This is a genomic window from Streptomyces sp. NPDC088910 (assembly GCF_044749865.1).
Classification (GTDB): Bacteria; Actinomycetota; Actinomycetes; order Streptomycetales; family Streptomycetaceae; genus Actinacidiphila.
Genome location: NZ_JBIVIV010000003.1, coordinates 227,177 through 342,519 on the forward strand (window position 1 = coordinate 227,177; position 115,343 = coordinate 342,519).

Annotated in this window: 87 protein-coding genes, 1 pseudogene and 1 riboswitch (2 of these 89 running past the window's edge); of the genes and pseudogenes, 38 read left to right on the forward strand and 50 right to left on the reverse strand. The window is 71.3% G+C overall.

Annotation, left to right across the window (positions count from 1 at the left end):
- From ACIP4Z_RS09400 to ACIP4Z_RS09425, 6 genes are all read right to left on the reverse strand, one after another.
- Positions 1–418, reverse strand: the 5' portion of a protein-coding gene (locus tag ACIP4Z_RS09400; protein ID WP_355348059.1) for a trimeric intracellular cation channel family protein. 242 nt of this gene lie to the left of the window's left edge; only the first 418 of its 660 coding nucleotides appear in the window; the start codon lies at positions 416–418; the stop codon falls past the left edge of the window.
- Between the two features lie 125 nt (positions 419–543).
- Positions 544–1,575, reverse strand: coding sequence for a dipeptide ABC transporter ATP-binding protein (locus ACIP4Z_RS09405; protein ID WP_391044839.1), 1,032 nt, complete (start codon positions 1,573–1,575; stop codon positions 544–546).
- A 191-nt stretch (positions 1,576–1,766) separates the two neighbouring features.
- Positions 1,767–2,813: an oligopeptide/dipeptide ABC transporter ATP-binding protein gene (locus tag ACIP4Z_RS09410; RefSeq protein ID WP_391161733.1), complete on the reverse strand. Its 1,047-nt coding sequence runs from the start codon at positions 2,811–2,813 to the stop codon at positions 1,767–1,769.
- A gap of 98 nt (positions 2,814–2,911) precedes the next feature.
- Entirely contained in the window at positions 2,912–3,922 is a 1,011-nt protein-coding gene (locus ACIP4Z_RS09415) for an ABC transporter permease (protein ID WP_355348056.1), read from the reverse strand.
- Positions 3,923–4,017: 95 nt separating this feature from the next.
- Entirely contained in the window at positions 4,018–5,793 is a 1,776-nt protein-coding gene (locus ACIP4Z_RS09420) for an ABC transporter substrate-binding protein (protein ID WP_355348053.1), read from the reverse strand.
- Positions 5,794–5,896: 103 nt separating this feature from the next.
- Entirely contained in the window at positions 5,897–6,895 is a 999-nt protein-coding gene (locus ACIP4Z_RS09425) for an ABC transporter permease (protein ID WP_188283044.1), read from the reverse strand.
- A 309-nt stretch (positions 6,896–7,204) separates the two neighbouring features.
- Here ACIP4Z_RS09425 and ACIP4Z_RS09430 point away from each other — a divergent pair, with 309 nt between their 5' ends.
- Positions 7,205–8,725, forward strand: coding sequence for a DUF885 family protein (locus ACIP4Z_RS09430; RefSeq protein ID WP_355348049.1), 1,521 nt, complete (start codon positions 7,205–7,207; stop codon positions 8,723–8,725).
- A gap of 38 nt (positions 8,726–8,763) precedes the next feature.
- Here ACIP4Z_RS09430 and ACIP4Z_RS09435 read toward each other — a convergent pair whose 3' ends face one another.
- Both ACIP4Z_RS09435 and ACIP4Z_RS09440 read right to left on the reverse strand, forming a co-directional pair.
- Positions 8,764–9,477 carry an enhanced serine sensitivity protein SseB C-terminal domain-containing protein gene (locus ACIP4Z_RS09435; RefSeq protein WP_401306573.1) on the reverse strand — a complete coding sequence of 238 codons (714 nt, stop codon included), beginning with the start codon at positions 9,475–9,477 and terminating at the stop codon, positions 8,764–8,766.
- A gap of 204 nt (positions 9,478–9,681) precedes the next feature.
- Positions 9,682–10,455 (reverse strand): enhanced serine sensitivity protein SseB, encoded by a 774-nt coding sequence (locus tag ACIP4Z_RS09440; protein ID WP_355348046.1) that lies wholly within the window; start codon positions 10,453–10,455, stop codon positions 9,682–9,684.
- A 94-nt stretch (positions 10,456–10,549) separates the two neighbouring features.
- Positions 10,550–10,647: riboswitch (glycine riboswitch) on the forward strand.
- Between the two features lie 180 nt (positions 10,648–10,827).
- Between ACIP4Z_RS09440 and gcvT the strand changes: the two genes are divergently transcribed.
- The 4 genes from gcvT to ACIP4Z_RS09460 all read left to right on the forward strand — a co-directional run bounded on the left by gcvT (position 10,828) and on the right by ACIP4Z_RS09460 (position 15,505).
- The gene (gene gcvT / locus ACIP4Z_RS09445; protein WP_355348043.1) at positions 10,828–11,958 is read left to right on the forward strand and encodes a glycine cleavage system aminomethyltransferase GcvT; all 1,131 of its coding nucleotides are present in this window, start codon (positions 10,828–10,830) and stop codon (positions 11,956–11,958) included.
- A gap of 120 nt (positions 11,959–12,078) precedes the next feature.
- Complete coding sequence (gcvH, locus tag ACIP4Z_RS09450; protein WP_355348040.1) at positions 12,079–12,459, forward strand: glycine cleavage system protein GcvH; 381 nt, start codon at positions 12,079–12,081, stop codon at positions 12,457–12,459.
- Positions 12,460–12,641: 182 nt separating this feature from the next.
- Positions 12,642–13,895 (forward strand): serine hydroxymethyltransferase, encoded by a 1,254-nt coding sequence (gene glyA, locus ACIP4Z_RS09455; protein ID WP_355348037.1) that lies wholly within the window; start codon positions 12,642–12,644, stop codon positions 13,893–13,895.
- A gap of 224 nt (positions 13,896–14,119) precedes the next feature.
- Positions 14,120–15,505: an L-serine ammonia-lyase gene (locus ACIP4Z_RS09460; RefSeq protein ID WP_355348034.1), complete on the forward strand. Its 1,386-nt coding sequence runs from the start codon at positions 14,120–14,122 to the stop codon at positions 15,503–15,505.
- Positions 15,506–16,110: 605 nt separating this feature from the next.
- Here the strand turns inward: ACIP4Z_RS09460 and ACIP4Z_RS09465 are convergent.
- On the reverse strand, positions 16,111–16,614 hold the full coding sequence (locus ACIP4Z_RS09465; protein ID WP_401306213.1) for a hypothetical protein: 504 nt from the start codon (positions 16,612–16,614) through the stop codon (positions 16,111–16,113).
- 154 nt (positions 16,615–16,768) lie between these two features.
- On the opposite strand from ACIP4Z_RS09465, the gene ACIP4Z_RS09470 reads away from it, so the two are divergent.
- Together ACIP4Z_RS09470 and ACIP4Z_RS09475 are read left to right on the forward strand one after the other, a co-directional pair.
- Entirely contained in the window at positions 16,769–19,006 is a 2,238-nt protein-coding gene (locus ACIP4Z_RS09470; RefSeq protein ID WP_401306215.1) for a CATRA conflict system CASPASE/TPR repeat-associated protein, read from the forward strand.
- A gap of 296 nt (positions 19,007–19,302) precedes the next feature.
- Complete coding sequence (locus ACIP4Z_RS09475) at positions 19,303–21,663, forward strand: ATP-binding protein (RefSeq protein WP_401306217.1); 2,361 nt, start codon at positions 19,303–19,305, stop codon at positions 21,661–21,663.
- On the opposite strand, the gene ACIP4Z_RS09480 is transcribed toward ACIP4Z_RS09475, so the two are convergent.
- On the reverse strand, positions 21,657–22,640 hold the full coding sequence (locus tag ACIP4Z_RS09480; protein ID WP_401306219.1) for a helix-turn-helix domain-containing protein: 984 nt from the start codon (positions 22,638–22,640) through the stop codon (positions 21,657–21,659). The genes ACIP4Z_RS09475 and ACIP4Z_RS09480 overlap by 7 nt on opposite strands.
- Before the next feature lie 315 nt (positions 22,641–22,955).
- On the opposite strand from ACIP4Z_RS09480, the gene ACIP4Z_RS09485 reads away from it, so the two are divergent.
- Together ACIP4Z_RS09485 and ACIP4Z_RS09490 are read left to right on the forward strand one after the other, a co-directional pair.
- Complete coding sequence (locus ACIP4Z_RS09485) at positions 22,956–23,618, forward strand: hypothetical protein (protein WP_401306221.1); 663 nt, start codon at positions 22,956–22,958, stop codon at positions 23,616–23,618.
- A gap of 172 nt (positions 23,619–23,790) precedes the next feature.
- Positions 23,791–24,177 (forward strand): hypothetical protein, encoded by a 387-nt coding sequence (locus ACIP4Z_RS09490; protein WP_355348019.1) that lies wholly within the window; start codon positions 23,791–23,793, stop codon positions 24,175–24,177.
- A gap of 72 nt (positions 24,178–24,249) precedes the next feature.
- On the opposite strand, the gene ACIP4Z_RS09495 is transcribed toward ACIP4Z_RS09490, so the two are convergent.
- Together ACIP4Z_RS09495 and ACIP4Z_RS09500 are read right to left on the reverse strand one after the other, a co-directional pair.
- Positions 24,250–24,948 carry a hypothetical protein gene (locus ACIP4Z_RS09495; protein ID WP_401306223.1) on the reverse strand — a complete coding sequence of 233 codons (699 nt, stop codon included), beginning with the start codon at positions 24,946–24,948 and terminating at the stop codon, positions 24,250–24,252.
- Positions 24,949–25,048: 100 nt separating this feature from the next.
- The gene (locus ACIP4Z_RS09500; protein ID WP_355348013.1) at positions 25,049–25,369 is read right to left on the reverse strand and encodes a CATRA system-associated protein; all 321 of its coding nucleotides are present in this window, start codon (positions 25,367–25,369) and stop codon (positions 25,049–25,051) included.
- Between the two features lie 66 nt (positions 25,370–25,435).
- On the opposite strand from ACIP4Z_RS09500, the gene ACIP4Z_RS09505 reads away from it, so the two are divergent.
- Complete coding sequence (locus ACIP4Z_RS09505; RefSeq protein ID WP_401306225.1) at positions 25,436–25,567, forward strand: hypothetical protein; 132 nt, start codon at positions 25,436–25,438, stop codon at positions 25,565–25,567.
- On the opposite strand, the gene ACIP4Z_RS09510 is transcribed toward ACIP4Z_RS09505, so the two are convergent.
- From ACIP4Z_RS09510 to ACIP4Z_RS09530, 5 genes are all read right to left on the reverse strand, one after another.
- The gene (locus ACIP4Z_RS09510; protein ID WP_401306227.1) at positions 25,546–29,259 is read right to left on the reverse strand and encodes a CHAT domain-containing protein; all 3,714 of its coding nucleotides are present in this window, start codon (positions 29,257–29,259) and stop codon (positions 25,546–25,548) included. The two genes, ACIP4Z_RS09505 and ACIP4Z_RS09510, sit on opposite strands and share 22 nt — an antisense overlap.
- Before the next feature lie 182 nt (positions 29,260–29,441).
- Positions 29,442–30,578 carry an OmpA family protein gene (locus ACIP4Z_RS09515; protein WP_401306229.1) on the reverse strand — a complete coding sequence of 379 codons (1,137 nt, stop codon included), beginning with the start codon at positions 30,576–30,578 and terminating at the stop codon, positions 29,442–29,444.
- Between the two features lie 340 nt (positions 30,579–30,918).
- Entirely contained in the window at positions 30,919–31,815 is an 897-nt protein-coding gene (locus ACIP4Z_RS09520; RefSeq protein ID WP_355349340.1) for a hypothetical protein, read from the reverse strand.
- Positions 31,812–32,321, reverse strand: coding sequence for a hypothetical protein (locus tag ACIP4Z_RS09525; RefSeq protein WP_391044707.1), 510 nt, complete (start codon positions 32,319–32,321; stop codon positions 31,812–31,814). The genes ACIP4Z_RS09520 and ACIP4Z_RS09525 overlap by 4 nt, the downstream gene beginning before the upstream one ends.
- An 84-nt stretch (positions 32,322–32,405) precedes the next feature.
- Positions 32,406–33,107: a hypothetical protein gene (locus tag ACIP4Z_RS09530; protein ID WP_355349334.1), complete on the reverse strand. Its 702-nt coding sequence runs from the start codon at positions 33,105–33,107 to the stop codon at positions 32,406–32,408.
- A gap of 235 nt (positions 33,108–33,342) precedes the next feature.
- Between ACIP4Z_RS09530 and ACIP4Z_RS09535 the strand changes: the two genes are divergently transcribed.
- The gene (locus ACIP4Z_RS09535) at positions 33,343–35,382 is read left to right on the forward strand and encodes a hypothetical protein (RefSeq protein WP_391044703.1); all 2,040 of its coding nucleotides are present in this window, start codon (positions 33,343–33,345) and stop codon (positions 35,380–35,382) included.
- Between the two features lie 162 nt (positions 35,383–35,544).
- On the opposite strand, the gene ACIP4Z_RS09540 is transcribed toward ACIP4Z_RS09535, so the two are convergent.
- Entirely contained in the window at positions 35,545–36,564 is a 1,020-nt protein-coding gene (locus ACIP4Z_RS09540) for an aldo/keto reductase (protein ID WP_391161504.1), read from the reverse strand.
- Positions 36,565–36,850: 286 nt separating this feature from the next.
- Here ACIP4Z_RS09540 and ACIP4Z_RS09545 point away from each other — a divergent pair, with 286 nt between their 5' ends.
- On the forward strand, positions 36,851–37,366 hold the full coding sequence (locus ACIP4Z_RS09545; RefSeq protein WP_391161735.1) for a TetR family transcriptional regulator: 516 nt from the start codon (positions 36,851–36,853) through the stop codon (positions 37,364–37,366).
- Positions 37,367–37,443: 77 nt separating this feature from the next.
- Here the strand turns inward: ACIP4Z_RS09545 and ACIP4Z_RS09550 are convergent, their stop codons facing one another.
- Positions 37,444–38,265: a class II fructose-bisphosphate aldolase gene (locus ACIP4Z_RS09550; RefSeq protein WP_401306232.1), complete on the reverse strand. Its 822-nt coding sequence runs from the start codon at positions 38,263–38,265 to the stop codon at positions 37,444–37,446.
- 251 nt (positions 38,266–38,516) lie between these two features.
- Here ACIP4Z_RS09550 and ACIP4Z_RS09555 point away from each other — a divergent pair, with 251 nt between their 5' ends.
- The 3 genes from ACIP4Z_RS09555 to ACIP4Z_RS09565 all read left to right on the forward strand — a co-directional run bounded on the left by ACIP4Z_RS09555 (position 38,517) and on the right by ACIP4Z_RS09565 (position 43,434).
- On the forward strand, positions 38,517–39,305 hold the full coding sequence (locus ACIP4Z_RS09555; RefSeq protein WP_188283080.1) for a DeoR/GlpR family DNA-binding transcription regulator: 789 nt from the start codon (positions 38,517–38,519) through the stop codon (positions 39,303–39,305).
- Between the two features lie 71 nt (positions 39,306–39,376).
- Positions 39,377–40,771 carry an HNH endonuclease gene (locus ACIP4Z_RS09560; protein ID WP_401306234.1) on the forward strand — a complete coding sequence of 465 codons (1,395 nt, stop codon included), beginning with the start codon at positions 39,377–39,379 and terminating at the stop codon, positions 40,769–40,771.
- A 281-nt stretch (positions 40,772–41,052) separates the two neighbouring features.
- Positions 41,053–43,434: an endonuclease/exonuclease/phosphatase family protein gene (locus ACIP4Z_RS09565; RefSeq protein ID WP_401306236.1), complete on the forward strand. Its 2,382-nt coding sequence runs from the start codon at positions 41,053–41,055 to the stop codon at positions 43,432–43,434.
- 285 nt (positions 43,435–43,719) lie between these two features.
- Here the strand turns inward: ACIP4Z_RS09565 and ACIP4Z_RS09570 are convergent, their stop codons facing one another.
- The gene (locus ACIP4Z_RS09570; RefSeq protein ID WP_401306238.1) at positions 43,720–43,887 is read right to left on the reverse strand and encodes a hypothetical protein; all 168 of its coding nucleotides are present in this window, start codon (positions 43,885–43,887) and stop codon (positions 43,720–43,722) included.
- A 59-nt stretch (positions 43,888–43,946) separates the two neighbouring features.
- On the opposite strand from ACIP4Z_RS09570, the gene ACIP4Z_RS09575 reads away from it, so the two are divergent.
- Positions 43,947–45,395, forward strand: a complete 1,449-nt coding sequence (locus ACIP4Z_RS09575) for a discoidin domain-containing protein (RefSeq protein WP_355349321.1) — start codon at positions 43,947–43,949, stop codon at positions 45,393–45,395.
- A 109-nt stretch (positions 45,396–45,504) separates the two neighbouring features.
- Here the strand turns inward: ACIP4Z_RS09575 and ACIP4Z_RS09580 are convergent, their stop codons facing one another.
- From ACIP4Z_RS09580 to ACIP4Z_RS09605, 6 genes are all read right to left on the reverse strand, one after another.
- The gene (locus tag ACIP4Z_RS09580; protein ID WP_391044687.1) at positions 45,505–46,152 is read right to left on the reverse strand and encodes a hypothetical protein; all 648 of its coding nucleotides are present in this window, start codon (positions 46,150–46,152) and stop codon (positions 45,505–45,507) included.
- Positions 46,153–46,158: 6 nt separating this feature from the next.
- Positions 46,159–46,503, reverse strand: coding sequence for a hypothetical protein (locus tag ACIP4Z_RS09585; RefSeq protein ID WP_391122829.1), 345 nt, complete (start codon positions 46,501–46,503; stop codon positions 46,159–46,161).
- Positions 46,500–47,210: a hypothetical protein gene (locus ACIP4Z_RS09590; protein ID WP_401306241.1), complete on the reverse strand. Its 711-nt coding sequence runs from the start codon at positions 47,208–47,210 to the stop codon at positions 46,500–46,502. The genes ACIP4Z_RS09585 and ACIP4Z_RS09590 overlap by 4 nt, the downstream gene beginning before the upstream one ends.
- A gap of 58 nt (positions 47,211–47,268) precedes the next feature.
- Entirely contained in the window at positions 47,269–48,855 is a 1,587-nt protein-coding gene (locus ACIP4Z_RS09595) for a putative T7SS-secreted protein (protein WP_401306243.1), read from the reverse strand.
- Between the two features lie 139 nt (positions 48,856–48,994).
- Entirely contained in the window at positions 48,995–51,814 is a 2,820-nt protein-coding gene (locus ACIP4Z_RS09600) for a GNAT family N-acetyltransferase (RefSeq protein ID WP_401306245.1), read from the reverse strand.
- Positions 51,815–52,064: 250 nt separating this feature from the next.
- On the reverse strand, positions 52,065–53,000 hold the full coding sequence (locus ACIP4Z_RS09605; protein ID WP_391044678.1) for a zinc-binding dehydrogenase: 936 nt from the start codon (positions 52,998–53,000) through the stop codon (positions 52,065–52,067).
- Positions 53,001–53,317: 317 nt separating this feature from the next.
- On the opposite strand from ACIP4Z_RS09605, the gene ACIP4Z_RS09610 reads away from it, so the two are divergent.
- Positions 53,318–54,646, forward strand: a complete 1,329-nt coding sequence (locus ACIP4Z_RS09610) for a LuxR C-terminal-related transcriptional regulator (protein WP_401306247.1) — start codon at positions 53,318–53,320, stop codon at positions 54,644–54,646.
- Between the two features lie 28 nt (positions 54,647–54,674).
- Here ACIP4Z_RS09610 and ACIP4Z_RS09615 read toward each other — a convergent pair whose 3' ends face one another.
- The 5 genes from ACIP4Z_RS09615 to ACIP4Z_RS09635 all read right to left on the reverse strand — a co-directional run bounded on the left by ACIP4Z_RS09615 (position 54,675) and on the right by ACIP4Z_RS09635 (position 60,124).
- Positions 54,675–55,163 (reverse strand): hypothetical protein, encoded by a 489-nt coding sequence (locus ACIP4Z_RS09615; protein WP_391044674.1) that lies wholly within the window; start codon positions 55,161–55,163, stop codon positions 54,675–54,677.
- Positions 55,164–55,675: 512 nt separating this feature from the next.
- A complete protein-coding gene (locus ACIP4Z_RS09620; RefSeq protein WP_355349293.1) occupies positions 55,676–56,167 on the reverse strand; it encodes an ATP-binding protein in 492 nt (163 codons plus the stop codon).
- Positions 56,168–56,498: 331 nt separating this feature from the next.
- On the reverse strand, positions 56,499–57,266 hold the full coding sequence (locus tag ACIP4Z_RS09625; RefSeq protein WP_391044672.1) for an enoyl-CoA hydratase-related protein: 768 nt from the start codon (positions 57,264–57,266) through the stop codon (positions 56,499–56,501).
- A 112-nt stretch (positions 57,267–57,378) separates the two neighbouring features.
- Positions 57,379–58,545 (reverse strand): Ig-like domain-containing protein, encoded by a 1,167-nt coding sequence (locus tag ACIP4Z_RS09630; RefSeq protein ID WP_355349352.1) that lies wholly within the window; start codon positions 58,543–58,545, stop codon positions 57,379–57,381.
- A gap of 331 nt (positions 58,546–58,876) precedes the next feature.
- Positions 58,877–60,124, reverse strand: coding sequence for an Ig-like domain-containing protein (locus tag ACIP4Z_RS09635; RefSeq protein WP_391161515.1), 1,248 nt, complete (start codon positions 60,122–60,124; stop codon positions 58,877–58,879).
- A gap of 399 nt (positions 60,125–60,523) precedes the next feature.
- Here ACIP4Z_RS09635 and glgX point away from each other — a divergent pair, with 399 nt between their 5' ends.
- The 3 genes from glgX to ACIP4Z_RS09650 all read left to right on the forward strand — a co-directional run bounded on the left by glgX (position 60,524) and on the right by ACIP4Z_RS09650 (position 65,112).
- Complete coding sequence (gene glgX, locus ACIP4Z_RS09640) at positions 60,524–62,761, forward strand: glycogen debranching protein GlgX (RefSeq protein WP_391161516.1); 2,238 nt, start codon at positions 60,524–60,526, stop codon at positions 62,759–62,761.
- 461 nt (positions 62,762–63,222) lie between these two features.
- Positions 63,223–64,398, forward strand: coding sequence for an MFS transporter (locus ACIP4Z_RS09645; RefSeq protein WP_401306578.1), 1,176 nt, complete (start codon positions 63,223–63,225; stop codon positions 64,396–64,398).
- 333 nt (positions 64,399–64,731) lie between these two features.
- Positions 64,732–65,112 carry a hypothetical protein gene (locus tag ACIP4Z_RS09650; RefSeq protein WP_391044665.1) on the forward strand — a complete coding sequence of 127 codons (381 nt, stop codon included), beginning with the start codon at positions 64,732–64,734 and terminating at the stop codon, positions 65,110–65,112.
- Between the two features lie 9 nt (positions 65,113–65,121).
- Here the strand turns inward: ACIP4Z_RS09650 and ACIP4Z_RS09655 are convergent.
- A pseudogene (locus tag ACIP4Z_RS09655) lies at positions 65,122–65,417 on the reverse strand (transposase); the annotation flags it as partial.
- Positions 65,418–65,538: 121 nt separating this feature from the next.
- Here ACIP4Z_RS09655 and ACIP4Z_RS09660 point away from each other — a divergent pair.
- From ACIP4Z_RS09660 to ACIP4Z_RS09685, 6 genes are all read left to right on the forward strand, one after another.
- Complete coding sequence (locus ACIP4Z_RS09660; RefSeq protein WP_401306250.1) at positions 65,539–66,021, forward strand: hypothetical protein; 483 nt, start codon at positions 65,539–65,541, stop codon at positions 66,019–66,021.
- 1,122 nt (positions 66,022–67,143) lie between these two features.
- Positions 67,144–69,123 carry an ABC transporter ATP-binding protein gene (locus ACIP4Z_RS09665; RefSeq protein WP_401306252.1) on the forward strand — a complete coding sequence of 660 codons (1,980 nt, stop codon included), beginning with the start codon at positions 67,144–67,146 and terminating at the stop codon, positions 69,121–69,123.
- On the forward strand, positions 69,120–71,066 hold the full coding sequence (locus ACIP4Z_RS09670) for an ABC transporter ATP-binding protein (protein ID WP_401306254.1): 1,947 nt from the start codon (positions 69,120–69,122) through the stop codon (positions 71,064–71,066). Before ACIP4Z_RS09665 ends, ACIP4Z_RS09670 begins: the two co-directional genes overlap by 4 nt.
- 504 nt (positions 71,067–71,570) lie before the next feature.
- Entirely contained in the window at positions 71,571–73,919 is a 2,349-nt protein-coding gene (locus ACIP4Z_RS09675) for a M4 family metallopeptidase (protein ID WP_391044828.1), read from the forward strand.
- 278 nt (positions 73,920–74,197) lie between these two features.
- The gene (locus ACIP4Z_RS09680; RefSeq protein WP_188279682.1) at positions 74,198–74,401 is read left to right on the forward strand and encodes a cold-shock protein; all 204 of its coding nucleotides are present in this window, start codon (positions 74,198–74,200) and stop codon (positions 74,399–74,401) included.
- A 51-nt stretch (positions 74,402–74,452) separates the two neighbouring features.
- On the forward strand, positions 74,453–75,997 hold the full coding sequence (locus tag ACIP4Z_RS09685) for a DEAD/DEAH box helicase (RefSeq protein WP_401306256.1): 1,545 nt from the start codon (positions 74,453–74,455) through the stop codon (positions 75,995–75,997).
- A gap of 492 nt (positions 75,998–76,489) precedes the next feature.
- Here ACIP4Z_RS09685 and glgP read toward each other — a convergent pair whose 3' ends face one another.
- On the reverse strand, positions 76,490–79,099 hold the full coding sequence (gene glgP, locus ACIP4Z_RS09690) for an alpha-glucan family phosphorylase (RefSeq protein WP_355349580.1): 2,610 nt from the start codon (positions 79,097–79,099) through the stop codon (positions 76,490–76,492).
- A 721-nt stretch (positions 79,100–79,820) separates the two neighbouring features.
- Between glgP and ACIP4Z_RS09695 the strand changes: the two genes are divergently transcribed.
- The 5 genes from ACIP4Z_RS09695 to ACIP4Z_RS09715 all read left to right on the forward strand — a co-directional run bounded on the left by ACIP4Z_RS09695 (position 79,821) and on the right by ACIP4Z_RS09715 (position 89,244).
- On the forward strand, positions 79,821–81,806 hold the full coding sequence (locus ACIP4Z_RS09695) for a maltotransferase domain-containing protein (RefSeq protein ID WP_391044652.1): 1,986 nt from the start codon (positions 79,821–79,823) through the stop codon (positions 81,804–81,806).
- Positions 81,803–83,503, forward strand: coding sequence for a maltose alpha-D-glucosyltransferase (treS, locus tag ACIP4Z_RS09700; RefSeq protein WP_355349586.1), 1,701 nt, complete (start codon positions 81,803–81,805; stop codon positions 83,501–83,503). Before ACIP4Z_RS09695 ends, treS begins: the two co-directional genes overlap by 4 nt.
- A gap of 442 nt (positions 83,504–83,945) precedes the next feature.
- Positions 83,946–85,493, forward strand: a complete 1,548-nt coding sequence (locus tag ACIP4Z_RS09705; protein WP_401306259.1) for a maltokinase — start codon at positions 83,946–83,948, stop codon at positions 85,491–85,493.
- The gene (glgB, locus tag ACIP4Z_RS09710) at positions 85,490–88,027 is read left to right on the forward strand and encodes a 1,4-alpha-glucan branching enzyme (RefSeq protein WP_401306261.1); all 2,538 of its coding nucleotides are present in this window, start codon (positions 85,490–85,492) and stop codon (positions 88,025–88,027) included. The genes ACIP4Z_RS09705 and glgB overlap by 4 nt, the downstream gene beginning before the upstream one ends.
- A gap of 200 nt (positions 88,028–88,227) precedes the next feature.
- Positions 88,228–89,244, forward strand: a complete 1,017-nt coding sequence (locus tag ACIP4Z_RS09715) for a chitinase (protein WP_355349592.1) — start codon at positions 88,228–88,230, stop codon at positions 89,242–89,244.
- Between the two features lie 57 nt (positions 89,245–89,301).
- Here the strand turns inward: ACIP4Z_RS09715 and ACIP4Z_RS09720 are convergent, their stop codons facing one another.
- Positions 89,302–90,327 (reverse strand): ATP-dependent 6-phosphofructokinase, encoded by a 1,026-nt coding sequence (locus ACIP4Z_RS09720; RefSeq protein WP_355349595.1) that lies wholly within the window; start codon positions 90,325–90,327, stop codon positions 89,302–89,304.
- A gap of 109 nt (positions 90,328–90,436) precedes the next feature.
- Entirely contained in the window at positions 90,437–91,435 is a 999-nt protein-coding gene (locus ACIP4Z_RS09725) for an NAD(P)-dependent oxidoreductase (RefSeq protein WP_391161527.1), read from the reverse strand.
- 178 nt (positions 91,436–91,613) lie between these two features.
- On the opposite strand from ACIP4Z_RS09725, the gene pta reads away from it, so the two are divergent.
- From pta to pyk, 3 genes are all read left to right on the forward strand, one after another.
- Positions 91,614–93,695, forward strand: a complete 2,082-nt coding sequence (pta, locus tag ACIP4Z_RS09730) for a phosphate acetyltransferase (RefSeq protein WP_355349601.1) — start codon at positions 91,614–91,616, stop codon at positions 93,693–93,695.
- Positions 93,692–94,840: an acetate/propionate family kinase gene (locus tag ACIP4Z_RS09735; protein ID WP_391044645.1), complete on the forward strand. Its 1,149-nt coding sequence runs from the start codon at positions 93,692–93,694 to the stop codon at positions 94,838–94,840. Before pta ends, ACIP4Z_RS09735 begins: the two co-directional genes overlap by 4 nt.
- Before the next feature lie 75 nt (positions 94,841–94,915).
- Entirely contained in the window at positions 94,916–96,334 is a 1,419-nt protein-coding gene (gene pyk / locus ACIP4Z_RS09740) for a pyruvate kinase (RefSeq protein WP_355349607.1), read from the forward strand.
- A 102-nt stretch (positions 96,335–96,436) separates the two neighbouring features.
- Here the strand turns inward: pyk and ACIP4Z_RS09745 are convergent, their stop codons facing one another.
- From ACIP4Z_RS09745 to ACIP4Z_RS09760, 4 genes are all read right to left on the reverse strand, one after another.
- Positions 96,437–97,771 carry a hypothetical protein gene (locus ACIP4Z_RS09745; RefSeq protein WP_401306265.1) on the reverse strand — a complete coding sequence of 445 codons (1,335 nt, stop codon included), beginning with the start codon at positions 97,769–97,771 and terminating at the stop codon, positions 96,437–96,439.
- The gene (locus tag ACIP4Z_RS09750) at positions 97,761–98,363 is read right to left on the reverse strand and encodes a DUF6114 domain-containing protein (protein WP_355349613.1); all 603 of its coding nucleotides are present in this window, start codon (positions 98,361–98,363) and stop codon (positions 97,761–97,763) included. Before ACIP4Z_RS09750 ends, ACIP4Z_RS09745 begins: the two co-directional genes overlap by 11 nt.
- 98 nt (positions 98,364–98,461) lie before the next feature.
- Complete coding sequence (locus tag ACIP4Z_RS09755) at positions 98,462–99,088, reverse strand: DUF6230 family protein (protein WP_355349616.1); 627 nt, start codon at positions 99,086–99,088, stop codon at positions 98,462–98,464.
- Positions 99,089–99,761: 673 nt separating this feature from the next.
- On the reverse strand, positions 99,762–100,745 hold the full coding sequence (locus ACIP4Z_RS09760; protein WP_401306268.1) for a co-chaperone YbbN: 984 nt from the start codon (positions 100,743–100,745) through the stop codon (positions 99,762–99,764).
- Positions 100,746–100,972: 227 nt separating this feature from the next.
- On the opposite strand from ACIP4Z_RS09760, the gene ACIP4Z_RS09765 reads away from it, so the two are divergent.
- Complete coding sequence (locus tag ACIP4Z_RS09765; RefSeq protein ID WP_355349622.1) at positions 100,973–101,620, forward strand: TetR/AcrR family transcriptional regulator; 648 nt, start codon at positions 100,973–100,975, stop codon at positions 101,618–101,620.
- A 39-nt stretch (positions 101,621–101,659) separates the two neighbouring features.
- Here the strand turns inward: ACIP4Z_RS09765 and ACIP4Z_RS09770 are convergent, their stop codons facing one another.
- The 8 genes from ACIP4Z_RS09770 to murJ all read right to left on the reverse strand — a co-directional run bounded on the left by ACIP4Z_RS09770 (position 101,660) and on the right by murJ (position 109,737).
- A complete protein-coding gene (locus ACIP4Z_RS09770; RefSeq protein WP_355349625.1) occupies positions 101,660–101,851 on the reverse strand; it encodes a DUF397 domain-containing protein in 192 nt (63 codons plus the stop codon).
- 153 nt (positions 101,852–102,004) lie between these two features.
- On the reverse strand, positions 102,005–103,705 hold the full coding sequence (locus ACIP4Z_RS09775; protein ID WP_391044635.1) for a methylmalonyl-CoA mutase family protein: 1,701 nt from the start codon (positions 103,703–103,705) through the stop codon (positions 102,005–102,007).
- Between the two features lie 204 nt (positions 103,706–103,909).
- Positions 103,910–104,251, reverse strand: coding sequence for a DUF3817 domain-containing protein (locus ACIP4Z_RS09780; protein WP_355349631.1), 342 nt, complete (start codon positions 104,249–104,251; stop codon positions 103,910–103,912).
- A gap of 78 nt (positions 104,252–104,329) precedes the next feature.
- Positions 104,330–104,839: a MarR family winged helix-turn-helix transcriptional regulator gene (locus tag ACIP4Z_RS09785; RefSeq protein ID WP_188282203.1), complete on the reverse strand. Its 510-nt coding sequence runs from the start codon at positions 104,837–104,839 to the stop codon at positions 104,330–104,332.
- Positions 104,840–104,885: 46 nt separating this feature from the next.
- Positions 104,886–106,157: an Ig-like domain-containing protein gene (locus ACIP4Z_RS09790; RefSeq protein ID WP_391044632.1), complete on the reverse strand. Its 1,272-nt coding sequence runs from the start codon at positions 106,155–106,157 to the stop codon at positions 104,886–104,888.
- A 144-nt stretch (positions 106,158–106,301) separates the two neighbouring features.
- Positions 106,302–107,360: a hypothetical protein gene (locus ACIP4Z_RS09795; RefSeq protein ID WP_401306272.1), complete on the reverse strand. Its 1,059-nt coding sequence runs from the start codon at positions 107,358–107,360 to the stop codon at positions 106,302–106,304.
- On the reverse strand, positions 107,353–107,994 hold the full coding sequence (locus ACIP4Z_RS09800; protein ID WP_401306274.1) for a SigE family RNA polymerase sigma factor: 642 nt from the start codon (positions 107,992–107,994) through the stop codon (positions 107,353–107,355). Before ACIP4Z_RS09800 ends, ACIP4Z_RS09795 begins: the two co-directional genes overlap by 8 nt.
- Positions 107,995–108,036: 42 nt before the next feature.
- Positions 108,037–109,737, reverse strand: coding sequence for a murein biosynthesis integral membrane protein MurJ (gene murJ / locus ACIP4Z_RS09805; protein WP_391044624.1), 1,701 nt, complete (start codon positions 109,735–109,737; stop codon positions 108,037–108,039).
- A 326-nt stretch (positions 109,738–110,063) separates the two neighbouring features.
- Here murJ and ACIP4Z_RS09810 point away from each other — a divergent pair, with 326 nt between their 5' ends.
- Positions 110,064–111,179, forward strand: a complete 1,116-nt coding sequence (locus ACIP4Z_RS09810) for a peptidoglycan bridge formation glycyltransferase FemA/FemB family protein (RefSeq protein WP_355349677.1) — start codon at positions 110,064–110,066, stop codon at positions 111,177–111,179.
- Positions 111,180–111,254: 75 nt separating this feature from the next.
- On the opposite strand, the gene ACIP4Z_RS09815 is transcribed toward ACIP4Z_RS09810, so the two are convergent.
- Positions 111,255–112,601, reverse strand: a complete 1,347-nt coding sequence (locus tag ACIP4Z_RS09815; RefSeq protein ID WP_391044621.1) for an MFS transporter — start codon at positions 112,599–112,601, stop codon at positions 111,255–111,257.
- 70 nt (positions 112,602–112,671) lie between these two features.
- Between ACIP4Z_RS09815 and ACIP4Z_RS09820 the strand changes: the two genes are divergently transcribed.
- Positions 112,672–113,658, forward strand: coding sequence for a DUF5937 family protein (locus ACIP4Z_RS09820; RefSeq protein ID WP_355349647.1), 987 nt, complete (start codon positions 112,672–112,674; stop codon positions 113,656–113,658).
- 85 nt (positions 113,659–113,743) lie between these two features.
- Here the strand turns inward: ACIP4Z_RS09820 and ACIP4Z_RS09825 are convergent, their stop codons facing one another.
- Complete coding sequence (locus ACIP4Z_RS09825; protein WP_189873200.1) at positions 113,744–114,037, reverse strand: MTH1187 family thiamine-binding protein; 294 nt, start codon at positions 114,035–114,037, stop codon at positions 113,744–113,746.
- Positions 114,034–114,378 (reverse strand): DUF3817 domain-containing protein, encoded by a 345-nt coding sequence (locus tag ACIP4Z_RS09830; RefSeq protein WP_188281912.1) that lies wholly within the window; start codon positions 114,376–114,378, stop codon positions 114,034–114,036. Before ACIP4Z_RS09830 ends, ACIP4Z_RS09825 begins: the two co-directional genes overlap by 4 nt.
- Before the next feature lie 210 nt (positions 114,379–114,588).
- On the opposite strand from ACIP4Z_RS09830, the gene ACIP4Z_RS09835 reads away from it, so the two are divergent.
- Positions 114,589–115,343, forward strand: the 5' portion of a protein-coding gene (locus ACIP4Z_RS09835) for a DUF2127 domain-containing protein (protein ID WP_355349651.1). Its footprint extends 70 nt past the window's final position; the window shows 755 of its 825 coding nt (coding positions 1–755); its start codon is at positions 114,589–114,591; its stop codon lies beyond the right edge, outside the window.

Sequence of the window (115,343 nt, forward strand, 5' to 3'; positions counted from 1 at the left end):
GGACGCCGCCGCCCGCCGCCGTGGCGAGGCCGAGCGCGACGGACGGGGTGAGCCCGAGCCCGTACGTGTGCGCCTTGATCGTGCCGCTCACGCAGAACAGCCCGAGCCCGGCCGCGTCGAAGACGTTCATCGTGGCGGTGATCCGCTCGACCTCGGGGTGCAGGAAGAAGACCAGCGCGGTGGCGACCAGCGGCGTCGAGAAGTAGCCGACGTCGGTGAAGGCGGCGGGCGGCACCGCGCCGATGACCAGATCGCGGAAGACCCCGCCGCCGAGCGCCGTGACCTCGGCGAGCACCGCCATGCCGAACACGTCGTAGTTCCTGCGGACCGCCGCCAGCGCGCCGGAGATCGCGAAGACGAAGATCCCGACGACGTCGAGCGTGTGCTGGACGGTGGGCGTGAACAGATCCGTGGCCATGCCGATGTTGTACTACGGCCCGCCGTACGAACCGCGAGGCCCACCGTACGAACCGGCGCCGGACCGGCGGCGCCGGCCGTACGGCCAGAAAGCAGCGACCGCACGGCCCGCCCCGTCACGACTGCCTACGGCGTGACAGCCGCGCTGTCCTGCTGGTTGTCCGGCTGGTTCTCCGGGTGGTGGCACGCCACTTGGTGGCCGGTCGCCAGCGGCGCCAGCGGCGGCTCCTGCGTCTTGCACACCTCCGTCGCCTTCCAGCACCGGGTGTGGAAGCGGCAGCCGCTCGGCGGCGAGATCGGCGACGGCACGTCACCGGTGAGCAGGATGCGCTTGCGCTGCGTGCGCCGCCGCGGGTCGGGCACCGGCACCGCCGACATCAGGGCGGTGGTGTACGGGTGGAAGGGCGCGCTGTACAGCGCCTCCCGGTCCGCGATCTCCACCACCTTGCCGAGGTACATCACCGCGATCCGGTCCGAGACATGGCGGATCACCGACAGGTCGTGGGCGATGATCACATACGTCAGGCCCAGCTCCGACTGGAGGTCGTCCAGCAGGTTCACCACCTGGGCCTGGATGGACACGTCCAGCGCCGAGACCGGCTCGTCGGCGACGACCAGCTTCGGCTTGAGGGCGAGCGCCCGCGCGATGCCGATCCGCTGCCGCTGACCGCCGGAGAACTCGTGCGGGTAGCGGTTGTAGTGCTCGGGGCTGAGCCCGACCAGCTCCAGCAGATTCTGCACTTCGCGCTTCACACCGTGCTCGGTCGCGACCTTCTGGAGCTTGTACGGGGCGCCGACGATCGTGCCGATGGTGTGCCGCGGGTTCAACGAGGAGAAGGGGTCCTGGAAGATCATCTGGACGTCACGCCGCATCGGGCGCATCGCCCCGGTGCTCAGGTGCGTGATGTCCCGGCCCTGGAACTCGATCGTGCCGCCGGTCGGTTCGAGCAGCCGCGTGATCAGCCGTCCCATCGTGGACTTGCCGCAGCCCGACTCGCCGACCACGCCGAGCGTTTCGCCCGCCGCGACCTCGAAGTCGATGCCGTCCACGGCCTGTACGGCGCCGACCTGGCGGCGCAGCAGGCCCTTGGTGATCGGGAAGTGCTTGACCAGACCGGTCACCTTGAGCAGCGGCTCGCCGCCGCGCTGCCGCGGCAGCGGGACGCTCTTGTCGAGCGAGGGCCTGCCCGACGACGTGCCGCCGTCCGGCGCGGCGTTGTCCGAGGGCGCGTCGTCCGCAGCGGCGTTGTCCGGGGGCGTGCCGTCCGACTGTGTGCCGTCCGACGAGGACGCGTCCTGCGGCGGCTCGTCCGGCGAGGGGTTCTCGGCCACGGGTTCTTCCTGACCCTTCACAGCTTCGGTTCGATCTCTTCGGTCCAGATCCGGAGGCGGTCGGCCTCGCCGAGGTGGCAGGCGGCCATGTGGCCGGGGCCCACCTCGCGCAGTTCCGGCACGTCCGTCTCCGCGGCGCCGCCGGTCAGCGCCGCGTACGGGCAGCGCGGGTGGAAGGCGCAGCCGGACGGCACGTTGATCAGGCTGGGCGGGGTGCCCTTGACCGGGTTGAGCCGCTCCAGGCGCTCCCGGTCGAGACGCGGCATGGAGCCCAACAGGCCCCAGGTGTACGGGTGTCGGGGCGCGGTGAACAGCGTCTCGGCGGTGCCGCGCTCCACGGCCCGGCCCGCGTACATCACCAGCAGGTCGTCGGCGACCTCGGCGACCACTCCGAGGTCGTGGGTGATCATGATGACCGCGGAGCCGAACTCCTTTTGCAGGTCCCGGATCAGGTCCAGGATCTGCGCCTGCACGGTCACGTCGAGCGCGGTCGTCGGCTCGTCGGCGATCAGCAACTCGGGGTTGTTGACCAGCGACATGGCGATCATCGCGCGCTGCCGCATACCGCCGGAGAACTGGTGCGGGTAGTCCGAGAAGCGCTTCCTGGGCTCCGGGATGCCGACCCGGTCCAGCATCTCCACGGCCCGCTCGGCCGCGACCTTCCGCGACACCTTCTGGTGCACCCGGTACGCCTCGACGATCTGCGCGCCGACCGTGTAATAGGGGTGCATCGCGGAGAGCGGGTCCTGGAAGATCATCGCCATCTTGCGCCCGCGCAGCCGCCGTACGTGGTCCGGGTCGGCGGCGACCAACTCCTCGCCGTCCAGCCAGACCTCGCCGGATATCCGGGCCCGCGAGGTGCGGTGCAGGCCCATGATGCCCAGCGACGTCACGGACTTGCCCGAGCCGGACTCGCCGACGATGCCGAGCGTACGGCCGCGCTGTAGGTCGAAGCTGAGGCCGTCGACCGACTTCACCAGGCCGTCGTCGGTGTCGAAGTGGATCCGCAGGTCACGTACCGACAGATACGCGTCCCCCGCGGGGGCCGGGCCGGGGTCCGCCACCGGCTCCCCGACGACGGACGCCGCCTTGTCGAACCCGACGGCGCCGCCCTCGGACGCTTCGGACGTGCCGCTGTCGGGGGCACTGCCGTCCGTGGTGCTCACGAGTACCTCACGCGGGGGTCGATGGCGGCGTACAGCAGGTCCACCACAAGGTTGCAGAAGACGATGAAGGTGGCCGCGACCATCGTCACGCCGAGCACGATCGGCAGGTCGTTGTCCTTGACGCCCTGCACGGCGTAGGCGCCGACTCCCTGGAAGGAGAAGACGCGTTCGGTGATGATCGCGCCGCCGATCAGCAGGCCGAAGTCCATGCCGAAGATGGTGACGATCGGGGTCAGGGCCGCGCGCAGCGCGTGCTTGCCGACGACCGTCCGCTCCGGCAGGCCCTTGGCCCGCGCGGTACGGATGTAGTCCTCGCCCATCGTCTCCAGCATCCCGGCTCTGGTGAGGCGGGCGTACAGCGCGGAGTAGAGGAAGGCCAGCGCGATCCACGGCAGGATCAGATTCCACGCCCATTGGGCGGGATCGGTGGTGAACCCGACGTATTCGACGTTGTCCCAGATCGTCCACTTGTAGGAGAACAGGCCGAGCAGCACCATGCCGGTGAAGAAGATCGGCAGTGAGACACCGGCCAGGGCCACGCCCATGGAGATCCGGTCGAAGACCGTGCCGCGCTTGAGCGCGGAGATGACGCCGATGACGACACCGGAGACCACCCAGATCACGGCCGCGCCGATCGCCAGCGAGAAGGTCACCGGGATACGGGTCTTGATCTGCGGCCACACCTCGACGTGCGACTTGAAGGAGTAGCCGAAGCAGGGGCGGTGGCAGACCGCCGCGTCCGGGCCGAACTTGTAGTTCGCGCCCATGACGATGGCCTTGATGAAGTGCCAGTACTGCTGGTAGAGCGGCAGGTCCAGCCCGAGGTTCTTCTTGACCGCCGCGATCGACTCGGGGTTGGCGTCCTTGCCCACGTACTGGGTGGCCAGTTGGGTCGTGCTCTGGCCGCCGATCTTGGGGACCAGGAAGAAGATCGCGAAAGTGACCGCGCTGACGACAAGCACCAGGATTATCGCGGCGATCACGCGTCGAATGATGTACGCAGTCACAGCGGTTCGGCGCCGGGTCCGCCGGGCCGGGGGTCAACCCCGGTCCCGGCGGACGCCGATGCCTTCACCTGCCTTCCGGTGTTCGGTGCTCTCGCTTACTTGGAGGAGCTGAGCAGCAGGTAGTCGTACATGCCCAGGTACGCCTGAGTGATCGTCACGTTCGTGGCGCTCTCCGGGCGGTACAGCAGGTTCTTGCGGTAGATCAGCGGCACGACGGTGGCGGTGTCGAGCACCATCTTGTCGATGTCGCCCCAGGCCTTCTCACGGGCGGCCGCGTCGGTGTTGGCGATCGCGTCCGACAGCGCCTTGTTGATGGCCGGGTCGTTCAGCTCCATCAGGTTGTTGCCGCCGGAGGGCTTGATGGCGCTGCCGTCCACGATCTGGTCGAGGAAGCCGTAGCCGGTCGGCCAGTCGGCGCCCCACGCCATCATCATCAGGCCGAGCTGGTGCTCGTGCACGTAGCTCGGGACACCGGCGAAGTTGGCGAAGTACTTGCCCGCCGGGTAGCTCTTGATGTTGGCGGTGATGCCGACCTGCTTGAGCGAGTTCTGCACCGCGGTGGCCTGCGCCATCTCGGCCGGACGGTCCGAGCGGGCGGTCAGGTTGGTGGTGAAGCCGCCCGGCTTGCCGCAGGCGCTCAGGGCCTGCTTGGCCTTGGCCACATCGCCCTTGTTGCCCTCGGTCGGGTACTGGTCGAACTTCGCGTAGCCGTTGACGGTCGGCGGGAGCAGCGTGGTGGCGATGTCGCCCTTCACGCTGCCGCCGATCGCGGTCTGCACCGAGACCTTGTCGATCGCGTACTCGACGGCCTTGCGGCACTCGATGTTGTCGAACGGCGCGACCTTGGAGTTGATCGCCATGTACGCGGTGGCGCCGGCGTACGAGTCGTCGGTGCTGCCCTTGTACTTGGGGCCGAGCACCTTGCCCTGGGTCTGCGGGGTGACACCGGTACCGCCGGAGTCCACCGTGGTGTTGCCCGCCAGCAGGTTGTTGTCGATGGTGACCGCGTCGACCTTGAACTTGATCGTGTACTTGTCCGGCAGCGGGTTGCGCACCGGGTCGGTGGCCTGGCTCCACTGCGGGTTACGGACCAGCGTGGCGCCCGCGCCCTCGGTGTACGAGGAGAACTTGTACGGGCCGGACGACACGATGTGCTTCACGTACCCGGCGCCGTCGTCCTTCGCCTGCGGCACGGGGGCCGTCTGCGAGAACGTCGCCAGGTAGTCGAAGTCCGCGAAGGGCTTCGCCAGGTGGAAGACGATCGTGGTGTCGTTCGGGGTCTCGATGGACGCGAGCCCGTTGGGGTTCTTGTCCTTGTACGGACCCTGGTACTTGTCGCCGCCCGCGAGGTACGCCTTGAAGTACGTCGGGCCGTTGGACAGCGCCTCGGGCGCGAAGTTGCTGCGCTCGATCGCGTACTTGATGTCCTTGGTGGTGATCGGCGTGCCGTCTTCGTACTTCAGGCCGGACCGGATGGTGTACGTCCAGGTCTTGGCGTCCGGGCTGGCCTTGCCGAGTCCGGTGGCGAGGTCGGGGACGACGGTGAGGCCGTCCTTGCCCGCGGCGGGCTTGAAGGTGAGCAGGGTACGCGCGTAGAGGCGGGAGAAGTTCTGCACCCAGCCGTAGTACGTGTTGCCCATGTCCAGGGAGTCCGGCACGTCGGAGTTCTCCATCACGACCGTCCCCCCCTTCTTGTCGGACTTGTTGACGATGGAGGTGAGCGCGGCGTCGGAGCCGGAGGCGGACTTGCTGCTGCCGCCGCTCGGGTTCTTGCCGCCCTTGTCGTCCTTCGAGTCACTGCTGCACGCGGATGCTCCCAGGGCCAGAGCCATGGCAAGCGCCAGCGCGGCTGTCGCTTTTCTGCTGTTCATGCCGAGGAAAGCCTCCAAATCGAATGGATATACGTGGTTTCAGCGGTGGTACGGGCGGGCTGGTACCCGGTACGGGCGGTGCGGCGTGGCGTGCTGCGGCCGTTCACTTGCTGCGCGGGTCGAGGGCGTCGCGCAGTCCGTCGCCCAGCAGGTTGAAGGCCAGGACGGTGATGAAGATCGCGAGGCCGGGGACGACCATGTACTGCGGGTCGGCGTAGAAGAGGTCGACGGCGTCGTTGAGCATGCCGCCCCACGAGGCCTGGGGCGGTGCGATGCCGACGCCGAGGAAGCTCAGGGCGGCCTCGAAGAGGATGTTGGTCGGGATCAGCAGCGTCGAGTAGACGAGGATCGGCGCGACCAGGTTGGGCAGCAGTTCCTTGAAGAGGATGAAGGGGCCGCGGGCGCCCATGCTGCGGGCGGCTTCGACGAACTCGCGTTCGCGCAGGCTCAGCGTCTGGCCGCGCACGATGCGTCCCATGTAGGGCCAGTTGAAGAAGCCGATCACGAAGATCAGCACGCTGATCCGCAGCGGCAGCCCGTTCATCCCGAAGGCGCCGTCCTGGAGGGAGGCGGAGATCGAGATCGCGAAGAGCAGCAGCGGGAAGGCGAGGAAGGTGTCCATCAGACGGCTGATCAGGCTGTCGACCCAGCCGCCGTAGTACCCGGCGATGACGCCGAGGACGGTGCCGATGATGTTGGACAGGATCGTCGCGCCGGTCGCCACCAGCATCGAGACCCATGAGCCCTCGATGATCCGGGCCAGCAGGTCACGGCCGAACTGCGGGTCGATGCCGAGCGGGTGGGCCCAGCTCATGCCGCCGAAGGGGCCCTTGGGGGCGACGCGGACGGGGTCCACGAGGTCCTGGTGGAAGGCGGTCGGGTCGAGGCCGAAGACGTGCTCGATCGGCTTGGCCAGGATCGCGAGCAGCACCAGCAGGATGACGACGACACCGCCGGCCACCGCCACCTTGTCGCGCTTGAAGCGCATCCAGGCGATCTGACCGAGGGACCGGCCCTCGATCTGGCTCCGCTCGACCCCGCTGAGGATGGCTTCCGGCTGTGCCTCGGCCTGCCCATGGGTGGTCTCAATCGGTGCGGTCATGGTGTGACTGACCCCTCTCGCCGGCGGGTAACCGGCGCGCGCCCGCCGCTGTAGCGGCTTTACTCATCAGTCGTGCTGCTGGTGCGAGTCTCATGAATTGCGTGATGCATGAACTGGCTCTGCAGAAAGTGCTGTTGGTACGAGGCGGTGCAGGTGGTGCAGATGACAACGGGGGACCTGAGGCCCTTGCCGCTGGATTCTTCTGCGATGTGTCGATCACCCGCCAGCCCTCACCACGAAGGGATGCGCAACTGTGATGTGGTGATTCATCGACCGTTACCGACGCGTACCTCGGGGTACGGTCGTGTGGTGAACGAGCGGCTGCGTGCGGTATGCGACCTGATGGTGCCGGTGGTACGGGAAATGGCGGGGCGTCACGAGTACGACGGCCGCGTCCAGGACCTGTCGCCGGACGGCGTCCGTCGCGGCCTCGACGCGATGGCCCGCGCCCAGCGCGCCGCGGGACCGCTGGAGTCCGCCCACGACGACCGGCACCTGACGGTCTTCGAGGAGGCGCTGCGCGTGCAGTACGGGGAGCTGGAGCTGCACAGGCGCGACCCGTACCCGCATCTGTCCAATCTCGAACTCGCCTGCTACGACCGGGAGTACGCCTCCGGGCGGGAGCGCGCCAAGGCCCGCCGCAAGCATCTGGCGCGCTGGCCGGAGGCCGTGGACGCGGCGGTGGCGTCACTCGACCGGGTGAGCGCGCCGGTCGCGGACGCGCTGCTGGGCGCCGTACGCGGACTCGCCGCCGGGCTCGACGCCGAGGACAGCCCCGACACCGCCGCCGCGCTGGCCGCGCACGGGCGGCTGGTCGCGCACATCGAGCGGGCCGCCGAGCACGGCGACCCCGACCCCCGGCTCGGCGGCAACGCGCTGGCCGCGCTGATGGGCAGTCAGGAGGGCCTGAGCGTCGACCTGTCGGCGCTCGCCGTCGAGGCCGACCGGGAGCGGGCCCGGCTCACCGAGCTGCTGGTCGACTCCTGCCGCGCGTACGACCGGCACCGGCGGGTGGACGAGCTGCTCCCCGAGCTGATGGCCGACCACCCCGACGCCGACGGCGTCATCCCCGAGGCGGCCAGGCTCACCGACGAGGTGATCGCCTTCACCCGCGCGCACAAGCTCGCGCCGTACGTGGACGGGGACTGTCTCGTCGGGCCCGCGCCGCCCTCCCGGCGCTGGGCCATGGCCATGATGAGCTGGGCCGCGCCCGCCGAGGCCGATGCCGCGTCCTGGTACCACGTCACTCCGCCGGAGCCGGACTGGCCGGCCGAGGAGCGCGAGGAGTGGCTGACCGTCTTCAGCCGCACCAGCCTGCCGTCGATCACCGTCCACGAGGTCGCTCCCGGGCACTTCGCGCACAGCCGCTCGCTGCGGCGGGCCGCGACGCCGGTGCGGCGGGTCCTGCACAGCCTCTCCTTCGCCGAGGGGTGGGCGCACTACGTCGAGGAGGTCTGCCTCGAAGAGGGGTTCCGGGCGCGGGACCCGCGCTTCGCCATCGGGGTCGCGCTCGAAGCGCTGGTCCGCGTGACGCGGCTGACGTGTTCCATCGGGCTGCACACCGGGGCGCTGTCCCTTGAGGACGCGACCCGGCTCTTCATGCGCGACGCCCATCTCGCCCGGGCCGGGGCCTCCGCCGAGGCGCGGCGCGGCACCTTCGACGCGGCCTACGGGCGGTACACCTGGGGCAAGCTGGAGATCATGCGGCTGCGCGAGCGGGCCAAGCGGAAGGCTTCCTTCACCTTGCCCGAATTCCACGCCGCCCTGCTCGCCCTGGGCAGTCCGCCGCTCGGCCTGATGTCCGCCGCCCTGGACGATTCCGGCGCTTGAGGGTCGCTCATCGCCGTTCGGGATCCGCCGGACAGGCCCTAGCGGGGGCCCCAGGCCGGGCCGCCGGCGAAGGCTTCGCGGTCGAAGAAGGGCTGCCCGTTGGCGCGCATCCACATGGCGACGGGATCGTAGGCGTCGGCCATGGCGACGGTGGAGACGGGCAGACCGTCGGGGACACCGGCGACGGACTGCTGCATCATGAGGCGGACGGACTCGACGGACTGCGGAGAGTCGTCGTAGACCTCGACGCCGATGGCGAGATAGGGCTCGCCGAGGGTGGGCTGGACCCAGGCGCGCCGGAGGGCGCGCACGGCGGGCGTGCGGTGCGCGGCCTGCGCGAGCAGAGCGTAGAACTGCGGAATCTGTAGCGAGGGTTCGCCGATCTGGAGCGGCCCGGCGGGCAGCAGGTCGAGCCCGGCGGCGATCCGGCGCAGGTCGAGCCAGGGCACCCCGACCCCGCCGCCCGGCGCGTGCGGGTTGAGCCAGAGGCCCCAGCGGTCGGGGAAGAGGGTCAGGGCGATGTCGCGCCCCGAGACGACCTCGTACTCCCGGGTCCAGCCGCTGGCGGCCAGCTCACGCGGCGAGGTGACGCACGGCGCATAGCCGTGACCGCCGATCCGGAGGTTGCCGTACTGGGCATCGGCCGAACCGGGCGCGCCGTGCCAGAGCAGCATCCACACCTGGCCCTCGGCCAGCGACGCGAGCAGGTTCTCGTATGCGTCGAAGCGACCGGGCGCCACCTGGAGCAGCATCTGCTCCACATGGCCGGCCGCCGCCGCACCGCCTTGCGCGCCCGCGATCACGTGGGACCGCCCCTTCCCCTCGTTCGGTCTGCCCGGCGCACACCTGTGCGCCGCCCGCCATCAAACCAGGTCACGTCCTGGATCCCCACCCATGCCGTACGGCCTCCCGCCGGTCGGTCCCGTTCGGTCCCGATGAGTCCGGTTCGGTCCGGTTCAGTCCCGCGTGAAGAACGGCCGTACGGTCTCCAGCATCCAGTCCGCGACCGGGTCCTGTGCGACGTCCAGCAGAATCAGGTGGACGGGCCAGGGCAGCGGCGCGGCGCCGAGGGCGCGGCCGATGGCGTCCATGGCCGCGGCGCGGTCCACGTCCTGCCAGCGGTCCAGCTCGACCCCGACGAAGAGCGCGGGCGGCTCCTCCTCCACGGCGGCCAGCGCGCGGCGGGCGGACAGCACGACCGGGGTGACGGCGAACTCCCCCGCGGCGGTGGCGAGGAAGTCCACCGGCTCGTCGTCGTGGTCCGGTTCCCACAGCCGTACGCGAGCGCCGACCGTACGGCCGGGCGTGCCGTCCTGCTCGTACCGTTCGGCGGCGCCGCCGCGGCACAGCTCGGCGACGGCGGCGGGCGGCAGCGGCACTCCGACGGCGCCGCCGGGGTTCAGGGCGATGCCGACCAGCGGCGGCAGGCCGCGGGCGAATTCGTGGACGGGCGCGACGGTGCAGGCCATGCCGTCGGCGGCCTGCCGGAACTGCTGCTCGGAGCTGAAGACCGGCACATAGGTCGCGCCCTCCAGTTCGACGGTGGGCAGGTCGAGCCCCGGCGCGTCCGGCGCCCCGCCGTTCGGCAGCGGCACCCAGACATGGGAGCGCCCCAGCACCTCCAGCAGCCGGGGGGCGGCCGAGGGGTTGCCGAGGCTCGCGGTGAGCACCTCTTCCAGCTCGTTGGCCGGCCATATGTACGGTGCCGTGTACGGTGCCGGAATCTCCATGTCCACCCTTGTCCGCCCATGTGCCACTGTCCTGCCCGGAAACCCTAGCGGCTGGCGTGCAATGATTGGCGGCACAACTTGCATACCGGCCGTTGGAGGCCGCGCGGGAGAGTTCCGTCCCCTCACCGGGCCGGGCGCCGAAGGAGCAAGCCCTCCCTTGAATCTCTCAGGCACAGATACCGCGCGGGCGAGGCAGATCTGAAAAGCGGGCGGCTCCCTTGACGGGGAGCGGCCCCACCCAAGGTGCAAACCGGGACCCGCGAGGGTCACGGTGAACCTCTCAGGTTCCGATGACAGATGGGGAGACCCGGGGCGAGCATGCCCCGGCCCGCCCTGTCCGTCCCGTGCCGTCACCCCTCTGGGAGCCCTCCGATGAGCCAGCCACCGACCTCCCCGCGCCACACCGCCCTCGACGCGTCGCACCGCGCGCTCGGCGCGACCATGACCGACTTCGCGGGCTGGGACATGCCGCTGCGGTACGGCAGCGAGCGCGACGAGCACACCGCCGTCCGCACCCGCGCCGGACTCTTCGACCTCTCCCACATGGGCGAGATCACCGTCACGGGACCGCAGGCGGGCGAGGCCCTCGACCACGCGCTGGTCGGCCACCTGTCGGCGCTCGCGGTCGGCAGGGCCCGCTACACGATGATCTGCGCACCCGACGGCGGCATCCTGGACGACCTGATCGTGTACCGGCTCGCCGAGCAGGAGTTCATGATCGTCGCCAACGCCTCCAACGCCCAGGTGGTGCTGGACGCCGTCACCGAGCGCGCGGCCGGTTTCGCGGGCGCCGCCGTACGCGACGACCGGGACGCGTACGCGCTGCTCGCCGTCCAGGGTCCGGAGTCCCCCGGCATCCTGAAGTCGGTCACGGACGCGGACCTGGACGGGCTGAAGTACTACGCGGGCCTGCCCGGCACGGTCGCCGGGGTGCCCGCCCTGATCGCCCGTACCGGTTACACCGGCGAGGACGGCTTCGAGCTGTTCGTCGCGCCCGCCGACGCCGAGCGGCTGTGGCAGGCGCTCACCGAGGCCGGGGCCGCGGCCGGGCTCGTACCGTGCGGCCTGTCCTGCCGGGACACGCTGCGCCTGGAGGCGGGCATGCCGCTGTACGGGCACGAGCTGACCACCGCGCTGACGCCGTTCGACGCGGGGCTCGGCCGGGTCGTGAAGTTCGACAAGGCGGGCGACTTCGTGGGCCGGGCGGCGCTGGAGGCCGCGGCGGAGAAGGCGGCGGCCACCCCGCCGCGCAAGCTGGTCGGGCTGATCGCCGAGGGCCGCCGGGTGCCGCGCGCGGGGTACGCGGTGACCGACGCCTCGGGCGCCGTGGTCGGCGAGGTCACCTCGGGCGCGCCGTCCCCGACGCTGGGCGTGCCCATCGCGATGGCGTACGTGGACGCCGCGCATGCCGCGCCCGGTACGGAAGGGGTCGCGGTCGACATCCGCGGCACCCGTGAGCCGCACCGGGTCGTGGCGCTGCCGTTCTACAAGCGTGAGCGCTGACACGCTCGTACCGCCACCTGGTACCGGGCCTGTCCGGCCGGTACCGGACCTGTCCGTCGAGCCGACCGACCGCGCCGTCCCCGCGCGCGGGCACCCCTTCGCATCCGGGAGAATTCCGTCATGAGCATCAACCCCCAGAATCTTCGGTACACCAAGGAACACGAGTGGCTGTCGGCCCCCGAGGCCGAGGGCGTCACCGTCGGGATCACCTCGCACGCCGCCGACGCGCTCGGCGACGTCGTGTTCGTGCAGCTTCCCGCGGTGGGCGACGCCGTCACGGCGGGTGAGACCTGTGGTGAGCTGGAGTCCACCAAGTCCGTCAGCGACCTGTACTCGCCGGTCACCGGCGAGGTCACGGAGATCAACCAGGACGTCGTGGACGACCCGGCCCTGATCAACTCCTCGCCCTTCGCGGACGGCTGGTTGTTCAAGGTGCGCGAGCCGCAGGCGACCGACGAGCTGCTGTCCGCCGCCGAGTACGACGCCTTCATCGCGGGCTGACCTTCCGGCCTCCGTCACGGGCCGGTCCCCCGGCCGTCACGGCGGGCCGGCCCCCGGCTGTCATCGCGGGCTCGCTTCCCGCCGGGCCCGCCGTCATCGCGGGCTCGCTTGCCGCCGGGCCCGCCGTCACCGGCCGTTCGCCGGCCCCCGGTATTCATCGACCTTCTGACCAGGAAGATCTCATGTCGCTGCAGAACCAGTCCCTGCACGAGTTCGACCCGGACGTCGCCGCCGCGGTCGACGCCGAACTCCACCGCCAGCAGTCCACCCTCGAAATGATCGCGTCGGAGAACTTCGCGCCGGTCGCGGTCCTCGAGGCCCAGGGCTCCGTGCTGACCAACAAGTACGCCGAGGGCTACCCGGGCCGCCGCTACTACGGCGGCTGCGAGCACGTCGACGTGATCGAGCAGCTCGCGATCGACCGCGTCAAGGCGCTGTTCGGCGCCGAGGCCGCGAACGTGCAGCCGCACTCCGGCGCGTCCGCGAACGCCGCCGCGATGACCGCCCTGATCAAGCCGGGCGACACCATCCTGGGCCTCGACCTGGCGCACGGCGGCCACCTGACCCACGGTATGAAGATCAACTTCTCCGGCAAGCTGTACAAGGTCGCGGCCTACCACGTCGACGAGCACACCGGTCTGGTCGACATGGCCGAGGTCGAGAAGCTGGCCAGGGAGCACCGGCCGCAGCTCGTCATCGCGGGCTGGTCGGCGTATCCGCGCCAGCTCGACTTCGCCGAGTTCCGCCGGATCGCGGACGAGGTCGGCGCGTACCTGATGGTCGACATGGCGCACTTCGCGGGCCTGGTCGCGGCCGGTCTGCACCCCTCCCCCGTGCCGTACGCGGACGTGGTCACCACCACGACCCACAAGACGCTCGGCGGCCCGCGCGGCGGTGTGATCCTCTCCAAGGCCGAGCTGGCCAAGAAGATCAACTCGGCGGTCTTCCCCGGTCAGCAGGGCGGCCCGCTGGAGCACGTGATCGCCGGAAAGGCGGTCGCCTTCAAGGCCGCCGCCACCGACGAGTTCAAGGACCGGCAGGCGCGTACGCTCCAGGGCGCCAAGATCCTCGCCGAGCGGCTGGTACGGGACGACCTCACCGAGGTCGGCGTCTCCGTCCTGTCCGGCGGCACCGACGTCCACCTGGTGCTGGTCGACCTCCGCGACTCCGCGCTCGACGGCCAGCAGGCCGAGGACCGCCTCCACTCGGTCGGCATCACCGTCAACCGCAACGCGATCCCCAACGACCCCCGGCCGCCCATGGTCACCTCGGGGCTGCGCATCGGCACGCCCGCGCTGGCCACGCGGGGCTTCGACGCGGAGGACTTCCGGGAGGTGGCGGAGATCATCGCGGCGGCCCTCAAGCCGAGTTACGACGCCGCGGCTCTCCGGGACAGGGTCGCCGCCCTGACCCGCAAGCACCCGCTCTACGCGTAGCCCCGTAGGGGCGAGGGGGGCACCTCCCGGCCGCAGGCCGACGGAGGAACCGCGTGCTCAGCCGGAGCGCTCCCGCAGGTCACCACCCGCCCCGGCGGGCAGTCCGGTTGTCGCCGGACCGCCCGCCGGTGGGGGCTGGTCGCGCAGTTCCCCGCGCCCCTGGGGAACCCTCCTCCGCGGAGGAACCGTGAAGGGGCCGTGCCCCTTCGAGATCTGGAGTCCTCATGGCAATATCCGTATTCGACCTCTTCTCCGTGGGCATCGGCCCCAGCAGCTCGCACACCGTGGGCCCGATGCGTGCCGCGGGCATCTTCGTGCACCGGCTGAAGAACGAGGGACTGCTGGCGCACACCGTGTCGGTCCGGGCGGAGCTCTTCGGGTCGCTGGGGGCGACGGGCCACGGGCACGGGACGCCGAAGGCGGTGCTGCTGGGGCTCGCGGGCCACTCGCCGCGGACGGTGGACGTGGAGACGGCGGACGACGAGGTCGCGGCGGTGCGCGCGGCGGGCAGGCTGAGCCTGCTCGGGGCGCACGAGATCGCCTTCGACCCGCAGACGCAGATCGTGCTGCACCGGCGCAGGTCGCTGCCGTACCACGCCAACGGGATGACGCTGTTCGCGTACGACGCGGACGGCGCCCCGCTGCTGGAGAAGACGTACTACTCGGTGGGCGGCGGCTTCGTCGTGGACGAGGACGCGGTCGGCGAGGACCGGATCAAGCTGGACGACACGGTGCTGCGGCACCCCTTCCGCACCGGGGACGAGCTGCTGCGGCTCTCGCGCGAGACGGGGCTGTCGATCTCGGCGCTGATGATGGAGAACGAGAAGGCGTGGCGTACGGAGGAGGAGATCCGCGCCGGGCTGCTCGACATCTGGCGGGTGATGGAGTCCTGCGTGCGGCGCGGGATGTCCCGTGAGGGCATCCTCCCGGGCGGCCTGAAGGTCCGCCGCCGCGCGGCGCAGTCGGCGCGCCAGCTGCGCGCCGAGGGCGATCCGGCCGCGCACGCGATGGAGTGGGTCACCCTCTACGCGATGGCCGTCAACGAGGAGAACGCGGCGGGCGGCCGGGTCGTGACCGCCCCCACCAACGGCGCCGCGGGCATCATCCCGGCCGTCCTGCACTACTACCTGAACTTCGTCGCGGCGCCGACCGCCGGCGCCGTCGACCAAGAGGACGCCGTCGTGCGCTACCTGCTGGCGGCGGGCGCGATCGGCATGCTCTTCAAGGAGAACGCCTCCATCTCCGGCGCCGAGGTCGGCTGCCAGGGCGAGGTCGGCTCGGCCTGCTCGATGGCGGCCGGCGGCCTCGCCGAGATCCTCGGCGGCTCCACGGAACAGGTCGAGAACGCCGCCGAGATCGGCATGGAGCACAACCTCGGCCTCACCTGCGACCCGGTCGGCGGCCTCGTCCAGATCCCCTGCATCGAGCGCAACGGCATGGCCGCCGTCAAGGCCGTCACCGCCGCCCGCATGGCCATGCGCGGCGACGGCCGCCACCACGTCTCCCTCGACAAGGTCATCAAGACCATGAAGGAGACCGGCGCCGACATGAAGGTCAAATACAAGGAAACCGCCCGGGGCGGGCTCGCCGTGAACGTGATCGAGTGCTGAGCTTTAGCGCCTGAGCTGGGGTTTCCCGTCTTTCGGCGCTGTCGGAGCCTTCCCGGTTTGCACAGCGAAAGTCCCCGGGAAGTCCCTCCGACAGAGTGGAGAGTCCCTGACTCCGCGTAGGCACGCACGGGCTCGGCCGTTGAGGCAGTGCTTCACGGTGCGAAACCCGAGCACCAAAGAACAGGGCAGTAGACGAGCGACCCAGGAGGTCGCCACTGGCCGAGCGCATCACGACAAGGAATGTCACCGACCCTGCGGAAATCCGCACGCCCAAGGGTGCCGCACGGAAGATCTTTCGCAGGCGTTGGCGCTGCCCTCGGGAATGGGGTTTGCTAGGCCCTCCCTGAAGGGAGGACCTAGCGGGCTGTGTTCCCCAAGGGGGGACGAGTTGTGCGGCTGCTTGACGCGACAGCGCTCGTCGCGAGTTCCTACTCGTGACGGTTGTCCCGCAGCGCTCTTACGATATCGATGGCCATAAAGCCTATACCGACGCCCATGAGGGCCACAATGGGCCACGAAGAGTGGCTTATCGCTTCGATCATTACGGCCGCGAGCAGTAGGGCGATAAGCGCCGGGATAGTGATCCGGACAGGTCTAGGCATCGATCAGCACTTCCGTTCGTTGATTCGCCAGAATCCGGTGGGGAGATCTGTGACGAAGGTGACACAGCGTGCTCGCACTGCCGCGTGGGACGCCTTGGCCGTGACTGCCCACAGCCCCCAACGGAGCGCGTAGGCGATAGCCTTGACAGCGGGCCACGGAATCGTGGATTCGATCATGCCGAAGAAACCCCCCGCCACACCGGTCCCCCAGGCAACGTGCCTGGTCAGTTGCAGGATCGTACTGTTCGGGTCGCTGGCCGCTGTGGCGACGGCGAGGTCGCCGCCGATGCTCTGGACGTCGCGGGTGGGTATGCCGGTGGCGTCCTGGGTGGTCCACGCCGGAGCCGGTGGCGGACCAGTAGGTCGTGAGGGTGGCCCCGCGTCGGTGCCCGTGGACTTGGGCAGGGTGGCCTTGATGACGAGGCCCTGAGCGTCGTAGGCGGTGGTCTTGACCAGGTTCAGTCCGGCCGGGTCGGTGTCCTTGTTCGGACCGGCGTCGGCCGCCACGCTTGTGGTGTTGAACACCGATACGGTCGACAGCAGTTGAGCACGTAGCCCGAGAGATCCTCGACACGGCCGAACCGTCAGTAGAATGCGGGGACTTACCGTAGTGAGTACGGCACGCAGCCCGGGGGCGAACGACCGAGTGCACGAACTCGCCGTGACGGAACAGGAAGTCGTGGTCCACGTCTTCGTCCCGCTCGACGCGCCGCATGCCGACGTCTGGCCGACCGCAGTCCGCGTGATGTGGCAGCGCTTCCGTGCCCTCCAGGGCGCGAACCAGCCGGTGTGGGCGACGGCACCCACCGAGATCCCGGAGGTGCTGCCGGACGCGGCGCTGCACGGCTCGGTGACGGTGGCTGCCGTCCAGTCGCCCGGGGGCCTCGACCAGGCGATCGTGCGACGTCACGGTGCCGTACTGAATCTGTCGCTGCTGCTCGGGGCGCGCGAGGACCGTGCGTGGCCGGAGTTGGAGCAGCGGGCCGCCGACGTGCTCGGCCCGCTCGACGCCAGCTGCCTGGGCGCCGTGGTGCTGCTGGTCGGCAAGCAGCCGGGCGGGGCGGTCGGCGGGCTGGACCTGCTGGAACCGGAACGCGAGGACGACGACCGGTACCTGCGCCGGCTCCTCCTGCTCGGGCATCCGGAGCAGGACGCCTTCCTCGGTGCCTGGGCGTGGTCGGCCGACAGCAGTGCCGAGATGCCGCCGTTCGTCAGCTACCTGATGCATATGGCCGCTGTCCGGCATCAACTGCGGGTCCACAAAAGGCTCTCCGCCATCGACGGCGGCGACACGGGTCTGCGGGCCTTGGTACGGCTCCCCTACGGCGGCGGGATCGGCGAACTGCCGCTCGGCGATCCGGCGCGGGCACTGCGCGCCCTCCGGCACACCGTGGACGTCACGTGGACCAACGCGCGACTGGCCCTGCGTCGGAGCCGCGAGGCACACGGCGGCGATGTGACCGACACCGACGTGCTGGACGACGACCGCGAGGTCGTCGACTGGTTCGTCCAACTTCTTGAGGACGGCATCACGCGCGTGGAGACGACCGACAGCCTGCCCGTAACGGCAACCGCCGAGCGTCAGGGCGCACGGCAACCGCCGCCGGACAACGACGAATCGGAACCGTCGGCGGAGTTGGCGCCGGTCGCGGCGACGGCGCCGACGCGGCCGGACGGCTGCCCCGTGCGAGTGCTCGCGGTGACCGACGAGTGGTTTCCCGCGCACGGCGGCCTGACGGCGTTCAACCGAGGGCTGTGCCTGGCGCTGACGGCGGCGGGCGCCGAAGTCCACGTGCTGGTGGAGAATTTCACCGCCAAGGAACAGGCCGACGCGGAGGAGCACGGGGTGCGTCTGCTCGCCGCGGCCCGGCCGGGCCGTACCGGGCGGCAGTCGCTGATGCGTCGCGCCGAATTGCCGGAGGGAGTCGTGCCGGACCTCGTCATCGGGCACGGCAGGGTCAGCGGACCTGCGGCGCAGGCACAGGCGGAGGACCATTTCAGGGGGGCGCGGCGGCTGCACTTCCTCCATGTCGAGCCGGACCAGGCGGAATGGTCCAAGGAAGACGAGGGTGACGACGTGGGTGCCCGCGCCGAGGCCCTCACGGAGTTGGAGTTCGACCTGTGCCGAGGTGCCGCCCGCATCATGCCGGTGGGACCGCGCCTCGAGGAACTGCTGGAACGGGAGCGAGGTCTGCCGGGATACCGGGACCTGCCCCCGATACAGCGCATCGACCCCGGATTCGACGGCGAGCCCGACCCGGTGGACGGACCGCGCTCCGGTCGGACGCAGATCCTGTTCATGGGGCGCCTGAAGGATGCGCAGTTGAAGGGGCTGGACATCGCCTGCCGGGCACTGGAGAAAGCGGTACCGCCGAGGTCCGGGCCCGGACACTGGGAACTGCTGGTCCGCGGCGCGCCCGAGGACACCTCCCGCAGCCTGAGCGAGTACGCGAAGGACTTGATCGGCCATCCGGCCATCGACGTCAAGGTACGGACCTACACAGAAGACCAGGAGAAGATCCGCAGGGATGTGCGGCGGGCCAGTCTGGTGCTGATGCCGTCCCGAGCCGAGGCGTTCGGTCTGGTGGCGCTCGAGGCGATCGTGGCCGGGGTGCCGGTTCTTGTGAGCGGCCGCAGCGGGCTGGGCATGCTGCTTCGCGAGATCCTGCCCGCGGAGGCGGAGCAGGTCGTCGTTGACGTGGACGGTTATGAGAAGCGGCTGGCGGCGGACGCCGCCGCGTGGGAACGGGCCATCAACTCGGTGATGTTCGACCGGCCGAGCGCCTTCGCCCGGGCCGCCCGCCTGCGCGAGGCGATGGCTGAAAGAGTGACGTGGGGCACGGCCGCCGCCCACGTGCTGCGGTGCGCGGAGGCGGACGGCCGGCCCCAGGAGTCCTGAACCGACGGTCGTGCCGGGGTCTTCCGGTGTGTGTCCTCAGTGAGTCTGCATGGCTGTCGTCCTCCCGGGCCGGCCCGGCGAACAGCGCGCCGCCGGTGTCGGACCCCACCGGAACACGCGGATCCTCAGCACTCCCGGCCGCTCTGGAAGACACTGGACAAGTCTGGAGGCGCGGTACGAATCCGCACGGGTCGTATGCGTCACGATCCGGGTACGAGACACGCGGCGGGCACGCCGTACGGGTGTGCACGTCAGCCACGTCCGCCAAGGCGTAGGGCCGGTACGGAGGGAAAGCGGTGGCAGGGGATCGGACCCCGGCGACGGATGAGGACCCGTCGGTGCTCAGGCAGCGGCTGGCCGTCGAGTTGGCCCATGCCGTGGTCCGCGCCGAGAAGCGGCTCGGCCGCGCGTTGGACCGGGCCGAACTGGCCAGACGGCTGAACGTCTCGCCGAGCAGCCTGTACGCCTACCTCAACGGGACGACGCTCGCGGGGGTGGGCGTCTTCGATGAACTGCTGGTCGCACTCGGTGTCGGCGGCCCGGAAGCCGGTCGGCTGAGCACGCTCCGGGACCGCGCCGAAGCGGCCCGGAGGCTCCGCCCCGCCGCGGCCAGAGCGACCGTCGGCACGAGCGGTCCGCCACCGTCCTCCCGCGTGCCCCACCAACTTCCCCCGTCTCTGCGGAATTTCGTCGGCCGGGAGCCCGAACTGCGGCGGCTTGACGGGCTACTGGAGCCGGATTCGGTCGCGGCGGTCCGGCCGGTGGTGATCACCACCATCGAGGGCACTGCGGGAGTCGGCAAGACATCCCTGGCGCTGCACTGGGCACGCCGGGTGGAGGAGCACTTTCCCGACGGTCAACTCCATCTGAATCTGCGGGGCTTCGACTCGGGAGTGCCCATGTCCCCCGCGGAAGCGCTGCACGACCTGTTGCAGTCGCTGGGCGTGACGCCCGACGCGATCCCGGCCAGGGTGACCGCCGCCGCCGGTCTGCTGCGTACCGTGCTGGCAGGCCGTCGGGTGGTGGTGGTGCTCGACAACGCGCGCTCGGCCGATCAGGTTCGCCCGCTGCTGCCGGGCGGGCCGGGATCGCTGGTGATCGTCACCAGCCGCAACCGCCTCGACGGACTGGTGGTACGGGACGGGGCGTTCCGGGTCACCCTGGACGTGCTGCCGCGGTATGCCGCCCGGGCCCTGGTGGAAGGGCAGATCGGGGCCGACCGGCTGGCGGACGAACCACGGGCCGCTGACGAACTCGTGGACCTGTGCGCCCGGTTGCCCTTGGCCCTGAGCGTTGCCGGCGCGAGGGCGGCGCTGGAGCCCAAGGGCTCGATCGGTCTTTTCGTCGCACGGCTCCGGCAGGCCAACGCGCGGCTGGGCATCCTGGAACTCAAGGACGCGGACGTCAACCTGCGGTCGGTCTTCCAGGGTTCGTACGCCCTGCTGCCACCGCCCGTGGCGCGGCTGTTCCGGCTGCTCGGCTGCCACCCCGGCCCTGACCTCGACGCGACCGCGTGCGCGGCGCTGCTCGGCGAACAGGCGCCGCCGGACGAACTGCTCGACGCGCTCACCGCCGCCCATCTGGTGCGGCAGCACGCGCCGGGCCGGTATGTACTGCACGACCTGTTGCGGCTGTATGCGAGGGAGTTGGCGGACGACGGCCCGGCCGCCGAGCGCGCCACCGCCGTCGAGCGCCTGCTGCGGCACTATCTGAGTGCCGCGCGACGGGCGGACCGCCGCCTCGAACCGTGGCGGCGCACTCCGGTCGAGCCGACTGGCACCGAACCGCCCGTTGAGAATCACGCGGCGGCCATGGCGTGGTTCGAGGCCGAGTTGGGCACGCTACAGGCGGTGATCGCGCTGGCCGCGCGGAGCGAGGGGCTGGAGTCGTACACCTGGCGCCTCGCCCAGGCGTGCGCGGTCTATCTGCGTCGCTCGGGGCGGCGGTTCCAGCGCGGTCTGGTGCACGAAATCGCCCGGGACGCGGCCGCGAAGGCCGGGGACCGCCGGGCCTGGGCGTCGGCCACCCGCCGACTGGCGGACGCCCTCTCCCGCCTCGACCGGTCCGACGAAGCCCTGTCGCTGCTCTACGAGGCGCTGCGCGAATGCCGCCGGCTGGGTGATGACGACGGCGCGCGCCAGGTGCGGCTGTCCCTGGTGCGGGTGTACGCCGCGCGCGGCGACCACCGGCGGGCGCTCCCGCAGGCCCGGCTCGCGCTGGCGATGGCCGAGCGGACCGCGGATCCGCTGCCGCTGGCAGATGGCCTCAGCGCCCTGGCCCAGGAGCAGGAACGCTCGGGGGACCACGCGGCGGCGCTGGTACACGGCCGCCGGGCGTTCGACCTGTACGCGGAACTCGGCCATCTGGACGGCCAGGCGGCGATCCTGCTCACCACCGGGCGGGCCGAGCAGAGTTCGGGCCGGCACGCGGCGGCGATCGGCACCTATGAACGGTCCCTGGCTCTCGACCGGGCGGTGGGCGACCGCTACCGCGAGGCGCACGCCCTCGATCATCTGGCGGACGCGCACGCCGCGCTCGGCCACGACCGCGACGCGTACGCGCTGCGGCGGGAAGCGCTCGATGTGCTGCGGACCCTGCACCACCCGGACGCCGCCCGGATCAGCGCCAAACTGCCGGACGCGCCGATCTCTCAGTAGCCGGGCGGCACTTCGGGGTCGGGCTCGGGTGCGGCAGGGGCGGGTCCGTCCTGCCAGCACAGTCCGTAGCCGTATCCCACCCGCATCGCGTCGAACTCCACTGCCACCGTGCCCTGCCGGTCGGGGCGCAGGAGGGATGTCCCCGGCGCTCGCTGGTAGATGACGGCGGTCGGGACTCGGCTCAACTGCCAGACGGACAGCGGCGGACGTCCGGGGGCGAAGCGCACCCGCAGGCTGAAGCGTTCGCTGCGGGTCAGCGGGACATGGACGAAGTGCGGTGCCATCGGCTGGTCCTGGGGGATGCGCAGCCGGAGCGTGTACGTGTGGCGGGCACCTGTGCGCAGCGGGGTCGGGAGGATCAGCCGCTGTTGGAAGAAGCTCTCGTAGGGGTGCTCGGGCAGATCGAGGCGGCCGCCGTCGAGGATAGAGACCTCCAGACCGTGGCCGTCGGCCTCGTCGTCGGTGCGGCGCGGCACGCTGAACGCGACCGGGATCTCGGCCAGGCCGTCGCAGGTGGCGACGATGACCCGCCGCTCCACCGCCTCGGGTGTCACGGTGTCCAGGCGCAGCCGGGTCTCGACCGACTCGGTGTACCAGCCGTGCGGATCGGTACGGGCGCAGCCGCTCGGACAGAGTTCGCCGTGCGCCCCGCCCGCGATCGACCGGGTCCAGGGGGGCGGCGAGACGATGACAGTCCCGGGCACGGCGTCCTTGTCCAGGGCGCGGTGCACCTCGGCCCAGAACGCGCCCCACTTGTCGATGTCGCCGCCGCAGGCGCCGACGATCGCCATCGTCACCGGGAGCGTCGGGTGCGAGTCCCCGCGGAGCGCGTCGGTCATGGTGGTGCGACCGTACCCGGTGTGACGGGACAGTTGGTCGAAGGTCAGTCCCGCGGTCCGACGCAGATCTCGCAGCCAGAACGCGAACAGCGTGACGGGCGAACCGTCGGGAGGCAGTTCCTTTTGCGGACGGCCCATGCCCCGAACTCCCTTTCGCCGCCTGCTGCCACCGCCGAGTCTGGCACAACGCCCGGTGGCCTGGGAGCGCCCGGCGGCCGGTGCCGGTGCCGTGCGGAGTTCTCCGGAGATCGTCCGGGTACGCCGGAGAACCATTGTGCCCATTCTCCGTCCGTTGCTAGACACGTACTGCCGCCGGACACGTATCGACCGGACACGCGGACCGGTTCGCGGCCCACGTCGCCGTGGACGGCACGGTCGAAGCAGGGAGGGATCATGAAAGTCGCTTCGGACGCCACAGGCTCCTCACGGCTCCCGGCCGATGTCGTTCTGCGGATGGAGCGGTTCGGCCGTTTCGAATTCGATGCCACGGGGATCGAATTCGGCGCTGATCTGGTGTGGAGCGAACTACAGGCGCCGTTTCTGGAATTCGCCCAGTCCGACAGTGACCGGTTCACCACTCAACTGGCCGCGGCCGTCATACCGGCAGGCGGCTTCGCGCTCTTCGGAGCGGCCAAGACGGTCTGGAACCTGCTCGGCCCGGACTTCGCGCATCCCTGCTACGACGCCTTGCGGATGGACGCGCTGGAGTTCTTCCGAGCTCGCGGGGTACCCGGCAACCGCCTGTCCGCAGGGGATCGCGAGTTCTGGCGACTGCACCGGGGACCCGACGAGCCTTGGCTCGTCGGCCGACCGCCCCCGGTGCCCGGGGCGGCTCTCCCACCGCTGGCAACAGGGGAACTGCGCCCGGTCGCCCGGATGTCGGCCGGACCTCACGCCGAGACCGTGTACGCCAGGGCCGATGTCCAGGACGGCTGCGTGGCGGTGGTCGAGGCATGCGGTCGGGGCCGCGATCCGGCCGGTTGCCGGTTCGACTGGTTCGGCGCCGCGACGCAGTACGAACTCTATCTGCGGATCGGCGAGGCATTACAAGTCCCGGCCCATTGGGTCGCCGACGAGCTCATGCCGTTCATTCCCTTCTCCGCGCCGAGCCTCTGACCGGCCGACCGAAAAAGCCGCACGTCACGGTAACCGCTCCCGTACTTCCGGAAACCGTGCAACAAAACCCACCGCGGTTCCGTTTCAGTGAGAAGGTCGTGGCGGAACGCAGTTCCCGCACAAGAGCACCGCCCCCACGGCACCACGGGGTTCACATCGGGGAGTTGAGCAGATGACCAAGCAGCCGGTGGATATATCCACCACGGCCTCCGTGGAGGACGCAGCGGCCTTGTTCCGCACGGATATGCGAGCGAACTGGTTCGGGGAGAACAACACCGGAATCGCCACGACGTTCACGGAGAGCGGTGGTTCACCGCTCGGCATCCACCACACCGATATGCCGGACCTCGCGCTGACGGCCGAACTCGTGAGCCGGGGAGAGAGCACCGAGCGGTTGTCGGTCCACCTCCTCATCTGGGACCGGGGGGAATGCCGGAAGATCCGGCTCGAAGCCGAAGGCAACGTGCGCGCCCTGCGCATCCTTGCGAACCGCAAGATGCGCCGATTCGTCGTCTCGCTCCAGGAGGAAGATCCCTCCCTCACCTACACGGGCATCTGAGCGGACAAGGGGAGGGGCCGCAAGGCCGGTCCGCCCGCCCGACGAATGAACGTCCGGCTTCGCGCCGGGCGTTCATTCGTGTCCGAAGGCCGTGGCCGAGACGTCCCGTTCCAGCGCGGCCCGGTGGATTCCGTATGTCGTGAGGTGCGATGCCTTGATCACGATGCAGTAGCGGTCCACCGAGACGAGGGCCCTGCCGAGCCGGTCGTACTCGCGCCGCAGGAAGTTGATGGCCGCCTGGTTCGCCGCGGAGGTCTGGCCGCATATCAGCAGCACGGGGCGGCTGGACTCCGCAGGCGTGAACTTGGCGACGAGGGCGTACTCCTGATTGCCGCGGTCGAAGAGGAAGCGGTCACCTCCGACCTCGATGGCCACCGAGTCGGGCCCGCCGTTGTAGGGGTGGATGGTCACGCCCGGCAGGTGGGCGGCCAGATGGCCGCCGGTGCGGATGTTCGAGTCGCCGATCGGTCCGCCGACACAGAATTCCGTGCGGTCGGCGTTGCTGCCGCGGAACTCTCCGGACTCGACGGTCACCCGGCAGCCCAGCTCACCGGCGAGCATGGCCAGTTCGATGACCGCCCGCACGTCCCGGTGCTGTGCGGTCCCGGGGGCGTTGTGCTTGTTGCTGAGCACGATGAGGCAGGTTTCGCCGGGGCGGACGCCGAAGAAGGCAGCCTTTCTATTCAGTGCGCGGGACCGCCTGCCCCGCTCCCACAGCCAGCCGAAGCCGAGGCCCAGGAGGCTCGTCACCAGCCCGATCGCTATGTTCACCAGCACTGAGATAATCGCGCCGCCCTCCCCGGACAGTCCCCCATTGTGGGCAGTTCACCGTGCGGCCGGAAGATCTCGACCGGTCACACCCATGACCACGTCATGCCTTGCCGTTGCCCGCGGGCGGTGCCTGGCCGCCGCCGCCCGCCGGCTTCGAGGCCGGGTCCAGGGTGTGGATGAGAGCGACGACCCGTTCGCGCACCCGGGGCGGCGACTGCTGCTTGCCGTCGGGTGCCGTAGTGCCGTGGGGACCCATCCGTCCGACACGCCGACCGTTCGTCTCCAGCTCCGCCGTCACCTCACCGACCAGGACCGTGTCGCCCTCACCGACCGCTTTCGTCAGCACGGCGATCCGCTCGTCGACCTCCTCCCACGAATCCGGCGGCAGCCGCCAGGCCAGCACCGCGTCAAGGACCGCCAATGCCTCGAACCTGGCCGTCCTTCCGATCCGTCGTGCTCCGTCCGACGTACCCATCACTGCCTCCTGTTGATCTTGCTGTTCCTGGAAGTGCTGCTGATCCTGGAAGTGCTGTCGGTCCTGGTGGCGCTGTCGGTCCTGTCGACCGTCGTCATCGGCGGCCGGAAAGGCGTACTGCCTCAGCGGCCGGTGTGGATGTAGGGCGCCCACGCCGCCGGTGAGGCGGCGTGGCGAGCGCGAAGTTCGCGTACCACCCCGTGCAGGGCGACGGCGCAGTCGCCCACGTCGATGCCGCCGCCGTAGCGCCGCAGCGAGCGGTACAGCCGACGGGCGAGGCCGGCCGAGACCAGGTCCGCCGCCTCCCACAGTGAGCCGATCACCTGGGGGTATCCCGCGGTCAGGAACGCCGACGTCAGGTGAATCGCCTCGTCCGGGAGCCGGTCGGTCCGCGAGGTGTTGCAGGCGAGCAGCACGGCGAGCTGGGCGTACGGCAGTTCGTGGCGGTTGACGGCCCGCACCTCAAGGGGTCCGTCGGCCAGCAGCAGGTGGCTCTTCGACGGGTTGTCGGGGTCGCTCACACCGTGACAGGCGAAGTGCACCGTGGACGCCGACGGCAGTGCGGCCAGCACCCCGTCGACCGTGGCGTCGGCGTCCGCGATCACCCGCAGTCCGGCCAGCGCGCCGGCCGCGGCGGAGATCTCCGCCGCGGCCGCCCCGGAGCCGCCGTCCGTACCGGTGGCGCGGCCCACCGCGAGGTGCCGGGCGGCGCCCTGCGCCGCGGGGCGACGTTCCAGTCGGGCGTGCCGCAGCGCCCTGATGCTGGGCGTGTAGGAGGAGGCGACCCGGTCGAGCACGGAACGGCGCTCCCCCAGGTCCGCCTTGCGCTGGTAGCCGGCGGCGTGCAGCGGCAGATGCGCCAGCGGGCCGGAGGCGGACCACCACAGCCGAGGGACAGCGTGTCTCGGCGTCCCGTCCGGGATCGGCTCGGTGAGGCCGGCCGCCCGCAGCACCGGTTCCGCGACCTTGTCCCACAGCCACTCAAGGGTCCGGAAGATGGTCTCGGCCGCCGCGGCGCGCACGTCCTTCGGGCTGTCCAGATCCACGGCGACCGCGGCAAGGAAGTCCCGGGCCGTGTGGGCCAGCAGTCCTTCGGTCACGTCGAGTGTCACGGTCCTGATGCCCCGGGACGTGACCACCAGCGCGTCACATCGCAGCCGGTCAATGTTGATCAGCACGATGGGCCCCTGTACCGCCTCCGCCTGCATCTGCATCGCGGTCGGCGGCAGCAGGAAACTGCCGAAGCCGGGGTGGGACCGGATGTCACGGAGGAGCAGCCGCCACTGCTCGGCCGCCCGGTGCTGCGCCCGTACGCCCGAGGTCTCGTCCCGCGACGCGATGTCATCGGCCTCCCGCATCCGCCCGGCGAGGTCGGTGAAGCGCGCGGCGAGCCGTGGATGAGCCTCTGCGAGGTCGGACACGTCGCCGCGCGCCTCCAGGTCCTGGCTCATGAGGACGGCACGGCCCTGTTCCAGCAGCGCGGCCGCCTGTTCGGTCCGGCCGGCGGCGAGCGCCACCGCGCACCCGGTTCGGGTCAGGCTGGTGCCCGTCGAACTGTCCGGGGACGGCCCTTGGAGGGCAGTGTGCACGGCGCGCTGGCGATCGTCGCGGTGCAGCGCCCGCGAGGTGAGCAGCGGCAGCATCTCCAGCGCGACGGCCGCGGCGTCCGCGGCCCGTGCCCAGTCCCCGAGCTCCACCCGGCGGCCGAGCGCGACGCGCGCGTTCTCGAATCTCACCGCTGGGGGCAGCTTGGCCTCTGCCTCAGGCTGCCACCGCACCTCGGCTTCCTCGACCCCGATCAGGTCTCGGCGGAGGTCGTGGTCGGCCATCACCACCAGGTCGGTGATCGTACGCAGCGTCGGCCGCAGGCGTTCACGCTGCTCCGCCATGCTGCCCCAGTGGCCGGGGGCGTCCGGGAGCGCCTCCAACGTGCGGGCCACCTTCCGCACCAGCCCGACCGCCTCCTTCGACATGTCCGGGTCGCGGCGGAGCATCGAGACCCCGGCGAGGGCCTTGGCGTAGAACATCGCGCAGGCGACCCACTGCGGTGACTCGGGGCGGACGTGGTCCACGGCCCACCGCAGGCCGTCGCAGGCCCGGAGCATCGTCGCGGCGTCGCCGCGGAGCGAACCGTACGCCTGCCGGTGCTCCTCGACCGCGCACAGCAGTTCGATATAGCGGGAGCTGGTGGCCGGGAGGGTGGCGAGTACGTCGTCGCCGGCCCGCACAGCCCGCTCCAGGTCCGCGGCGTCCCTACTGATGAGGTACTTCGCGGCCCACACCTGGAGCAGGGCCGCGGCCGTCCATCCCCGGCGGCCGGCACTGAGTCCTGGTTCGGCCAGCCTGGCGAGCAACTGCTTCTCGGCGAGCGCCAGTCGGCGCGGGTCCGACGGAGACGTGTCGACCCCGACGAGACTGCGGAGGACCGCTTCCGCGTCTGGTGGCAGACCCGTCAGGTCGGACTCCAGGGCAGGGTCGGAGACGAGGCCGGGCGCGGGCGCCGGGCAGGGCGGCCAGTGCGGTGAGGTGGAGGACGCGGGTCCCCCGTCGCCGCCCGGTGCGCGTTCGCGGTCCGGCCCGCGAGGAGTTCGCGCCTCCGGGTCCGGAGCACCGCCGAAGGAGGCCATCTCCTCCGGTCCTGCGCCCGGTGACCGGTAACCGGGGCTGCGTGGCGGTTCGTACAACCGGATCGGCGGCAGCGGGGGAAAGGTCAGGAGTGGACCCATCCACGGCCGCACGAGGCGGAGAAGACCTCCCGACTTGAACGGGAGCATTCCCATCAGCCGCACCATCTCGGCGGTCGCGGCGCGCTTCTGGGCGATATGCGGAAGCAGCGGGTCGCCCGGCCGCAGGTCCCGCTGCAACATCGCCCACAGCTCGTCCGACCTGGCGACGTCCCGCCGGGATCCGCTGAGGACGGCGCGCGCGGCCAGCAAGGACGCCATGTTGACCGCGTAGACGCCGCCGTCGTCCGGTGGCCCGTCGGCCCGGAACGCCTCCATGTGCGCGATGGCCTCGTCGGCCGTCTTGAGGTCGAGTTCGTAGGTCAGTACGGACATCAGGGCTATCGCCAGCAAGAGGTGCACCGGGGCGGCCTCGTGGGGCCGATAGTCCGTGCCGTGGACCCGCGCGTGCTCCACGCCCGCCAGCGCCAGTCGGCCGGCGGTGACCGCGAAGGCGGCCGAGGCGCGGTCCTTCGGGTCCGCACGGAATCTGACGACGGCGGCGTGTGCGGCCGTGCGCCCGACCAGTTCCGCCTCCAGGTGGTCGGGCGTGACGGCGTCGTGGGCGGCTCGGGCCAGCCGCCACATCTCGGGGAGCGCCGACTCGTCGCCGGACTCGTACCGGAAGCACGCGGACTGGGCGAGCCGTACCAACAGGCAGCAGCGTGCGATGTCGTCCCGCGGGAGCGAGTCCGCCAGCCGGGCCGCCGCCGACTCGATGGGCAGGACCGGCTGGAAGTGCCGGGGCAGCGGCAGTTCGGGGTAGGTGGCGGCGACCCTTACCGGGTCGTCGGCCGTACGCCCCTGCTTCTGCGCGCCGAGATGGTGCTGAACGTCGCGCGACAACCGGTAGTCGCCGAAGCGGAACGACAGGGTGCGCTCGGCCAGCCACAGGTGCAACACCCACGCAGGCCGCCCGGGATCGTCCCGCGCGCCGGTGTCCAGCGCGAACTCCAGCAGCGCCGCGGCGGCCACCGCCGCGTCGCGGCCGCCGCTCGACCAGGAGGACAGCAGCAGTCCGTCGGCGGCGGACAGCCAGCTCCGCGGGTCGGCGCGGACCGCGCCGACCCGGCGTTCGATGTCGGACGACCAGGACGCTTCACAGCGTCGCATCACGCGGTCCACGACTGCTCTCATATCCGGCATGTCGAGTCCTCTCTGAAGGGTGGGACGGTCGGGACTTGCGGGTCGGCCGCGCGGCACGTGGCGATCGGCGGGCCGCGGGGTGGGGCGGTCGGCTGCCGACGAGCGCGCGCCCGGACGGGCGGTCATGTCCGAGCGCGCGCCCGGACGGTTCAGCAGACGAGGTCCAGGACGACGGAGCGGTTGCGTTCGGCGGGGCCGGGCAGCAACCGGCCTTCGCTGTCGAGGTCTTGGACGTGGCCCGGCCACCGCGTGCCGACTCCCCGCAGCGTGATGTCGTGGGCGGGCACACCGAGCGAGACGAGGACGTCGCGGACCGCTGTTGCGCGGTCGAGGGACAGTCGCCTACGGCCATCGGCCGTTCCCGCGGACGCCGTCGTACCGATGAGCCGGATCTTCGCGTGGTGGGCCACGGCCCAGTCGGCGAGTTCCCTCAGGGCGGCGGCGGCAGCAGGCCGGTCGCGCAGTACCGACGTGTCGGGCAGGAATCCGACACTGCCGCTGTTCCGCAGCACGTGGTTCCCGCAGGAGGGCGGATACGTTTCCAGGGGACGCACCGTGACGACGGACACGGCGGGGGTGTGCGGTACGGCGGCACCCGTGGCCGGCACGGGGTCGGCCGCGACGCACTCGGCCCCCGCCTCGACGGCGATCGCCTTCCATATGGCGACGAGGTTCTTGTGCTCCGGGAGCGGCAGTCTGGCCTGCGGCGGCGCCGTGTCGCCGACGCCGCTGAAGAGGACGGAGATACCGGTGAGCTGCGGGAGCGAGCCCTGCCTCTTCAGGAAGTCGGCGACATCGGTGGCCTGGGCGTCCAGCACGCCGTCACGGCGGAAGTCCAGTGGCGCGACAGTCTGAAGCCCGGAGTCGGCCACCACGACCGTGCCGCCCGGACCGACGTTCCCCGCGGCCTCGGCCAGCGCCGCGAGCAGGTCGGCCTCGGGACGGCCGGCTTTCATGCGGTGGATCGTGTTCGTCAGCGACTTCACGAATGTGTCGTGGTCTTTGGCGCTGCGGGAACCGTTCTTGCCCGTGTCCTCGAAGGCCCCGCGGAATTCCACGTCGGGTGCGCCGTCCACTCCGACCACGGAGATCAGCTGACCCCCGTCGATCGCGGTATCCACCAGTGAGAGCGCGGCGGGTGTCAGTCGGGGCGCGGGTGTGTTGGCTCGGGCGCCGAGGACGAGGGCGACGCGGCCTCGGCCGGTGGCGCACGCGGCGGCCTGCTCCCGCTGCTCCGACGCGCTGTTCTTGGCCGGGTGACCGCAGCCGGATGCCGCAAGCGCCACGGCACCCAGCAGGCAGAGAGCGGTGAGTCCGCGGAGAAGGGATCGTAATCTCGGTGATGCCATGGTGTGTGCTCCAGGAGTTCGAATCGATCGACGGCGCGGGGCCAGGTTCAATGAGCCCGGCCGCCCGGAGGCGACCGGGCGACCGGATGACGAGCGGGAAGTGGCGGGACGCTGCGCGGACGTCAGGGGCTGGTCCAGTGCCGGCCGCACGACGGGCAGCGCAGGCCCAGACGGCAGTTCGAGCAGTCCGGACACGGCAGCAGACGACGAGCGCAGTGGGGGCAGAACTCGGGCCGGGGAGCGGGCGGCCGCATCGGGAACGGGCGCGGCTGCGGGCTCACGCCGCCGCCCCTTGGCCGTTCTCCGCATCGGGCTCGTCGGACTCCCCCGGTCCGTCGGGCCGATCGGCGGCGCGCAGGTCGGGGCCCTTCCAACCGCCGGGGACGAGCCGGTCCCCTGAGTCGGTGAGTCCGTCGGTGGCCGCCGGGTCCGCGATGTGCACGGCCATCAGGAACCGGGCGTAGTGCTTCAGGTCGTCGGCCCAGCCGAGGCATTGCCCGGTAGCCACCTCCCAGCGCCGGTGGTCGCGCTCGCGCTCGGCCAGCTCCTGCTGGTGGCGGTGGACGGCACGGACATGGCGTGGCGTCAGCCGCTGCACCTCCTGCCGGGCGGCCGCACGGTGTGCCAGGGCCATTCGGTACGCCGTGGCCAGCGGATTGTGGGCGAGGTACGCCGTGACCGCCGCCAGCAGGCCGCCGGCCAGGTAGAGGCCGAGGAACAGCAGGGCCGTGCCGAGATTGGCGCTGCCGGTCAAGTCGTCGGCGGGCGCCCCCGCGGTGCTCGGGAGACCGAGGGTCTCGAGCCCGCTGCCCCCCGACGTGGCGGGCGTGTTGGTGGCGCGGACGAAGAAGCACACGGCGCCCATGAACAGCCAGACCATCGTCAGCACCACCGCGAGAGCACCCACGGCCGGCGTGGACCGCTCCACGAACCTGCGGGCGAGTACACCCACCTGGTGGCTCACAGCCAGCGCCAGGCCGGTGAACCCGAGGACAAGCGGAATGATCATCCACCCGGCCTCGTTCACCAACAGGCCGACGACTTGGTAGAAGGCGATCCCGTCTGCCCCCACCGCCAGCACCAGCGCGAGGTAGGGGTAGTAGTGCCTGGTTCTGCCGACGACCAGATCAGGGTCGGCGAACGGCATGTGACCGGGCGGGACGGTTCTGCTCATGGGGTCGGTCCTCCTTGCGGGGGCGGGGTGGGTTCAGCGGGCGACGCGGCCTCGGCAGGCCCGGCGGGCGACACGCTCACAGTGGCGGGCGGGGAGAGACGGGCACGGAACGCGCTCAGGTCGCTCTCGGCCCGGCTGAGGTCGTCCTTGGCGTGGTCGAGTGCCGTCTGCGCGTCCGAGAGCTCCTCGGCGGCCACGCCGATCAGGTGGTCGCAGACCGCCTCGCGGAGCTTGTGCTCGGATTCGAGCCGGGTGACCCACTGGACCGTCCAGGCGTCGATGAGGTTGTCCAGCGCGGTGCCCGTACCGGCGTCGATGGCGTTGGGGGCGAGTTCGCCGACGAGTTGGCGCACGGTCTCCTCGGCGGTGCCGAGATCGGCCGGTGGCGCCATCCGGTAGAGCGCCGGAATGGTCCAGCTCGGGTCGCCGTCGACCACGGTCGAAAACGTCGGCTCGGGCTGTTCGGGCGGGCGCTTGGTCTTACGGCGGAGAAAGGGAAGGTCCACGGAGGGTCCTCTCGGGGCGGGTGTTCACGGGTCCGTCGGTGGTTGGGCCGTCCAGGGAACGGCCGTTCACGAGTCCGGCGGGATTCAGCCGAGTTCGGGACGGTGGCCCGCAACCCAGGCGGGCAGCTCGGGACCGCCGTACTTGGCCTCACCGTTGATCCGGGCACCGTCCGCGTGTCGCCGGACCAACTGCCGGTCGTAGGCCATGACACGGCGCATGGCCTGCTCGTGCAGGTAGACCGCGCGTGCCGCGGCGGCTTCCTGCCGCACCGCGATACGGGCCTCGACCGTGTGCAGTTCGACGGTCAGTGCGGCAGCACGCCCGGCGGCCTGTTCGGCGGCGGAGCGCAGGTCGGCGAGCCGGCGCGACCATTCGCGCGCCCGGCGGGCGCGCACCACCGCCTCGGCGGTCTTGTGCTCGCCGCCGCGCCGCCGGTTCTGCTCTTCCTCGCTCAGGGGGCCGGCCGACTCGGCGACGGCTGCTTCGGCCTCGGCGGCGAGCCGTTCGGCCTCCTGTACGCGGGCCCGGAGGACCAGCGCCCGGCCCCGGTCCTCGGCGGTCTCCCTGAGGCAGAGGATCCATTCGGCCTGCTGACCAGCGGCGGCTCCGCGACCGAGGAACTCGGGCGTCGGGGTGCCGCCGACGCCGCTCTCGCCGAGCGCGGGCAGTCCGGCCTTCGCGTCGCGGTTGGCATGGTGCCGGTCCACCAGGCGCAGGTGGATCGCATAGCGCCGGGGCTTGGGCAGGGGTGCGGGCTTGGTACGGCCGTTGAGGCGAGGGGACATCTGGGGCCTCCCGTGGGCTTGGCAGGCACCGCGAAGCGGTGCGACGGACGGGAGGGACGCCCTGTGCACCCTCGCAAGTCCATCGACATGAAGCGTCTCTTCTTGTCTAACCAGAGTCAACTCTGTTTGTGAATATTCTCTACTTCAGGAGCAAAAGTTATCTGGGGTTTACAGATCGCTACAAGCCAGTACTCTCGTGACGTGCACTGACCTGCGATTAGAGGAGAGACGGCCAGTGATCCTCAAAGCCCAGATCCCCCCCATCCCGGAGAGCCGGGGCCGGCAGATGCCGGCCCGGCTCGCCCGCAAGGTGGGACCGCTCTTCGGAGTCGCCTGGGACGGCGCCCCGGGCGGCATGCATTCCTGGTGCTGCGACTACGCGCAGGTGACGCTCGCCGAGATCATGCGCGGCGCCCCGCGCCCCGCGAAGCCGTCCGAACTGGGGGACCACACCGACCGCGGCCTGCCGGACAGCGAGGTGACCAAGGCGGGGCACACTCCGATCGCCAACGCCACGGCGTCGCGCTACGGCCCCGACACCAAGGCCGCGTTCGTCCTCATCGGCACCAATGTGCTGCTGGCGCCGGTCACCGAAGCCCTCGGTCGGGCGCTCGACGAGATTCCCGTCGAGGACCCGCACCTGCTCATCGGCGCCTTCGCGTACAGCCTGCTCGAAGTCTTCCGCTCGGAGCCGATCCTGCTTGTCGCCGCGCTCCAGGCGCAGGGCGTGCAGCACGCGCTGGGCGCCCTGGACGCCCCGGTCCGGAGCGAGGGCGTGCGGAGCCTCGCCTCCCACGAGTACGGTCCGATCCGGGCGCGGTACGACGCCGATCACGCGCCGCTCGGTCTGGACCTCGTGGAGAAGTTGGCGACGGTCCTGTGCGCGCGCCTGCGCCCCAGGGAGTCGAACGAGGTCGGCATGAACGAGCCGCTGCCGGGCGGGAGCGCCCGCGACCGCTTGCGCCGCACCGTCGTGGGCATGGCGCAGGCCACGCTCTTCGACCTCTCCGCGGTCACGGACGACGCCGCGGTGCGCATCGTGGACAACAAGAAGGGCCGGAGGGCTGAGCTCCATCTGCACACCGAGGTACGGGTGCGGCGCTTCGCGCAGGCGGTGCTCCCCCACGTCGAGCTGCCACCACAGGAGACCCCCGCCCGGATGGCGGACAAGCTCAGCTTGCTCCAGTCCGTGATCGAGGAGACCCCGTCCGGTCCCGATCTCGACGTCAAGGCCGCCCTGACCGTGCGACAGGGCCTGGTGACGGCGACGCTGGCGCTCTTCGAGGACCGGGACGAGTCGACCCGGCACGTACGGGCCCGCATGCTGGAACAGTTCGCCGACCGGGTCCGCGAACTGTTCGGCGCGGACTCCCCCGAGTTCCTGTTGGAGCGGCTGCACGCGCTGGCCGATCTCGTGCAGTTCCCCGCCGCGCAGGACGAGGACCCGTCACACCCGCAGATCGTCACCCGGCGTGCGGGGTGGCTGCGCGAGGGCGTCGCGCTGGCGAAGACGCTGATGGGCCGGGTCAGCGGGGGCAGCGTGGACGGCGGATACCTCGCCACCCGCCTCGACGACCTGCTGGTCGGCGTGAACCAGTTGCGCAAGGCCCAGTATGAGGCTCACGTCACCGGGCTTCCCGACGCGGAGCAGATCACGAGAGAGCTCATCCCGCTCTGGGACGACTGCATCGAACTGCTCACCTGCTTCTTCGAGAACGGCAGCCCGCGCTACTACGTGCGGCTGCACAACTACTGCGCCTTCCTCGTCGGGGCGGGCTCGAACGTCGAGATGCGCGAAGAGGGCCTGGAGCTGTACGACAACGAGGTGATCCCGGTCCGCCGCCGGATGAACGAGTTGGGCACCGCGTTCACCTCCCTGCGCAACGTCCTCCAGGTAGCGATGCGCGGGCACGTCTCGCTGGCCCGGGACCTTGACGACCCGCAGCGCTCGCGCGAGCACCTGGCGGCCGCCCGGACGTACGCAGCGGAGATCCGGGCCAACACCGACGAGGTGGACCGACTGCTGGAGTACGCGGGCGAGCGGGCGACCGGGTTCGTCATGGCGCTGAGCCTGGCGAACTGCTTCCTGACCTCGGCGGAGTACGCGCTACCGGACGATAGGGCGGACCGCGCCAGGTGGGCCGAGCAGGCCGCGGAGCTGATGGCCGTCGCGGCACCGTACGTCTCCGGCGGCCAGAGGAACCGCGCAGACCGCAGAAGGGAGTTCGAGAACCTCGGCAGCCGACTGCGCGCCCTCGACAGCGCCGCCGCGTGAGACACGCGCCGGGCATGAACCGCGCCGGCGAGGAGTACGGGGACCGGTCGCAGCCGGCCCCGTGACAAAGAGCACCGCGCACACGTCGACGACCGTCGATACCCCCGCCGCACGGGTCTGGCCCCCGCGATACGGTGCGCGTTCCCGCCGCGGCCCGCTGAGTCAGCGGCGGCGGAGGGAGGGGTCGAGGAGGGCGGGCGGGGTGTCGAACTTCTCCTGGGGGGCGAGGTCGGTGCCGGGCGGGACGATGGCGTCGAGGGCGTCCAGGACGTCGGCGGTGAGCACGGTGTCGGCGGCGGCGAGCTGCGAGTGCAGGTGGTCCAGGGTGCGGGGGCCGATGATCGCGCTGGTCACGGCGGGGTGCGCGGTGACGAAGCCGAGCGCGAGCTGGATCATCGTCAGGCCGGCGTCGTCGGCGACGCGGGCGATCCGCTCGACGGCGTCGAGCCTGGCCCGGTTGGACGGGACGGTCAGGTCGAAGCGCTCCGGGAGGTGGGCGGAGCGGTTGGTGGTGATGTCGCGGCCCTCGCGGACCGCGCCCGACAGCCAGCCGGAGGCCAGCGGGCTCCAGGCGAGCACGCCGAGCCCGTACTCCTCGGTCACCGGCAGGACATGGGTCTCGATGCCGCGCTGGAGGATCGAGTAGCTGGGCTGCTCGGTGACGTAGCGGGCCAGGTGCTGCTCGCGGGCGGCCCACTGCGCCTGCACGATGCGGTACGCCGGAAAGGTCGAGGAGCCGAAGTAGCGGATCTTTCCCGCGCGTTGGAGGTCGGTGAGGGCCGACAGCGTCTCCTCGTCGCTGGTGCGCGGGTCCCAGCGGTGCATCTGGTAGAGGTCCACGTGGTCGACGCCGAGGCGGCGCAGGCTGTTGTCCAGTTCGGTGACCAGCCAACGGCGCGAGCTGCCCCGGTGGTTGCGCTCGTCGTCCATCGGCATGGTCGCCTTGGTGGCCAGCACGATGTCGTCGCGGCGCCCGGCGATGGCCTTGCCGACCATCTCCTCCGAGTCGCCGTGCCCGTACATGTCGGCGGTGTCGATGACGTTGATTCCGGCTTCGAGGGCGGCGTCCACGATGGCGGTGGCCTCGTCCTGCGTGGTGCGGCCGATCGCGCCGAAGTTCATCGCGCCCAGCGCGAGGGTACTGACCTGCACGCCGGTGCGGCCCAAAGTGCGGTACTGCATGAGTGGAATCCTCCGTGCTCTGGCATCATGAGATAAACGGAACATTGTTCCGCCACAAACGACGATACGGAACGACGTTCCGGATAGCAAGCGCGACTGCCGGGGACACGGGACGGAGGACGGTGCGGTGAACGACGGAGAAGGCGGCGCGGGCGTGCGGGGCGGCGCGGACGCGGGGGGCGGCGCGGACGCGCGCGGCGATGCGGACGGCAGGGGCGGCGCGGCAGGCGGCGCGGGCGCGGCCCCCCGGCCCAAGCGTGCGGACGCCCGGCGCAACAAGGAGGCCCTGCTCGACGCGGCGGCGGCCGTCTTCGTGACGTCAGGCGTCGAGGCGCCGGTACGGGACATCGCCGCCGAGGCGGGCGTCGGCACTGGCACGATCTACCGGCACTTCCCGACCCGCGCCGACCTCATCATCGCCGTCTACCGGCACCAGGTCGACGCCTGCGCGGAGGCCGGTCCCGCGCTGCTGGCGGCCGACCCGTCCCCGTACGCCGCCCTCGGGCAGTGGATCGACCTCTTCGTGGACTTCCTGGTCACCAAGCACGGGCTGGCGGGCGTGCTGCACTCCGACGAGGCCGGGTTCGACGCGCTGCACGCGTACTTCCTCGACCGGCTCGTGCCCGTGTGCACCCGGCTGCTCGACGCCGCCGTCGCCGCCGGCGAGATCCGCTCGGACGTCGAGGCGCGGGTGCTCATGCGGGGGGTCGGGAATCTCTGCATCGGGGCGGACAGCGATCCGGGGTACGACGCGCGGCGCCTGGCCGGTGTCCTCGTCGCCGGACTGCGGCTGCTGCCGTAACGGTTCCCGGCGCCGTTCTCAGCGCCCCAGACCGCCCGAAGCCCCCCGTACGCCCCCGCCGGAAGCCTCATGCCCCCTTACGCCCCCGCCGGAAGGCGGCTGTCCAGCGCCCGGATGAACCCGGCGACGGTCGCGGTCATGGCGCGCCGCCCCTCGCGGAGATAGACGCGGGGGTCGGTGATGTCGTCCACGGCGAGGCGGGCGCGGACGGCGCCGGTCATGGCGATGTCGAGCCCGGTTCCGACGGTGACCTTGCTGATCCCCTCGGCGGCGGCGAGGCCGAGTTCACCGGCGGTGGCGCCCGCCGTGTCGCGCAGGACGAGGGGGACGTCGAGGGCGGTACGCAGCCGGGCCAGCAGTCGGCGGTCCGGGTGCGCGCCGAGCGGGACGGTCAGGGCGTCGACTCCCGTCGCGGCGACGAAGGCGCGGGCCGCGGCCGGGCCGCCGCCCGGCTCGGGACCGGTCGCCGCGCCCGCGGGGACGGCCGCCGCGTCGGCCTCGATCCACAGATTCTGCTCGTGCGCCCACTGCGCGGCGTCGCGCGTCACCGCCACGTTCTCCGCGTACGGCAGGCGCGCCGCGTCGTACATGATCGAGCTGAAGCCGCAGTGCGCGGCCTGGGCGAGGAGCGCCGTCCTGCGCACCCGGTCCAGATGCAGCGCGACCGGTACGGCGGCGGCCCGCGCGGTCTCCGCGGCGGCGCGGGCGAGCGGCAGCAGGCGCCCGTCGTAGTACTGCACCACGCTCTCGCTGACCTGGATGATCACCGGGGAGCCGACCGACTCCGCGCCTTCGACGACGGCTTGTACGTGTTCGAGGGTGATCGCGTCGAAGGCCGCGATGGCGCGGTGCTCGACCGCTGCGGCGGTGATCAGCGCGCGGGCGGCTGCAAGAGGCATGGGTTCTCCCGACGGTGCTTGCGCGAGGATGCTTGTATTTGCACCTTACTCCGCACAATCGAACACTTTCAAGCATTCCTGGTGCGCGCAGTCCGCACGGCCGTGGGGTCCGCGCGCGTGTGCCACGCTGGTGCGCGCACGATCACGCCGAACCGGTCGAGCCGAGCCCGATCAGCCGCGCACGGTCAAGCCGAACCGGCCAAACACGCACGATCAAGCCGAGGACGATCACGTCACGGAGGAGAACGCCTGTGTCCAGGGACGCCCGGTGGACCGCACTGCTGGATCTGCTGGCCGAGCACGGCCGCGTGGAGGTGGAGGAGGTCGCGACCACGCTCGACGTCTCCACCGCCACCATCCGCCGCGACCTGGACCAGCTCGCCGAGCAGCAGATGCTCACCCGCACCCGCGGCGGGGCCGTCGCGCACGGCGTCTCGTACGAGCTGCCGCTGCGCTACAAGACGGCCAGGCACGCCTCCCAGAAGCAGCGCATCGGCAGGACGGCCGCCTCCCTCGTCGCTCTCGGCGACGTCGTCGGCCTCACCGGCGGCACGACCACCACCGAGGTCGCCCGCGCGCTGGCCCTGCGCGGCGACGTCACCGCGGACGGCACCCGCCAGCCCGCCCTCACCGTCGTCACCAACGCCCTCAACATCGCCAACGAGCTCGTCATCCGGCCCCAGATCAAGATCGTCGTCACCGGCGGCGTCGCCCGCCCCCAGTCCTACGAACTCACCGGCCCCCTCGCCCGCGGCGTCCTCCAGGAGATCATCCTCGACATCGCCGTCCTCGGCATCGACGCCCTCGACCCCGCCCAGGGCGTCTACGCCCACCACGAGGACGAGGCCAGCATCAACCGCCTCCTCGCCGAACGCGCCCAACGCGTCGTCATCGCCGCCGACTCCTCCAAAATCGGCCGCCGCGCCTTCGCCCGCGTCTGCGGCCTCGAAACCATCGACACCCTCATCACCGACGAGGCCATCCCCCCGGAAACCGCCGCCGCCTTCGAAGAAGCCGGCATCACCGTCACCATCGCCTGACCCGGACCCCGCCCCTGACCCTGACCCCGCCGGGCCCGCCCGTGGCCGTTCGCACCCCTTACCCTTCCGCCATGGCACCGAGCGACGTCACCCGTACGGAGATCAGCCGGGCGATCGAGGAGTTCGACCGGCTCGGCCGCGACGCGTTCCTGCGGACGTACGGCTTCCGCCCCGCGCTGCGTTACTTCCTCCTGCACGACGGAAAGCGGTACGACTCCAAGGCGATCGTGGGCGTGGCCCACGGCTACCTCCCCGGCCGGCAGCCGCTCGCCCCGGCCGACTTCTCCGGCGGGCTGGCCGCCGCCGTCGGCGTGCTCCGCGCGCTCGGCTACATGGTGGTCGAAACCCAAGCCGAGGCCGAAGTCGAAGTCGAAGCCGCGAGCGGGGCCGGGGCCGGGTCCGACGACAACGCCGTCCTGCTGGGCGCGTACGGCGAACTCGTCCGCCGCATAGGGCGGTTGAAGGTGAACAAGGCGCAAGGGGCCCCGCTGCTGTACCAGCCCATGACGCTGCTCTGGGCGCTCGGGCGGGCGGGGCGGGGGCGCGCGCGGGTGCTGCCGTGGAGCCGCGTCGAGGAGGAGCTGGGCGGGCTGCTCGAACGGCGCGGGACGCGGGGCGAGCGGGCGCGGGCCGACTATCCGGTGGCGGCGCTGTACCGCGCGGGGCTGTGGGAGCTGTCCGGCCACTCGGGCGCCGTACCGCCCGCGCACGGTGATGCGACGCTGGCGCGCTGGTTCGCCGAGCAGCAGCCGTCGGGCGGTCTGACCGAGGCCGTGTACGACCTGCTGCGCCGGTCGGGCGAGGCGCGGGCCGTCGTCGTCGACACGCTCGTGGACACGTACTACCAGGACGTCGACCCCGGCCCGCTCCTGCGCGAGGTCGGGCTCGATGACGACGAAGTCGACGTGCCCGACGAGACCCACGAGACCCACGAGACCCACGAGACCGAACGGTACGGAACCGGGCCGCATGAGGACCGTCAGCCATACCGGGACGGCCAGGTCGCCGAGGGGGCGGAACGCTTCACCCCCGACCCCATTGTCCTCGCGGCCGGTTACGACCGGCTCTGCCGCGCCGCCGAGCACCACGAGAAGCGGCGCGGGACCGGCCGCGTGAGCACCACCACCGAGCGCTACGTCCGGTCGCGCGCGGCGCGTCAGGCCGTCCTCGAGCGCTGCCGCGGACTCTGCGAGAACCCCGGCTGCACGGGCCAGCCCGCGGACACGACACCGAGCGGCGCGGCCATATTGGAGATCGACCACGTCGTCGACCTCCAGCTCGGCGGACGCGACCACCCGGGCAACATGGTCGCCCTGTGCCCGAACTGCCACGCGGTGAAGACCCGCGGGCGCGGGCGCGAGAAGCTGCGCGCCGTCCTCGCCGAAGAGGCCGGAAAGCGGCACGCGGCGACTCTCGCCCGTCGGCACAGCCGCGGTCCTGGCGGTAGCACTGGGCGGGGGGACTGATCGGCGGTACGGGAAAGCGTCGTCGGGAACTACGCAGATTTAACCTCTCGGCTCCTTCTACGGCGGGGTCTACGCGCGTATCTTGAGCCGGATCGCTCATTCCGGCTCATGGTGATGTGCCGTCATGAGACGTGGAAATACGACGTATTCATCGCGTTCAACGCACCGCACGAAGGAGACCCTCACCGGTGTCGCACATCTCTGGGGCAGAGCCCCGCCCTGACAGACCCGGTACTGCCGGGAACCGCAAGCGGCTGGTCACGATCGGGATAGCCGGCGCTGTGGTGCTGGCCGCGGTCGGCGTGCACACCGCCTTCGCGACGCCGTCCGCCGATGTGATGGTGTCCGAGGTGTACGGCGGCGGCGGCAACTCCGGTGCCACGTATACGAACGACTTCATCGAGCTGGCCAACTCGGGCAGCGCTCCGCTGGACCTGAGCGGGTACAGCGTGCAGTACCTGCCGGGCGCGCCGACGCCGACGTCCAAGTGGCAGGTGACGCCGCTGACCGGGTCGCTCGGCGCGGGCGCGCGGTATCTGGTGCAGGAGGCCGCGGGCACCGGCGGGACGACGGCGCTGCCGTCGCCGAACGTGGTCGGCGCCATCAACATGTCCGGTACGACGGGAACGGTCGCCCTTGTGCACGGCACCGACCCGCTGACCTGCGTGACGAAGGCGGACTGCGCCGCCGACGGCACCATCCGCGACCTGGTCGGCTACGGCACGGCCGCGGTGTTCGAGGGCAACGGCCCGGCGGCCGGGGCGAGCAACACCGACTCGGTGGCGCGCCCCGCCCTGACGGACACCGACGACAACGCGGCGGACTTCACCGCGGGCGCGCCCACCCCGGGCGCCGCAGGTGACGGCGGCGGCCCGACGACGCCCCCCACCACCCCGCCGACCACGCCGCCCACCTCGCCCCCGACCGGCGTCGAGGCGAAGATCCACGACATCCAGGGCGACACCCGGCTCTCCCCGCTCGCGGGCAAGGCGGTCACCGGCGTGACCGGCATCGTCATCGGCGTCCGCTCCTTCGGCTCCTCGCAGGGCTACTGGGTGCAGGACCCGACGCCGGACGCCAACCCCCGTACCAGCGAGGGCATCTACGTCTTCACCGGCTCGGTCACCCCGACCGTCGCGGTCGGCGACAGCGTCTCGCTCGCGGGCACCGTCTCCGACTACTACCCGGGCGGCACCTCCGCCGGCGGCCAGCCGGTGACCGAGCTGACCAAGGCCGCCGCCACGGTGGTCTCGCACGGCAACGCGCTCCCCGCGCCCGTCGTCCTGGACAAGAAGAGCGTCCCCGACGCGTTCGTCCCGGCCGTCGGCGGCGGCACGATCGAGAACCTGCCGCTGCGTCCCGACGAGTACGCGCTCGACCTCTTCGCCTCGCTCGAGGGCATGAACGTGCAGATCGGTGACAGCCGCGTCGTCGGCGCCACCGACCCGTACTCCGAGCTGTGGGTGACGGTCAAGGCGGACCAGAACAAGACCAAGCGCGGCGGCACCCTCTACACGGGCTACGACCAGCCCAACTCCGGCCGTCTGATGGTGCAGTCGCTCATCCCGACCGCCACGCAGGCGTTCCCGGTGGCGAACGTCGGCGACACGCTGCGCGGTACGACGGCGGGTCCGCTGGACTACAACCAGTACGCGGGCACCTTCGCCGTCCAGGCGCGCACGATCGGCACGGTCAAGAGCGGTGGCCTCAAGCCCGAGGTGACCGACAAGGCCAAGTCGGACCAGGCGACCATCGCCACGTACAACGTGGAGAACCTGGCGCCCGGCAACCCGCAGTCGAAGTTCGACGCGCTCGCCAAGGGCCTGGTAACCAACCTCCGTTCGCCCGACATCGTGGCGCTGGAGGAGATCCAGGACAACAACGGCGCCACCGACGACGGCACGGTCGCCGCGGACAAGACGCTGACCAAGCTGACCGACGCCATCAAGGCGGCGGGCGGCCCGAGTTACCAGTGGCGCTCGATCGACCCGGTCAACGACAAGGACGGCGGCGAGCCCGGCGGCAACATCCGCTCGGTGTTCCTGTTCAACCCCGACCGTGTCAGCTTCGTCGACCGTCCCGGCGGCGACTCCACCACCGCGGTGGGCATCACCGGCACCGGCTCCAAGACCGCGCTGACCGTCTCCCCCGGCCGCATCGCGCCCACCGACCCGGCGTGGAACAGCAGCCGCAAGCCGCTGGTGGGTGAATTCACCTTCCGCGGCGAGAAGTTGTTCGTGATCGCGAACCACTTCAACAGCAAGGGCGGCGACCAGGGCATCGACAGCCGCTTCCAGCCGCCGGTCCGCAGCTCGGAGGTGCAGCGCAACCGCCAGGCGATCCTGGAGCACGACTTCGTGCAGCAGCTCGAGAAGGCCGACCGCAACGCCAACGTCGTGGTCCTCGGCGACCTGAACGACTACCAGTTCTCGCCCGCCGCCCAGGCCCTCACCGGCAACGGCACGGTCCTCACCGACCTGGTCAACACCCTGCCCAAGGACGAGCGTTACTCCTACGTGTACGAGGGCAACTCCCAGGTGCTGGACCACATCCTGGTCAGCCCCAGCCTGAAGCACGTCGACTACGACGTGGTGCACATCAACGCGGAGTTCGCCAACCAGACGAGCGACCACGACCCGCAGGTCGTCAAGATCAAGCCGTAGCAGGTCGTCATTCGTACGGCGTCACGTCGTCGCAGGTCGTCGTACGCCTGAGTGACGCGTGAGGCACATGTGAGGGGCGGGCCCGGCGGGGTCCGCCCCTTCGCGCTGCCCGGCTTTTCTGCCCCACGCCTTGACGCGCGCATGGCGGAGTTATAGACCATTACCTGTTCGAGAGAGCGCTCTCACGAGCGTGCCCCACCCTGTACACGGTCCCCCACCCGGTCAGGAGTCCTCATGCACGCCACGCCGGAAGGCAGCGCGATGCCACACGGCAGCCTCTCGCAGTCAGCGCTCCCGCACGCGCCCTGAGCCGCCGGAAACGGTTACGCCGTAACGCGCGGTCCCGCCGCACCCAGCGGTCACGCCGCGCTCAACGGCCCCGCCGTACACGGCGGTCACGCCGTACGCGGCGGTCACGCCGTACGCGGCGGTCACGCCGTACGCGGCGGTCACGCCGTACTCCGCACATGGGCGCACCCCCCACAACGCTTCGTCGGGACAGGAGATCTCGCATGTCCACCGGACACGCACCAGAGCAGGACCACGGGCACGACCCTCAGGACCGGGCCGGTACGGCCGGCGCCGCGTCGCACCGCGGGCGCCGCTCCCGCACCCGGATCGGCCTCGCGGCACTGGCCGTCGGCGCGCTGGCCCTGGCCGGCCTGACGGCGGTGGCGAGCCCGGGCGGCGCGGCCACCCCCGCGGCGGCCCCGGCCGTCGCACCCGCCGCCGTACCCGCCCCTCCGGCCGGGTTCACCACCACCTGGAGCGACGACTTCAACGGCGCCTCGGGCACCGGGGTCGACGGCGGCAACTGGAAGTACGACACCGGCCCCGGCAGCAGCTTCGGCACCGGTGAGATCGAGACGATGACCAACAGCACGTCCAATGTCTTCCAGGACGGCAACGGCCATCTCGTGCTGCGCGCCCTCCACTCGGGCAGCGACCCGCGCGCGGGCTGGACCTCGGGCCGGATCGAGACGCAGTCGTCGTCCTTCGGGGCGCCTCCCGGCGGCGTCGTGATGATGCAGTCGTCGATCCAGCAGCCGAATCTGACGACCGCCAACGGCGCCGGCTACTGGCCCGCGTTCTGGATGCTCGGCTCGACGCTGCGCACCGGCACCACGTGGCCGACCTCCGGCGAGGTCGACATCATGGAGGACATCAACTCCCGCAGTTCGGTGTTCGGCACGCTCCACTGCGGCGTCAACCCCGGCGGTCCGTGCAACGAGTCCACCGGCATCGGCAGCGGTGAACGCGCCTGCTCCGGCTGCCAGACCGGCTACCACACCTACGCCGTGCAGATCGACCGCTCGGTCTCGCCCGAGCAGATCCGCTGGTACCTGGACGGCGCCAACTACTTCACCGTCAACGCCAATCAGGTCGACGCCACGACCTGGGCCAACGCGGTGGACCACCCGTTCTTCATCATCTACGACCTCGCGATGGGCGGCGGCTTCCCCGACGCCTTCGGCGGCGGCCCCAACGCGGCGACCGTCAGCGGCGGCCAGATGAACATCGACTACGTGGCCGTCTACAACAAGGGCCCGGGCAGCACCACTCCGCCGTCCAACGGCACCAACCTGGCGCTGAACAAGCCCGCGACGGCCTCCTCCACGGAGAACGCGGGCACCCCCGCCTCGGCCGCCGTCGACAACAGCACCACCACCCGCTGGTCCAGCGCCTTCAGCGACCCGCAGTGGCTGCGCGTCGACCTCGGCGCCTCGCACGCCGTCAACCAGGTCAAGCTCAACTGGGAGGCCGCCTACGCCAAGGCGTTCCAGATACAGGTCTCCAACGACGGCACCAACTGGACCAGTTGCTACAGCACCACGGCGGGCACCGGCGGCCTCCAGACCCTCAACGTCAACTGCACCGGCCGCTACATCCGCGTGTACGGCACCCAACGCGCCACGGCCTACGGCTACTCCCTCTGGGACTTCCAGGTCTTCGGGAGCTGACACCCCCCGAAGCCCGCACCTCCAGGAGAGCTGAACGCCTCCCCCGCGTACCAGGGCGGGCGGACCCCCTGCCGGGCCCGCCCGCCCTCGCCGCGTACCGCCGCGTGTCCTACGCCGTCGCGAAGCGGAAGGTGCTCGTCACCGCGTCGAAGATGTCGTGGAACGCTTCGGCGAGGTCGAGGACGGGGCTGGCGCCGGAGACGAGGACGATCTCGGCGGGGCGGCCGGGAACGGGGATGTAGGTCTGGGTGAGCGCCATCCGGACCGTGCGGGTGTCGCCCTGCTCGACGGGGACGTCCTCGACGCCCACCGTGCGGGCGCACAGGCCGACTTCGGGGATCTCGACGGTGGTGACCCGCCGCCAGGCGTCGCCTTCGCGGCGGGGCGTGATCGTCCTGAGCGTCTCGGCGATGACGCGCGGGTCGGTGCTCAGCGTGGAGCCCTGGGAGCCGGTGGCGCTCACGACGGTGACGGTGACCATCGCGGTCAGCGGGACGCCCTCGAAGTTCTCGGCCATGCAGCCGCAGTAGAGCGCCCCCGCGTCATGGGCGTCACGGGCCATCCGGCGCAGCAGCGCGACCAGGTCCTTGCGGTACGGGGCCAGTTCGGGGACGGCCCGGACGCGCGCGTCGATCAGCGCGCGGACGGTCTCCTCGCGGCCCTCGGGCCGTACGTCGAACTCCCACCACGACTCGGGTACGGACAGGGAGACGCCGACCGGCGGGGCGGCGGGGGCTTCCGGCGTGCTCTCGTTCATGACCGGCTATTCCTTCGTGCCGTGCGGGGCGGGCCCCTGCTGCGGGCCTGGGGCGCTCTCGGTGGAGTCGGCGAGCTGCTTGGCCAGGTCGGTGTCCACCTTGCGGATCTCGCTGACCACGGTGGTCGCCATCTTCTCCAGGCCGGTGAGCTGCTTGTGGATGTCGCCCCTGCCGTCCTTCCAGTTGGACTGGAAATGGTCGAGCGCGCCGGCGACGCTGCCGTCGCCCATGTCGTCCTCGAAGGCCCGCAGGGTCGCCTTCGTGTCGTCGAGCCGCTTGGTGATCGACCCGAGCATCGTGGCGAAGTCCTCCAGCAGGTCGAGCGGTATCGCCAGCCGGTCCTCGCTCATGCGTCGCCGTCCTGCCAGTCCAGGCTGCGGGCGCGGTACGTGTAGGTGGCGCAGAATGCGGCCAGTTCGGCGGGGAGCGGCTGGACGCAGTCCACCGAGTAGTCGAGGAAGTATTTCGGCGCGATGGCGTTGTACTCCCAGAAGGTGTATTCGGGTTCGAGCCGGTCGAGCACTTCCTGGTAGAGGTCGCGGACTTCGAGGAAGTCGAGCAGCTCCGGCAGCGTCCATTCGGCGACGGATTCGCCGGGGTCGCTCGGCAGCCGTGTCGTACCGGCTTCCGAGGACTTCCGCAGCGGACTCCCTGCGGCGAGCGTCCGCACGTCGTCGGCGGAGAGGAAATGCCAGGGGCCGTCCTTCTCGACGAACACCCAGCTGTCGACGTTGGCATGGCGGAACAGCTCGCCGGACGCGCCGAAGAACACCTGCTCGGTGAAAGCCATTCCGGGGCGGCGCTGCTGCCGGGTCCGCCCCTCGAACTCGACCTCCACGTCGTGGTCGCCCTGGGTGAGCTGCCGCAGCGCGTCCGCGCGGAACTCCCGCCGGTACGGGGAGCTGCGCAGGCACGAGTGGTGGAAGGAGCCTTCCAGGAACACCTCTTGGGGGTCCCAGGGCGCCAGCAGCATTCGGTAGCTCTTCACGAACGTGGTCCAGCCCGGCACCTGGAGGACATAACGTCCGCAGAACTGGCAGGCGTTGGGTCCGTTCATCGCGCCCGAATCCTCCGTACTCACACTCAATGCCGTCGCTGAAGGTGATTCACGCCGACTATACATGAGGCACTCTCACCATGTACCCGCGGTCATTCATGGGACCGCCCGGCGGATATTGCCCCTGTGGCACGTCGATAATTCCGTTGTGGTCGAAGAACGTGACATTGCCGTCGCGGCTGACCACGGCTTCCACGTGCCTGCTCGCCTTGTTGTCGAGGTCGAACTGCATACTGTTCCGCATTCCCCGGGCCCGTTCGATATCGGTCGGCGGCCCCGGTATGCGGTCCTCGGGGTGGGTGTGGACGGTGAACTTGTAGCCCCGGCCGCGCAGGTCCTTCGGAATGGAACTGCCGATCTCCGTGCCCCGGAAAAGCCGCAGTTCGCCGCCGGGGCCCTGGACGATGGCGTGTTCCACACCCGCGAATTTCTGGAGTTCCGCGAGGTGGGTGACATTCACCTCGGCGGGGCGGATCTGGATGTGGCCGTCCTCCAGCGCCTTCACCAACTGCTTGGCCTTCGGTGACAGATCGCGGAAGGGAATGGTGCCGCCGGGCAGCCGGTCGCCGCCCTTGAAGGCGACCGTGATCGCCCGGAGACCCTCGCCGCCGTCCCGGATCAGCGATGCCATGTTCTTGAGCGCGCCCTTGGCCGAACCCAGCGCGTGGGCACCGATCTTGAGCAGGCCGCCCGCCTTGTAGAGCTCGGCGAGCTTGCCGAGGGAGGTCAGGCCCTTGGTCATGGGGACGCAGTCCAGGACGGCGAAGAGCACGTCCCACAAAGTGGCCTTGCCCTGGATGTATTTGGTGACGGTGTCGGCAAGGACGAGCAGCGCCGCGGCGACGACGAGCCAGGCGAGCGGGCCGCCGATGATCATCACGACGATGCCGAGGACCGCCACGATCCACTTGCAGACCGTGATGATCTCGTCCCAGTGGTCGGCGACCCAGTGGACCGCCTTCTCCCACCAGTGCCGGTTCCTGATCCCCGCGTCCGACGCCTCGTGCAGCCTGGCCACCGTGCGTCGCGCCGCGTCCTCCCGCATACCCCGCGCCTGCTCCGCCAGCCGCTTCGCCGCGTCGAGCGCCGACTGCGCGGAGGAGACGGCCTGCTGGGCGTCGGCCCGACGGGCCTTGGCGGCGGCCAGGTCACGGGTGGCCTGGCGGACCTGGTCCGAATCGGGCGGCGGGACGGTCGCGCCGTGGTTCTTCGCCGGATCGTACGAGTCGGCGGTCGACGTGGCCGTGTGCACCCAGTCCTGCGCACCGTTCAGACCGCTCTGCGCGGAGACCAGCCGGGCATGCGCCGTGCGCCCGTCGGCCAGGGCGCGGTCCGCCTGGTACTGCGCGTGCTCCAGATCCGGCCAGTACGACTCCAGCGCCTCTGCCGCGATCCGGTACGACGTATGCAGCTTGTCGAGATTCTTCGGCGTCGACCCGAACTCCTCCCGGAACGCGTCCGCCGACAGCCCCGCCCACGCCAGGATCGCGTCCTCCGACTGCATCCCCTTCACCAGCCGCAGCGCGCCGCCCACATCGTCCGCGAACTCGTGCAACTGCCGCGACAACGTCTTCACCCGCGACGCGTCACCCGGAACCGGATCGCGATCCATGTCGAGTATGTGCCAGTCGCTCGGACGACCCATGCGTCAATTCCCCCGTCGGCGCGTGGTGTTCAGCGGGTGGTGTTCACGGGTGGTGAACCGGTGATCAACAGCTGATCATCAGTAGAGACGTTTCACGCTACCTGAAGGGTTCCCGGTCGCGGTATCGGCTTTCTTTTGGTCAACCAGTGGTCAAGTCGCGTGTGAGGAAGACGAACTGAGCGGGTTTGTCCGGGAGTTCGACGCGGGGGCCGAGGGTGAAGCCGGTGCTGAGGAGACGGTCGATCGCGCGGGTGTTGCGGGCGTCGGGTTCCGCGACGATACGGCGGCAGGCGGGGTCGGCGAAGACGTGGGCGAGGAGGGCGGTCAACAGGTGCCGCGTGTAGTCGGGTTCGCGTTCGGCGCCGGGGTCGATGGGGCCGACGAAGACGTGGACGCCGACGTCGCCGGGCAGCCGCTCGTAGAAGTCGCCGATGGGGTCGGCCTCCGGCTGGTAGGTCTGGAAGAGGGCCACGGGGCGGTCGTCGCGGCGGACCAGGTAGGCGTGGTGGGTGTCGAGCGAGTCCAGGAAGGCGTAGATCTCGCGCACCTGGTCGCGGGTCGCGTCGCCCATGCCCCAGAACCGGCCCCGCGCCTGGGTGACCCACGCGTGGATGAGGTCGATGTCCCGGTCGGGGTCGACGGGCACGAAGCGGACGGTCCCGAAGCCGGCGGGCGGCCCGTGAAAGGCGGCGGCTCCAGCGGGGCCAGCGGCAGGCGCTTCGGGTGCTTTCGGAGCTTCGGGGGCTTCGGGGGCTTCGGGCACAGAGGTCTCCCTGGTGAGTCGGGTCCAGTCGGTGACCACGGGGACGAGGTCGCCGCGCAGCCAGTACGGAAGCTGGTCGCGGTGGTGCGGGCCGCCGGGCACTCCGCTCGCTCCGAAGGGCACGACCCACCGGCTGTTCTCACGGTCGGCCAGATCCCATACGTAGCGGGCGGCGGGCCCGCGCAGGCTGTGGTGGGTGATGCCGGGGACGCTGGACGTGGACAGCACGCAGTCGTGGTCCCCCGCCAGCCCCGGCCACACCTCGGGCGCGTGCCCGTACGCGTCGGGCGGCAGCGCCTGCCAGGGCGCGAGCCGGTGCAGTTCCCCCCAGGTCCGCTCCCCCGCGCCCGCCTCCCCCACACCGGCCCCCGCCGTCTCCTCCAGCGCGGCCCGTACGATCGCGGCCCGGTCCCGTGCGGGTATGAGCCCGCCGCCCAGCAGCGTCTCCAGCGCGAACGCCACCCGGGGCACCAGTGCCAGCCACGGCGTGAACGTCGCGGGATACGACGGCAGATGGACGAGTTCGGCCAGCGGGGCGAGCGCGGAGTGCGCGGCGAGACCGCGGACGACCGCCGCCCGCAGTACGGCGTATGACGCGGCGTCAGCGCTCTCGGCCGCCATCCGCCGGTCCCAGCGCAGGAGCCGCGCGCCGAGAGCGGAGGCCGCGGGGCTCAGCGGCGGCGTGTCAGGGCCCTGGAGGTCGGCCACGTGGTCCAACAGGGCGCGGGCGGAGCCGAGATGGACGTCGGTGTGGATCGCCCCCATGCCGTCCGCCGTCCAGTCGTCGGCGGATGCCAGGAGGCGGCGGATGCGGCGCGCGCGGTGCGGCGCGGCGAATTCCGTGCCGAGCGGGGCGGCCAGTTCGCGCGCGTTGGCCATCACCGCGAGGCCGTCGCGGACGTCGGCGCGCGGCAGGGGCGCGTAGGCGCCGGTCCACGCGTGCTCCTTCCGCCACGCGGGCACGGCGTACAGGGAGTTGTCCGGACGCCGTACGGGCACCCGGCCCGCCGTCCGGTGCAGGAGGCCGCCCTCGGTGTCGGCGGCCTGCACGACGTTGACCGGCTCGACCCAGCCGTCCAGCGCCCGGTCGACGTCGCCGACGGTGGTGGCGCGCAGCAGCGACGGCAGTGCGGAGAAGCCGAGTTCGGCTCCGGCGCGGGCGGGACAGCGCAGGCTGACGGCGTTCCAGATGGTGTCCGCGCGGCCGTCCGACGCGCCGCCGTCCGACGCGGCGGGGGTCTCGGGCGCGGCGGGGGTCTCGGGCGCGTCGGGGCTCTCCGGCGCGTCGGGGCCGCCGATGATCACCGGGCCGCGTGCGGTCTCGACGATCTCGACGCGGACGGGGTCGGCGTCCGCGACGGCGACGGTCTCGGTACGGGAAGCGGCGGGCTCCCAGCCGTCGGGGCCGAGGGCCCGGACGGAGCCGTCGGGGGCGCGGCGCAGGTGTTCGCGGTAGAGGTCCTGGTAGTCGGCCATGGCGTTGGTGATGGCCCAGGCGACCCGGCCGGTGTGGCCGAAGTGGGCGAGGCCCGGGACGCCGGGGACGGCGAGGCCGACGACGTCGAACTCAGGGCAGGCCAGGCGGATCTGCTGGTAGACGCCCGGTGCCTCGATGAAGCGGTGCGGGTCGCCCGCGAGGAGCGCCGCGCCCGTGGCGGTGCGGTCCCCGGTGATCAGCCAGCCGTTGCTGCCCGCGGTGCCGGGCCCGTCGGTGGCGAAGGCCGCGACGGCGTCCGGGCCGAGCCGCCGGGCCGCCTCGTACCGCCAGAGTTTGGCGGGGAAGCCCGCGAAGAGGATGTGGGTGGAGAGCCAGACGGCCAGCGGCGTCCAGGGCTGCCAGCGGCCGGGTGCGAGGCCGGTGGCGGCGAACTCCGGTGCCTGCGCCGCGCCTTGGGGCAGCCCGGCGTTGACGCCGTCCACGTAGGCGGCGACCCACCGCGCGGTGTCCCGGTCGAGCCGGGCGTGGCAGCGGCGGGCGGTGTCGGCGAGCAGCGCGCGGCGGGCGAAGCGGTCCCACTCGACGGCGTCGGCGCCGAGGAACGTGGCGGTGCCGCCCTCCGCACGGTGCCGTTCGGTCTCCAGCTGCCAGGCCCGGTCGACGGCGGCGTTCCGGCCTTGAGCGAAGGCGAGTTCGCGGGCGCTGTCCGCGCGGAGGTGGGGGATGCCCCAGGCGTCCCTGAAGACCTCGCTGCTCACCCTGACTCCCTCTGATCATTAAGGTTAGGGTGCCCTAACTTAACAGGAATCGGGGACCTCACAAGGGCCGGACACCTCACAGGGGCTGGGGACCTCACAGGGGCCGGGGACCTCACAAGGGCTGGGGACTCCACGAGGGCCGGGGAACCCACAGGGATCGCGGGCCACACGGCGGCGGGCGGCACGGCCGCGGGCGGTACGGAGCCCGCCCGTACCGCCCGCCGTCACGCCGCGTCCCCGGGTCCGCGCGTCAGACGCCCTCGGACACCTTGAGCACGATCTTGCCGGTCAGGTGCCCGGCCTCGCTCGCGCGCTGCGCGTCGGCCGCCGCCTCCAGCGGGAACACCTCGTGGACGGCGATGGTCAGCTTGTCCGCGGCGAACAGCGCCAGCGCCTCCGCGAAGGCGGGCTCGCCGTAGTACCCCTCGGCGCCCGAGGTGAAGCGGACGCCGAGCTTGCCCGCGCCCGGCGCGTCGGCGATGGACAGCACCCGCTCGGTGCCGCCGGTCAGCTCGACCGACGCCTGGAGCGCGTCGCCCCGCCCGGCCGCGTCGAGCGCCGCGTCGATCCCCTCGGGCGCGGCGGCCCGCACCCGTTCCACCAGCCCGTCCCCGTAGGCGACCGGGACCGCGCCGAGCGCCCGCAGGTGCTCGTGGTTGGCCTCGCTCGCCGTGCCGACGACCTTGACGCCGCGCGCGACCGCGAACTGTACGGCGACGGTGCCGACGCCGCCCGCCGCGCCATGGATCAGCAGCGTCTCGCCGGGCCGCACCTTGAGCATGTCGAGCGCGCGGTACGCGGTCTCCGCCGCGACCGGCAGCGCCGCCGCCTGCTCCCAGCTCAGCGTGCCGGGCTTGAGGGCGACCTTCGCGACCTCGGCGAGCGCCCGCTCGGCGTAGGCGCCGGTGGCGGTCTGGCCGAAGACGTCGTCGCCGACCGCCAGGCCCTCGACGCCCTCGCCCAGCGCCTCGACGACACCCGCCGCCTCAAGGCCCGGCACATGCGGGAAGTCCACGGGGAAGACCTGCTCCATGTAACCGGCGCGGATCTTGCTGTCGAGCGGGTTCACGCCCGCCGTGCGCACCGTGATCCGCACCTGGCCGGGGCCCGGCTCCGGCACGTCGGTGTCCACGGCCCGCAGCACGTCCGCGGAGCCGTATTCGGTGAAGGCGATGGACTTCGTCATGGGTTCACAATCCTTCGGAGGGCTCGGAAATATTCGAGAACATTCGGAAACCTGAAGCAATTGCCTTGGCGGGCGCCCGAGGAGACGCGGCGCCCCGGTGCGACGGCGGCATTCCCCGGGCGTTCCGCCGGCACCTCCTAGGCGTTCCCCGGGCGTCCCCGGGCATTCCCCGGGTGTCCCGGGGAACTCCCCGGGGTCCTTCAGGGCACTTCCCAGCATCGCCGCGGGCCGCCGTCGATCCGGCCCGCCGTTCGGACGGTTCCGCCCGGCCGAAAGGACAGTCCGCGCCCATCATCGCCGCCGTACGCTCGGGAGGCATGCCGAGCCATGACGGAATCCGCCCGCAGGACGCCCTCGCGCGGGCCCTGGTCGTCACCCGCGCACCGCTGCCCGACACCATGCGGCGGCTGTCGGAGGTGCTGACCGATCTGGTGCCGCACCGGGCGGTCGCCCGGCGGAGCGCCGTCTGCACGTTCACTCCGACGGCGGCCTTCGGGGACGAGGAGCTGACCGGCCGGATCACCGGCGCCGAACTGACGCGCCTGGCCGGGCGGGTGACGGCGGGCGCGCCCTGGCAGGGCGAGGCGGTGCTGGCCGGGGCGCCGCACCCGGTGCTCGCCGTCGCTTCCACGCGTGAGTTCGCCGAGCCCGCCGAGACCACCGAGACCGCAGACACGGGCGCGGGCGCGGGCCCGCTGCTGGTCGTCGTACGCTCCTCGGCCGAGCCGCTGGACGCCGACGTCACTGCGGTGGCGCAGGGCCTGTGGGACCTGGTCACCGTCAACCAGGAGCGCCGGATGGCGGAGGCAGGACCGACGCAGGCGGCCAGTTCGCGGGCCGCCGCCGCGGCCAGGGCGCGGGCCATCGCGGAGCTGACCGACGCGCACTCCTCCGTGCTGTCGGCGATCCTCGGTACGCTGCGCGCCGCGTCGCTGGACGACACCGCCGCGCGGCGCGGCGCCGTGGACCTGGCCGTCGCGGCCCTGATCGACCTGCGCGCGGGCGCCGACCTGGACCGGGAGCTGAGCGAGGAGCCCGCGGACGCCGCCTTCGGCCGCCTCACCGCCGAGCTGCGCCCGCTGCTGCGCTACAGCCCCGTCGAGCTGGACCTGCGCCCTCCCGCCTCCCGCCGTACGCTGGCCGCCGACGTGGCCCACGGCGCGCGGGCGGCGGTACGCGGGGCCGTCCTGGCCATGCTGGAGCAGGGCGGCCTGAGGCGGCTCCATGTGAGCTGGCAGCTCGACGAGGACACGCTCCGCGTGCTGGTACGCGACGACGGGCCCGGCCTGCTCGCCCCGGAGGCGCTCGCCGTCCACCGCTTCACCGACCGGCTCACGGCGCTCGGCGGGCGGCTCGTCCTCGACGCCCTGCCCGGCTGGGGCTCCACCCTCACCGTCACCCTGCCGCTGTCCCCCGACCTCCCGGCGGCCCCCGCTGCGGCCGGGCCGCTGGACGCCCTCCATCCGAGGGAACGGCAGGTCCTCGAAGAGCTCGCCCTCGGGCGCCGCAACCGCGAGATCGCCCTCGCCCTCCACATCAGCGAGTCCACCGTGAAATTCCACGTCGCCAACATCCTCGCCAAACTCGGCGTCGCCTCCCGCGGCGAGGCCGCCGCCCTCGCCCGTACGGCGGCGGCCACCGCGTAGCCCGCGGACAGCCGTCACCGGTCGGGCGTCAGGCCGCGACGGCGACCGCCGCGCGGCCGAGCCGGACACCGCCGCGGGCCGGCCGGAAGACGACGAGCCGCAGGAGCAGGAAGCGGCCGAGGCCGGCGAGGGCGGAGGCCGCGATGTAGACGCCCTGCCGGGTGAGGGCGTCGCCGGACGGATACGCGGAGGCGTAGGCGAGCAGCGCCCCGGTGGTGAAGAGGTACGACAGCAGGACGGTGAGCGCGCAGGCGCAGTGGTCGGACCAGGTGGCGCCGCCCCGGCCGAAGGTGAAGCGGCCGTGGAGTTCGGTGGCCAGGACCGTGGAGCCGATGGTGACGACGGCGTTGGACAGGGCGAGGGGGACGCTGTCGCCGATCAGCAGGAGGACGCCGCTCGCGAGGACGGTGACTCCGCCGCCGCACAGCACGAACCGCACGAAGGAGGCGAGGGCCGCGGTGCGCGAGGACGGGGACGCGATGGCCGCCCGGCCGGTGATCGCCGTGCTGGCGGCCATGGTCAACTCCTGTGTCGGTGACGGCCGCTGAGGGCGCCCGTCGTCGTGTCACCGACTCTTCCGCACGGCCGCGCGCGGGCCCATCAGGTGTGTCCCCCATTGCGTGTGGGGGCTACCCCCACCCCTCCTCAGGGGCGCGCCCCCCACATCCCCGAGGGTCCCGATCATTAGAAGAAGATGAACGTACTTATCCATGGTTTACAAGGCGGGTGGCGCACATCACCCTTGCTTTGCGCGGCGCAATGCCTCTTTTGTCCAGATGCAAGCCATATGCGCGTTTGACCATGCCTGGCACTGCGTGCCAGAGTCTTCTCAACGGCCCGCACCGACCCGCGCTCGGCCGTTCCACAGACGCCGCGAACCACACCCCCCTTGCTTCGCGGCGGTTCGAAGAGGCCCTTGCGCAGTCGTTACCACGACGCGAAGGGCCTCTTCACAATATCCGGGCCGGTCACGGCGGTACGGCCCCGACACCCCCGCACGACGGCCCCGACGCCCGCGCCGGGCGCGAACTACCGCTCCGGGACCCGCAGTTCGAACCACGTCGTCTTGCCGCGCGGCTGGAGGTCGACGCCCCAGCGGTCGGAGAGCTTGTCCACCAGGAACAGGCCCCGGCCGCTGGCGTCCAGGCCGCGGACCGGCAGCAGGCAGGGCAGCGCCCGCGAGGGGTCCCGCACCTCGACCCTGACCCAGCCCCGGCGCCAGTGCATCCGCAGCCCGAACGTCCGCGCCCCGGTGTGCCGTACGGCGTTGCCCACGAGTTCGGAGACGAGCAGTTCCACGGTGTCGGCGAACTGCGGGAGACCCCAGACCCGTACCACGGAGAGCGCCAGGCGCCGGGCGGTGGAGGCGGATTCGGGACGGGAGGTCAGATGGACCTCCTGGACGGACGGGTCGCCGTACAGATCGAGGGCCTTGGCCGCCGTGTCGTCGGTGAGAACGGGAACCGCACCCGCGGCGGTGTCCACCCGCTGCGGCTGCTCAGATGCTCCCCGGCCCGCCATGACTTCATGATGGCTGCAATTGCAGCGCTCCGAGGGGTAACCGGGGGAATTCGTCCGACGGAGTACGCCGCCCCACACCTGTGACTAGGCATATGCCCTGGGCACAGAACACCCCACAACGGCCCTGCTGATCAGTGGAGTTGACGTATGCAACCATCACAGCGGATGGTGGCGGCCTCCCATTCCTTAAGGCTGGCATAAGGTTGCCTTAAGGTGAGCCGCGCACCCTGCGTCACCTCTGACGCGCTGTCAGCCGAGCACCCGTTCGACGCTCAGCCGCATGTGCGTCGGATCGCCGTCCCCGGCTGACCACGCGTCAGCATCCGCGGGCTCAGCGGAAGGTGGCCTTCCCCGGTCCGTCCTCGACGAAGCTGCGCATCCCCGTCTCGCGGTCCGCCGTGGCGAACAGCCCCGCGAACAAGGTGCGTTCGATCGTCAGCCCGGTCTCCAGATCCGTTTCGAGACCCGCGTCGACGGCCTCCTTCGCGGCCCGCAGCGCGTACGCGGGACCGCGCGCCAGCCGCTCCGCCCAGGCCCGCGCCCGCGCGTACACCTCGTCGGCCGGGACGACCTCGTCCACCAGCCCCAGCGACAGCGCCTCCCGCGCCGTCACCATCCGGCCGGTGAAGATCAGGTCCTTGGCGCGCGAGGGACCGACCAGCCGGGACAGCCGCTGGGTGCCGCCCGCGCCCGGGATCAGACCGAGCAGGATCTCCGGCTGTCCGAGCTTCGCGTTCTCGCCCGCGATCCGGTAGTCGGCACACAGTGCCAGCTCGCAGCCGCCGCCGAGCGCGTAACCGGTCACGGCCGCCACCACCGGCTTCGGGATCCGCGCCACCGCCGTGAAGGACTCCTGGAGCGCCCGCGAGCGGTCGACCATGTCCTCGTACGACATGGCCTGCATCTCCTTGATGTCCGCGCCCGCCGCGAACACCTTCTCCCCGCCCCACACCACCACGGCCCGTACCTCGGGACGCCGCGCCGCCTCCTCGGCGACCTCCTTGAGCCGGTCCTGCGTGCCGGAGTCCAGGGCGTTCATGGGCGGCCGGTCGAGCCGGACGGTGCCGACGCCTTCGTCGACTTCAAAGGTCACAGTCATACGGGCGAGCGTACGACGGACGGCCCGCCCCAGGTCAGGGGCGGGCCGTCGCGGCTCACGTGCGGTGCCTCACACGGGCGGAACCCGATGCGGAACCTGATGCGGAACCCGGTCAGGACGTCCACTCGCTCCAGGGGAGGTTCCAGCCGTTGAGGCCGTTGTACCACTGGACGGTCTTGTCCTTGGAGTTCTGCACCTGCACCACGTCACCGATGATCGACTGGTTGTAGAACCAGGCCGCGGGGGTGCTCGCGTCCCCCGCGCCGCGCACGTCGTGCAGACCCACGCAGCCGTGGCTGGTGTTGCTGTTGCCGAAGACCGAGGTCGCGGCCCAGTAGTTGCCGTGGATGAAGGTGCCCGAGGTGGTCAGCCGCATGGCGTGCGGCACGTCCTTGATGTCGTACTCACCGCCGAAGCCGACCGTGTCGCCGTTCATCCGGGTGGTCACGTACTTCTCGGAGATGACCATCTTGCCGTTGTACGTGGTGTGGTCCGGCGCGCCCGAGGAGATCGGGATGGTGCGCAGCACCTTGTTGTCGCGGTAGACGGTCATGGTGTGCTTGGCCGCGTCCACGATGCTCACCTGGCGGCGGCCGACGGTGAAGTGGACGTCCTTGTGCTGCTTGCCGTAGACGCCGGGGGCGCCCTCGACACCGTTGAGGTTGAGGCTCAGCGTGACCTTCGTACCGGCCGCCCAGTACTCCTGCGGGCGGATGTAGAGCTGCTGGTCGCCGTACCAGTGCGCGGCGACCGGGACCGACGGGCTCGCGGTGACCTTGACGCCTTCCTCGACGGCCTTCTTGTTCGTGATCGGCCGGTTGAAGTTGAGGAAGACCTCCATGCCGACGCCGACGGTCGAACCGTCCTCCGGCGTGTAGTAACCGACGAAGGTGTTCTTCGGGGTGACCGTGGTGAAGCTGGAGTGCTTGTCGGACTCACGTCCCGCGTCGTCCTTGGCGACCGCGTCCACCGAGTACTGCGTGGACGTGTCCAGGTGCCCGGCCGGCACCCATCCGGCGCCGTCGGCGGAGATCGCGCCCTCCACCTCCGTGCCCTTGTCGTCCTTCACGACGACCGACGAGAGCTTGCCGCCCTGCGCCGTGACCTTCAGCGTCCCCGTGGTCGACACCTCGGTCGAGCCGTCCTTCGGCAGGATCGTCACGACGGCGGTCGAGGCGACCGTGTCCGACGCGTTCGCCTTGCCGTTCGAGGCCGACGTGGAGCCGTTCCCACTGCCGGACTTGCCGCCGCCACCGCCGCCACCGCACGCGGTGACCATCAGCAGCAACGCTCCGAGCGCCAGCACCAGAACGTTTCTCCTGATACCCGGCGCAGCCAATATCGGCTTCAACTCTTGCTCTCCCCTACCGCCCGGAACACCTGAACTCCCCTGGTCAGCGCAAGACAATCACACGGAACAAGCGCGAGTGCTCACGAGATTGTCACCGTTCCGTCCCAGATGGCTGTGGACCAGGGCCGGTCGGGGGTGTAGTGGGGGTGCGGCGGACGGGGCGCCCGCGTGCGCGGGCGGGGCGGCGGACTGGGGAGCCCGCGCGTGCAGGACGGGTGCGGCGGACGGGGGCCCGCGCGCGGGACGGACGGGGCCGCCGCTACAGCGCGGAACCCGCCTGCCACTGGGCCCAGCTGAGATTCCAGCCGCCCATCCCATTGTCGGCGGCGACCGTGCGGTCATGGGAGTTGGTCACGCGGATCGGGTCGCCGACCAGGGAGTGGTCGAAGAACCAGCCCGCCGGGCTGGTGGCGCTGCCGCCCTTGACGTCGCGCAGCCCGATGCAGCCGTGGCTGACGTTGGTGGTGCCGAAGACCCCGGCGGGCGACCAGTAGTTGCCGTGCACGAAGGTGCCGGAGTTGGTCAGCCGCATCGCGTGCGGGACGTCCGGGATGTCGTACTCGCCGCCGAAGCCGACCGTCTGGCCGTTCATGCGCGTGACGGCGTGCTTCTCCGCGATGACCATCACGCCGTCGTACGTGGTGTGCTGGGGCGCGCCGGTCGAGGCGGGGAGGGTGCGCACGACCGCGCCGCCGCGCCGGACGACCAGGGTGTGCGCCACCGCGTCCACGGTGCTGCGCTGGTCGCGGCCGATGGTGAACCGCACGTCCTTGGACTGGGTGCCGTAGACGCCGGGCGCGCCCTGGACGTCGCGCAGCCGCAGGTGGAGGGTGACGCGGGTGCCGGCCTTCCAGTAGTCGGCGGGGCGCAGGTCGAGCCGCTGGCCGCCGAACCAGTGGCCGGTGACGGTGACGGCGGGTACGGACGTGACCGTGATGGCGCGTTCGACGGCGGCGCGGTCGGTGACCGGGCGGTTGAACCTCAGCGAGACGATCATGCCGACGCCGACGGTCGAGCCGTTCTCCGGGGTGAAGAAGCCGATGAAGGTGTGCTGCGGCACGAGGGTGGTGAAGTCGGCGTGCTTGGCGGCGGGGCGGCCCTGCTCGTCGACCGCGTAGGCGTCGACGGTGTAGCGGGTGGCCAGCGCGAGGCGTCCGGTGGGCTGCCAGCCGCTGCCGTCGGCGGCGAGGGTGCCGGGCACGGGGGTGCCGTCCGCGCTCTTGGCGGTGACCCCGGTGAGCTTGCCCTGGCCGACGGTGACGCGCAGCGTCCCGCTGGCGGGTACGTCCTTCGCGCCGTCGCCGGGCGATACGGTGATGGCCGCCTGCGAGACGTCCGGTACGGCGGTCGAGGTGTCGGTCGACGTGGCGCTCGGCGCCCGGTCGTCACCCCCGCCCGTCCCGCCGGACCCGCCGGACCCGCCCGGTCCCCCGCAGCCCGCGATCAGCGTCGCACCCAGTACCACTCCCGCACCCGCGCGCAGCACGCGCCTCACCGCTGTCTTCACGCACCGTCAACGAGGCGACCGCCGCCGGGGAAACGCGCTGTCCGCCGGCACGTGCACCGATCAACCGTGTGACTCCGTACCCCCCGGTGGGAATGAATGGAGCAGCGGGTGCGGGGAAACGGCCGTCGACGCGGGGAGGGACACCCGGCGTACGGTACGGACCCGGCCCGCCCTGCCGGCACAGCGCACCTGGTCACAGCTCGGTCCTTCGGAGCCGCGGGAGGCATACACGTGTCAGAGACACGCGAACACGGCGTCGTGGGACGCCCGGAGGGTCTTCCGCTGCCCGCAGGCGATCCGGGGGTGGCGACCGTACCGCCGCCGTCGCCGGTGCCGGGCCCGGCCGTACCGCGGGACCCGTCTGTCGCACTCGCCCCGGCCGTACCGCGGAATCCGCCGGTGGCTTCCGTATCGCTGCCGTCCGGTGCGTCGGACCGGCGGGTGGCGCCGCGGCTCGCGACCGTGTGGCCCGGCTCGGCGCAGCCGCTCGGCGCGCGTTTCCACGCCGGTCCCGGCGGGCGCGCGGGCACCAACTTCGCGCTGTGGGCAGGCGGGGCGGAGTCCGTCGAGGTGTGCCTGTTCGACGCGGACGGCACCGAGACGCGGGCGCCGCTGACCGAGCTGACCCATGAGATATGGCACGGCTTCGTACCGGACGCGCTGCCGGGCCAGCGGTACGGCTACCGGGTCGGCGGTCGCTGGGACCCGTGGACCGGCGCCCGCTGGAATCCGGCGAAGCTGCTGCTCGACCCGTACGCGCGGGCGGTGGACGGCGACTTCACGCTGGTCCCCGAGGTGTACGGGCACGTGCGCGACTGGCCCGAGCGGCAGGTCGCCGACACCGTGCGGGACAACCGCGACTCGGCGCCGTACGTCCCCAAGGGCGTCGTGGTCGACGATGACGACGACTGGGAGGACGACCACCGGCCGAAGACGCCCTGGTCGGACTCGGTGATCTACGAGTTGCACGTGCGCGGTTTCACCCGGGCGCACCCGGACATTCCGCCGGAGCTGCGCGGTACGTACGCCGGTCTCGCGCACCCGGCGGCCATCGCCCATCTGACCCGGCTCGGGGTGACCGCCGTCGAGCTGCTGCCGGTGCACCACTTCGCGCACGAGGAGCACCTGGAGCGCAAGGGGCTGCGCAACTACTGGGGTTACAACTCGATCGGCTACTTCGCGCCGCACGCCGCGTACAGCGCGAGCGGCACGCGCGGCGAACAGGTCGGCGAGTTCAAGCGGATGGTGCGGGCGCTGCACGCGGCGGGCATCGAGGTGATCCTCGACGTGGTCTACAACCACACCGCCGAGGGCGGCGAGGGCGGCCCCACGCTGTCGCTGCGCGGTATCGACAACCGCGGTTACTACCGGCTCCAGCAGGACGCGCGGCGCTACGCCGACTACACCGGCTGCGGCAACACCCTCAGCGTCGTCCAGCCGCACGTGCTGCGGCTGATCACCGACAGCCTGCGCTACTGGGTGACCGAAATGGGCGTGGACGGCTTCCGGTTCGACCTGGCGGCGGCGCTGGCCCGCTCGACGCACGACGTGGACATGCTCTCCCCCTTCCTCACGGTGATCGCCCAGGACCCGGTGCTGCGCCGGGTCAAACTGATCGCCGAGCCGTGGGACGTGGGCTCCGGCGGCTACCAGGTGGGCGCCTTCCCGCCGCTGTGGACGGAGTGGAACGACCGGTTCCGCGACACCGTACGGGACTTCTGGCGGGGCGCGGCCGGGGACGTACGCGATCTGGCGTACCGGCTGTCCGGGTCGAGCGACCTGTACGACTGGGGCGGGCGGCGGCCGTATGCCTCGGTCAACTTCGTCACCGCGCACGACGGTTTCACCCTGCGGGACCTGGTGAGCTACGAGCGCAAGCACAACGAGGCCAACGGCGAGGACGGGCGGGACGGCACCGACGGCAACCGGTCGTGGAACTGCGGCGCCGAGGGGCCGACCGACGACCCCGGCATCAGCGCGCTGCGCCGCCGCCAGATCCGCAACCTGCTCTCCACACTGCTGCTGTCCACCGGGGTGCCGATGCTGGTCGCGGGCGACGAGATGGGGCGGACGCAGGGCGGCAACAACAACGCGTACTGCCAGGACAACGAGGTGAGCTGGATCGACTGGTCGCTGGCGGACGATCCGGCCTGGCGGTCGCTGTCCGATCTCGCGGCGCGGCTGATCGCCCTGCGCCGGGCCCATCCGGTGCTGCGGCGCGGCGGCTTCTTCTCCGGGCTCGCGCAGGCGCCGGAGGGGCTGCGCGATCTGGCCTGGTTCGGGCCGCGCGGCGAGGAGATGACGGACGAGGACTGGTTCGCGCCGGGTTCGACGCTGGGGATGTTCCTGTCGGGGCAGGAGATTCCGCAGCGGAACGCGCGGGGGGAGGCGGTCGTGGACGACAGCTTCCTGCTGATCGCGCACGCGGGGTCGCGGCCCGCCGCTTTCACGCTGCCGGGGTCGCCGTGGGCGGCGGCGTACGAACTGCTCGTCGACACCGCCCTGGAGGAGCAGACGGCGGCGCCGGAGGGGGCGCGTGCGGCGGCTGGTTCCGAGGTGGCGGTGGCGGAGAGGTCCGTACGGCTGTACCGGGCGTGCGGCGGCGGGGAGGGGCGGGAAGAGCTGCTCAGCGGGTGAGTTCGGTCACCGGAGCGGGCGGGCGGCGGGGGGTGCCGCGGGGTTGCGGGGACCGGGGTGGGGGGTGGCGGGGGCCGGTGGGTTGACCGGGGGGTTGACCGGGGGGTTGACCGGGGGGTTGACCGGTGCGGGGACCGGTGCGGGGGATGGCGTGGACCGGTGCGGGGACTGGTGCGTGGACCGGCGCGGGGGATGGCGTGGACCGGTGTGGACCGGTGTGGACGACACCGAATGGTCCAGTCCACTATGTCCTGGTGACCTCTTCCGCGCCCAGCCCCGACCGCGCCGGGGCCGATGCCGCCGAGCCGCTTTCGCAGCCGAATCTCATGCCGTTGTCCGACGCCGCGGTGGACCTCCCGCGTACCTCCCCGGTGGACCTCCCGCGCACGTCCCCGCTACCGGGCAAGGAGCGGCTGTGGTCGGCGAATTTCCGGTTCTACTTCACGGCCCGCTCCGTCGCCATGCTCGGCGACACGATGCTGCCGGTCGCGCTGTCCGCGGGCCTGATCCAGTACGGCTACTCGGCCGGTGACATCGGCCTGGTGATGGCCGCGTCCACCGCGTGCTTCGCCGGATTCGTGATCTTCGGCGGGGTCTTCGCGGACCGCTTCAACGCGCGGCGGCTGATGATCGGCGCCGATCTCGTACGCGTCGGCACGCAGTCCACCGCGGCGGTGCTCTTCCTCACCCACCACATCACGCTGTGGGAGATGGCGCTGATCGCCGTCGTCAACGGCACGGCGGCGGCCATGTTCCAGCCGGGCGTGGCCAGTACGGTCGTGCGGGTCGCCACCGATGTGCAGGGCGCCAACGGTGTGACCCGTACCGCCGAGTCCGTCGCGGGGCTGGCCGGGCCCGCGGTCGCCGGTGTCCTGATCGGCTTCACCTCACCGGGCGTCGTCTTCGCCGTCCACGCGTCCACGTATCTGGTCAGCGCGCTGTGTCTGATCGCGCTGCGGCTGCGACCGCTTCCGGCGAAGACGGGTGCCGGGACGGGGTCGGGGTCGGGCACTGGCACTGGCACTGGCACGTTCAAGGCCGATCTCGCGGAGGGCTGGCGGGAGTTCCGCGCGCGCACCTGGATGTGGGGGGTGATCGTGATCTGGATGGGCTACATGATCTTTGTCTTCGGCCCCTACATACCGCTCGCCGCCGGTCAGATCATCCCCGAGCACGGCGCGGGCGCCTACGGCCTCGTCAACTCCGCCCTCGGCGGCGGCACCGCGGTCGGCGCGCTGATCGCCATGCGCGTACGCGCGGACCGCCCCTTGCGCGCGGGCTCCATCGCCCTCTTCGGCACCGCCCTGATGCCCGCCTCGGTCGGCTTCGACCTCCCGGTCCCCGCCATCGCCGCCTGCGTCTTCGGCTCCGGCATCTGCTGGGCCTACTGGGGCGTCAATTGGGCCACCAGCGTCCAGACCCAGGTCCCCGGCGAGATCCTCAACCGCATCCACGCCTACGAGGTCGCCGGCTCCATCGCCATGATGCCCGTCGGCCAGTCCCTCGCCGGCCCCGCCTCCGCCGCCTTCGGCGCCCGCCACGTCCTCCAGACCGGCGCCGTGGTCACCCTCATCGTCTGCACCCTCCTCCTCTCCGTCCCCGCCATCCGCAACCTCCGCCGAGTCCCCACGACGTAGGGCCTGTGAGCCCCGGCCATCCACGCTCCCGCATCTCGCCACCCGCCCCAGCGGGGCAATTCCGTTGCCCCGGACCACCGGTACAACCAGGCTCGCTCTGGCCACAACGAGGTCGGTCAGCGCGGCGAGAAACCGCCGCCCTGCTGGGTCGAGTTCGACGACCACCGCGCCACCGACCACGGGAAGCGTCCCCTCGCGCCGTCTCCACGTCATCGGTGGGCACGGCCAGGTCGTACGACCCGCTTCCGGTCGTCAACTCGAACCGCCGGAACGTGAACGCCCCCGGCACGCGTTCCCTCAACTAAGGACTGTCCCGCAGAGAGTTTGTAAGGCTTGGGTGACGGCGATGCCGGTGTGGCGGATACGGTGGAGCGGTTCATCGGTAGGGGGCTGGGGGGAACAGTGGGGCGCAGTGAGCTTCCCGTGGAGAACGCTGGTGAAAGGGATCTCTGTCTGTTCATCGAGCCGTACGGCGAGGACTTCTACCTCAAGCCTGGGGAGGTCTTCACGGTCGCACCTGAAGCCGAAGGGCTCGATGTCTGGTTCTCCACCCTTGTCTGGGAGGGAGGCATCACCGTGTGGCCCTACGAGAACGGCGATCCGACCAGGATTGTCCTTGAGTACACAGTGACCGACGCCAACGGGACTCGGCTGGAGTGCGGTCACCAAAGGCCGCCGAGGCCGACCGGTTCTGACATGCCTGCACTGGATTGACCCCCTCAGTCACCGGGTCGGAGCAAGATTGTGAAGCCGGGCGACGCCGAGCACAGCTCGGTACACGCCATCGCCTTTGAGGCGGCAGTCGCGGAGGATCTTCCAGCTCTTCATCCGGGCGAAGGTGTGCTCAACGCGAGCGCGGACCTGTTTGTGGGAGCGGTTGTGCTTCTCCTTCCGGGGCGAAGTTCTTCGCCCTTACGGCGGCGGTGCGAGATGACCAGACCGGTGCCCTGGTAGCCGCCGTCGACGATAGTCATGGCGGTGCCGACGGCAGCCTTGGCCCCGGACTCCCCCCAGCCACGGGAGGGTGGGCACCAGGGTCCCGCCGACGATGAGGCACGGTGTCCTTGCGATCGTTTCACTCGGCAGAGAAACAACCACCGCCCCATACCCTCCCGGCCTGAGTCGGTCCAAAATGCCGCCATGGATGACGAAGAGCACAACGAGGCAGCTGCACGCACATTCCTGTCATGCGCCACCGAGGTGGCGCGGCTGATGGATCTCGGGAACGCGGCCGACGTGCCGGAAACCCGCCGGGCACGGCACCTGGCCCATGCGGTGCGCAAGCCACTGCTCCAACGCGCCTACCTACCCGAAGAGTTCTTCGCCCCGTTGATGGCCGCAGCGGTCTACGACCCGGACCCTAGCTTCTGCCGCTGGTTCGCCGAACCAGCCGTCTACGCCTTCGGACGACGCCGTGTCATGAGCGCACTACTCGACTATCTACGGACAGGCACGGACGCCGAGCAGGCGGGGGCCGAGCGGGCCTGGTACTGCGCCCACGTGCCGCTCCGCGCAGAGCGGTCCCCGGCCTATGCGCCAGGCGGAAGGCGCGATCCCGCGCTGGATGAGTCCAGCGATGTGAAGGACGAGTGGCGGGAAGCGCTTCGACGATCGGCCAGGTGACCGGGCCGCCTCGAAACCTGAGCCAGCCCCGGTGCCATAGACCTGCTGCTCACTCTGACCATTGAGCGGGACAGCCCTTAATCCTGGTTATCTGTCCTTCGTTCTAGCAGCCAAATGCCCGATTGAGCCGCGGCAATGTACTCCTCACCCAGATCAGGACGTCCAACTGCAACTTCACTCGAATGTGATTCTCCAGAAACCAACCGGAGCAGAGTAACCATAAGATGACTCCACACGAATGGCTTTACCCCATACCCAAGCCGGCCAAATTTACGGAAACCGCTGGGACCGCGGCCTCGAAAAGCATTGACTGGACTTCCAGATGGCCATCCAAGCCGTGATCAAAGATGTCACCGGGCACAGCAGCGTCGAACAGCCACGATAAGGTCTCCGGAATGCGCCTCGCCGTCTCCCCGCACCCGCACCGGTACGCATCCCAGTCGTGCCGGTGCAATTGGCATCTCATGCCACACCTTGCCCGCACCAGCGTTCCGCACAGCTTCCGCCACACGAGCAGGGTACTGCCATGTCCCCCATGGGTACCCGTATACCCGCGGTACAAGTTCGACACTTCACTTTCTCCGTGGCCGCACTTCCGGCTCGACCGCGATACTCATTTGCCGCCGGAATACGACTCTCATTCAGCGTGACGGGAAACCGGAGGGCCGCCAACTGCGGATTCTGCGCGGCGGCGCGCGACTTGACGACCACGTTCTCGGCGAATCCGTCCGCGACCGCGGAGACCACGAGGTCCACGTCGGGCAGCACGGAGGCGTAAGTGGCCGTGGCCCCGGCCGGGGTCGGCGCCGGGAGCGTCCACGGAGCGGTGATGCCGTACGACTTGCCGTCCCCCGTGACGGTCGCCAGCGGGCCGGTGCCGCCGCCGAGTCCCGACGGCCTCACCCGCCCCGGCGCGGGGACCACGCGGAGGGCGGCCTCGCCGTCCGGTCCGGGGGGGCCTCGGGTCATGGGGAGGTAATGAATTCTTCAAAGATTCGCATGGTGTGCGACAGGTGATCGCGGGGGCGGCCCCGTGCCTGTGGCGGGAAGAGATCGGAGGGGCGTGGGCGCGGCGGAAAACAGGGTGAGCGGTGTCGGTGGTCGCGCCTAATGTCGGGAGGGATGTCTGCCACGACCACTGACCCCGCGCCCGCCGTCCGTTCGAGATCAGCGATTCGGTCGCTGCTGCGCCTTTGGCCTTATGTGCGGGCGGTGCGGGTGCGGTTGGGGGTGTCCGCGGTGGTGGGCGCGGGCGCGTCGTGCGTGGCGCTGCTGATTCCGCTGGTGCTGAAGTGGATGGTGGACGGGCCGGTCTCGGACCACGATCCGGCCGGGGTGTGGCTCGGCGGCGGGCTGATCCTGCTGCTCGGGCTGCTGGAGGCGCTGCTGTTCGGGATCAGGCGGTGGCTGGTGGCCCGGCCGCTGGCCGGGGTCGAGGCGGCGATGCGGGCGGATCTGTACCGGCATCTCCAGCGGCTGCCGGTGGAGTTCCACGACCGCTGGGCGTCGGGGCAGTTGCTCTCGCGGGCGACGATGGACCTCCAGATCCTGCGGATGTTCCTCGCCTTCCCGCTGGTCTTCCTGGTGGTCAACACCGTCACCGTGCTGATCGGCTTCGCGATCCTGTTCGCGCAGTCCTGGCTGCTCGGCCTGGTGCTGCTGGCGCCCGCCGTGCCGCTGATGATCATGTGTTCCGTCTTCGAGACGCGGTACGCGCTGGCCGCCCGCCGCGCGCAGGACCAGGCGGGCGATCTGGCCACGCTGGTCGAGGAGTCGGTGCTGGGCATCCGAATCATCAAGGCGTTCGGCCGGCACCGCAGCCAGGCGCGGGCCTTCCGCGCGCAGACCCGGGGGCTGTGGCGTACCGAGATGCGCAAGGCGCGGCTCCTCTCGGACATCTGGGCCGTGATCATGACGCTGCCCGAGGTGGCGATCGGCGCCGCGCTGGTGTGCGGTGTGCTCCAGGTCGCGGACGGCAAGCTGTCGGCGGGCACCCTGGTGGCGTTCCTGTCGACCGCGCTCGCGCTGCGCTGGCCGGTCGAGTCGATCGGCTTCCTGCTCGCGATGAGCAACGAGGCGGCCACCGCCGCCGACCGGTACTTCGAGGCGATGGACACCCCCGAACCCGACAGCAGCGGCAGCACCGGCAGCACCGGCGGAAGCGAGAAGGACGGAAGCGCCGCAAATGCCACGGACGGCACCGGAGCCGGACGGCCGAGCGACGGCCTGCGCATGCACGCCGTCCGCTTCCGTTACCCCGACGCCCCCGACGCGGGCCCCGACCTCCTCAAGGGCGTCGACCTGCACATCGGCCCCGGCGAGACGATGGCGCTGGTCGGCGCCACCGGCAGCGGCAAGACGACGCTGACCGCGCTGCTCCCCCGGCTGCACCAGGCGACCGGCGGCCGGATCACCCTGGACGGCGCGGACATCGCCGACCTGCCGGTCAAGCGGCTGCGCGAACTGCTCGCCGTCGCCTTCGAGGAGCCGACGCTGTTCTCCGCGACCGTACGGGAGAACGTGGCGATGGGCGCGGGCCCTGAGGGCGCCGACGAGGCGGACATCGTACGAGCCCTGGCCGTCGCGCAGTGCGGCTTCGTGGAGCGGCTGCCGCAGGGCCTGGACACGCAGGTCGGCGAGCAGGGCCTGAGCCTTTCCGGCGGGCAGCGGCAACGGCTCGCGCTGGCCCGCGCGGTGGTCGGCCGCCCGCAGTTCCTGGTCCTGGACGACCCGCTGTCGGCGCTCGACGTGCACACCGAGGCGCTGGTCGAGGCCGCGCTGCGCGAGGTACTGGCCGACACGACCGCGCTGGTCGTCGCGCACCGCCCGTCCACGGTGATGCTCGCGGACCGGGTGGCGCTGCTGGAGGACGGCCGGATCACGGCCGTCGGCACGCACGCCGAACTGCTGCGGGACAGCGCGGTCTACCGCCACCTGATGTCGGGCGCCGACGAAGAGCCGGGTGCCGACGAAGAGTCAGGCGCCGACGAAGAGCCGGACGCCGAGGGGTACCCGGACCTGCCGGAGCAGCACGGCGCCGAAGAACGAACCGGGGAGGCCGACGAGGCTTCCGCCGCGCGGGAGAGGAGCGACGCCCGATGACCTCCGCGACAGAACAGGGCGCGACAGAACAGGGCTCGACGAAAGAGAGGGCGGCGAAAGAGAGCGCGGCGAAAGAGGACGCGACAGAAGCCGGCGCCATCGAGGAGTACGACTTCGACGAGCCCACCGCCGCGCCGCTCCCGCCCGACGACCCCTTCGCCAAAGACGTCCTGCCCGCCCCGAAGAACGCCCAGTTCACCCTCCTGCGCTCGCTCCTCGGCCCGCACCGCGCCCGCGTCTGGCTGGCCGCGATCCTGCTGCTGGTCCAGCAGGCGGCCGTGCAGGCGGGCCCGCTCCTGGTGGCGTACGCCATCGACCACGCCATCCCGGCGGTGCGCGACGGCAGGCACGGCGCGCTGATCGCGGTCGCCTGCGGCTACATGGGCTGCGGCATCGCCTCCGGCACGCTCCAGCGCTTCTTCATCCGGGTCGCCGCCCGCGTCAGCCAGGACGTGCTGGTCGACCTGCGCGGCCGGATCTTCCGGCACGCGCAGACCCTCAGCCTGGACTTCCACGAGCGCTACACCTCGGGCCGGCTGATCTCCCGCTCCACCTCGGACGTCGAGTCGATCCGCGAACTGCTCAACGACGGCCTGGACGAGCTGATCGAGGTCGTGCTGTCGGCGGTCTACATCACCGCGCTGCTGATCTTCCTCGACTGGGAGCTGGGACTGGCGGCCCTGGTGTCGTACGCCCCGCTGTACGTGGCGATCCGCGTGTACCAGCGGCGCTCGATGGTCGCCTACCGCAAGCGGTCCACGGCCATCGCGGCCGTCATCGTGAAGTTCACCGAGACGATGAACGGCATCCGCCCGGTGAAGGCGTTCCGCCGCGAGGAGCCGAACGACGAGGCGTTCCTCGAACTGAACCACCGCCATGAGCGGGCCAACGGCGACGCGATCCTGGAGATGGCGCGTTACGTCGTCGGCTCCCGCGTGATCGCCAACGTCACGATCGCCGCGATCGTGATGTGGGGCGCGTACCGGGTGGCGGACGGCGGGATGGCGCTCGGTGTGCTCGCCGCCTTCGTGCTGTATCTGCGGCGGCTCTACGACCCGATCGACCGGCTCGGCATGTTCCTCAACTCCTATCAGTCCGCCGCGGCTTCACTGGAGAAGATCGCCGGGCTGCTGGCCCAGCGGCCGACCGTGCCGGAGCCCGCGCCCGAGCGCGCGGTGCCGCTGCCGGAGCGGGCGGGCGAACTGCCGGGCCGCGAGGTCGTCTTCGACGAGGTGCGCTTCGCGTACCGCACGGGCGGCGAGGTGCTGCCGCGGTTCTCGCTGCGGCTGCCCGCGGGGCAGACCGTCGCCGTGGTGGGCGCGACCGGCGCGGGCAAGTCGACGCTCGCCAAACTGCTGGCCAGGTTCTACGACCCCACCAGCGGCCGAGTGCTGCTGGACGGCGTGGAGTTGAGCGATCTCACGCAGACCGATCTGCGGCGCGGGGTCGTGATGGTGACGCAGGAGGCGTTCCTGTTCTCCGGGACGGTCGCGGAGAACATCGCGATCGGCCGGCCGGACGCCTCCCGCGAGGATGTGGAGGCCGCCGCGAAGGCCATCGGCGCCCATGACTTCATCGCGGCGCTGCCGGACGGCTACGACACGGACGTACGCAAGCGCGGCGGCCGTATCTCCGCGGGCCAGCGCCAACTGGTCGCCTTCGCGCGGGCGTTGCTCGCCGACCCCGGCGTGCTGATCCTGGACGAGGCGACGTCCTCGCTGGACGTGCCGGGCGAGAAGGCCGTCCAGCACGCGATGCACACCGTGCTCAACGGGCGTACGGCGGTGATCATCGCGCACCGGCTGTCGACCGTGGAGATCGCCGACCGGGTCCTGGTCATGCGCGACGGCAGGATCGTCGAGGACGGCACCCCGGACGAACTCATCGCGGACGACGGCCACTTCGCCGGACTCCACCAGGCGTGGCGGGACAGCCTGGTCTGACCGTTAGCGCCCCTACGACGAGGCCGTCCACGCCGACGCGGCACCCGCCCGCGGCGCCGCACCGCCCGGCCCGCGCCAACGAACCGCCCTTCGCGCCACGCGCCAAGGGCGGTTCGCATTGCCGGGACACCAACTGCGCCTGATCCAGAGGGCCGGATTGGCCCCCTCTTGACCCCATTCGCCCGCAGAAAAACTTCTTCTCCGCGCAACACCGCGATGACAAATGACCGCTATGCGAACACCGCTCACCGAACAACGGACTGTTTTCGGCCAAGTTTGCCCCACGCCACTGACATGTACCGGTAAAGGATGCCACTCTGTGCCCCGTTCCACAGCAACGCCACAGCACTACAGCAGTGCCACAGCTCTACCCGGACAGATCACCAACCCCACCTGTCCGGACTGTCACCGACCGCCCATCCGCGGTCGCCGCAGAAGGAGTGACGAGTGCGCAGATCCCCCCGCAAGGCAACAGCAGCAGGAGTGCTGATTGCCGGTGCAGCGATGCTGGCGGTCGCACTGCCCGCGGGTACGGCCTCAGCAGGCGTACCCGGGCAGGCAACGGCCCAGGCCAGTACACATGTTCAGCCGCGAGCGGGTGCGCTGCCCGCATCGCTCTCCCCGGCCCAGCAGGCCACCCTCGTCTCGCAGGCGCAGACCAAGAGCGCGGCCACCGCGTCCTCGCTGCACCTGAGCTCGGGTGAGAAGCTGGTCGTCAAGTCCGTCACCAAGGACACCGACGGCACCGTCCACACCCGCTACGAGCGTACGTACCAGGGCCTGCCGGTCCTCGGCGGCGACTTGATCGTGCACCAGGACGCCGCAGGGGCGACCACCGGTGTCGACAAGGCGACCAACGCCTCGGTGGCGGTGGCCAGCACGACCGCGGTCAAGAGCGCGGACTCGGCGAAGACCACGGCGCTCGCCCGCGCGAAGGCGGACGGCGCGGCCTCCCCGGCCGCGGTCGGCGCGCCGCACAAGGTGATCTGGGCCGCGTCCGGTACGCCCGTACTGGCCTGGGAGTCCGTCATCGGCGGCTTCCAGGAGGACGGCACGCCGAACCAGCTCCACGTCATCACCGACGCGAGCACCGGCAACCGCCTGTACGAGTACCAGGGCATCGAGACCGGCATCGGCAACAGTGAGTACAGCGGCCAGGTCACCATCGGCACCACGCAGTCCGGGTCGACGTACACGCTGACCGACGGCGGGCGCGGCGGCCACAAGACGTACAACCTGAACCACGGCACCTCCGGCACCGGCACGCTGTTCTCGCAGTCCAGCGACACGTGGGGCGACGGCAACCCGTCGACCGCCACCACCGCCGGTGTGGACGCGGCCTACGGCGCCCAGGAGACCTGGGACTTCTACAAGAACACCTTCGGCCGCAGCGGCATACGCGGCGACGGTGTGGCCGCGTACTCCCGCGCCCACTACGGCAACAGCTACGTCAACGCCTTCTGGGACGACTCCTGCTTCTGCATGACGTACGGCGACGGCAGCGGCAACACGCACCCGCTGACCGCGCTCGACGTCGCGGGCCACGAGATGAGCCACGGCGTCACCTCCAACACCGCGGGGCTGAACTACTCGGGTGAGTCCGGCGGTCTGAACGAGGCCACCTCGGACATCTTCGGCACCGGCGTGGAGTTCTACGCCAACAACACCTCCGACCCGGGTGACTACCTCATCGGCGAGAAGATCAACATCAACGGCAACGGCACGCCGTTGCGGTACATGGACCAGCCGAGCAAGGACGGCGGCTCGAAGGACTACTGGTCCTCCAGCCTGGGCGGCCTCGACGTGCACTACTCGTCGGGCCCGGCCAACCACTTCTTCTACCTGCTCTCCGAGGGCAGCGGCGCCAAGGTCATCGGCGGTGTGAGCTACAACAGCCCGACCTCCGACGGTCTGTCGGTGCCCGGCATCGGCCGGGACAACGCCCTCAAGCTCTGGTACAAGGCGCTCACCGAGCGCTTCACCTCGACCACCAACTACGCGTCGGCCCGCACCCAGTCGCTGCTCGCGGCGGCCGACCTGTGGGGCGCCAACAGCGCCACGTACAACACGGTCGCCAACACCTGGGCGGCGATCAACGTCGGCAGCCGGGTCACCACGCCCAGCGGCGTCACCGTCACCAACCCGGGCGCCAAGTCCACCGTGGTGAACACGGCGGCCAGCCTCCAGATCCAGGCGAGCACCACCAACGGCGGCGCGCTGACCTACACCGCGACGGGCCTGCCGGCCGGTCTGTCGATCAACGCCTCCAGCGGCCTGATCTCGGGCACCCCGACCGCGACCGGCAGCTCCAGCGTGACGGTCACGGCGAAGGACTCCACCAACGCCACCGGTACGGCCACCTTCACCTGGACGGTCACCAGCGCGGGCGGCGGCGGCTGCACCGCGGCGCAGCTCCTGACCAACCCGGGCTTCGAGAGCGGCAACACCGGCTGGACGACGACGTCGGGCGTGATCGACAACAGCACCGGCGCCGCGTCCCACGGCGGCTCGTACAAGGCGTGGCTGAACGGCTACGGGACCACGCACACCGACACGCTCGCCCAGTCGGTCACGATCCCCGCCTCGTGCACCAGCGCCACCTTCACCTACTGGCTCTACATCAGCAGCCAGGAGACCTCCACGACCACGGCGTACGACAAGCTCACCCTCACGGCGGGCAGCACGACCCTGGTCACCTACTCCAACGTCAACAAGGGCACCGGCTACGTCCAGCGCTCGGTCGACCTGTCCTCCTACAAGGGCCAGACCGTCAGCCTGAAGTTCACCGGCACCGAGGACGCCTCCCTCGCGACGTCGTTCCTGATCGACGACGCGGCGGTCAACGTCAGCTAGCCCGTACGGCTCGTGTCTGAGTCCTGCGGCGGGTCCCCACCCGCCGCAGGACCCGGGCGGAGGAACTCGCCGGGACAAGATCGACCGGAGGCCGCACGACTCTGGTAGGCTGGTCGCGTTGCAGTTGTGGTACCCAGAACTTTTTGTGCGCCTGGATGATTGCGATTCCGGGCGCACTTTTGTTTTTGCCGGATTTCTCCGGTGTGGGGTGATCATCTACAGCGACCCATATCCGTACAGTGCGGGTTTGGAAACTGCCCCACCATAGGGAGATTGTTATGGCTACCGGAACCGTGAAGTGGTTCAACTCGGAAAAGGGCTTCGGCTTCATCGAGCAGGAGGGTGGCGGCCCGGACGTGTTCGCCCACTACTCGAACATTCAGTCCCAGGGCTTCCGTGAGCTGCTTGAGGGCCAGAAGGTCGAGTTCGACGTCACGCAGGGCCAGAAGGGCCCGCAGGCGGAGAACATCCGTCCGCTCTAATTCAGAGTAACCGGGCCGCGACGCTCGGTAACGGGAGGCCCGCACCGCACGGTGCGGGCCTCTCGCGTGCAGCCGCCGCAATGGCTCCCGCCGTGGCGGCCCGAGGAAGGAATCCCGCTTTTGTCACCCGTGTCCCCCGTAAAGCTGTTCTCCGAGCTTCCGCTCGACCCGGCGCTGGTCGCCGCCCTGGACGCCGACGGGGTGACAGAACCGTTCCCGATCCAGGCCGCGACGCTGCCGGACTCGCTCGCCGGCCGTGACGTGCTCGGCCGCGGCCGTACCGGCTCCGGCAAGACGCTGGCCTTCGGCCTGCCGATGCTGACCCGCGTCAAGGCGCTCGGCCGCCGCGCCGACGCCAAGCGTCCGCTGGCGCTGGTGCTGGTGCCCACCCGCGAGCTGGCCACCCAGGTGACCGACGCGCTCGCGCCGTACGCGAAGGTGCTCGGGCTGCGGACCACCGCGGTGGTCGGCGGCGCCTCCATCACCAAGCAGATCGCCGCGCTGCGCGGCGGGGCCGAGATCCTGGTCGCGACCCCCGGACGGCTCTTCGACCTGATCGAGCGGCACGCCTGCTCGCTGGACCAGGTCGGCGTGACGGTACTGGACGAGGCCGACCAGATGGCCGACATGGGGTTCCTGCCGCAGGTCACGCGGCTGCTGGAGCAGGTCAAGCCGGGCGGGCAGCGGATGCTGTTCTCGGCGACGCTGGACCGCAATGTCGACAAGCTGGTCAAGCGGTTCCTGAAGAATCCGGTCACGCACTCGGTGGACCCGTCGTCCGCGACGGTGACGACGATGGAGCACCACGTGCTGCACGTCGACGAGGCGACCAAGCGGGCGGTGACCACGGAGATCGCCGCCCGGCAGGGCGGCGTGATCATGTTCGTCGGCACCAAGCGCGGCGCCGACCGGCTCACCAAGCACCTGCTGGGCCTCGGGGTGCGGGCGGTGGCGCTGCACGGCGGCAAGTCGCAGCCGCAGCGGAACCGGGCGCTCGACCAGTTCCGTACGGGGACGGCCGACGCGCTGGTGGCCACGAATGTCGCGGCGCGCGGGATTCACATCGAGGGTCTCGACCTGGTCGTGAACGTCGATCCGCCGACCGAGGCCAAGGACTATCTGCACCGCGGCGGGCGTACGGCGCGGGCCGGTGAGTCCGGCACGGTCGTCACGCTGGTGCTGCCCGAGCAGCGGCGCGAGAACGCCCGGCTCATGACGCAGGCCGGTATCCGGCCGCACACCGCCCGGGTCCGTCCGGGCGACGCGGATCTGGTCAGGATCACCGGTGCCCGGCAGCCGTCCGGCACCCCGGTCACGCTGCCCGCCGCCGAGGTCCCGGCGCCCAAGGCCAAGGCTCCCGGCGCGGCCCCGTCCCGCCGCCGTCGTGGCGGCAGTGGGCGCGGCGGCGCCGCCTCCGCCGGTGAGCGGCAGCAGCCCGCCAAGAAGGCCGCATCCCGCCGTACCGGGGCCACCGCCAACGAGGGCGCCGCCGGCCGCGGCCGCCGCACCGGCCCCGGCGCCGCCGCCGGCCGCGGCGGCGCGGTGGGCCGCCGCGCCCGCGGCGGCGACACCGGCAGCTCAGGCCGCGCGGCCTGACCCCACCCCGCACACCGAAGCGCCCCCGCCGATCCCCTCGGCGGGGGCGCTTCCCCCTCTCCGCCGCACCGCCTCGGCCGCCGGGCGGCTCCGAAACAGCCCCCGGCCGCAGGCCGACACGGCGAACCGGGGCCACCGGCCCCCTGCACCGCACGAGCCGGGCAGGCCGGAGACACCGGGCGAAGCCCCGGTCGGAAGGCCGACCCCACGCCGGAGGCGATCCCCCGGCCGCAGGCCGACCGGCGGATCGGGGCCGCAACGGTTCCCACGCCGAAGGCGAGCCCCGGCCGCAGGCCGACACGGCGAACCGGAGCCACCGGCCCCCGGCACCGCACGAGCCGGGCAGGCCGGAGGCGCTGGGCGAAGCCCGGGCCGGAAGGCCAACCCCACGCCAGAGGCGAGCCCACGGCCGGAAGGCCGGCCCCACGCCGGAGGCGGGCCCCCGGCCGGAGGCCAACTCCGCTGGGGAGGCGGGCCCCGGTCGGAGGGCGGTTAGCGGAGGAGGCCGGCGGTCATGCCCTCCGTTTCCGGGGGGATGGCCATCAGGCCGAGCTCGGCGGGAGTGGCCAGGTGGGGGTGGGTGGGGAGGACGCGGACGGTATAGCCGAAGGGGCCGGTGCGGTCGAGGGTGAGAGGCCCTTCGTAGTGGTAGCGCCCCGCGCTGTCGGTGCGGGAGGTGGGCTTGAGCGAGGCGACGGTGGGATCGGCGAGCCGGTCGGCGGCGTCGACGCGGCCGGACAGGAGCTGGACGTCGACGTCCGTCGGGTCCAGCTCGCCGAGGGCGACCTCCACCCGGAGGGTGAGCGTGGAGCCCAGCTCCGGGGTGCCGCCCACCGAGCCGGTCTCCACGTGCTGGACCGAGACCCGCGGCCACTGCTGCCGTACCCGCCGCTTCCAGGCGGCCAGCGCCCCGGCCTCCTCCCCGTGTACGGCGCGGTGCGAACGGGCGGCGGGCGCGTACAGCGTGCGGACGTAGTCCTGGACCATCCGGCCGGCCACCACCTTCGGGCCGAGGGTGGTGAGGGTGTGCCGGACCATCTCGATCCAGCGGCCGGGCAGGCCCTGCGCGCCCTGGTCGTAGAAGCGCGGCGCGACCTGCTTCTCCAGCAGGTCGTAGAGCGCGGCGGCCTCCAGCTCGTCGCGGCGGTCCTCGTCGACGACGCCGTCGGCGGTGGGGATCGCCCAGCCGTTGTCGCCGTCGAACCACTCGTCCCACCAGCCGTCGAGCACCGACAGGTTGAGGCAGCCGTTGAGCGCGGCCTTCATCCCCGAGGTGCCGCAGGCCTCCAGCGGGCGCAGCGGATTGTTGAGCCAGACGTCGCAGCCGGGGTAGAGCAGCCGCGCCATCCGCATGTCGTAGTCCGGCAGGAAGACGATGCGGTGCCTGACCCGGGGGTCGTCGGTGAACCTGACCAGCTCCTGGACCAGCCGCTTGCCGCTGTCGTCGGCCGGGTGCGCCTTGCCCGCGACCACGATCTGGATCGGCCGCTCGGCGTGCAGCAGCAGGTCCATCAGCCGGTCCTGGTCGCGCAGCATGAGGGTGAGCCGCTTGTACGACGGGACCCGGCGCGCGAAGCCGATGGTGAGCACGTCGGGGTCGAGGACGCTGTCGGTCCAGCCCAGTTCTGCCTCTCCCGCGCCGCGCTGCCGCCAGGACTCGCGGACCCGGCGCCGTACGTCCTCCACGAGCTGTTCGCGCAGTTCGCGGCGGAGTTCCCAGACGGCGGCGTCGGGGATGTCGGCGATGGCCTCCCAGCGGTCGGCGCCGCCGACCATCAGGGCGTCCTCGGCGCGCTGGGTGCCGATCTGCCGGGCGCCGAGCCGGAACACCTCGGGGGCGACCCAGGTGGGCGCGTGCACGCCGTTGGTGATGGACGTGATCGGCACGTCCTCCGGGTCGAAGCCCGGCCAGAGCCCGGCGAACATCTCGCGGCTGACCGAGCCGTGCAGGGTGGAGACGCCGTTGGCGCGCTGGGCCAGCCGCAGACCCATCACCGCCATGTTGAACAGGTTGGGGTCGCCGCCGGGGTAGGTCTCCATGCCCAGTTCGAGGACGCGGCCTATGTCGACGCCGGGCAGCTCGCCGCCGTCGCCGAGGTGGCGGCCGACCAGTTCGCGGTCGAAGCGGTCGATGCCCGCGGGGACGGGGGTGTGCGTGGTGAACACCGTCCCGGCCCGTACGGCCTCCAGCGCCGCGTCGAAGTCGAGCCCTTCGAGGGCCAGTTCACGGATGCGCTCCAGGCCGAGGAAACCGGCGTGGCCCTCGTTGGTGTGGAACACCTCGGGTTCGGCGTGGCCGGTGATCCGGCAGTAGGCGCGGACGGCGCGGACGCCGCCGATGCCCAGCAGCATCTCCTGGAGCAGCCGGTGCTCGCTGCCGCCGCCGTAGAGCCGGTCGGTGACGTCGCGCTCGGCGGGTTCGTTGGCCTCGACGTCGGAGTCGAGGAGCAGCAGCGGGACGCGTCCGACCTGGGCCTTCCAGATCTGGGCGCGCAGCGATCGGCCGCCGGGCAGGACGAGGGAGACCTCGGCGGGGGCGCCGTTCGTCTCGCGGAGCAGGGTGACGGGCAGTTCGTTGGGATCGAGGACGGGGTACTGCTCCTGCTGCCAGCCCTCGCGGGAGAGGGTCTGGCGGAAGTAGCCGTGCCGGTAGAGCAGGCCGACGCCGATGATCGGGGCGCCGAGGTCGCTCGCGGCCTTCAGGTGGTCGCCGGCGAGGATGCCGAGGCCGCCGGAATACTGCGGCAGCGCGGCGGTGATGCCGAATTCGGGTGAGAAGTAGGCGATGGCTGCGGGCAGGTCGCTCTGTTCCTGATACCAGCGGGGGTTGCTGGTGTAGTCGGCCAGTTCCTCCGCCGCGGCGGCCAGGCGGCGCAGAAAGCGCCGGTCCCCGGCGAGCGCGGCGAGCCGTTCCTTGGACACGGCGCCGAGCAGCCGCACGGGGTCGCCTTGGGCGGCCCGCCAGCCCACGGGGTCGACGCTCTGGAACAGCTCCCGGGTCTCCGGGTGCCATGACCAGCGTAGGTTCTGGGCCAGCTCCCCGAGCGGGCGCAGAGGTTCCGGCAGGACGGTGCGCACGGTGAATCGACGGATTGCCTTCACGTATTCGACCGTAGACCCGATGGCGGGGGGCCTGCGGCCAGTGTCCACGATCCGGTGGTTCAAACGCGCGAACGGCGGCTCACGGAAGCGACCGGTCGCAGTGCGGATCACGCCGGTGGGCGGGGCAGGTCGTACGGGCCCGGTCGGGGGTCACCGGCCCGGCGCGTGACCGCCGTCGCCCTGTGGGTTCCGGGTGACGTGAGGGTATGGCCGTACGCGGGCGTGTCGGGTGCTTCGCGTACGGTGGGGGCGTGCGCGGGGGCGCTCTCGGGGGCGCGTGTCAGGCGCGCCCGTGGTCGGCCCCACAATGGCGTCAGGGGCAGGTCGGGGGTGGCGGATTGAGCATTCGTGACGCGCTCCCGAAACGCTTCGGTGAGGTGCTTTCGTCTCGCGGAGCGTGGGCAGGCTCCGATTGCGGGGCTTCGCGCGGAGCACGAGACTGCACCACACAGCGTCACAACGCACCGTCAGGTCCCACGGCACCACACGTACGGCACCACAGTCATGGCAGCAATCGTCCCGGATCGTCACCTATCACCTCCACACGAGTGAACGCGGACTGGAGCGGCCATGCAGGCAAGCCCGCACTGCCCGGAACAGCTAAAAAGAGCGGGGGCCCGCGAGGGAGCGGCCCGTCGCGACGCTGCTCGCCGCCGCCGTGGGCCGCTGTCCGGCGCCCCCCATCTCCGCCGTCCCATCCACAGCGCTGTCAGGTGAGGCAATGATCGGTCGTATTCCCGTCGTCGATGTCCGTCCGTTGGTGGACTGTGGCCGCCGCCCGGCGAAGGCGGTGGCAGGAGAGACCTTCGAGGTGACCGCCACCGTGTTCCGGGAGGGGCACGACGCGGTGGCCGCGAACGTGGTGCTGCGGGACCCGACCGGCAGGTCGGGGCCGTGGACGCCGATGCGCGAGCTGGAGCCCGGCACGGACCGGTGGGGCGCGCGCGTCACCCCGACGGCCGAGGGGCGCTGGACGTACTGCGTGGAGGCCTGGTCCGACCCGGTGGCGACCTGGCGGCACGCGGCGGGCATCAAGATCCCCGCCGGGATCGACACCGAACTGGTTCTGGCCGAGGGCGCGCTGCTGCACGAGCGGGCGGCGGCCGGGGTGCCCAAGAGCGACGGCAGGGCGGGTGTGCTGGCCGCGGTGGACGCGCTGCGGGACGCCTCGCGCACCCCCGCCGCCCGGCACGCGGCGGCGCTGGCGGACGACGTGGTCGGCGCACTCGACCGGTATCCGCTGCGCGAGCTGGTCAGCGCCTCCAGGCCGCTGCCGCTGCACGTGGAGCGGGAGCGGGCGCTGTACGGGTCCTGGTACGAGCTGTTCCCCCGCTCGGAGGGGGCGGTGCTCGAAGAGGGCGCCCCGCCGCGCTCGGGCACCTTCCGCACCGCGGCCGAGCGGCTGCCCGCGGTGGCCGCGATGGGGTTCGACGTGGTCTATCTGCCGCCCATTCACCCGATCGGCACAGCTTTCCGCAAGGGCCCGAACAACAGCCTGACGCCCGGCCCCGACGACGTCGGCTCGCCGTGGGCGATCGGCTCCCCCGAGGGCGGGCACGACGCCGTCCACCCGGACCTGGGCACCCTGGCGGACTTCGACCACTTCGTGGAGCGGGCCCGCGAGCTGCGGATGGAGGTGGCGCTGGACTTCGCGCTCCAGTGCTCGCCCGACCACCCGTGGGTGGCCAAGCACCCGGAGTGGTTCGCGCACCGCGCGGACGGCACGATCGCGTACGCGGAGAATCCGCCGAAGAAGTACCAGGACATCTACCCGATCGCCTTCGACGAGGACTTCGCGGGCATCGTCAGGGAGACCCTGCGGGTGCTGCGGCACTGGATGGCGCACGGGGTGCGGATCTTCCGGGTGGACAATCCGCACACCAAGCCGGTGGTGTTCTGGGAGAAGGTCATCGCGGACATCAACCGCACCGACCCGGACGTGATCTTCCTGGCGGAGGCGTTCACCCGTCCCGCGATGATGGCCACCCTCGGCCAGATCGGTTTCCAGCAGTCGTACACGTACTTCACCTGGCGTAACGACAAGAGCGAACTGACCGACTACATGCGGGAGTTGAGCGGGGAGGCGGCAGCGTGGATGCGGCCCAACTTCTTCGTGAACACCCCCGACATCCTGCACGCCTTCCTCCAGCACGGCGGCCGTCCGGCCTTCGAGGCGCGGGCGGTGCTCGCCGCGACGCTCTCGCCCACCTGGGGCGTCTACGCGGGCTTCGAACTGTGTGAGGGCACCCCTGCCAAGCCCGGCAGTGAGGAGTACCTGCACTCGGAGAAGTACGAACTCCGGCCGCGGGACTGGGCGGCGGCCGAGGCCGAGGGCCGCTCGCTCGCCCCGCTGATCACTACGCTCAACCGGCTGCGCCGCCGTCACCCGGCGCTCCAGCAGCTACGGGACATCACATTTCACCCAGTGGACAACAGCGCGGTACTGGCCTACTCCAAGCGCCGCGACGACGATGTCGTACTGGTGGTCGTCAACCTGGACCCGTTCCACACCCAGGAGGCCACCGTCTCGTTGAACATGCCGGCACTCGGGCTCTCCTGGCACGAGTCATACCCGGTGCGCGACGAGCTCACCGGGGACACCTACCACTGGGGCAGAGACAACTATGTGCGCCTTGAGCCGGGCCGCGCGCCCGCGCATGTCCTGTCGCTGCGACCGTCTCCTTCGATCGGAGGGTCACTCAGTTGATCGTCAACGAACCCGTCCCTGACACCTTCGAGGACACACCGGCCAAGGACCGTGATCCCGACTGGTTCAAACGGGCGGTGTTCTACGAAGTCCTCGTCCGGTCCTTCCAGGACAGCAACGGAGACGGCGTAGGCGACCTGAAAGGCATCACCGCCAAGCTGGACTATCTCCAGTGGCTCGGCGTGGACTGCCTCTGGTTGCCGCCGTTCTTCGCGTCACCGCTGCGGGACGGCGGATACGACGTGGCCGACTACACGGCCGTGCTGCCGGAATTCGGCGACCTGGCGGACTTCGTGGAATTCGTGGACGCCGCGCACCAGCGCGGCATGCGCGTGATCATCGACTTCGTCATGAACCACACGAGCGACCAGCACGAGTGGTTCCAGCAGTCTCGCAGCGACCCGGAGGGACCGTACGGGGACTTCTACACCTGGGCGGACGACGACAAGCAGTACGACGGCGCCCGCATCATCTTCGTCGACACCGAGACCTCGAACTGGACGTTCGACCCGGTGCGCAAGCAGTACTACTGGCACCGGTTCTTCTCCCACCAGCCGGATCTCAACTACGAGAACCCGCGGGTGCAGGAGGAGATCCTGGCCGCGCTGCGCTTCTGGCTCGACCTCGGGATCGACGGTTTCCGGCTGGACGCGGTGCCCTATCTCTTCCAGGAGGAGGGCACCAACTGCGAGAACCTGCCGCGTACCCACCAGTTCCTGAAGAAGGTGCGCTCCGAGATCGACGCGCACTACCCCGACACCGTGCTGCTGGCCGAGGCCAATCAGTGGCCCGAGGACGTCGTCGACTACTTCGGCGACTTCCGCAAGGGCGGCGACGAATGCCATATGGCGTTCCACTTCCCCGTCATGCCGCGCATCTTCATGGCGGTCAGGCGGGAATCGCGCTACCCGGTGTCGGAAATCCTGGCGAAGACTCCCGCCATCCCGGCGAGTTGCCAGTGGGGCATCTTCCTGCGGAACCACGACGAGCTGACCCTCGAAATGGTGACCGACGAGGAACGCGACTACATGTACGCGGAGTACGCCAAGGACCCGCGGATGCGCGCCAACATCGGCATCCGCAGGCGGCTGGCACCGCTGCTGGACAACGACCGCAACCAGATCGAGCTGTTCACCGCGCTGCTGCTCTCCCTGCCGGGATCCCCGATCCTGTACTACGGCGACGAGATCGGCATGGGCGACAACATCTGGCTCGGTGACCGGGACGCGGTCCGTACGCCGATGCAGTGGACCCCCGACCGCAACGCGGGCTTCTCGTCCAGCGACCCCGGACGGCTCTACCTGCCCACGATCATGGACCCGGTCTACGGGTACCAGGTCACCAATGTCGAGGCGCAGATGAGCTCACCCAGCTCGCTGCTGCACTGGACGCGGCGGATGATCGAGATCCGCAAGCAGAACCGTGCCTTCGGGCTCGGTTCCTACACCGAGCTGCCGTCGAGCAACCCGGCCGTGCTGGCGTTCCTGCGCGAGTCCGGCGACGACCTCGTGCTGTGCGTGAACAACTTCTCGCGGTTCGCCCAGCCCACCGAGCTGGATCTGCGGAGCTTCGCCGGGCGGCACCCGGTGGAGCTGATCGGCGGGGTGCGCTTCCCCGCGATCGGTCAACTGCCGTACCTGCTCACCCTCGCGGGCCACGGCTTCTACTGGTTCCGGCTCCGCCGCGAGCAGGTGTGACGGCGGGGGGCCGGAGCGACCGGCCCCCCGCAGCCGACGCGGGTGGCACACCGCCCCCGCGGCCGGCCCCCGCTCCGAGTAGCGGGCATCCCGGACCCCTGGCAGTATCCGGAGTACCCCAGCAGCACCCGCGGGGCGCATTCCGTCGTACGTCGGCTCGCTGACACATGATCGTCACGCGGGCGGGCCGTACGGCGGTTTCCTGTCACCCGCCCGGGGCAGGCTCCCCGTGTCGCCGGACAGCCCGAACCCGTCATCCGGGAGGCTGGCGCCCCCGCCGCGCGTCGAAGCGGCCGGGTGCGCGACTCCCCGGGGAAAGGACGTCATGTCGGACCGCTCCTGGACCCGTGCTCCTTCCGTACCCACCTCACCATCCGGATCCACCTCACCGTCCGTATCGAATTCACCATCGAGTTCACCATCCGTGTCGGGGTCACGCCCCGTGACGGACGCGCGCTCGGCCGCGGCTTCCTCATCCGCCCCGGCCGCCGCCTCGGCCGCGGCCTCGGCCGCCGCTTCGCCGACGGGCCCGGACGTGCCGTCCGCGACCGGCGTGCCGCCCGTCGCCGGGCGGCCGCTGGCGCCCGGCCTGCTGCGGTCGCTCGAACCGCTGCTGCGCTCCTGGCTGCCCAAACAGCGCTGGTTCGCCGGCAAGGGCCTGCCCATCGGCGGCTTCCGGCTGGCCGCGGCCACCGAGCTGATGCCTCCCGGCGGCCGGCTCGGCCCGCTGGGGCTGCTGCACGTCCTGGTGGACGTCGAGCAGCCCGGCCGCCCCGCCGACTGCTACCAACTGCTGCTCGGCGCGCACCCGCTGCTGCCGTCGGCGCTGGTACGGGCCGCGCTCGGCCCGGCCGTCGGCGGCCCGTACGACGGCCTGACGCTCTACGACGCGCCGCACGACCCCCGGCTGGCCGCGCTGCTGCTCGAACGGCTCCGCGCGCCCGGCACCACCGGGCGGCTGCGCTTCAGCGTCGAGCCGCAGGAGGAGTTCCCGCCGGGGCTGACCCCGCGCGTCTCCACCGCCGAGCAGTCCAACACCTCGGTCGTGTACGGGGACGCCTACATCCTCAAGCTGTTCCGCCGCGTCTCCCCCGGCACCAACCCGGACCTGGAGCTGTCGCTCGCGCTGGCCCACAAGGGCTCGCGGCGGGTCGCGGAGCCGGTCGCCTGGTTCGAGGCGCTGCCGCCGGAGGGCGTCATGGGCCCGCAGGGCGCGGCGGCGGGCACGACGGAGCCGACCACGCTCGGTGTGCTCCAGCGCTTCCTGCCCGGCTCGTCCGACGGCTGGGCCCTGGCCCTGGCCTCGGTCGCCGAGGACGGCGACTTCACCGGCGAGGCGGCGGCGCTCGGCCGCGCCACGGCCGAGGTGCACGGCGCCCTGGCCGACGCGCTGCCGGTCCGTACCCTGGACGGCCCAGCGCTGGAACGTATCGCCTCGGCGATGACCCGGCGGCTGGACGAGACCGCGAAGGAGGTCCCGGCCGTACGGCCGCACGTCGCGGCGCTGCGCTCGGCCTTCGACGACCTCGCGCGGCTCGGCGCGGCCCCCGGCAACGCGGTGACCGCCCAGCGGATCCACGGCGACCTGCACCTGGGGCAGGCGCTGCGCGGCCCGGACGGCGAGTGGGTGCTGATCGACTTCGAGGGCGAGCCTGCCCGGCCGCTGGCCGAACGGCGCCGGGCGGCGCCGCCGGTCCAGGACGTGGCGGGCATGCTGCGGTCCTTCGACTACGCCGCCCACCACAGCGGCAACGGTCCCTGGGCCGCCCGCCACCGGGACGCCTTCTGCGCCGGGTACGCCGCCGTGTCCGGGGTGGACCCGCGCGAACAGCCCGTGCTGATACGGGCCTTCGAGACCGACAAGGCGGTCTACGAGGCCCGGTACGAGGCGCGGCACCGCCCCGCCTGGCTCCCCATCCCGCTCTCCGCCCTGGCCCGCCTGGCCGCCGCCACTTCTGACGCCGCCCCTTCTGAGGAGTCCAGCCCGTGACACGCCCCGACGACCGTTTCCTCCCCGAGGCCCAGGCGCGCGGCTACGACCGCGGCACCCCCCACCCGGCCGCCTCCGGCACGGCTCCGGGGCCGGCCCCGCTCGCGGATACGACCCCGCCTGCCCCCTCGTCCGACGCCCCGGCGGTACCGGCCGCCCCGGTGCCGGGCGCGGGTCCTGTGGCCCCGGCGGTCACGGTGCCCGGCGCGGGCCCGGCCGCGACCGGCCGGCTCGCCGAGAGCGCCCCGCAGGGGCCCGGGGCCGAGTCCGATGTGCGGCTGCCGCCGCGTGAGCGCGAGCAGCCCACCACCGGCGGGAGGTCCGGGGCCGACCCCGAGCCCTCCTTCGGGCCGGAACCCGGAAGCCTGGTCGGCGACGACCGCCGGCGGCTGCTGGACGGCGCGCATCACGACCCGCACGGAGTGCTGGGGGCGCACCCGGTGAACGGCGGCGTCCGGATCAGGGCGCTGCGGCCGTTCGCACGGGCGGTGGCGGCCGTCGTGGACGGCGAGCGGTTCGACCTCACCGACGAGGCCGACGGCCTCTTCTCCGCGGTGCTGCCCCGCACCGACGTGCCGGAGTACCGGCTGGCCGTCACGTACGACGACGGCGAGCACATCGTGGAGGACCCGTACCGCTTCCTGCCGTCCCTCGGGGAGCTGGACCTGCATCTGATCGGGGAGGGGCGGCACGAGGAGCTGTGGAAGGCGCTGGGCTCCCGGCCGATGACGCACGGCGGCGTGACCGGTACGCGCTTCGCGGTGTGGGCGCCGAACGCGCGCGGGGTGCGCGTGGCCGGGGAGTTCAACTACTGGGACGGCACCGGCTTCCCGATGCGCTCGCTGGGCGCGACCGGGGTGTGGGAGCTGTTCGTGCCGGGCGTCGGCAGCGGGACGGCGTACAAGTACGAGATCACCCGGCCCGACGGCTCGCGCGGGATGAAGGCCGACCCGATGGCGCGGGCCACCGAGGTGCCGCCCGCGACCGCGTCGGTCGTCACGGAGTCGGCGTACGAGTGGGCAGACCAGGAGTGGATGGCCCGCAGGGGCGAACTCCCGGTGCACCGGGCGCCGTTCTCGGTCTACGAGCTGCACCTGGCCTCGTGGCGGCCGGGGCTGACCTACCGTGAGCTGGCCGAGCAGTTGCCCGCGTACGTGAAGGAACTCGGCTTCACGCACGTGGAGTTGATGCCGGTCGCCGAGCACCCCTTCGGCGGCTCCTGGGGCTACCAGGTGACGTCGTACTACGCGCCGACCTCGCGGCTCGGCTCGCCCGACGACTTCCGGTACCTGGTGGACGCCCTGCACGCGGCCGGGATCGGCGTGATCATGGACTGGGTGCCCGCGCACTTCCCCAAGGACGACTGGGCGCTGGCCCGGTTCGACGGCGCGCCGCTGTACGAGCCCGCCGACCCGCGCCGGGCGGAACACCCGGACTGGGGCACCCTGGAGTTCGACTTCGGCCGTACCGAGGTGCGCAACTTCCTGGTGGCGAACGCCGTGTACTGGTGCGAGGAGTTCCACATCGACGGGCTGCGGGTGGACGCGGTGGCCTCGATGCTCTACCTCGACTACTCCCGCGAGGGCGGCGACTGGCTGCCCAACGCGTACGGCGGCCGGGAGAATCTGGACGCGGTGGCGTTCCTCCAGGAGATGAACGCGACCGTCTACCGGCGCTGTCCCGGCACCGTCACCATCGCCGAGGAGTCGACGGCCTGGGACGGGGTCACCCGGCCCACCCACCTGGTCGGCCCGGCCGGCTTCGGCGGCCTCGGCTTCGGCCTGAAGTGGAACATGGGCTGGATGCACGACTCGCTGGACTACGTCTCGCACGAGCCGGTGCACCGCAAGTACCACCACAACGAGATGACGTTCTCCATGGTGTACGCGTACTCGGAGAATTACGTGCTGCCCATCTCGCACGACGAAGTGGTGCACGGCAAGGGCTCGTTGGTGGCGAAGATGCCCGGCGACTGGTGGCAGCAGCGGGCCACCGTACGGGCGTACCTGGGCTTCATGTGGGCGCACCCCGGCAAGCAACTGCTCTTCATGGGGCAGGAGTTCGCGCAGGGCGCCGAGTGGTCGCACGAGAACGGCCCCGACTGGTGGCTGCTGGACGAGAGTTACCCGGCCGCGGCCGACCACAGGGGCGTACGCGACCTGGTCCGCGACCTGAACGCGGCGTACACGGCCGCGCCCGCGCTGTGGCAGCTCGACACCGACCCCAGCGGTTTCACCTGGATCGACGGCGGCGCGGTGGAGGACAACACCTTCTCCTTCCTCCGCTACGACGAGGCGGGTGACCCGCTGCTGTGCGTCAGCAACTTCTCCCCCGTCGTCCGCGAGAACTACCGCCTCGGCTCCCCCGACGTCGTCTGGAAGCAGGTGCTGAACACCGACGAGGCCCGTTACGGCGGCAGCGGTGTCGTGGTCGCCGAGCCCGTCAAGAGCGAGCCGACGCCCTGGAACGGCCAGCCCCACAGCATCTCGCTGACCCTTCCCCCGCTGGCGACCCTCTGGCTGCGCCCGGCGTAGTCCTCGCGTGACCGACACGGCCCCCGCGGGCCGGGCGACGGCCCGGCCCGCGGGGGCCGTTTGGGCCCCATCAGCAAGACAGGAAAGTTTCCTAACCAAAACCCTTGTTGCGGACACGCCAGCGCTACTACCGTTCCGGCAACGCCTTTCCGGGCCCTTCCGGAAGCTCGACTCCCCGCTCAGGCAAGGAGTGTCCCCCCATGTCGTCCTCCGCAACCCCCCGCCTCCGCAGGACCGCCCTCGCCGCCGCCACCGGGCTGACCGCCGCCCTCGCGCTCGGCCTCGGCACGGCGGCCGGTTCCGCCCACGCGGCGGCGACCGCGCTGCCCAGCGGCATCTCGGCGCCCTATCTCTACCTGGGCTGGGGCAACCCGCCCTCGGCCACGTCGGTGATGTCGGCGACCGGCATCAAGCAGTTCACGATGGCCTTCATGCTCTCCGACGGCGGCTGCAACCCGAAGTGGGACGGCAGCCGCGCGCTGACCGGCGGCACCGACCAGTCCACGATCAACGCGATCAGGAACGCGGGCGGTGACGTCACCGTCTCCTTCGGCGGCTACAGCGGCAACAAGCTGGGCCAGAAGTGCACATCGGCGTCCGCGCTCGCCGGGGCGTACCAGAAGGTGATCGACGCCTACTCCCTGAAGTCGATCGACATCGACATCGAGGCGGGCGAGTTCAGCAACGCGACCGTGCGGCAGCGGGTGGTCGACGCGCTCAAGACGGTCCGCGCGAACAACAGCGCCCTGAAGATCTACGTCACCTTCGGCACCACGCCGACCGGGCCCGACTCCGCGGGCAAGGACCTGATCAAGAAGGGCGCCGCCGCCGGGCTGAACATCGACGCCTGGGCCGTCATGCCCTTCGACTACGACCAGGGCGGCACCACCGACATGCTGGCCACCACCAAGTCGGCGGTGGACGGCCTGAAGAACGCCGTCGCCAGCGCGTACGGGCTGTCCTCCGACGCCGCCTACCGCAAGGTCGGCCTGTCCTCGATGAACGGCAAGACCGACAGCGCGGGCGAGACCGTCTCGCTCGCGGACTTCAAGTCGATCGTGTCCTACGCGACCGGCCACCACCTGGCCCGCGTCAGCTTCTGGGCCCTCAACCGGGACCGCAAGTGCGGCTCCGGCGAGTCCGCTGGCGACTCGTGCAGCGGCATCACGCAGAACACGTACGACTTCACCAAGGCCCTGGCCGCGTACACCGGCTGAGGCCGCGTCAGACGGCCTCAGCCGGCCTCGGGCGAGGCAGCAGCGGAAGGGGCGGGGTCAGAAGACCGACTCCGCCTCTTCCATGCGCTCCTCGGGGACGGTCTTGAGCTGGGTGACGGCGTCGGCCAGCGGGACCAGGCCGATCGTCGTGCCCTGGAGCGAGGTCATGTGACCGAAGGCGCCCTTGTGGGCCGCCTCCACCGCGTGCCAGCCGAAGCGGTTGGCCAGCACCCGGTCGTACGCGGTCGGTACGCCGCCGCGCTGGACGTGGCCGAGGATGACCGGGCGGGCCTCCTTGCCCAGCCGCTCCTCCAGCTCCATGGCCAGCGTGGCGCCGATGCCCGCGAAGCGCTCGTGCCCGTACTTGTCGATCTCGCCGACGCCGTAGTCCATGCTGCCCTTGGCCGGGTGGGCGCCCTCGGCGACGCAGATGACGGCGAATTTCTTGCCGCGCGCGAAGCGTTCCTCGACCATCGCCACCAACTGGGACGGCTCGAAGGGGCGTTCGGGGATGCAGATGCCGTGCGCGCCGCCCGCCATGCCCGCCTCCAGGGCGATCCACCCGGCGTGCCGGCCCATCACCTCGACCACCATCACGCGCTGGTGGGACTCCGCGGTGGTCTTCAGCCGGTCTATGGCCTCGGTGGCGACGGTCACGGCGGTGTCGAAGCCGAAGGTGCGGTCGGTGCCGTTGATGTCGTTGTCGATGGTCTTGGGCACGCCCACGACCGGCATCCCGGCGTCGGAGAGCATCCGGGCGGCGGTCAGCGTGCCCTCGCCGCCGATCGGGATCAGCACGTCGATGCCGTACTCGGCGCACATCTCGTCCGCGTTGTCCGCCGCCTCGCGCAGCCGGGCGCGCTCCAGCCGGGCCGAGCCGAGGATGGTGCCGCCGCGGGCGAGGATGCCGCTCACCGAGTTGAGGTCGAGCGGCCGGAAGCGGCCCTCCAGCAGGCCGACGAAGCCGTCCTCGAAGCCGATGACCTCGTCGTCGTACCCGGTCAGCGCGCGGTGCACGACCGACCGGATGACGGCGTTGAGGCCGGGGCAGTCGCCGCCGGCGGTGAGGACTCCGATACGCATGGGCCTGTCTCTCCAGACGGTCGTCGGCTGCTGCTGTGGCGCGTGCTGTCACGCGCTGTCGGTATCCAGTGGATCACAGCGCCTGGTCGCCCCGGAGCGGGGCTCCAGGTCACGGGGACTTCGGGACCAGCGTGCACTCGGTGATCCGGCCCGCCACATAGTCGTCCACATTGCGGACGGTGGCGGCGACGATCTCGTCGATCGCGTCCACCGTGAAGTACGCCTGGTGCGAGGTGATCAGCACATGCGTGAAGGTCAGCAGCCGGGCCAGGGTGTCGTCCGTCATCACCTCCAGCGACTTGTCGTAGAAGAAGACCCCGGCCTCCTCCTCGTACACGTCGAGCCCGACGCCGCCGAGCCTGCCCTCGCGCAGCGTCTCGACCAGCGCGGCGGAGTCGATCAGGCCGCCGCGGCTGGAGTTGATCAGGATCGCGTCGTCCTTCATCAGCGCCAGCCGCCGCTCGCCGACCAGGTGGTGGGTGGAGGGCATCAGCGGCACATGGAGGCTGATCAGGTCCGACTCCCGGAAGAGCCGGTCCAGTTCGACGTACTCCATCCCCAGTTCGGTGCAGGCGGGGTTGACCGCGATGTCCCAGCCGAGAATCCGCATGCCGTAGCCGCGGGCGATGGCGGTGAAGGCGGTGCCGATCTTGCCGGTGCCGACCACGCCGACCGTACGGCCGTGGAAGTCCCGGCCGAGCAGGCCGTCGAGCCGGAAGTCGAAGTCGCGCGTGCGGCTCGCGGCCCGGACGATCCGCCGGTTCAGCGCCGAGGCCAGCGTCCAGGCGAACTCCGCCACCGAATACGGGGAGTAGCGGGCCACGCGCGCCACCGTCATCCCCAGCCGCTCCGCGTGGTCCAGGTCGATGTTGTTGTAGCCCGTCGAGCGCTGCGCGATCAGCTTCGTGCCGCCGCGCACCAGGGCTTCGAGCACCGGCGCGTCCAGCACCGCGTTCACACTCGTCGACACGGCCTCGTACCCCGCCGCCAGCGGCACGGTGTCCTTGGTGAGGAACGTCTCAAGACACCGCACCTGATGGCGCGCCCCGAAGGCCGCCTCCAGCAGAGGGCGCTCGTCGCGCTGCACCCCAGTCGCCAACACGTCCACAGGACCGGCCCTCCTTACGTGAGTCCTTCCTCACTCTACGTGCGCGCCGCGCGCCCCGCGCCACGCCTCGCGGAGGCGGGCAGGTGCCCCTGGGCGGCAGGCGGTACCCGGGAGCGTTAGCGTCAGGGGTGCGTACGGCCGTACGCGAAGGGTTCAGGGCAGAACGGACGGATCAAGCGTGACGCGCAGCGTCTACCTCACGGGGATCGGCCGCGGCGACGGCCGCCAGGTGATCGAGCTGGGGGTGATGGAGCTGCTGACCCGCCAGGTCGACCGGGTCGGCGTCTACCGCCCGCTGGTCCACGACACCCCCGACCGTATTTTCGAGCTGCTGCGCAGCCGCTACCGGCTGACCCAGGACGCGGCGAGCGTCTTCGGCATGGGGTACGAGGAGGCGGCGGCGCTCCAGGCCGAGCAGGGACAGGAGGCGCTGACCGCCCGGTTGGTGGACGGCTACCTGAGGGTGGCGGCGGAGTACGAGACGGTGCTGATCCTGGGGTCCGACTTCGCGGGCACCAACCTCCCGGCGGAGCTGGGCGTCAACGCGCGGCTGGCGAACGAGTGCGGCGCGTCGGTGCTCGCGGTGATCGGCGGTCTGGAGCAGTCGGCGGAGTCGGTGGTCGCCGAGGTACGCAACGCGTATCACGCGTACACGAATCTGGGCTGCGACGTGATCGCGATGATCGCGAACCGGGTGGCCCCGGCGGAGGTCGCGGAGGCGGCGGAGCGGCTGGGCCGGGTCCCGGACGTGCCGGTGTACGTGCTGCCGGACGAGCCCGCGCTGTCGGCGCCGACGGTGGCGCAGATCGCGGAGACGCTGGGCGCGCGGGTGCTGCTGGGCGACGACGCGGGGATGTCCAGGGACGCGCTGGACTTCGTGTTCGGCGGCGCGATGCTGCCGACGTTCCTGCCCGCGCTGACCCCCGGCTGTGTGGTGGTGACGCCCGGCGACCGGGCGGATCTGGTGATCGGGGCGCTGGCGGCGCACTCGGCGGGGTCGCCGCCGATCGCGGGGGTGCTGCTGACGCTGGACGAGAAGCCGCCGCCGCACATCCTGGCGCTGGCGAACCGGCTGGCGCCCGGCACCCCGGTGCTGTCGGTGGCGACCGGCTCCTTCCCGACGGCGGCCGGGCTGTTCGCGCTGGACGGCAAGCTGGGCGCGGGCACACCGCGCAAGGCGGAGACGGCGCTGGGCGTGTTCGAGACGCATGTGGACACCGCGGAGCTGACCGAGCGGCTGTCGGTCGCCAGGTCGGCGCGGGTGACGCCGATGATGTTCGAGCACGCGCTGATCGAGCGGGCGCGGTCGGCGCGCAAGCGGATCGTGCTGCCCGAGGGCGGCGAGGAACGAATTCTGCGGGCCACCGAGGTGCTGCTGCGCCGCGGGGTGTGCGACCTGATCCTGCTCGGCGAGGAGGACACGCTGCGCAAGAAGGCGGCCGACCTCGGGATCTCCCTCGACCAGCCGGGCGTGAGCGTCGTCGACCCGCAGACCTCACCGCTGCGGGACCGGTTCGCCGCGCTGTACGCGCAGCTGCGCGCGCACAAGGGCGTCAGCTACGAGCTGGCGTACGACGTGGTCGCGGACGTGTCGTACTTCGGCACCCTGATGGTCCAGGAGGGCCTGGCCGACGGCATGGTGTCGGGCGCGGTGCACTCCACGGCGGCGACGATCCGCCCGGCCTTCGAGATCATCAAGACCCGCCCCGACGCGGCGATCGTCTCCTCGGTGTTCTTCATGTGCCTGGCGGACAAGGTGCTGGTGTACGGCGACTGCGCCGTCAATCCGGACCCGGACGCCGAGCAGTTGGCGGACATCGCCATCCAGGCGGCGGGCACCGCGGCCCGCTTCGACGTACAGCCGCGGATCGCGATGCTGTCGTACTCGACCGGCACCTCGGGCTCGGGCGCGGACGTCGACAAGGTGCGGGCGGCCACCGAGCTGGTCCGCGAGCGGCGGCCCGACCTGCTGGTGGAGGGGCCGATCCAGTACGACGCGGCGGTGGCGCCCTCGGTGGCGGCCACCAAGATGCCGGGGTCCGCGGTGGCCGGGCAGGCGACCGTGCTGATCTTCCCCGACCTGAACACCGGCAACAACACGTACAAGGCGGTGCAGCGCTCGGCGGGCGCGGTCGCCGTCGGACCGGTGCTCCAGGGTCTGCGCAAGCCGGTCAACGACCTGTCGCGCGGCGCGCTGGTGCAGGACATCGTCACGACGGTCGCGATCACCGCGATCCAGGCCCAGGGAGAGAACCCGTGAGCGCGACCCGTGTACTGGTCATCAACTCCGGCTCCTCGTCGGTGAAGTACCAACTGCTGGACATGGCCGACCACGCGCGTCTGGCGACCGGTCTGGTGGAGCGGATCGGCGAGGGCGGCGGTGCGCCCGACCACGCGGCGGCGCTGCACACCGTGGCGGAGCAGCTCGATGAGCAGGGCCTCGGCCTGGACTCGCCGGAGCTGGCGGCGATCGGCCACCGGGTGGTGCACGGCGGTACGCGTTTCACCGAGCCGACGCTGATCACCGACGAGGTGGTGGCCGCGATCGAGGAGCTGGTGCCGTTGGCACCTCTGCACAATCCGGCCAACATCACCGGTATCAAGGTGACGCGTGAGCTGCGGCCCGATCTGCCGCAGGTCGCGGTCTTCGACACGGCCTTCCACTCGACGATCCCGGAGGCCGCGGCGCGGTACGCGATCGACGCGGCGACCGCCGACCGGTACGGCATCCGCCGCTACGGTTTCCACGGCACCTCGCACGCCTTCGTCTCGCGGGCGACGGCGGAGCTGCTCGGCAGGGAGCCGGCCGACGTCAACGTGATCGTGCTGCACCTGGGCAACGGCGCGTCGGCCTCCGCGGTGCGCGGCGGGGTGTGCGTGGACACCTCGATGGGCCTGACGCCCCTTGAGGGGCTGGTCATGGGCACCCGCTCCGGCGACCTCGACCCGGCGGTGGTGTTCCACCTGGAGCGGGTGGCCGGCATGGGCACCGACGAGATCGACACGCTGCTGAACAAGCGCAGCGGTCTGCTGGGCCTGTGCGGTGACAACGACATGCGGGAGATCGGCCGCCGGATGGCCGAGGGCGACCGGGCGGCGCAGCTCGCCTTCGACGTCTACGCGCACCGGATCCGCCGTTACGTGGGGGCCTTCAGCGCGGTGCTGGGCCGGGTGGACGCGATCGCCTTCACGGCGGGCGTCGGCGAGAATTCGGCCGCAGTTCGCGAAGCGGCTTTGTTGGGTCTCGACAATCTAGGTGTCACTATGGACCCTGTACGCAACGCGCTTCGCGGCACTGCGGCCCGGCTGGTCTCGGCGGCGGCGTCGCGGGTGGCCGTCGCGGTGGTGCCCACTGACGAAGAGCTGGAGATCGCCCGCGATACTTACGTACTGGCGACCGAATAAGCATGGCTGACCGTCCCGCAGCCACGACCGCCCCTGGAATATTCCGGAGCGGAACAAACCGATAGGATAGCGCCCATGCGCCGAGCCAAGATCGTCTGTACCCTGGGTCCCGCCGTCGACTCCTACGACCAGCTCAAGTCGTTGGTCGAGGCGGGCATGAATGTGGCCCGTTTCAATTTCAGTCACGGCAGCCACGCCGAGCACGAGGAGCGCTACCAGCGCGTCCGTAAGATCGCCGCCGAGACCGGCCGGGCGATCGGAGTCCTCGCCGACCTCCAGGGTCCCAAGATCCGCCTCGCCAAATTCGCCGACGGACCGGTCGAGTTGATCGCGGGCGACGAGTTCACCATCACCGTCGAGGACGTCGCGGGCGACAAGTCCATCTGCGGTACCACGTACAAGGGTCTGCCGGGCGATGTCTCCAAGGGCGACCCGATCCTGATCAACGACGGCAACGTGGCGCTGCGCGTCATCGAGGTCGAGGGCCCGCGGGTCCGCACGCTGGTGGTCGAGGGCGGCGTGATCTCCGACCACAAGGGCATCAACCTGCCGGGCGCCGCGGTGAACGTGCCGGCGCTGTCCGAGAAGGACATCGACGACCTGCGGTTCGCGCTCCGGATGGGCGTCGACATGGTCGCGCTGTCCTTCGTGCGCGACGCCAAGGACGTCCGTGACGTGCACCGCGTCATGGACGAGGAGGGGCGCCGCGTCCCGGTCATCGCCAAGGTGGAGAAGCCGCAGGCGGTCGAGAACATGGAGAGCGTCGTCGCGGCGTTCGACGCGGTGATGGTGGCGCGCGGCGACCTCGCCGTGGAGTACCCGCTGGAGCAGGTGCCGGTCGTGCAGAAGCGGCTGGTCGAGATGTGCCGGCGCAACGCCAAGCCGGTGATCGTGGCGACCCAGATGATGGAGTCGATGATCACCAACTCGCGGCCCACGCGCGCCGAGGCGTCCGACGTGGCCAACGCGATCCTGGACGGCGCGGACGCGGTCATGCTGTCCGCCGAGTCGTCGGTCGGCAAGTATCCGATCGAGACCGTCAAGACGATGTCGCGGATCGTCGTGGCCGCCGAGGAGGAGCTGCTGTGCCGCGGGCTCCAGCCGCTGGCCCCCGGCAAGAAGCCCCGCACCCAGGGCGGCGCCGTGGCCCGCGCCGCCGCCGAGCTGGGCGACTTCCTGGACGCCAAGTCCCTGGTCGCCTTCACCAAGTCCGGTGACACCGCCCGCCGACTGGCCCGCTACCGCGTGCCCGAGCCGGTCCTGGCCTTCACCACCGACCCCGCCACCCGCAACCAGCTCGCGCTGACCTGGGGTGTGGAGTCCTTCGTGGTCGAGCACGTCGACAACACCGACGCCATGGTCGAGCTCGTCGACCGCGAGATGCTCAAGCTCTCCGAGTACGCCAAGGGCGACACCGTCATCATCACCGCCGGCTCCCCTCCGGGCGTCCCCGGCACCACCAACCTCGTCCGCGTCCACCACCTCGGCGACTGACCGCCCCCTCCCCCGTAGAAACCAGAGACCAGCGACCAGCAACCGCCCGCGGCCCGCGCCCCTTCCGAAAGGGGTGCGGGCCGCGCGGCGTTGGGGGCTCGGCTAGCCGGGGGTGCCGTAGATGTGCATGCCGGGGACGTGGAGGGTGCCGCCGAACTGGGCCGCCTGGATAACGGTGGCGTTGGTGAAGAACAGTTCGGGGAGGGTCAGCGGCGGGGGCGCCTTCGGGGTGAAGGTGATGGGGATCAGCCCGAGGAGATTGCCGCTGAGGGACTCGGTGTAGAGCGTCACCGTGCCGTTGGTGAACTTCGAGGTGGAGCCCTTGGCCGCCTCGACGTTCGTCTTCGTGCCCTTGGGGCCGTCGACTATCTGGTGCAGATTGTCGATGTCGATGCCGGAGACGGTGAACTTCAGGACGTCCTTCACCGTGCCGTTGTGCGTCTTGACCTTGACTATGCCGTGGTACGACAGGCCGTGCAGGGTCAGCTTCGTGGTCTTCAGGACCCACGGGGTGTCCGGCAGCAGGGGTATGCCCTGCTCGACATCGGCGTCGGCGAGCGCCTTCGCGTCGTACACCGGGCACGGGTAGGACTGCGGGTCGTCGGTGCCGCCCGCGCTCGGGGTGGCACTGGGCGACGCCTTGTCCTTGGCGTCCTTGGCCGCGTCCTTGGCGTCCTTGGCGTCCTTCACCGTCTTGTCGAGACCGCCGACGGCGGTGTCCACGGTGTCCTTGACGGTCTTGCCGGCCGTGCCCACCGGGTCGTCGCCCTTGGCGGGCGCGCTCGCCGACGGCGACGTGCTCGGCTCGGGCTTCGCGGTCGTCGGCGCCGGGTCCGGCTGCGGGGCCTGGGTGGTGGGCGTCGCGGTCGGGGTCTTGCCGCCGCCGAGCAGCCCGCTCACCAGGTCGCCCAGGCCCAGCGGGTCCCACGGGTTGACCGACTTGGTCGGGCTCGGGGTGGCGCTCGGCGTGCCGGTCGCCCGGGACGTGTTCTCGGTCTTGCTGTCGGCGCCGCTGTCGGACGACGGGGCCTTCGCCGAGTCGGTCGGCGCGGGCGCCTCCGGGCTCGTGGAAGGACTCGGACTGCTCGACGGGCTCGGGCCGGTCGTCGGCTTCGACGTCTCCTGCCCGCCCGGCTTGTCCGTGGCCTTGCCGTCCGCCGCGCTCTTGGAGGCCGAAGGGCTCGGGGTGTCCGACTGAGTCACGCAGGGGCCGGGCTTGTACGGGTTCTTGGGCATCTCGTCGGCCTGCGCGAGATGCGGCGTGAAGCCCATGCCCATCAGTACGGCCGTGGGCATCGCGGCCAGGGCGACCGCCTTCCCGGCGGGCACGTGCAGCTTGGTCAGCAGGGACTTGCGGGGAGCCGCGTGCCGCGGTCCCGAGGTGGCCCGGTTACGGGACCCGTCGCTCTCGGCCTGCTGAGCGTCGTCACCCAGCACGGTGCCTCCCGTTCTCCTCGGTGTTCTCTTCGTCGGGCCGCGCTCCGGCGTGGACCGGCTCGGGCTGTCCGTACGCCTCAGCGGGCTCGTGGGGCCCCTGGGACTGCGCGGGCAGGGTGGGCGGAGCGTTCTCGTCGCCGCCGCCCTCAGGGGCGCCGTCGGGCAGCTCCGCCTTCTCGCCCGGCTCGTCGGTCGCCGGGACACCCGGCGCCCAGGAGACGGCGAGCGCGCCGCCGAGCAGCGCGGGCAGGAAGCCGACGAGGAAGCCGCCGAAGTTGGAGACCACCAGCGACACCAGGGCGAGCAGGATCGACGCGACACCGGCGAAGATGCGTACCGCGCTCTGGAACCACATGGTGAGGCCGAGCACGAACAGCAGGACACCGATGATCAGCGAGCCGGAGCCCGCGGTCGTCGCCATCCGGACGGTCAGTTGGCCGAGCGTGAGGTTCGCGTACGGGAAGTAGGCGATCGGCACTCCGGCGAGGAGGGTCAGCAGACCCGCCCAGAACGGGCGCCCCCAACGCCAGTGGCGGAACGACAGCCGCCAATAACGGATCCGGGCACTCAGTCCTGTTGACTCGGCGCTCATAGGAAACAGCTCCCTGGGACTGGCTTTGCTGAGAGATCGATCGGTGGCGCCGGGTGAGCCGCGTCCCGCGCGGCTCACCCGGACCACTCAGGCGGTGCTTAGTAGCACTCCACCCCGGCGCCGGAGCCCTTCTTGACGCCGAGGCTGAGGCCCGCGAGCTTGAAGGTGCCCGCGCTGGTGGCCCAGGCGGTCTGGTGCACGCCGTCGAGGATGGCCCGGTCGGCCTCCTGGGCGAACGACCCTGGGTCCGTCGCGTCCTTGTCCTTGATGCCAGGACCCTTGTGACTGTCACCGGCCGCGACACCGATGTTGATGTTCCGGAACTCCGCATCGGCGTCGAGCTGGTCGAGGTCGATGTAGAGGTTGTGTGCCACAACCGGCTTCTTCGGGTCCTTGCCGGCGGTCAACTTCAGGGTCACGTCACCGATCGGCGTCGGGACGACCACGGACTGGCACAGGCCGTTGATGGTGGCGTCGGTGAACGCCGAGACCGCGACCGGAATGTACTTGCCACCGTGCTGAACGTCGAGCGCGCCGTACTGCTCGAAGCCGGTGCCGTCCAGGTGATCCGCCGTTACCTTGAACTGCTGACCTGACACGCTGAATGACGCGGCGAGCGCGCCCTGAGCGATGGCTATACCCACCGCGGCCGTAGCCGCGACACTCGGCACCATGACGACGGCGAACCGCCGCCATCTGGTACCGCCACGAACGAGCGACTCCATTTTTCCTCCTTCTCGGACGTACATCTCCGGCCGGGATGTTCGGGTCCTGGCCTGGGATGGGAGAAGTGCTACGTCCTCGGGAAGGAGAGCGCCGGTGATCGGCGAACCGTCCCTCCCCACGAAGAAGCAAGGAGTACGGACGGCGGTGTCCGAATCTTCGGCGATCACCCCCGAGCGACAACCACTGGCCACGCTCTCGCGCAACCTGCTGGACAGGCTCCGCCGGTAGGCGAAGACCCCCCTGTCCCGGAGCGGCGGCATGAGCCGTACGCACCCACTCGGCGGGGACCCGCGAACCGTGGCGCCGACTGGCGGCCGGGCTGTGGCAACGGACCGAGCTTGGCCGATCGTGGTCCATTCGGGCGCGCCGCACAAGGGGCTCATTACTAGCGAGTAACGGATGGGTGTCGCGGCCGTGCGCCCCGGACGGGGCGATTTCACGCAGAGTGAGGAAGGCCGGGGCAGGTAAATCCGGCATAAAGAACATCAGCGGTCGAAACGGAGCTGATTTCTTACCGGAGGTAACGGCGACCGCTCATTGTCACGGTTTGATAAAGTGCGGTCGCCGTATCGCTAAATCTCTGAGTAAAACCGGGGCGGGCACTCGGGGAACCGGCGGTAACTGACCGCAGGGTCAGCTCGGCGGAGCGTCCCGTTCAGCCGCCCGGCCGCCTCAGAAGAGGACTCTGATCAGCGCCGTACGCGCGGCGACCACCCGGGGGTCGTCGGGGCCGATGACCTCGAACAGCTCCAGCAGCCGTACGCGGACCGCGTCGCGGTCGTCGCCCGCGGTGCGGCGCACGGTGTCCACCAGACGCGAGAAGGCGTCCTCCACATGACCGCCCACCAGATCGAGGTCGGCGGCGGCGAGCTGGGCGGTGACGTCGGAGGGTGACGCGGCGGCGGCCTCGCGGACCGCCTGCTGGTCGGCGCCCTGCACGCGGTCGAGCAGCTCGGCCTGGGCCAGGCCCAGCTTGGCCTCGGCGTTGCCCGGCTCGTCGGAGAGCACATTGCGGTACGCCTGGATGGCGCCGCTCAGGTCACCGGCGTCCAGCGCGTCGTGCGCGGCGGACAGCGCCAGCTCCTGCGGGGTGGCCGGGCGCGGGGGCGCCTCGGCGGCCGGGGCCGCGCCCTGGGCGGCGGCGTCCGTGTCGACCTCGGGGCCGACGATGCCGAAGCGCTGCTCGGCGACGGCGATCAACTGGTCGAGCACTTCGGTGATCTGGTCCTCGGGCGCGCTGCCCTGGAAGAGCGGCATGGCCTGCCCGGCCAGCACCGCGAAGACCGCGGGCACTCCCTGGACACCGAACTGCTGGAAGAGCATCTGGTTGGCGTAGACCTCGGCGGTAGCGAGGACGAAGCGCCCGCGGTACTCGGCGGTGAGCCGTTCCAGTACCGCGTTGAGCTGCTTGCTCGCGTCGGCCTGGTCGGCCCAGAAGCTGATGACGACCGGGACTTCGGCGGAGCGCTGGAGGACGTCGCTCTCGAAGGTCTCCTCGGTCACCTCGATGACGAGCGGCGAAGCGGTGTGGGCGTCGGCGTTCGCGGGGTCCTGCCGCTGCGCCCTGGCCTGCTCGGCCTTCACCTTGGCCTCACCGGCCGCCTTCACCGCGGCGAGGTCGACCACGCCGCTCATGGACATGTTCCGTGGCTGCATGAGGTCAATCCTCCCCCCTACCGGAGCCGATCGTGCACAGACCCCGGATAGACCCCGGATCTGGTGGCGCTGAGCGGTGCTGTCGGTGCGGATCCCCATCCGCACCCGTGGTTGTCGCACGTTTCGCTACGGGTCGTAGCGTAACTGCCCTGAGCTGCCCGGCGGAAGCCGCCCGATGTGATACCGGTCACTCGTCACGTAACCTACCGGCCGGTATGGTCCGCCTTATGGAGCCGCTCGTGGAGCCCCCCGCCCCTCACAGACGCACCGGCCGCCCGCGAAGTGCCGAGGCGGACCGCGCGATCCTCGGCGCCACCCGCGAGGCGCTGGTCGAACTGGGCTGGGGAAAGCTGACGCTGAGCGACGTGGCGGCCCGCGCGGGCGTCGCCAAGACCACCCTCTACCGGCGCTGGAACGGCAAGAACGAGCTGGTCGTCGACGCCATCGCCGCCCTGTTCGAGGAGCAACTCGACCTCCCGGACCTCGGCAGCCTGCACGCCGACATCCGCGGCGTGGTCCTGCGCTTCGCCGAACTCCTCAACCGGCCCGCCATCAGAACGGGCCTGATGGCCGTCGTCGCCGAGGCCACCCACGACGACGCCCTGCGGCTGCGCATCCGCGAGGCGATCGTCGACCGCCAGAAGCACCTCGTCCTCCTCGGCCGCCACCGCGCCCAGCAGCGCGGCGAACTCCCCCCGGACCCGCCCGCTCCGTGCGACCCCGCCCTCGCCGGCCGCGACGCCGACCTCATCTTCGACGTCATCGCCGGCACCGTCGTCCACCGCGTCATGGTCAGCGCCGGCCCGGTCGACCCCGACTGGGCCGACCGCCTCGCCCTCCTCCTGACCACCGGCCTCACCGGCGTCAGGAGCTAGGGGCCGGAGCCAGGGGGCCGGAAGCGGCCGGCCCCGGCGTCAGGGGGTCGCGTTCACAGCGCCGCACTCCGGGGTCTCCACGCCTGCCACGAAGTGGTCGAACTCCCCGGCGCGGACGCCCTTGACGAAGGCCTCCCATTTGGCGGGGGTGGTGACGGCCACGATCTCCGGCTGCTCGGTTTCGCGGATGTGAATCATCCCGTCGTCGCCGACGGTCGCTTCAAGGGCCACGAACGTCCTTTCGCTGGAGGGCCGGTGGATTGCGCACGAGATGTCGAGGCTACCCAGCGAACAGCGAACGGAACGGGCCGTGACGACGACGGACTACACGGCGCGCCGGACGGACGACAGGCCACGGCCCGACCGGCGGCGTACCACCGCGGGTCAGAAGCGGGCGGGCTCGGTGTAGGTGCCCCATTCGGCGCGCAGGGCGTCGCAGATCTCGCCGAGGGTGGCCTCGGCGCGGACGGCGTCGAGCATGGGCGGGATCATGTTGGAGCCGTCGCGGGCGGCGGTGAGCATGGCGTCCAGGGCGGTGCGGACGGCGGCGTCGTCGCGGGCGGTACGGCGGGAGGCGAGGTCGCGGACCTGGTCGCGCTCGACCTCGTGGCTGACCCGCAGGATCTCCAGGTCGCCGGTGACGGAGCCGTGGTGCACGTTGACGCCGACGACGCGCTTGTCGCCCTTTTCGAGGGAGCGCTGGTACTGGAAGGCGGACTCGGCGATCTCGCCGGTGAAGTAGCCGTCCTCGATGCCGCGCAGGATGCCGGAGGTCATCGGCCCGATCGGGTGCTCGCCGCTCGGCACGGCCTTGGCGCCCAGCGCCCTGATCCGGTCGAAGATCTTCTCCGCGTCGGCCTCGATGCGGTCGGTCAGCGCCTCGACGTACCAGGAACCGCCCAGCGGGTCCGCGACGTTGGCGACGCCGGTCTCCTCCATCAGCACCTGCTGCGTGCGCAGCGCGATCTCGGCGGCCTGCTCGCTGGGCAGCGCCAGCGTCTCGTCGAGGGCGTTGGTGTGCAGCGAGTTGGTGCCGCCGAGCACGGCGGACAGCGCCTCGACGGCGGTACGTACGACGTTGTTGTACGGCTGCTGCGCGGTCAGCGACACCCCGGCGGTCTGGGTGTGGAAGCGCAGCCACTGCGCCTTGTCGCTGGTGGCGCCGTACTCGTCGCGCATCCAGCGGGCCCAGATGCGGCGCGCGGCGCGGAATTTGGCGATCTCCTCGAAGAAGTCGAGGTGCGCGTCGAAGAAGAAGGACAGGCCGGGCGCGAAGGTGTTGACGTCCAGGCCGCGCGACAGGCCGAGCTCCACGTAGCCGAAGCCGTCGGCCAGGGTGTACGCCAGCTCCTGCGCGGCCGTCGCCCCGGCCTCGCGGATGTGGTAGCCGGAGACGGACAGCGGCTTGTACGCGGGGATGGAGGCGGCGCAGTGCTCCATCAGGTCGCCGATCAGCCGCAGGTGCGGGGCGGGCTCGAAGAGCCACTCCTTCTGGGCGATGTACTCCTTGAAGATGTCCGTCTGGAGTGTGCCGTTGAGCACGGCCGGGTCGATGCCCTGCCGCTCGGCGGCGACCAGGTACATGCAGAAGACCGGGACGGCGGGTCCGGAGATGGTCATCGAGGTGGTGACGTCGCCGAGCGGGATGTCGTCGAACAGGACCTCCATGTCGGCGGCCGTGTCGATGGCGACACCGCAGTGGCCGACCTCGCCGAGCGAGCGGGGGTCGTCGGAGTCGCGGCCCATCAGGGTCGGCATGTCGAAGGCGACGGAGAGGCCGCCGCCGCCCGCGGCCAGGATCATCTTGTAGCGCTCGTTGGTCTGCCGCGCGTTGCCGAATCCGGCGAACTGCCGGATCGTCCACGTACGCCCCCGGTAGCCGGTCGGGTGCAGTCCGCGTGTGAACGGGTACTCGCCCGGCCAGCCGATCCGCTCGAACCCGGGGACGTCCGCACCCGCCGGCGGGCCGTACACCGGCTCCACGGGGTCGCCCGAGAGCGTGCTGAAGTCGGCCTCCCGCTTACGGGCTGAGTCGTAGCGTGCCTGCCAGCGCTGGCGGCCTGTCTCGATGCCTTGGGAGTCCATACCCTTGAATTTACTAGGACGTCCTAGTAAATGTCGATGGGAACACGGCTCACCCTTGGGGTGAGCCGGGTCTCAGAGGGCCGGGGCCCAGGCATGACGGCCTTGACGGGCTCGGGCTTGACGCGCTCGGGCTTGACCGGCTCAGGCTTGACGGGCGCGGGCTTGACGCGCCCAGGCGGTCGACGGGCTCAGGCGTCGACAGGCTCAGGCGTTGACGGGCTCGGGCTTCTCCGGCTGGATCACCTTCGGCGCCAGCTCACGCGTCACGCGGCGCTCCACGAAGAACGCGGCGGTCGGGACGGTGCCCGCCAGCAGCACCCAGGCCATCCGGCCGATCGGCCACTTCGCCTTGTTGCACAGGTCGAAGGCCATAACGAGGTAAACGACATAGAGCCAGCCGTGGGCGAAGCCCACCGCGCTGGTGAAGGTGCCCGCGCCATTGATGTCGAACACGTACTTGGCGATCACGCCCAGGGTGAGCGCGATCAGCAGCACGCCTGTCACGTAGGCCATCACGCGGTAGCGGGTCAGCACGCTGGATTTCATGGCATCGAGCCTAGCCGCCCCGAAATGCCGGGCTCATCCGGGTCGGGGGACGACGGGACGCGCGGAGCCGACCGCAGGTCAGGACTCCTCGAAGTCGCCCGCCGCTATCCGCAGGGGGCGCAGGAGCGCGAAGATCTCGCCGCACTCCTCCGCGTCGTAGGCGCTGAGGCCGAAGTCCATGGCGACCAGGTCGCGGGTGGCGGACTCGACGATCTCGCGGCCCTTGTCGGTGATCGAGGCGAGGGTGCCGCGGCCGTCGTTGGGGTTGGGGCGCTTGGCGACGAGACCGGCGGAGACCAGCCGGTCCACGGTGTTGGTGACGGACGTCGGGTGCACCATCAGCCGCTCGCCGATCTTGGACATCGGCAGCTCGCCCGCCTTGGAGAAGGTGAGCAGCACCAGCGCCTCGTACCGCGCGAAGGTCAGCCCGTACGGCCTGACCACCGCGTCGACCTGGCCGAGCAGGATCTGCTGGGCGCGCATGATCGAGGTGATGGCACCCATCGAGGGGACCCCGCCCCAGTGCCGGGTCCACAGCTCGTCGGCGCGGGCGATCGGATCGAAGGGCAGGCTCAGCGGCTTTGACACGGCGAAGAGCCTACCCGTCGGTCACATAGTGGGCACAAGTGTCTCGTCAGGCGAGCGCGCTGAGCCGGCGCCACGCGTCCTTGCCGAGGTTCCACTCACCGAAGCCGTTGCCCTTGTCGACGGTGGCGCGCGTGGAGCCCGAGGTGATCACCAGGTCGCCGCGGACCGCCCGGTCGAAGAACCACTTGGCGTCCGCGGTGTGCATGCCGATGCACCCGTGGCTGCCGTTCTGCACGCCCATCATCGCGTCGTTCCAGGGCGCCGCGTGGGTGTACGTGCCGGAGGTGGTGATGTGGACCGCGTACTTCACGTCCTTGTCGTAGAAGTCCGCCGAGTCCTCGGAGGTGGCGATGCCGACCGACGAGGACGTCATCCGCACGGTGGACTGCTTGCTGATCACCACCATCTGCCCGTTCCAGGTGGGGAAGGCGGGCTTGCCGCCGGAGATCTTGAAGTTCTTGACGGTCTTGCCGTTCTCGGTGACCCGCATGGTGTGCGCCTTGAGGTCGACGTACGAGATCCGGGCGGTGCCGATGGTGAACGTGTCGTGGATGTCGCGGCGCAGATAGCGCCCGCCCCCGGTGTCGATGCCGCTGAGCCTGGCGGTCAGCGTGACCTTGGTGTTCGGCGTCCAGTACGCGTCCGGCCGCCAGTCCACCCGCTGGATGCCGGTCAGCGGGTCGGTGATCCAGCCCCAACTGCCCTGGACGGCCGGGCTGGTGGTGACGGTCAGCGCCTTCTCGACCGCCGCCCTGGCCGCCTTGTCGGTGACCGGCTTGTCGAAGGCGAGGGAGACGGGCAGGCCGACGCCGACGACCGCGTTGTTCAGCGGGGTCGGGGTGACGCCGTTGACCTTGGCCGCCGTCAGGGTGCGGAAGGCGCTGGTGGTACGGGTCTGCTTGCCCGCGCTGTCGGCCGCGGTGACCTGGACGGTGTAGGCGGTGCCGGGGGTCATCGTGCGGTCGGAGGTCCAGGTGTGCTTGGCGGCGTCCAGGGCGCCGGTCACCTCGATCGGCGTCACGCCGTCCTTGGACGTGCCCTCCGGGGTCACGGTGACCGTGCCGAGGGTGCCGCCGTCGACGGTGACCTTGACCGGCGCGGCCGGGTCGACGTCCGCGGCGTCCTTGGCAGGTGTGACGGTGATCCGCGCGCCGGAGTCGGCGGACGCGGACCGGCCCGCGCCCTTGCCGTCGGACGAGCCGCCCGCCTTGTCGCCGTCGTGGCCGCCGCACGCGGTGACGCCCATCGCCACGGCCAGCAGGAGGGCGGGCACGGCGAGCGCCCGCGGTCGGGGGTTGCGTATGCGAGTGCGGTACACGGCAGTCGGTTCCTTGTCAGAGGTGGTCGGGGCGAACGGTGGTCGGGGCGAAGAGTGTTCGGATCGGCGGTGATCGGGGCGGCGGTGTTCGGCTCGGCGGCGGGCAGGTCGGCGGCGGATGAGGTCAGGACAGAACGCGGCGGCTCAGCACGACTTCCCGTCGCCGACGAAGCCGCGCGACATCGTGGACCCGCCGCCGACCCCGCTGCCGACCCCGCCGCTGGTGCCGTCGATGGAGACGTCCGGCGGCGACATGGAAGCGCTCGGTCGCGCGCCGGCCTCCGTCAGCCGGTTCAGCGACGCCGCGATGCAGGCGATCGGCTGCGGGTGCTTGTTGGCATAGTCGCTCCCGGAGCCCAGCGGGTTCCCCAGCCCGCGGATCAGCAGCACGGCGAGGTAGGCGCCCTGCCGGTTCATCAGGATCTGCACCCCGGTGCCCGTTCTGCTGCTGCCCTGGTAGGTGACCGGACTGTCGGCGGCCTCACCGGTCGTGCCGAGGTCGGTGGTCAGCTCGACACCGCACGTGTCCTTCACCGCCTCGCCGAACCGTTCCGTCCGGTAGCGGGCGGCCTCGGCGTCGGTGAACGCGTAGAGCAGGTACTCCGCCTCCTCCCCCGCCGACGCGCCGTACAACCGCACCGCGCCGGCCAGTACGTCTCCGGCGGGAGACGGTACCGGGCAGGCCCCCATGAGCTTGAGCGCGGTGCCCGGGGCGAGGGTCTTCCAGGGGGCCACCGGGAAGAACGGCAGGGCGCCGGGCGGCAGCAGCTCGTCGGTGAGGCGGTGGGCCAGGGCGGCCGGGTCGGGCGGCTCCGGCGGGGGCGTGGTGGACGCGACGGTGCCCGGCAGCGCGCCGGTGCCGCGCGGGCCGTCGGAGCCGGGCAGCAACTGCCAGGTGCCGACGGCGACCGCGAGGGCCGCGACCAGCGACACGGCCCCGGTCCTGCGGCGGGCGCGCCGCCGTTCGCCGAGCCTGCGGGCGGCCGGAGCCCCGGCGAGTACGACCAACGGCTCGGTGTCGCGGGCGAGTCCGCGCAGCCGCTCGTCCAGCGGATCGGCGGAGCCCGGGCCGATGTCGGTGTCCGAGCCGATGTCGGAGTGCGAGCCGATGTCGGTGTCCATGTCGGCGGCGGGGGCGGCGGGGGTGTCGTCGGCGGTGCCGAGGGGGTCGGGACCGGCCGGGCGGCCGAACGGGTCAGCCATGGAGGGGCACCTCCTCGGTGCGGTGGCGCGCCGCACGTGCGTGGCGTGCGTCGTCGGCGGTGGCGGTAGCGGTAGCGGTAGCGCGACCGGCGGTGTCGTGGGCGGCGGACGCGTACGCGGCGGGTTCGGGCTCCGCGTCGTCCGCCGGGTCGTCCTTGAGCAGGGCCCCCAGTGCTCTCCTCCCCCGGCTCAGCCGGGTCCGTACGGCGGCGCTGGACACGCCGGTCTGCCGGGCGATCTCCTCCACCGGCAGGTCGAGGAGGTGGTGCATGACCACGGCGGTGCGCTGGTCGTCGCCCAGCGCGCGCAGGGCGTCGATCAGCGCGACCCGGTCGGGTGCGAGCGCCGGGGCGTCGGGCGGCGGCCCGTGCCGGAAGTGCGCGCGCACCCGGTTGCGGGCCTTGCGCCAGGTGCTCACCGCCAGACGTACGGCGACGGTACGCACCCAGGGCGCGGGGTCGCCCTCCGCGGTGAGCTTCGGCCAGCGCTGCCATGCCCTGGCGTACGCCTCCTGCACGGCGTCCTCCGCCTCACCCAGATCCCCGGTGATCGTGTAGACGACGGCCACCATGCGCTTCGCCGTGGCGGCGTAGAACTGGTCGAAGTCCGCCGCCGGTTCTGGCTGTGCGGTCATGTGGTTCTTCCCTCCCTCAGAACTACACGCGCGGCGGCGGCCTTATGTGACAGGCGGACGGGAGTTTTTTTCCGTGGGCCCCGCGCCGCGCCTCTTGGCAGGCCCTCCCGTGAGCCGCGACACCGGTCCGAGGTCGAGCCCGAGCGGCCGGGCCAGCACCAGCGCGGGCAGGCACAGGGCGGCGGCGCCCAGCAGCAGGCCCGTGAGGTCGCCTGCCGGGCCGCCGCCGAGCCGGGCGGTGACGGCGTGGGCGGTGAGCAGCGCCAGGGCCGCGCCCGGCAGGAAGGCCGCGGTGAGCCGTACGTGGTGGCCCAGGACGCGGGGCCGCCAGCCCAGGCGGCGGCGCAGCAGCGCGGCGGTGGCCAGCAGGCCGACCGTGCAGGCGAGCGCGTATCCGGCAGCCATGCCGGTGACCGCCCAGCGGGCCGGGAGCAGCGCGTAACAGGCGGCGGCGCTCGCGGCGTTGACGGCGGCGATGAGGACGTTGAGGAAGAAGGGCGTACGGGTGTCGCCGAGCGCGTAGTAGCCGCGCGCGAGCAGGTACTGGCCCGCGAAGGCGGGCAGGCCGACGGCGAAGGCGACCAGCATCCAGGCGATGGCGCGGGCGTCCGCCTCGCTGGTGGCGCCGTGCTGGAAGACGACGCCGGTGATCTGCGGGGCGAGCGTGAGGAAGGCGAAGACGGCGGGGACGACGGCGGTGCCGGAGACGGTGAGGCCGCGCGTGAGGTCGGCGCCGATCGCCGCGTGGTCGCCGTCGGCCGCGGCCCGGCTCATGCGCGGCAGCAGCGCGGTGGCCAGCGACACGGTGACGATGCCCTGCGGGACGACCCACAGGCTGTACGCGTTGCTGTAGGCGGCGTAGCCGACGCCGGTGGAGTGGCCCGAGGCCAGCGCGCGCAGTCCGGCGGAGGTGGACAGCCGGGTCACCACCCAGTACGCGCCCTGGTTGACCAGGACCAGCAGCAGCGTCCACACGGCGGCCCGCATCGGCTGGGTCAGTCCGGCGCCGCGCCAGTCGAACCGCGGGTGCCAGCGGAAGCCGGTGGCGCGCAGCGACGGCAGCAGCGCGAGGGCCTGCACCGCGATGCCCGCGGTGCTGCCGAGGCCGAGCAGCAGCGCGTCCCGGTGTCCGATGCCCCCGCTCGCGACCGCGAGGTACAGGCCGAAGACGGCGATCACGACGAGGTTGTTGAGCACCGGCGTCCACATCATGGCGCCGAACCGGTCGCGGGCGCCGAGGACCTGGCCGAGGAGCGTGAACAGGCCGTAGAAGAGGATCTGCGGCAGGCAGTAGCGGGCCAGCGACACGGTCAGGTCGCGCTGGCCGCCGCTGAAGCCGGGCGCGTACGCGCTGACCAGCCAGGGCGCGGCGAGCACCGCGAGGGCGGTGACGGCGAGCAGCGCGACCGCGCACAGGGTGAGCAGCCGGTCGGTGTACGCCTGGCCGCCGTCGGCGTGCTCGCGGGCGGCGCGGACGAGTTCGGGGACGAAGACGGACTGGAGGGCGCCGCCGATCATCAGCGCGTAGATGATGTTGGGCACGGTGTTGGCGACCCCGAAGGCGTCTCCGGCCGCCGCCGTGCCGAGCGCGGCGGTGATCGTCGCCAGCCGCAGGAAGCCGGTGGCGCGGGACACCAGTGACCCGGCCATCATCAGACCGCCGCTGCGCCGCAGGGAGTTGGTGTCGCGGGCGTGCGCCCGCCGCCCCTTGCGGTGCGTGGAGCCGTCCACTGCTGAAGTCACCCGTCGGTCCCCTGTTCACGCTGATCGTCCTGTGCCCGGTACCGGCTGGTCGCGCGGGTCCCCGTCCCCTGGGCAGACGCGCAGTCTGCCCCGGCGGTCACGGCTGACGGAAGTCGCGGGGCGGTACGGCGGGTGTCGGAAAAGTCTCTGTCACCTGACGGCCGCGCCGGGCGTGTCCTTCGTGAGCGGGCCGCCCCGGCCCGCCCCGCAGCGCGGAGGACGACGCCTTGACGATGACCACTCACCAGCGTTCCGGCTCCGGCTCCGGCTCCGACCGCGCCGCGGGCGACAAAGGCACCGGCACCGGTGCTCTGCGGCTGCTGCCGATGCCCGCCTCCGCGCACGCCGACTTCGTCCGCCGCCCCGGCCCGTACACCGCGAGCTTCCTCCAGACGCCCGCCTGGGCGCGGGTGAAGTCCGGCTGGCAGGCGGAGAGCCTGGCCTGGCTGGACGAGCACGACCGGCCGGTCGGCTCCGCGCTGGTCCTGTACCGCCAACTGCCGGGCGTACGGAGGTCGTTCGCGTACCTCCCGGAGGGCCCCGCGGTGGACTGGGCCGATCCGCGCCTGGACCGCTGGCTCGACCCGCTGCTGGAACACCTGCGCGGTACGGGGGCGTTCGCGGTACGGATGGGGCCGCCGCTGGCGTACCGGCGGTGGACGGCGCGGACGTTGAAGGACGCGTCGGGCCCCGGGCGCCGGGTCGGCGACGTGCTGCCCGACCTGGTCGAGCCGTTGGGCGCGGCGGTCTCCGACCGGCTGCGCGAGGGCGGTTGGCGGCGCTGCGGCGAGGACGGGCAGGGTGGGGACGCGCAGCCGCGGCTGGTGTTCGAGATACCGCTGGCCGGGCGCGGTCTGGACGACCTGTGGACCGGCCTCAACCAGGAGTGGCGGCGCAACGTGAAGAAGGCCGCCAAGTGCGGTGTGCGCACGGGTGTCGAGGGCCCGGAGGCGCTGCCGGCCTTCCACGAGCTGCTGCGGGTCACCGAGGCCCGCGACGGCTTCGACCTCGGCCGTTCGCTGGACTACTACCGGCGGCAGTACGAGGCGCTCAACGCCGAGGAGCCGGGCCGCATGCGGCTGTACACCGCGCGGCACGAGGGCGAACTCCTCGCCGCGCACACGCTGTTGACCGCGCCGGACGGCGGCCGGGTCTGGTACCAGACGGGTGCCTCCGCCGACCACCGCCGCGAGGTGCGGCCGAGCAACGCGCTCCAGTGGCGGATGCTGTGCGACGCGCAGGCGATGGGCGCGGCGGTCTACGACATGCGCGGGGTGCCCGACGGCCTCGACCCGGCGGCGCGCGCCTACGGGCTGCTGCGCTGGAAGTTGGGCACCGGCGGGGAGGCGGTGGAGACGGTGGGCGAGTGGGAGCTGCCGCTCCAGGGCGCGGTCAACAAGACGCTGCACCGGGCGATGCACGCGTATCTGACCCGGCGCTGAACGCTCCGGGGCCACGGGCTGACAAATTCACGGGCTCACGGGCCCAACGCGTAGCCCCGAAAGGGCCGTTGCCGCTCAGGCGGGGCTGGCCGCGGCGCCCATCGGCTGCGTACGGCGTACCGACCGCAGCACGGGCACGACGCTGAGCGTGCCGAGTATCCCCGCGCCCGCGATCACCGCGTAGGGCGGCACCCACTCCGCGACGGCGCCGCCGACCGTCATGCCGACGCCCTGGAGCGTCATGATCCCGGCGCCGAGCAGCGACATGGCCCGGCCGCGCATGTCCTCGGGCACGTCGTGCACGAACCACTTGTCGATGCCGAGCGCGTACGCGGTGGTGACCCCGGTGATCAGCAGCAGCACGATCGCCAGCGGCAGCGAGGGGTGCACGAGGAAGCAGACGAAGGGCAGCATCGAGACGGCGGCGAGCGGGATGGCGATCCGTTCGCGGGCGGACGGGGTGAGCAGCGTGCCCGCCAGCACCTCGCCGACGACGGTGCCCGCGGGCATCGCGGCGAGCAGGATGCCGAAGCCCGCGGAGCCCGCGCCCGCCGCGTCCGCGTAGGGCGCGGCGACGCCCTCGGCGACGACGCAGAACATCGGCGGCACCCACCACATGAGCATCAGCGAGCGGATTCGCGCGTTGCGGAACAGCCGCCCCGCGGAGCCGATCGAGTCGCGCATCATGGCGCCGGTCCCGGTGACCCGGGCGGGCCGGTCGCGGGTGCCGAAGCGCAGCAGCAGCGCGGAGCTGAGGAAGGTGCCGATCGTCACCAGCAGCGCGGCGCGCGGCGACAGCCACACCAGGACGAGACCGCCGATTCCGTAGCCGATGATCTGCGAGCTCTGGCCGACGATCCGCACCAGGGAGCGGCCGAGCACGAAGACGTCGCCGTGGAGGATGTCGGCCAGGCTGGCGGCCCTCGTGCCGGTGAACAGCGGCGTGATCATCGAGACGGACACGCGTAGCACGAAGAGAAGGGCGAGCGGCGTGGCCGGCACGGCCATCACCGCGACGAAGGCCGCGCAGAGCAGATCGCAGGCCACCAGGACGCGGCGGGTGGGGTACCGGTCGGAGATTCCGGACAGCAGGATGCCGCTGAGCGCGTAGGGCAGGAAACCGAGCGCGAAGATCAGCGCGGTGAGGACGGCGGAGCCGGTCTGCCGGAAGACGAGGACGGCCAGCGAGACCTCGGCGAAGACGCTGCCGAGGACGGACAGGACATGCGCGGCGAAGATCGGGCGGAATTCCCTGACCGCGAAAACGGCACCGTAGCCGGTGGGGGTGCTGTCGCCGGTGGCGGTCGCGCCGCTGGTAGGAGGCGTGCCGTCGCCCTTCCCGTGGGTGGTGGGAGCGGGCTGCGAACCGGTCGGCGATGGGGTGCGTCCACCTGGTGGGGGGTGCTCGCTGTCCGTTGTCATGACATCACCCTGGTGGCATGAGCACTGCATATCGTAGTGTTTCGGACTGAGCCGAATCTTGGGGGTCGTGATGTCGTTTCGTATGCGATTTGCGGCTGAGGACCTTCTGCGGTGCCGCTTCGCCATCTCACCGCTGCGGGAGACCCAGGGGGCGATACGTACCCTGTCCCGGCCGGACCGACACGGCTACCACCTGCCCTGGTTGCGGCAGGTCAGGGCCGCCGCGGCCGGTCTCGACCTGGCTCCGCTGTGGCTGCTGGCACCGGATCACGGGCACCCCCCGGACTTTCTGCACCCCCCGCCCCAGGCTCCCCTGGGCACCCTGGACGACGAACTCGACGTCGTACGGGCCACGGACCCGGACGAGGCGCACCGCCAGATCCAGGCCGCGCTGGCCCAGACCCCGGGCGCGGAGCACGGCAAGCGGGGCCGCGCGATGCTCGCCGATCCGGCCGGAACCGTACGGCAGTTGGCCGGTTTGTACGAGCATGTGTGGGCTGCCCTGCTCGCCCCGCACTGGCCCCGGCTGCGGGCGGTGCTCGAGGCGGACATCGCCTATCACGCGCGGCGGCTGGCGGACGGCGGCATGCAGCGGCTGTTCACCGCGCTGCACCCGAAGCTGAGCTGGTCGGAGGGCGCGCTGACGGCGGCGGGGCACACCTCGCACCTGCCGGATCTCAGCGGTCAGGGGCTGGTGCTGGTGCCCAGCGTCTTCTTCTGGCCCGAGGCGGGCAACGCCTTCGACCCGCCCTGGCAGCCCACCGTCGTCTATCCGGCACGCGGCATCGGCGGGCTGTGGGCCGAGACCGGGCCGACCGCGTCCGCCGCGATGATCGCGCTGCTCGGCGCCAACCGGGCCGCGATCCTCAGCGACCTCGACGCGCCCAGCACCACGACGGCGCTGGCCCACCGGCACGCCCTCGCGCTGTCGTCGGTCTCCGCGCATCTGGCGGTGCTGCGCGACGCCGGTCTGCTGGCGTCCCGGCGCTACGGGCACCAGGTGCTGTACGAACGGACGCCGCTGGGGATCGCGCTCACGACCGGCGGGCTGTTCTGAGCGCGCGCGGGACAACGGGCCGCTGACGGCGCCCGCCGCCATCCGGGCGTCCGCCATTGCGGCACTCCGCCGCCCCGCCGCTCCGCTACTCGGAGAGGTGGCGCTCCACCGTCTCGACCTTCGAGGTCAGTCCGTCCGTCACGCCCGGCCTGATGTCGGCCTTGAGGACCAGCGACACCCGGGGCGCACGCGCCTCGACCGCGGCGACGGCCCGCCGTACGACGTCCATCACCTCGTCCCACTCCCCCTCGACGGAGGTGAACATCGCGTCCGTACGGTTCGGCAGCCCGGACTCGCGGACCACGCGGACGGCGTCGGCCACGTACTCGCCGACGTCCTCGCCGACGCCCAGCGGGGTGACGGAGAAGGCGACGATCATGCGCCGACCGCCTCGCCCTGAGCGCCGCGCGCGGCCACGACCGACTCCTCGGACTCGCGGCGCAGCATCCGCTCGGCGAAGAAGCCGCCGGTGGGCAGGACGGACAGCACGAAGAAGAGGGCGCCGCGGGCCGGCGACCACTTGGCGCGGCGCCAGGCGTCCGCCCAGAAGACGACGTAGAGGACGAACAGGACTCCGTGCACCATGCCCATGACGGGCACCGCGTTGAAGTCGGTGGTCCGCTTGAGCACCGAGCAGACCATCAGCAGCAGGAACGACACCGCTTCCGGGGCGGAGATCAGACGGAGCCTGCGCAGGGCGGTGGCGGTCTTCAGGTCCACGAGAACCTCACTGTCGGTGACGGGAAACAGGCTTGTGAACGTGATCACAAGACCACCCCATTATCACCGGCCCGTATCGATGGTCCGCCCCGGGGGTAGGAAACCGCGGGACGGGCGATAGCGTCCCTGTCCACGACACGACCCGTACGCACCACCCGCACGACGTGATCCGCACGACCTGACCGACCACCCAACGGGGACCGAGACACGATGACGATGGACTGGGACCGGCGGCACTGCGCCCGCAAGGGGCACATCACCTACGCGCCCGACGAGAACCACCTGCGGCAGAAGCTGCACGCGAGCACCGCCGTCGGCACGGTGTGGCGCTGTCTGCGCTGCGGCGACTTCGTCCTCGGCGACCCGCACGGCGCCGGCCCCGCCGACCGCGCCCCCGAGGTGCCGCGCGGCCGGGCGCTGCGCGACCTGTTCATCCTGCGCTTCCTGGCCGTCGAGCGGATCCTGCGCGGCCTGCTGGTCCTGATCGCCGCCTGGGCGGTCTGGCGGTTCAGCAACTCGCAGAACGCGGTGCGCGACCTGTTCGAGAAGGACCTCACCGTCTTCAAGCCGGTCGCCGAGCACTTCCACTACGACCTGGACCACTCGCCGGTCGTCGACACCATCCGCAAGACCTTCGACTACAAGCACTCCACCCTCCAGCTCGTCGCCGCGCTGCTGCTGGCGTACGCGCTGATCGAGATCATCGAGGGCTTCGGCCTGTGGTGGGGCAAGCGCTGGGCGGAGTATCTGGCGGTGGTGGCGACCGCCGCGTTCCTGCCGATCGAGGGCTACGAGCTGACCGAGCGGGTCAGTTGGTTCAAGGTCGCCACGATCACGCTCAATGTGCTGGCCGTCCTCTACATCCTGCTCGGCAAGCGGCTGTTCGGGCTGCGCGGCGGCCACAAGGCGTTCGAGGCCGAGCGCCGGAGCGCGTCGCTGCTGGAGGTCGAGGAGGCCGCGGGCGA

Bases quoted from the DNA above. Each gene is read 5' to 3' on its own strand.
- ACIP4Z_RS09625 (WP_391044672.1), bottom strand. From the start codon at position 57,266: ATGACTGTGACCTTTGAAGTCGACGAAGGCGTCGGCACCGTCCGGCTC.
- ACIP4Z_RS09530 (WP_355349334.1), bottom strand. From the start codon at position 33,107: ATGTCCCCTCGCCTCAACGGCCGTACCAAGCCCGCACCCCTGCCCAAG.
- ACIP4Z_RS09550 (WP_401306232.1), bottom strand. From the start codon at position 38,265: ATGCCTCTTGCAGCCGCCCGCGCGCTGATCACCGCCGCAGCGGTCGAG.
- ACIP4Z_RS09645 (WP_401306578.1), top strand. From the start codon at position 63,223: ATGCTCGGCGACACGATGCTGCCGGTCGCGCTGTCCGCGGGCCTGATC.
- ACIP4Z_RS09755 (WP_355349616.1), bottom strand. From the start codon at position 99,088: ATGGAGTCGCTCGTTCGTGGCGGTACCAGATGGCGGCGGTTCGCCGTC.
- ACIP4Z_RS09630 (WP_355349352.1), bottom strand. From the start codon at position 58,545: ATGGTCACCGCGTGCGGTGGCGGCGGTGGCGGCGGCAAGTCCGGCAGT.
- ACIP4Z_RS09775 (WP_391044635.1), bottom strand. From the start codon at position 103,705: ATGGACTCCCAAGGCATCGAGACAGGCCGCCAGCGCTGGCAGGCACGC.
- ACIP4Z_RS09480 (WP_401306219.1), bottom strand. From the start codon at position 22,640: ATGGGCCGTCCGCAAAAGGAACTGCCTCCCGACGGTTCGCCCGTCACG.
- ACIP4Z_RS09440 (WP_355348046.1), bottom strand. From the start codon at position 10,455: ATGGAGATTCCGGCACCGTACACGGCACCGTACATATGGCCGGCCAAC.
- ACIP4Z_RS09485 (WP_401306221.1), top strand. From the start codon at position 22,956: ATGGAGCGGTTCGGCCGTTTCGAATTCGATGCCACGGGGATCGAATTC.
- ACIP4Z_RS09810 (WP_355349677.1), top strand. From the start codon at position 110,064: ATGCCCGCCTCCGCGCACGCCGACTTCGTCCGCCGCCCCGGCCCGTAC.
- ACIP4Z_RS09760 (WP_401306268.1), bottom strand. From the start codon at position 100,745: ATGCAGCCACGGAACATGTCCATGAGCGGCGTGGTCGACCTCGCCGCG.
- ACIP4Z_RS09720 (WP_355349595.1), bottom strand. From the start codon at position 90,327: ATGCGTATCGGAGTCCTCACCGCCGGCGGCGACTGCCCCGGCCTCAAC.
- ACIP4Z_RS09765 (WP_355349622.1), top strand. From the start codon at position 100,973: ATGGAGCCGCTCGTGGAGCCCCCCGCCCCTCACAGACGCACCGGCCGC.
- ACIP4Z_RS09680 (WP_188279682.1), top strand. From the start codon at position 74,198: ATGGCTACCGGAACCGTGAAGTGGTTCAACTCGGAAAAGGGCTTCGGC.
- ACIP4Z_RS09715 (WP_355349592.1), top strand. From the start codon at position 88,228: ATGTCGTCCTCCGCAACCCCCCGCCTCCGCAGGACCGCCCTCGCCGCC.
- ACIP4Z_RS09560 (WP_401306234.1), top strand. From the start codon at position 39,377: ATGGCACCGAGCGACGTCACCCGTACGGAGATCAGCCGGGCGATCGAG.
- ACIP4Z_RS09425 (WP_188283044.1), bottom strand. From the start codon at position 6,895: ATGACCGCACCGATTGAGACCACCCATGGGCAGGCCGAGGCACAGCCG.
- ACIP4Z_RS09580 (WP_391044687.1), bottom strand. From the start codon at position 46,152: ATGAACGAGAGCACGCCGGAAGCCCCCGCCGCCCCGCCGGTCGGCGTC.
- ACIP4Z_RS09670 (WP_401306254.1), top strand. From the start codon at position 69,120: ATGACCTCCGCGACAGAACAGGGCGCGACAGAACAGGGCTCGACGAAA.
- ACIP4Z_RS09820 (WP_355349647.1), top strand. From the start codon at position 112,672: ATGTCGTTTCGTATGCGATTTGCGGCTGAGGACCTTCTGCGGTGCCGC.
- ACIP4Z_RS09595 (WP_401306243.1), bottom strand. From the start codon at position 48,855: ATGGGTCGTCCGAGCGACTGGCACATACTCGACATGGATCGCGATCCG.
- ACIP4Z_RS09510 (WP_401306227.1), bottom strand. From the start codon at position 29,259: ATGCGACGCTGTGAAGCGTCCTGGTCGTCCGACATCGAACGCCGGGTC.
- ACIP4Z_RS09575 (WP_355349321.1), top strand. From the start codon at position 43,947: ATGTCCACCGGACACGCACCAGAGCAGGACCACGGGCACGACCCTCAG.
- ACIP4Z_RS09615 (WP_391044674.1), bottom strand. From the start codon at position 55,163: ATGGCCGCCAGCACGGCGATCACCGGCCGGGCGGCCATCGCGTCCCCG.
- ACIP4Z_RS09420 (WP_355348053.1), bottom strand. From the start codon at position 5,793: ATGAACAGCAGAAAAGCGACAGCCGCGCTGGCGCTTGCCATGGCTCTG.
- glyA (WP_355348037.1), top strand. From the start codon at position 12,642: ATGTCGCTGCAGAACCAGTCCCTGCACGAGTTCGACCCGGACGTCGCC.
- gcvH (WP_355348040.1), top strand. From the start codon at position 12,079: ATGAGCATCAACCCCCAGAATCTTCGGTACACCAAGGAACACGAGTGG.
- ACIP4Z_RS09520 (WP_355349340.1), bottom strand. From the start codon at position 31,815: ATGAGCAGAACCGTCCCGCCCGGTCACATGCCGTTCGCCGACCCTGAT.
- ACIP4Z_RS09825 (WP_189873200.1), bottom strand. From the start codon at position 114,037: ATGATCGTCGCCTTCTCCGTCACCCCGCTGGGCGTCGGCGAGGACGTC.
- ACIP4Z_RS09620 (WP_355349293.1), bottom strand. From the start codon at position 56,167: ATGGCGGGCCGGGGAGCATCTGAGCAGCCGCAGCGGGTGGACACCGCC.
- ACIP4Z_RS09780 (WP_355349631.1), bottom strand. From the start codon at position 104,251: ATGAAATCCAGCGTGCTGACCCGCTACCGCGTGATGGCCTACGTGACA.
- ACIP4Z_RS09540 (WP_391161504.1), bottom strand. From the start codon at position 36,564: ATGCAGTACCGCACTTTGGGCCGCACCGGCGTGCAGGTCAGTACCCTC.
- ACIP4Z_RS09815 (WP_391044621.1), bottom strand. From the start codon at position 112,601: ATGACAACGGACAGCGAGCACCCCCCACCAGGTGGACGCACCCCATCG.
- ACIP4Z_RS09605 (WP_391044678.1), bottom strand. From the start codon at position 53,000: ATGACGAAGTCCATCGCCTTCACCGAATACGGCTCCGCGGACGTGCTG.
- pyk (WP_355349607.1), top strand. From the start codon at position 94,916: ATGCGCCGAGCCAAGATCGTCTGTACCCTGGGTCCCGCCGTCGACTCC.
- ACIP4Z_RS09695 (WP_391044652.1), top strand. From the start codon at position 79,821: ATGATCGGTCGTATTCCCGTCGTCGATGTCCGTCCGTTGGTGGACTGT.
- ACIP4Z_RS09585 (WP_391122829.1), bottom strand. From the start codon at position 46,503: ATGAGCGAGGACCGGCTGGCGATACCGCTCGACCTGCTGGAGGACTTC.
- gcvT (WP_355348043.1), top strand. From the start codon at position 10,828: ATGAGCCAGCCACCGACCTCCCCGCGCCACACCGCCCTCGACGCGTCG.
- ACIP4Z_RS09750 (WP_355349613.1), bottom strand. From the start codon at position 98,363: ATGAGCGCCGAGTCAACAGGACTGAGTGCCCGGATCCGTTATTGGCGG.
- ACIP4Z_RS09490 (WP_355348019.1), top strand. From the start codon at position 23,791: ATGACCAAGCAGCCGGTGGATATATCCACCACGGCCTCCGTGGAGGAC.
- ACIP4Z_RS09665 (WP_401306252.1), top strand. From the start codon at position 67,144: ATGTCTGCCACGACCACTGACCCCGCGCCCGCCGTCCGTTCGAGATCA.
- ACIP4Z_RS09795 (WP_401306272.1), bottom strand. From the start codon at position 107,360: ATGGCTGACCCGTTCGGCCGCCCGGCCGGTCCCGACCCCCTCGGCACC.
- ACIP4Z_RS09800 (WP_401306274.1), bottom strand. From the start codon at position 107,994: ATGACCGCACAGCCAGAACCGGCGGCGGACTTCGACCAGTTCTACGCC.
- ACIP4Z_RS09610 (WP_401306247.1), top strand. From the start codon at position 53,318: ATGCCGAGCCATGACGGAATCCGCCCGCAGGACGCCCTCGCGCGGGCC.
- ACIP4Z_RS09435 (WP_401306573.1), bottom strand. From the start codon at position 9,477: ATGCTGCTCCAGGTGGCGCCCGGTCGCTTCGACGCATACGAGAACCTG.
- ACIP4Z_RS09675 (WP_391044828.1), top strand. From the start codon at position 71,571: ATGCTGGCGGTCGCACTGCCCGCGGGTACGGCCTCAGCAGGCGTACCC.
- ACIP4Z_RS09660 (WP_401306250.1), top strand. From the start codon at position 65,539: ATGGATGACGAAGAGCACAACGAGGCAGCTGCACGCACATTCCTGTCA.
- ACIP4Z_RS09460 (WP_355348034.1), top strand. From the start codon at position 14,120: ATGGCAATATCCGTATTCGACCTCTTCTCCGTGGGCATCGGCCCCAGC.
- ACIP4Z_RS09590 (WP_401306241.1), bottom strand. From the start codon at position 47,210: ATGAACGGACCCAACGCCTGCCAGTTCTGCGGACGTTATGTCCTCCAG.